61 protein-coding genes and 4 pseudogenes are annotated in these 98,257 nt (G+C 70.5%); 38 read left to right on the top strand and 27 right to left on the bottom strand.

Annotation, left to right across the window (positions count from 1 at the left end; genetic code table 11):
• The 4 genes from mtnA to ACXJMZ_RS16200 form a co-directional block, all read left to right on the top strand.
• Positions 1-1,412 (top strand): S-methyl-5-thioribose-1-phosphate isomerase (gene mtnA, locus ACXJMZ_RS16215; protein WP_457030743.1); only part of this gene is annotated, 1,412 nt, incomplete at its 5' end.
• Between the two features lie 23 nt (positions 1,413-1,435).
• The gene (locus ACXJMZ_RS16210) at positions 1,436-2,014 is read left to right on the top strand and encodes a 1,2-dihydroxy-3-keto-5-methylthiopentene dioxygenase (protein WP_457030742.1); all 579 of its coding nucleotides are present in this window, start codon (positions 1,436-1,438) and stop codon (positions 2,012-2,014) included.
• Positions 2,011-2,748, top strand: a complete 738-nt coding sequence (gene mtnC / locus ACXJMZ_RS16205; RefSeq protein WP_457030741.1) for an acireductone synthase — start codon at positions 2,011-2,013, stop codon at positions 2,746-2,748. Before ACXJMZ_RS16210 ends, mtnC begins: the two co-directional genes overlap by 4 nt.
• Positions 2,745-3,623, top strand: a complete 879-nt coding sequence (locus tag ACXJMZ_RS16200; RefSeq protein ID WP_457030740.1) for an S-methyl-5'-thioadenosine phosphorylase — start codon at positions 2,745-2,747, stop codon at positions 3,621-3,623. The genes mtnC and ACXJMZ_RS16200 overlap by 4 nt, the downstream gene beginning before the upstream one ends.
• A gap of 9 nt (positions 3,624-3,632) precedes the next feature.
• On the opposite strand, the pseudogene ACXJMZ_RS16195 reads toward ACXJMZ_RS16200, so the two are convergent.
• A pseudogene (locus tag ACXJMZ_RS16195) lies at positions 3,633-3,750 on the bottom strand (2-hydroxyacid dehydrogenase); the annotation flags it as partial.
• A 714-nt stretch (positions 3,751-4,464) separates the two neighbouring features.
• Here ACXJMZ_RS16195 and ACXJMZ_RS16190 point away from each other — a divergent pair.
• Genes ACXJMZ_RS16190 through ACXJMZ_RS16155 form a run of 8 tightly spaced genes read left to right on the top strand, consistent with a single transcriptional unit; the run spans position 4,465 to position 20,017 of the window.
• Complete coding sequence (locus ACXJMZ_RS16190) at positions 4,465-4,689, top strand: MbtH family protein (protein WP_457030739.1); 225 nt, start codon at positions 4,465-4,467, stop codon at positions 4,687-4,689.
• Between the two features lie 15 nt (positions 4,690-4,704).
• A complete protein-coding gene (locus ACXJMZ_RS16185) occupies positions 4,705-9,720 on the top strand; it encodes an amino acid adenylation domain-containing protein (protein ID WP_457030738.1) in 5,016 nt (1,671 codons plus the stop codon).
• Complete coding sequence (locus tag ACXJMZ_RS16180) at positions 9,717-14,102, top strand: MupA/Atu3671 family FMN-dependent luciferase-like monooxygenase (protein WP_457030737.1); 4,386 nt, start codon at positions 9,717-9,719, stop codon at positions 14,100-14,102. The genes ACXJMZ_RS16185 and ACXJMZ_RS16180 overlap by 4 nt, the downstream gene beginning before the upstream one ends.
• 49 nt (positions 14,103-14,151) lie before the next feature.
• Positions 14,152-16,662, top strand: a complete 2,511-nt coding sequence (locus ACXJMZ_RS16175) for a type I polyketide synthase (RefSeq protein WP_457030736.1) — start codon at positions 14,152-14,154, stop codon at positions 16,660-16,662.
• The gene (locus tag ACXJMZ_RS16170) at positions 16,647-17,501 is read left to right on the top strand and encodes a 3-hydroxyacyl-CoA dehydrogenase family protein (RefSeq protein WP_457030735.1); all 855 of its coding nucleotides are present in this window, start codon (positions 16,647-16,649) and stop codon (positions 17,499-17,501) included. The genes ACXJMZ_RS16175 and ACXJMZ_RS16170 overlap by 16 nt, the downstream gene beginning before the upstream one ends.
• On the top strand, positions 17,498-17,794 hold the full coding sequence (locus ACXJMZ_RS16165) for an acyl carrier protein (RefSeq protein ID WP_457030734.1): 297 nt from the start codon (positions 17,498-17,500) through the stop codon (positions 17,792-17,794). Before ACXJMZ_RS16170 ends, ACXJMZ_RS16165 begins: the two co-directional genes overlap by 4 nt.
• The gene (locus ACXJMZ_RS16160) at positions 17,787-18,926 is read left to right on the top strand and encodes an acyl-CoA dehydrogenase family protein (RefSeq protein WP_457030733.1); all 1,140 of its coding nucleotides are present in this window, start codon (positions 17,787-17,789) and stop codon (positions 18,924-18,926) included. Before ACXJMZ_RS16165 ends, ACXJMZ_RS16160 begins: the two co-directional genes overlap by 8 nt.
• Entirely contained in the window at positions 18,923-20,017 is a 1,095-nt protein-coding gene (locus ACXJMZ_RS16155) for an HAD-IIIC family phosphatase (protein WP_457030732.1), read from the top strand. Before ACXJMZ_RS16160 ends, ACXJMZ_RS16155 begins: the two co-directional genes overlap by 4 nt.
• A 121-nt stretch (positions 20,018-20,138) precedes the next feature.
• On the opposite strand, the gene ACXJMZ_RS16150 is transcribed toward ACXJMZ_RS16155, so the two are convergent.
• The 5 genes from ACXJMZ_RS16150 to ACXJMZ_RS16130 form a co-directional block, all read right to left on the bottom strand.
• Entirely contained in the window at positions 20,139-20,801 is a 663-nt protein-coding gene (locus ACXJMZ_RS16150; protein WP_457030731.1) for an O-methyltransferase, read from the bottom strand.
• Positions 20,802-20,804: 3 nt separating this feature from the next.
• Positions 20,805-21,620, bottom strand: coding sequence for a class I SAM-dependent methyltransferase (locus ACXJMZ_RS16145; protein WP_457030730.1), 816 nt, complete (start codon positions 21,618-21,620; stop codon positions 20,805-20,807).
• Entirely contained in the window at positions 21,617-22,696 is a 1,080-nt protein-coding gene (locus tag ACXJMZ_RS16140) for a helix-turn-helix transcriptional regulator (RefSeq protein WP_457030729.1), read from the bottom strand. The genes ACXJMZ_RS16145 and ACXJMZ_RS16140 overlap by 4 nt, the downstream gene beginning before the upstream one ends.
• Positions 22,697-23,068: 372 nt before the next feature.
• A complete protein-coding gene (locus ACXJMZ_RS16135) occupies positions 23,069-23,740 on the bottom strand; it encodes an SDR family oxidoreductase (RefSeq protein WP_457030728.1) in 672 nt (223 codons plus the stop codon).
• A 212-nt stretch (positions 23,741-23,952) separates the two neighbouring features.
• The gene (locus tag ACXJMZ_RS16130; RefSeq protein WP_457030727.1) at positions 23,953-24,495 is read right to left on the bottom strand and encodes an ArsR family transcriptional regulator; all 543 of its coding nucleotides are present in this window, start codon (positions 24,493-24,495) and stop codon (positions 23,953-23,955) included.
• An 82-nt stretch (positions 24,496-24,577) separates the two neighbouring features.
• Here ACXJMZ_RS16130 and ACXJMZ_RS16125 point away from each other — a divergent pair, with 82 nt between their 5' ends.
• The 4 genes from ACXJMZ_RS16125 to ACXJMZ_RS16110 all read left to right on the top strand — a co-directional run bounded on the left by ACXJMZ_RS16125 (position 24,578) and on the right by ACXJMZ_RS16110 (position 29,957).
• Entirely contained in the window at positions 24,578-25,903 is a 1,326-nt protein-coding gene (locus ACXJMZ_RS16125) for a M20/M25/M40 family metallo-hydrolase (RefSeq protein WP_457030726.1), read from the top strand.
• A complete protein-coding gene (locus tag ACXJMZ_RS16120) occupies positions 25,900-27,672 on the top strand; it encodes a S9 family peptidase (RefSeq protein ID WP_457030725.1) in 1,773 nt (590 codons plus the stop codon). Before ACXJMZ_RS16125 ends, ACXJMZ_RS16120 begins: the two co-directional genes overlap by 4 nt.
• Before the next feature lie 75 nt (positions 27,673-27,747).
• Entirely contained in the window at positions 27,748-29,217 is a 1,470-nt protein-coding gene (locus ACXJMZ_RS16115; RefSeq protein ID WP_457030724.1) for an MFS transporter, read from the top strand.
• 146 nt (positions 29,218-29,363) lie between these two features.
• Positions 29,364-29,957 (top strand): NADPH-dependent FMN reductase, encoded by a 594-nt coding sequence (locus ACXJMZ_RS16110; protein ID WP_457030723.1) that lies wholly within the window; start codon positions 29,364-29,366, stop codon positions 29,955-29,957.
• A gap of 29 nt (positions 29,958-29,986) precedes the next feature.
• Here the strand turns inward: ACXJMZ_RS16110 and ACXJMZ_RS16105 are convergent, their stop codons facing one another.
• Both ACXJMZ_RS16105 and ACXJMZ_RS16100 read right to left on the bottom strand, forming a co-directional pair.
• Positions 29,987-31,783: an alpha-L-fucosidase gene (locus ACXJMZ_RS16105; protein WP_457030722.1), complete on the bottom strand. Its 1,797-nt coding sequence runs from the start codon at positions 31,781-31,783 to the stop codon at positions 29,987-29,989.
• Between the two features lie 115 nt (positions 31,784-31,898).
• Positions 31,899-33,530 (bottom strand): alpha-L-fucosidase, encoded by a 1,632-nt coding sequence (locus tag ACXJMZ_RS16100; RefSeq protein WP_457030721.1) that lies wholly within the window; start codon positions 33,528-33,530, stop codon positions 31,899-31,901.
• A 238-nt stretch (positions 33,531-33,768) separates the two neighbouring features.
• On the opposite strand from ACXJMZ_RS16100, the gene ACXJMZ_RS16095 reads away from it, so the two are divergent.
• Positions 33,769-34,407, top strand: coding sequence for a FadR/GntR family transcriptional regulator (locus ACXJMZ_RS16095; protein WP_457030720.1), 639 nt, complete (start codon positions 33,769-33,771; stop codon positions 34,405-34,407).
• 142 nt (positions 34,408-34,549) lie between these two features.
• Here ACXJMZ_RS16095 and ACXJMZ_RS16090 read toward each other — a convergent pair.
• The 3 genes and pseudogenes from ACXJMZ_RS16090 to ACXJMZ_RS16080 all read right to left on the bottom strand — a co-directional run.
• A pseudogene (locus ACXJMZ_RS16090) lies at positions 34,550-35,071 on the bottom strand (lactate racemase domain-containing protein); the annotation flags it as partial.
• Between the two features lie 41 nt (positions 35,072-35,112).
• The gene (locus ACXJMZ_RS16085) at positions 35,113-35,979 is read right to left on the bottom strand and encodes an amidohydrolase family protein (protein ID WP_457030719.1); all 867 of its coding nucleotides are present in this window, start codon (positions 35,977-35,979) and stop codon (positions 35,113-35,115) included.
• Positions 35,980-36,121: 142 nt separating this feature from the next.
• Complete coding sequence (locus tag ACXJMZ_RS16080) at positions 36,122-38,524, bottom strand: SpoIIE family protein phosphatase (protein WP_457030746.1); 2,403 nt, start codon at positions 38,522-38,524, stop codon at positions 36,122-36,124.
• A 290-nt stretch (positions 38,525-38,814) separates the two neighbouring features.
• Between ACXJMZ_RS16080 and ACXJMZ_RS16075 the strand changes: the two genes are divergently transcribed.
• A complete protein-coding gene (locus ACXJMZ_RS16075) occupies positions 38,815-41,538 on the top strand; it encodes a beta-L-arabinofuranosidase domain-containing protein (RefSeq protein WP_457030718.1) in 2,724 nt (907 codons plus the stop codon).
• A gap of 213 nt (positions 41,539-41,751) precedes the next feature.
• On the opposite strand, the gene yicI is transcribed toward ACXJMZ_RS16075, so the two are convergent.
• The 4 genes from yicI to ACXJMZ_RS16055 form a co-directional block, all read right to left on the bottom strand.
• Entirely contained in the window at positions 41,752-44,034 is a 2,283-nt protein-coding gene (gene yicI / locus ACXJMZ_RS16070; protein WP_457030717.1) for an alpha-xylosidase, read from the bottom strand.
• Positions 44,031-45,449, bottom strand: coding sequence for a GH1 family beta-glucosidase (locus ACXJMZ_RS16065; RefSeq protein ID WP_457030716.1), 1,419 nt, complete (start codon positions 45,447-45,449; stop codon positions 44,031-44,033). Before ACXJMZ_RS16065 ends, yicI begins: the two co-directional genes overlap by 4 nt.
• 8 nt (positions 45,450-45,457) lie before the next feature.
• Complete coding sequence (locus ACXJMZ_RS16060) at positions 45,458-46,441, bottom strand: acetylxylan esterase (RefSeq protein WP_457030715.1); 984 nt, start codon at positions 46,439-46,441, stop codon at positions 45,458-45,460.
• 89 nt (positions 46,442-46,530) lie between these two features.
• On the bottom strand, positions 46,531-49,362 hold the full coding sequence (locus ACXJMZ_RS16055; RefSeq protein ID WP_457030714.1) for a glycoside hydrolase family 3 C-terminal domain-containing protein: 2,832 nt from the start codon (positions 49,360-49,362) through the stop codon (positions 46,531-46,533).
• A gap of 161 nt (positions 49,363-49,523) precedes the next feature.
• On the opposite strand from ACXJMZ_RS16055, the gene ACXJMZ_RS16050 reads away from it, so the two are divergent.
• The 10 genes and pseudogenes from ACXJMZ_RS16050 (at position 49,524) to ACXJMZ_RS16005 (ending at position 65,789) form a co-directional block, all read left to right on the top strand.
• Positions 49,524-51,203 carry an ABC transporter substrate-binding protein gene (locus ACXJMZ_RS16050; RefSeq protein WP_457030713.1) on the top strand — a complete coding sequence of 560 codons (1,680 nt, stop codon included), beginning with the start codon at positions 49,524-49,526 and terminating at the stop codon, positions 51,201-51,203.
• Positions 51,204-51,229: 26 nt separating this feature from the next.
• On the top strand, positions 51,230-52,147 hold the full coding sequence (locus ACXJMZ_RS16045) for an ABC transporter permease (protein WP_457030712.1): 918 nt from the start codon (positions 51,230-51,232) through the stop codon (positions 52,145-52,147).
• On the top strand, positions 52,144-53,118 hold the full coding sequence (locus ACXJMZ_RS16040) for a carbohydrate ABC transporter permease (protein WP_457030711.1): 975 nt from the start codon (positions 52,144-52,146) through the stop codon (positions 53,116-53,118). The genes ACXJMZ_RS16045 and ACXJMZ_RS16040 overlap by 4 nt, the downstream gene beginning before the upstream one ends.
• Before the next feature lie 5 nt (positions 53,119-53,123).
• On the top strand, positions 53,124-54,173 hold the full coding sequence (locus ACXJMZ_RS16035; RefSeq protein ID WP_457030710.1) for a LacI family DNA-binding transcriptional regulator: 1,050 nt from the start codon (positions 53,124-53,126) through the stop codon (positions 54,171-54,173).
• Between the two features lie 26 nt (positions 54,174-54,199).
• The gene (locus ACXJMZ_RS16030; RefSeq protein ID WP_457030709.1) at positions 54,200-56,185 is read left to right on the top strand and encodes a beta-galactosidase; all 1,986 of its coding nucleotides are present in this window, start codon (positions 54,200-54,202) and stop codon (positions 56,183-56,185) included.
• Between the two features lie 31 nt (positions 56,186-56,216).
• Complete coding sequence (locus ACXJMZ_RS16025) at positions 56,217-58,361, top strand: alpha-galactosidase (protein ID WP_457030708.1); 2,145 nt, start codon at positions 56,217-56,219, stop codon at positions 58,359-58,361.
• Positions 58,362-58,529: 168 nt separating this feature from the next.
• Positions 58,530-60,224 (top strand): annotated as a pseudogene (locus ACXJMZ_RS16020) (cellulose binding domain-containing protein); the annotation flags it as partial.
• A gap of 72 nt (positions 60,225-60,296) precedes the next feature.
• Positions 60,297-61,802: a glycoside hydrolase family 43 protein gene (locus tag ACXJMZ_RS16015; protein ID WP_457030745.1), complete on the top strand. Its 1,506-nt coding sequence runs from the start codon at positions 60,297-60,299 to the stop codon at positions 61,800-61,802.
• Between the two features lie 47 nt (positions 61,803-61,849).
• Positions 61,850-63,598 (top strand): cellulase family glycosylhydrolase, encoded by a 1,749-nt coding sequence (locus ACXJMZ_RS16010; RefSeq protein WP_457030707.1) that lies wholly within the window; start codon positions 61,850-61,852, stop codon positions 63,596-63,598.
• Positions 63,599-63,668: 70 nt separating this feature from the next.
• A complete protein-coding gene (locus ACXJMZ_RS16005) occupies positions 63,669-65,789 on the top strand; it encodes a beta-galactosidase (RefSeq protein WP_457030706.1) in 2,121 nt (706 codons plus the stop codon).
• 35 nt (positions 65,790-65,824) lie between these two features.
• Here ACXJMZ_RS16005 and ACXJMZ_RS16000 read toward each other — a convergent pair whose 3' ends face one another.
• The 3 genes from ACXJMZ_RS16000 to ACXJMZ_RS15990 form a co-directional block, all read right to left on the bottom strand.
• Positions 65,825-66,460, bottom strand: coding sequence for a GNAT family N-acetyltransferase (locus ACXJMZ_RS16000; RefSeq protein ID WP_457030705.1), 636 nt, complete (start codon positions 66,458-66,460; stop codon positions 65,825-65,827).
• 520 nt (positions 66,461-66,980) lie between these two features.
• Positions 66,981-67,286 (bottom strand): hypothetical protein, encoded by a 306-nt coding sequence (locus ACXJMZ_RS15995; protein WP_457030704.1) that lies wholly within the window; start codon positions 67,284-67,286, stop codon positions 66,981-66,983.
• Positions 67,283-68,098, bottom strand: a complete 816-nt coding sequence (locus tag ACXJMZ_RS15990) for a phytanoyl-CoA dioxygenase family protein (protein ID WP_457030703.1) — start codon at positions 68,096-68,098, stop codon at positions 67,283-67,285. The genes ACXJMZ_RS15995 and ACXJMZ_RS15990 overlap by 4 nt, the downstream gene beginning before the upstream one ends.
• 104 nt (positions 68,099-68,202) lie before the next feature.
• On the opposite strand from ACXJMZ_RS15990, the gene ACXJMZ_RS15985 reads away from it, so the two are divergent.
• The 3 genes from ACXJMZ_RS15985 to ACXJMZ_RS15975 all read left to right on the top strand — a co-directional run bounded on the left by ACXJMZ_RS15985 (position 68,203) and on the right by ACXJMZ_RS15975 (position 71,783).
• The gene (locus ACXJMZ_RS15985; RefSeq protein WP_457030702.1) at positions 68,203-69,048 is read left to right on the top strand and encodes a helix-turn-helix domain-containing protein; all 846 of its coding nucleotides are present in this window, start codon (positions 68,203-68,205) and stop codon (positions 69,046-69,048) included.
• A 30-nt stretch (positions 69,049-69,078) separates the two neighbouring features.
• Positions 69,079-70,038 (top strand): expansin EXLX1 family cellulose-binding protein, encoded by a 960-nt coding sequence (locus ACXJMZ_RS15980; RefSeq protein WP_457030701.1) that lies wholly within the window; start codon positions 69,079-69,081, stop codon positions 70,036-70,038.
• A gap of 239 nt (positions 70,039-70,277) precedes the next feature.
• On the top strand, positions 70,278-71,783 hold the full coding sequence (locus ACXJMZ_RS15975; RefSeq protein ID WP_457030700.1) for a non-reducing end alpha-L-arabinofuranosidase family hydrolase: 1,506 nt from the start codon (positions 70,278-70,280) through the stop codon (positions 71,781-71,783).
• A gap of 141 nt (positions 71,784-71,924) precedes the next feature.
• Here the strand turns inward: ACXJMZ_RS15975 and ACXJMZ_RS15970 are convergent, their stop codons facing one another.
• The 6 genes from ACXJMZ_RS15970 to ACXJMZ_RS15945 form a co-directional block, all read right to left on the bottom strand.
• Positions 71,925-73,442, bottom strand: coding sequence for a prealbumin-like fold domain-containing protein (locus ACXJMZ_RS15970; protein WP_457030699.1), 1,518 nt, complete (start codon positions 73,440-73,442; stop codon positions 71,925-71,927).
• A gap of 185 nt (positions 73,443-73,627) precedes the next feature.
• Positions 73,628-75,037, bottom strand: a complete 1,410-nt coding sequence (locus ACXJMZ_RS15965) for a GH1 family beta-glucosidase (protein WP_457030698.1) — start codon at positions 75,035-75,037, stop codon at positions 73,628-73,630.
• A 52-nt stretch (positions 75,038-75,089) separates the two neighbouring features.
• Positions 75,090-75,992 carry a carbohydrate ABC transporter permease gene (locus ACXJMZ_RS15960; RefSeq protein ID WP_457030697.1) on the bottom strand — a complete coding sequence of 301 codons (903 nt, stop codon included), beginning with the start codon at positions 75,990-75,992 and terminating at the stop codon, positions 75,090-75,092.
• A 14-nt stretch (positions 75,993-76,006) separates the two neighbouring features.
• Complete coding sequence (locus ACXJMZ_RS15955; RefSeq protein WP_457030696.1) at positions 76,007-76,993, bottom strand: carbohydrate ABC transporter permease; 987 nt, start codon at positions 76,991-76,993, stop codon at positions 76,007-76,009.
• 97 nt (positions 76,994-77,090) lie between these two features.
• Positions 77,091-78,392 carry an ABC transporter substrate-binding protein gene (locus tag ACXJMZ_RS15950; RefSeq protein ID WP_457030695.1) on the bottom strand — a complete coding sequence of 434 codons (1,302 nt, stop codon included), beginning with the start codon at positions 78,390-78,392 and terminating at the stop codon, positions 77,091-77,093.
• 231 nt (positions 78,393-78,623) lie between these two features.
• On the bottom strand, positions 78,624-79,637 hold the full coding sequence (locus ACXJMZ_RS15945) for a LacI family DNA-binding transcriptional regulator (RefSeq protein ID WP_457030694.1): 1,014 nt from the start codon (positions 79,635-79,637) through the stop codon (positions 78,624-78,626).
• Between the two features lie 208 nt (positions 79,638-79,845).
• On the opposite strand from ACXJMZ_RS15945, the gene ACXJMZ_RS15940 reads away from it, so the two are divergent.
• Entirely contained in the window at positions 79,846-80,811 is a 966-nt protein-coding gene (locus ACXJMZ_RS15940; RefSeq protein ID WP_457030693.1) for a glycoside hydrolase family 6 protein, read from the top strand.
• A 72-nt stretch (positions 80,812-80,883) separates the two neighbouring features.
• Positions 80,884-81,978 (top strand): annotated as a pseudogene (locus ACXJMZ_RS15935) (glycoside hydrolase family 6 protein); the annotation flags it as partial.
• Positions 81,979-82,273: 295 nt separating this feature from the next.
• On the opposite strand, the gene ACXJMZ_RS15930 reads toward ACXJMZ_RS15935, so the two are convergent.
• From ACXJMZ_RS15930 to ACXJMZ_RS15920, 3 genes are all read right to left on the bottom strand, one after another.
• Complete coding sequence (locus ACXJMZ_RS15930; RefSeq protein ID WP_457030692.1) at positions 82,274-85,303, bottom strand: RICIN domain-containing protein; 3,030 nt, start codon at positions 85,301-85,303, stop codon at positions 82,274-82,276.
• Between the two features lie 598 nt (positions 85,304-85,901).
• Entirely contained in the window at positions 85,902-88,958 is a 3,057-nt protein-coding gene (locus ACXJMZ_RS15925; protein WP_457030691.1) for a glycoside hydrolase family 2 TIM barrel-domain containing protein, read from the bottom strand.
• Positions 88,959-89,075: 117 nt separating this feature from the next.
• On the bottom strand, positions 89,076-90,182 hold the full coding sequence (locus ACXJMZ_RS15920; protein ID WP_457030690.1) for a ricin-type beta-trefoil lectin domain protein: 1,107 nt from the start codon (positions 90,180-90,182) through the stop codon (positions 89,076-89,078).
• A gap of 361 nt (positions 90,183-90,543) precedes the next feature.
• Here ACXJMZ_RS15920 and ACXJMZ_RS15915 point away from each other — a divergent pair, with 361 nt between their 5' ends.
• The 5 genes from ACXJMZ_RS15915 to ACXJMZ_RS15895 form a co-directional block, all read left to right on the top strand.
• Positions 90,544-91,176, top strand: a complete 633-nt coding sequence (locus tag ACXJMZ_RS15915; RefSeq protein ID WP_457030689.1) for an amidohydrolase family protein — start codon at positions 90,544-90,546, stop codon at positions 91,174-91,176.
• A gap of 373 nt (positions 91,177-91,549) precedes the next feature.
• Positions 91,550-92,974 (top strand): endo-1,4-beta-xylanase, encoded by a 1,425-nt coding sequence (locus ACXJMZ_RS15910; RefSeq protein WP_457030688.1) that lies wholly within the window; start codon positions 91,550-91,552, stop codon positions 92,972-92,974.
• A 54-nt stretch (positions 92,975-93,028) separates the two neighbouring features.
• Positions 93,029-95,032 (top strand): RICIN domain-containing protein, encoded by a 2,004-nt coding sequence (locus ACXJMZ_RS15905; protein ID WP_457030687.1) that lies wholly within the window; start codon positions 93,029-93,031, stop codon positions 95,030-95,032.
• A gap of 1,235 nt (positions 95,033-96,267) precedes the next feature.
• Positions 96,268-97,143, top strand: a complete 876-nt coding sequence (locus ACXJMZ_RS15900) for a glycoside hydrolase family 11 protein (RefSeq protein WP_457030744.1) — start codon at positions 96,268-96,270, stop codon at positions 97,141-97,143.
• Between the two features lie 140 nt (positions 97,144-97,283).
• Positions 97,284-98,257, top strand: a 974-nt coding sequence (locus ACXJMZ_RS15895) for a non-reducing end alpha-L-arabinofuranosidase family hydrolase (protein WP_457030686.1), incomplete at its 3' end; no start/stop codon positions are given.

The raw sequence follows: 98,257 nt of genomic DNA, 5'->3' as shown, positions 1-98,257 counted from the left end.
CGGCCGCGGTCCGGGCCGACGCAGCCCGGCTCGCCGAGGCCCGGCCCACCGCCGTGAACCTCGGCTGGGCCGTCCGGCGGGCCCTGAGCCGCCTCGACCACGGCCCCGATGCGGTGCTCGCCGAGGCCCTGGAGATGCTGCACGAGGACATCGCGGTCAACCGGGCCGCCGTGGCCCGCGCCGCCGACCTGGTCGAGTCGTTGGCCCCCGACGGCCCGCTGCGGGTGCTCACCCACTGCAACACCGGACGGCTGGCCACCGCCGCCGTCGGCACCGCCCTCGGCACCATCCTCGAACTCGCCGACCGGGGCCGGATCAAGGAAGTGCTGGTGGGCGAGACCCGGCCGCTGCTCCAGGGCGCCCGGCTCACCGCCTGGGAGCTCGGCGAGGCCCGGGTTCCGTACCGACTGTGCGTGGACTCCGCCGCGGCCGCCTCGATGTCCCGGGGCCTGGTCGACTGTGTCCTGGTCGGCGCCGACCGGATCGCGGCCAACGGAGACGTCGCCAACAAGATCGGCACCTATGGGCTGGCCGTGGCCGCCGACCGGCACCGGATCCCCTTCATCGTGGTCGCCTCCGACTCCACCTGGGACCGGGACCTGCCCGACGGCACCGGCATCGTGGTCGAGGAACGGCGCCCGGACGAGGTCACCCACCTGGCCGGCACCGCCGTCGCCCCCGCCGGGGCCGAGGTGCACAACCCGGCCTTCGACGTCACCCCGGCCGAGCTGGTCACCGCTATCGTCTCCGAGCACGCCACCGTCCGGCCCGCCGACGGCACGGCCCGGTTGGCCGACCGGCTCGCCGAGCTCTCCCGGACGCTGTACCAGCGCGGCTGGCTGCCGGGCACCTCGGGCAACCTCTCGGTCCGCCCGCCCGGGTCGGACCACCTCGTGCTGATCACCGCCAGCGGCCGGGACAAGGGCGAACTCACCGCCCGTGACCTGGTCACCGTCGACCTCGCCACCGGACGGACCGTCAGTTCCGGCCACCTGAAGGCGTCCGCCGAGACGCTGATCCACACCGCGGTCTACCGGGCCACCGACGCCCGCGCGGTCATCCACGTGCACGCCCCGCACGCCACCGCCGTCGCCGCCCGGGCCGGCCACCGGGAACGGGTCACCGTCCTGGAGCTGGCCGACTTCGAGCTGCTCAAGGGCCTCGGCCTGCCCGACCCGGCCCGCACCGACGTGCCGGTCTTCCCGAACTGGACCGACGTCGCCCGGATCGCCTCCGACGTCGCGGAGCGGCTGGCCCGCACCCCGGACGGGCCGCCCGCCCTGCTGATCACCGACCACGGCGTCACCGTCTGGGGCGACGACCTGGCCCAGGCCCGGAACCGGCTCGAATGCCTGGAATCGATCTGCCAGTTGCTGCTCCTGGCACCCGCCGCCACATCCCTGGACCGCTGACCGGTCCGGAGAAGGAGACCACCATGACCCTGCTCCAAGTGATGCCGGAGGACGCACCGGAGACCGTCCTGCTGCGCACCCGTGACCACGACCGGATCGCCGAGACGCTCGGTGCGCACGGCGTGCGGCTGCGCCACTGGCCGGTGCGCGGCACCGTCACCGCGGCGACCACCGCCGAGGAACTGATCGCCCGTTACCGCACCGAGGTGGACGCGCTCTGCGCCGAGGAGGGCCTCCAACTGGTCGACGTCGCCCAGCTGTTGCCGGAGGAGGGCGCGGAGTGGGAGGCGCTCGCCGCGACGGCGCGCGGTACCTACCTGGAGGAGCACCGGCACGCCGAGAACGAGGTCCGGTTCTTCGCCCACGGCGCCGGCTGCTTCTACCTGCGACTGGCCGGCCAGGTGTTGGCCGTGGTGGGCGAGGCCGGTGACCTGCTGTCGGTGCCGGCCGGCACCCTGCACTGGTTCGACATGGGCCCGCGCCCCGAGCTCAGCGCCATCCGGTTCTTCGAGGAGGAGGGCGGCTGGGTCGGCGACTTCACCGGTGACCCGATCGCCGGTCGCTTCCCGCGGCTGGATGCCCTGATGGCGGGGGAGCAGTGAGCGCCGAGCCGCCCGTCCTGCGGGTCGACGCGGTGGTCCTCGACATCGAGGGGACCACCGGCTCGGCCGAGCACGTCCACCAGGTGTTGTTCCCGTACGCCCGGGCCCGGTACGCCCGTTGGTTCGCCGCCCGACGGGGCGAGCAGCGGTACGCCGAGGTGCTGGAGCTGGTCCGGACCGCCGCCGCCGATCCGGCGCTGGGCGAGGCTGGGGCGGTCGCGGCGCTGACTGGATGGACCGACGAGGACGTCAAGACTCCCTCGCTGAAGGCCGTCCAGGCGGAGATCTGGGCGGCCGGTTTTGCGGACGGCACGCTGACCGGGCACGTGTACGAGGACGTCCCCGCCGCACTCCGCGGCTGGGCCGAGGCCGGCATCGCCCGGTACATCTACTCCTCCGGCGCCCGCGACGCCCAGCGGAACTGGTTCCGGCACAGCGGCCGGGGCGACCTCAGCGGGCTGCTCGACGGCTACTTCGACCTGGACAGCGCGGGCGGCAAACGCGACCCGGAGTCGTACCGGACGATCACCCGGGTGATCGGCGTACCCGCCGAGCGGACCGTCTTCCTCAGCGACCTGCCCGCGGAGCTCACCGCCGCTGCCGCTGCGGGCTGGCGGACCGTCGGCGTCGCCCGCACGGGCACCCTCCCGGCACCCGGCCGTTCGCGCTGGGTCGCCTCCCTGGCGGACGTCAGCCTCCAGGGCCCCACCATTGCGGAAGCAGGACAGGCATGACCGGACATGAGTCCCGTCCCGACGAACCCCGTGCGGAGATCGGGGTGATCGGCGGCAGCGGCTTCTACCAACTACTGGCGGACGCCCGCGAAGTGAAGGTCGACACGCCGTTCGGCACCCCGTCCGACGTGCTGACCGTGGGCACGGTGGCCGGGCGGCAGGTGGCCTTCCTGCCCCGGCACGGACGCGACCACCGCTACCCGCCGCACCGGATCAACTACCGTGCCAACCTCTGGGCCCTGCGCAAGCTCGGGGTCCGGCAGATCCTCGCGCCGTGCGCGGTCGGCTCGCTCCGTCGGGACCTGCCACCGGGGACTCTGGTGGTCCCCGACCAGTTGGTGGACCGCACCAGTGGCAGGGTCCAGAGCTACTTCGACGAGGGCGCACTGCACGTCCAGTTCGCCGACCCGTACTGCGATGCGGGCCGCCACGCGGCGGTCGAGGCCGTCCGCGCGTCCGGCCAGGACGTGGTCGACGGCGGCACCATGGTCGTGGTCGAGGGCCCGCGCTTCTCCACCCGGGCCGAGTCCCAGTGGTTCGCCGCCGCGGGCTGGTCGATCGTCAACATGACCGGCCACCCCGAGGCCGTCCTCGCCCGCGAACTGGCGCTCTGCTACACCGCGTTGGCCCTGGTGACCGACGTCGACGCGGGTATCGACGCCGACCACAGCGTCTCCCAGGACGAAGTCTTCCGGGTCTTCGCCCGGAGCATCGAGCAGCTGCGCGGCATCGTGATGAAGGCGGTCGAACTCCTGCCGGAGCACCGCGGCTGCCGCTGTGCCGGCGCCCTCGACGGCTTCCAGCTCCCCTTCGAGCTCCCGTGMCCCGGGCGGGTTGCCGGCAACCCAGGCCGCCCGGGCAGCCCCGCTGGCTGAGTCGGTGGACTTCGGGACGAGGGTGTTCTCGTTGCGTCGGCCGGATTCGTGGTCCTCGACGTCCCGGACGGTGGCGTCGATGATCTGGCCGACGGCGGTGTTCGGTGAAGTAGACCTGGAGAGAGGTTGCAGCCTGACACCTACCCTCTGACCTGTGGGAACGACCGCAATCGCCCTGTTCTGATGCGTGCAGGGCCAACGACACCCCAGTGGTCAAGGCGACCCCTTCGTCGCCTTGAGCCTGTGCGCCGGACGTCGACCGAGTACCGCGAAGGTGCGCGGGCCGCGACGTCCGGCTCCTGCACACCTGGGCGCACGTGAACACCGCCGACCCGATCGAGCTCGCCCTGCTCGCGAGACTCCTCACCCGAGCCGACCCGCCGTGCCCGGTCGCCGGCGCGTGAGGGCCGTCTGTCGCAGCGGTCGGCCCGTCGGCCCCGGGTGCGGCCGGTGAACACCGCCTATCCGCCCAATCCTTTATCTAACGGACCGTCAGAGTAATTGCCATACTCTATCGCCGGGAACCGATGCGACGCATGCTGACGGAGTGAAACGCACGGGGACGGCAGCTCTCCGACAGCCATGCTCTCGGGGTCCGCACACGGCCGGTGCTTGTCGGTCATCAGGTGCGGGGACGGCCCGGTTGCCTTGAAGGTGCCGAGGTGGCCGGCCGTTTTCGAGTCGCACCCGAATGCATTCTGTCTTCGCGACCTCCCCCGCAGCGCTCGCCGTGCCCGTCGTGCCCGTCATCCCCGCGTCCACAGCCGCGGCCCCGCCATGACGGTCGCAGACGCACGACCAGTAGCAGACAAGCCCGTATCCCGCCGAACCGGAGGAACCCATGGACGGCGACACCCAGTCCTATGCGGTCGTACTGAACGACGAGGAGCAGTACTCGATCTGGCCCGCCGACCGCGACCTGCCGCTCGGCTGGCGCGGCGACGGTGTCAGCGGTTCCAAGGCGGAATGCCTGGCCCACATCGGCGAGGTCTGGACGGACATGCGTCCGTCGAGTCTCCGCCGGGCCACGGAGCAAACCGGTTCGGCCACCCACTCTCGGCAGTGAAGGAAAACGTGCGAGATGGTGCTCAATGAATTCCACGCCCGGGTGGCCGAGGCACCGGATGCGGTCGCGGTGCAGGACGGTGACCTGAGACTGACCTACCGGAACCTTGCCGCACACGCGTCCGCTCTGGCGGTCGAGCTCACCGAGCGAGGGGTGGGCCAGGACAGCGTCGTGGCCGTCTACGCCGACCSGTCGGCGGAACTGGTGGTTGCCGAGCTGGCCGTCCTGCTGGCGGGCGCGGCCTACCTGCCGCTGGACCCGGCCCACCCGACCGCCCGGATCCGGCAGTTGCTGGAGGTCTCCGGCGCCGTCGCGGTCCTCAGCACCGCATCGCTGGTCTCCGGCGGGGCACCGCTCGGCGACGACGTCCTGCTGGTCGACCTGGGCAAGGAACCGTCCGGGGCGACCGTCCCGGCACTGCCAGGACCGAACGGCGCCGCACTGGCGTACGTCATCTACACCTCGGGTTCCACCGGCCTGCCGAAGGGCGTCGCGGTGACCCACGCGAGCCTGGCCAACCTGATGCACTGGCACCACAGGACCTACCGGACCCGGCGGGAGGACCGCTCGACCCTGCTGGCCAGTCCCGGGTTCGACGTGTCCGTCCAGGACATCTGGTTCACCCTCACCGCCGGCGCGACGCTGGTCATACCGCCCGCCGAGGTGCGCACCTCGCCGCCCGCGCTCGCCGCCTGGCTGGCCGACGAGCAGATCACCGTGACCTTCCTGCCCACTCCGCTGGCCGAGGCCGTCCTCGACGAGAGCTGGCCGGCGCACACCGTGCTCCGGTTCCTGCACACCGGTGGCTCGGCGATGCAGCGCGGTGTCCCGGACGGGTTGCCGTTCACCGTGATCAACCTCTACGGGCCGACCGAAGGCACCGTGAAGGTGACGGCCGGCGAGGTGCTGCCGGGAGGTCCGGTACCACCACCGATCGGGGTGCCGGTCGGCGGCGTGCGCTGCTATGTGCTCGACGGGCTCGACCCGGTACCCGACGGCGAAGCCGGCGAGCTGTACCTGGCCGGCGAGTGCGTGGCACGCGGATACCTGGGCGACCCGGCGGGCACCGCGGCGGCGTTCGTCCCGGACATCGGCGCCCCCGGGCAGCGGATGTACCGGACCGGCGACAAGGTCCGCCGCCGCCCCGACGGGGTCTTCGAGTACATCGGCCGCTACGACGACCAGGCCAAGATCCGCGGATTCCGGATCGAGCCCGGCGAGGTGGCCACGGTGCTCAAGCAGCACCCCGGGGTCCGGGACGCCTTCGTTGCGGTCGAACACTCGGGCCGCCCGGACGCGCGCCTGGTCGGCTACGTGGTCACCGACGTCCCGACGGCCGAGCTGGCCGAGTTCGTCGCGGCTCGCCTGCCCGGCTACATGGTGCCGGCAGCGATCGTCGTGCTGCCCGTGTTGCCGCTGACGCCCAACGGCAAGGTCGACCGCGCCGCGCTGCCCGCTCCCGACCGGTCTGCGGCCGGCCTGGCCGACGTCGCCGTACAGCCCCGCACCCCCACCGAGACCGCCCTGGCGGGGATCGTCGCCGGGCTGCTCGGCGGCACGGAGGTCGGCGTGCACGACGACTTCTTCGCGCTGGGCGGGAACTCGCTGCTCGTCGCGGGGCTGGCGGCCCGTATCGCGGCACAGTTGCACACCGCGGTGAGCATGCCCGAACTGTTCGGCGCACCCACCGTTGCCGCGCTCGCGGCGATCATCGACCAGCGGGCCGCCCTGACGCGGGACAACGGCGGCGAATCCCTCGCCCCGGCGATCGCACCGATCGCGCCGCCGGTGCGCCGGGCCGACCGGGACCGACCGATTCCGTTGTCCCTGCCGCAGGAACGGGTCTGGTTCTTCGAGCAGCTGTCGCCCGGCAACCTGGCCTACAACTTCCAGGCCACGGTGTCCCTGCAGGGCGACGTGGACGTCGACGCCATGCGTGCGGCGCTGAACGAGATCGTCCGCAGGCACGAGATCCTGCGGACCACCTTCGTCTCGGTCGACGGAGTGGGGTACCAGCGACCGCTGGCGCAGGCCGAGGCGTCACTGCGGGTGCTCGACGTCCCGGCCGAGCAGGCCGACGAGGTGGTCGCCGCCGAACTGCGCGAGCCCTTCGACCTGACCGCGCCGCCGCTGGCCCGCTGGGTGCTGCTGCGGCACGGGGACGGGCAGAACACCTTCCTCCACGTGGAGCACCACTTCGTCCACGACGGCTGGTCGCTCGCGGTGTTCCTGTCCGAGTTCCGTGCCCTCTACCCGGCCTTCGCCGCCGGGCAGCCCTCGCCGTTGCCCGAACTGGCCGTCCAGTACGCCGACTTCGCGATCTGGCAGCGGGACTGGATGCGTGGCGAGGTGCTGCAGGCCCACGTCGACCACTGGACCGCCCGCCTGGCCGGCGCCCCGGACACCCTGGAACTGCCCGCCGACCGGCCGCGGCCGCCGGTGATGACCTTCCGTGGCAGGGCACCGCGCATCCTCGTCCCGGCCGAGTTGGCCCGCAAGCTGCGAGCCTTCAGCCGCGAGAACCGGGTGTCGCTGTTCACCACGATGTACGCCGGCTTCACGGCGCTGCTCCACCGCTACACCGGACAGCAGGACATGCTCATCGGGACCGGCGCGGCGAACCGCAACATCCCCGAGCTGGAGCCGCTGCTCGGCATGCTCGTCAACACCCTGGTCATGCGTACGAAGGTGTCGGCCGACCAGCCGTTCAGCGAACTGCTGGCGCAGGTGCGGCTGAGCGTCGCCGAGACACTGGCCTGGTCGGACACCCCGGTGGACGCGGTGATCGACGCGATCGACCCGGCCCGTGACCCGTCCCGCACCCCGCTGTTCCAGGTCATGTTCAGCTTCCACGACTCCGGAGTGCCCGACATCGACTTCGGCGGGCTCACCGGCAGGGTCACCGAACGCTCGAACGCCTCGGCCAAGGCAGACCTCAACGTGATCGTGATCCCGCGGGCCGAGCAGCGCCTCGGCCGGGCGCCCCGGCCCGAGGACGACGACCTGGCGATCATCTGGGAGCACTCGGCCGACCTGTTCGACGAAGCCACCATGGAGCGGATGGTCACGCACTACCTGACCCTGCTCGCCGACGCGGTGGACCGGCCGCAGGCGTCGGTGGGGACACTACGCCTGCTCCCGGAGGAGGAGGCGGACCAGCTCGACCGCTGGGCCCACGGGCCCGCCGCGACCGGCACCGAGTCGGTGACCGAGCTGATCGCGCGTCAGGTGCAGACCCGACCGGACGCCGTCGCGGTGCGTTGGCCGGACGGGCAGCTCAGCTACGCGGAGCTGTGGCAGCGAGCCGGCGCACTGGCCCACCGGCTCCGTGAGTCCGGTGTCACCGCCGAGGAACCGGTGGCGGTGTATGCCGACCGTTCCGCCGAGCTGGTGGTCGGCGAACTCGCGGTGCTCATGGCCGGCGGGTGCTACCTGCCCGTTGACCCGAGCTACCCGGCCGAGCGCATCGCCTTCATCCTGCAGGACGCCGACGTACGGAAGGTCCTCGTCACACCCCGGACGCGGCCGGAACTGCCGACATCCACCGACCGCCGCCAGGTGTTCGACCTGGACTCCGCCACCACGGACGAGCCGGTCCACGCGAACCAGGTCACCCCGGAGCGGTTGGCGTACGTCATCTACACGTCGGGATCGACCGGCCGGCCCAAGGGCGTCGCACTGGCCCACCGGGGGCTCAGCAACCTGGTGGCCTGGCACCTGGCCGAGTACGCGCTCGATCCGGCGGACCGCACCACCCTGTTCGCGAGCCCCGGGTTCGACGCGTCGACCTGGGAGATCTGGCCCACCCTCGCGGCGGGCGCCACGCTGAACGTCGTCCCGCCGCACCTGCGGGCCGCGCCGGCGGAACTGGTGCGCTGGCTCGGCGACGAGAAGATCACCGCGGCGTTCCTGCCGACCCCCATCGCCGCGGCCGTACTGACTGAGCCGTGGCCGGCCGACACCGCGTTGCGCGTCCTGCTCACCGGCGGCGACGCGCTGCCGACGGCGCCCGCCGACGGACTGCCGTTCCGGTTGTTCAACCACTACGGACCGACCGAGAACACCGTCGTGGCGACGGCGGGCCTGGTCCCGCCGGACCCGGCCGGACTGCGCCCGGCCATCGGCCGGCCGATCAGCGGGATCCAGGCCCATGTGCTGGACGCCGAAGGGCAGCCCGTGCCCACCGGCGTCCGTGGCGAGCTGCACCTCGGCGGTACGGCGGTGGCCCGCGGCTACCTGAACCGCTCGACGCTGACTGCGGAGAGCTTCCTCGCCGATCCGTTCGCCGGCCAACCCGGCGCGCGCCTCTACCGCACCGGTGACCTGGTCCGCTGGCGTCCCGACGGGCAGCTGGAATTCCTCGGCCGCGCGGACGAGCAGGTGAAGATCCGGGGGTTCCGGATCGAACCCGGAGAGGTGGCGGCAACGCTCAGGGAGCACCCGGACGTTCGGGATGCCGTGGTCGTCGCCCGCGCGTCCGAGCCGGGAGCCGATGCCTCGCTGGTGGCGTACGTCTGTGTCGACGGCCCGAGTGAAGCCGCCCCCGAGGAGAAGCTGCTGGCGTTCCTGCGGGATCGACTGCCCGTCTACATGGTGCCGGACCGGGTCGTGCTGCTCGCCGCCCTGCCGCTCACCGAACACGGCAAGGTGGACCACGACGCGCTGGCCGCCCTGACGCCGAGCACCCCGGCCGAACCCGAGGCCGACCAGGCGCCGCGAACGCCGACGGAGGAGCGCGTCGCTCGGCTCGCCTCGGCACTGCTCCACGACCAACCGGTGGGACGTGCGGACGACTTCTTCCGCGCCGGTGGCCACTCCCTGCTGGCAGCCCGGCTGGTGGCCCAGGTGAACGAGGCCTTCGGCGTCCAGGTGCCGATCGCGACGTTCCTCCAGCGACCCACCGTGGCGGGCCTGGCGGACGCCGTGACCCTCGCGACGGCGGCACCGACAACAGGCCCCGGCCCGATCAGGCCGCGTACTCGCCGCACGGCGGCGCGGCCGCTGTCCGACGAAACCGAGGTGCAGCAGTGAGTGGAGCCATCGAACCGGAGGCCGGGGAAGAGGACAGTTCGGCTCCGCTGTCGTACGCGCAACAGCGACTGTGGTTCCTCGACCAGCTGCAGCCGGGCAGCTCGATCTACAACGTCCCGCTCGGCTACGACATCACCGGCCCGTTGCACCGCACGGCGCTCGAACAGGCGCTGACCGAAGTCGTGCGGCGCCACGAGATCCTGCGGACCGCCTTCCGGTCGACCGGTGGGACGCCGCACCAGGTGGTCCTGCCGCCCGCTCCGGTCTCGATACCGGTCGTCGACCTGACTGCACCCGGCCGGACGGCGGACGAGGCGGCGCGGCTCGCGGACGAGGAGGCCGGCACCCCGTTCGACCTGGTGGCCGGGCGGGTCATCCGGGCCCGCCTGCTCCGCCTGGGTGAGCAGCAGCACCGGCTGCTGCTCACCGTGCACCACCTCGCCTGTGACGGTGCGTCGGTGGGCACGCTCGGCAGCGAGCTCGAAGCCGAATACCTGGCCGCGCTGACCGGACAGGACCGGCAGGAGCCCGAACTGCCCATGCAGTACGCCGACTTCGCCGACTGGCAGCAGAGCACCTTGGCCGGGCCCGAACTCGACCGGCTGCTGGCCTACTGGACGGAGAGGCTGGCCGGCCTGCCCGCCCAGCAGCTGCCCACCGACCACGCCCGCCCGCCGGTGCAGAGCTACCGTGGCGCCGCGCTCACGTTCGATCTCCCGTCGGCCTCGGTCCAGCGGCTCGAGGAACTGGGCAGAGCGGAAGGCGTCACGCTCTACAGCGTCCTGCTCGCCGCCTTCGCGGTGCTGTTGCGGGCACACGTCGGCGAGGACGAAGTCGTGGTCGGAACCCCGGTCTCCGGGCGGGAACGGCCTGAACTGGCCGGTCTCATCGGGTTCTTCACCAACACCCTGGTGCTCCGCTGCGACCTCGGGTCCGGCCCGACGTTCCGTGAACTGGTCCAGCGGCTGTGGACGGAGGTCAAGGGGGCGCTGGCCCACCAGGACCTGCCGTTCGAGAAGCTGGTCGAGGAGCTGCACCCCGACCGTGACCTGGCCCAGAACCCGTTGTTCCAAGTCCTGTTCAGCTACCGGTACGAGGACGAGGGAGCCGGGCTCCGCCTCGACGGCTGCCAGGTACAGCCGGTGCTGGGCGACACCGGCGCGGCGCGGTTCGACCTCACGCTGAGCCTCACCCGGACCCCGGCCGGTGTGCGAGGCCGGCTGGAGTACAACACGGACCTGTTCGAGGCCACGACCGCCGAGCGGATCGCCGAACGGTACGTCAACGTCGTGACCGCCGCCGCGCACGCCCCGGACCGGCCCGTCGACGAGTTGGCGGTGCTGCCGGTCGACGAACTCGCCACCTTGGCCGACTGGCAGACCGGTGCCCGGGCCGGGACCGCCGACGCCGTGGTGCACCAACTGTTCGCGCAGCGGGTGGCCGAGACACCCGATGCGGTCGCCTTGATCGCCGCCGACGCCACCTTGAGCTATCGCGAACTCGACCGGCTCGCCGACCGGTTCGCGGGTCAACTGCGTCGGCTCGGGGTGGCGCCGGACGAGCCGGTCGGCGTCCACCTCGGCCGCACGTCCCTGCTGATGGTCACCCTGCTGGGAATCCTCAAGGCGGGCGCGGCGTATCTCCCGCTGGACCCCGGCTACCCGCGCGACCGACTGGCGTTCATGGTCGGCGACGCGGACGTCCGGCTGGTCGTGGCGGACTCCAGGTCCGCCGCGGCCGCCAGCCGGCTCGGCGCCGCCCAGGTCGTGGTGCCCGATCTCGCCGGGGCGCCGGACGGCCCCTCCGACGGTTCGCCTTCGGCGGTGACCCCGGACAACCTGGCGTACGTGATCTACACCTCCGGGTCCACCGGACAGCCCAAGGGGGTCATGGTCACCCACCGGAACGTGATCAACCTCTTCGCCGGGATGGACGACGTCTTCGGTGCCGACGAGCCCAGCACCTGGCTCGCGGTGACGAGCGTCTCCTTCGACATCTCCGTGGTCGAGCTGCTGTGGGCGCTGATGCACGGTCACCGGGTCGTGCTGCGCGCCGAACCGCCGCTGCCGTCGGCCTCGGTCGCCGCGGAATCGGCGGCGGTGGCCGAGGCCCGCGCCCGCGACATCGACTTCAGCCTGCTCTACTTCGGCAGCGACTCGGAGGCCGGCTCCGACGACCGCTACCGGCTGCTGCTCGAAGGCGCGAAGTTCGCCGACCGCAACGGCTTCACCGCCGTGTGGACCCCCGAGCGCCACTTCCACCAGTTCGGCGGGCTGTACCCGAATCCCTCGGTGACGGCGGCGGCCGTCGCCGCGATCACCGAGCGGGTCGAGGTCCGCGCGGGCAGCGTGGTGCTGCCGTTGCACGACCCGTTGCGGGTGGCCGAGGAGTGGTCCGTGGTGGACAACATCTCGGGCGGCCGGGTCGGCATCTCCCTCGCGTCCGGTTGGCACGCCAACGACTTCGCGCTCGCACCGGACCGGTACGAGAAGCGCAAGCAGCTGATGATGGACGGTCTCGCGGAGGTCCGACAGCTGTGGCGCGGCGAGAAGGTGACGCGGCGCAACGGTGTCGGCGCCGAGGTCGAGGTCGGTGTGTTCCCTCGGCCCGTCCGGTCGGAGCTACCGGTGTGGCTGACCAGCGCCAAGCATCCGGAAACCTTCCGGATGGCCGGCGAGGCCGGCACCGGGGTGCTCACCCATCTCCTCGGGCACAGCCTGGAGGAGCTGGCCGAGAAGATCGCGCTGTACCGCCGGACCTGGCGCGAGCACGGGCACGGACCCGGCGACGGCCACGTGGCGGTCATGGTCCACACGTTCGTCGGTTCGGACCTCGACGAGGTGCGGGAGCTGGTCCGGGAGCCGATGAGCCGGTACCTGGAGACCTCCTTCGACCTGATCGCGTCGCTCGGCGCCACCACCGGGAGCGCGGAGGACTTCAAGGCGTTGCCGCCCGGCGAACTGCGGGAGCTGGTCGACCAGGCGTTCGAACGGTTCTTCGCCACCGCCAGCCTGCTCGGCACACCGCAGGTCTGCGCCGACATGGTGGACCGGATGAAGGCCGCCGGCGTCGACGAGGTCGCCTGCCTGATCGACTTCGGCGTCGAGGAGACGGCGGCACTCGACGCCCTGACCCAGCTGACGACCGTCCGGGAGATCAGCGACGAGCGCAGGGCCGCCGCGCTGGCGAAGGCCGAGGAGCCGATCGCCGAGCAGATGCGCGAGCACGCGGTGACGCACCTGCAGTGCACGCCGTCCCTGGCCCGCGCACTGCTGGCGGACCAGGACACGCGCGCCGAACTGCCGCGGCTCAGCCGGTTGTTGGTGGGCGGCGAGGCGTTTCCCGCCGACCTGGCCCGCGAGCTCGCCGACGCCGTCGGAGGCACGGTGCACAACATGTACGGGCCGACCGAGGCCGCGGTCTGGGCGACCACGTCCCGGATCGCGCCCGGTGGTGGCCCGGTGTCCATCGGGCGGCCGTTGGCGAACGTACGGGCCTATGTGGTCGACCGCGATTCGCGGCTGTGCCCGACGGGCGTACCCGGAGAGCTGTTGCTCGGCGGGGGCGGCGTGGTCCGCGGCTACCTCGACCGTACCGAGGTGACCGCCGAACGCTTCCAGCCCGATCCGTTCGCCGACCGACCGGGCGCACGGGTCTACCGAACGGGCGACCTGGCCCGCTGGGCACCCGACGGCACACTCGAGTTCCTCGGCCGACTCGACGACCAGGTGAAGCTGCACGGCCACCGGATCGAACTCGGCGAGATCGAGACGGCGCTCGCCGAACACGCGGGGGTCCGGTCGGCGGTCGCCGTCATCCGGGGCGTCGGCGCGGAACAACGGATCGTCGGCCACTACGTTCCGGCCACGGACCGGCCGACGACCGGTGCCGAGCTGCGTGCCTTCCTCGCCACGCGGTTGCCCGGCTACATGCTGCCCAGCGCCCTGCACCCCATCGACGCGGTGCCGTTGACCCCGAACGGAAAGGTCGACCGCAGGGCGCTGCCCGACCGGTCGGATGCGCGACCCGAGGGCACGACGGCGTACGCGCCGCCGACGAACGCGACCGAGCGGTTGGTCACCGACGTGTGGCGGGAGGTACTCGGCGTGGACCGGGTGGGCCTGGACGACAGCTTCTTCGACCTCGGCGGGAACTCGCTGCTCGTGGTGGTGGCCAGGGCCCGGCTGATCGAACACCGCGACAGCGGGCTCTCGTTGGTGGACATGTTCCGCTATCCGTCCGCCCGGGCACTGGCCGAGGCCATCGACCGCAAGCCGGCCGAAGGGCCCGACGAGGCGGTCGGCGCGGGTGCCGCGCGGGGAGCCGCTCGCCGCGTCGCCGGACAGGCCGCCGCGCGGCGTGCGGGCAGGACAGGGGTGTGAGCGTGCCAGCGAACGTTTCGACACGGCATCGGACCATTGGGGGCCTTGGGTGAGTACCGAGACGGAAGACGGGACGGAGGCGATCGCGGTCGTCGGGATCGCCGGGCGGCTGCCGGGAGCTCCCACCATCGAGGCGTTCTGGCGCAACCAGCGCGACGGCGTCGAGTCGGTCTCCAGGTTCAGCACCCAGCAGTTGGCCGACGCCGGGTGGCCGAAGGAAATGCTGGCCCACCCCGACTACGTGCCCGCCGCCGCGGTCATCGAGGACGCCGACCACTTCGACCGGGAGTTCTTCGGGTACACCCGGGAACAGGCGGAGATCAGCGACCCGCAGCAGCGGATCTTCGCCGAGGCCGTCTGGCACGCCCTGGAGGACACCGGCCACGACCCGTCGCGGTTCGACGGCGCCGTCGGTGTCTACGCCGGCTGCTTCGCCAACAAGTACCTGCCGCTGAACCTCCTGGCGAACGCGAAGTTCCGGGGATCGATGGCGGCCTTCTCCGCACGCCCGTACAACGACAAGGACTTCCTCGCCACCAGGGCGGCGTACCTGTGCGACCTCCGTGGTCCCGCGATCACCGTGCAGGCGGCATGTTCCACGTCGCTCGTCGCCATCCATCTCGCCTGCCAGGCGCTGCTGGGCCACGAGTGCGACATGGCGCTGGCGGGGGGAGTGGCGCTGCCCGTCCCACTGATCGGCGGCTACCCGGTGGTCGCGGGCGGCATCTTCGCGCGGGACGGCCACTGCCGGCCGTTCGACGCCGCCTCCAGCGGAACCGTTCCCGGCTACGGTGTCACGGTCGTGGCGCTCCGCAGGTTGAGTGACGCCCTCGCGGACAACGACAACATCCGTGCGGTGATCCTCGGCAGCGCGGTCAACAACGACGGTTCGGCGAAGTTCGGGTTCAACGCGCCGAGCATGCAGGCCCAGGCCGAGGTGATCGCCACCGCGCAGACGGTGGCCGGCGTACGGCCGGAGAGCATCGGCTACATCGAGGCCCACGGGACCGGCACCCCGCTCGGCGACCCGATCGAGGTGGCCGGACTCACCAAGGCCTTCAACACCGATGAGCGCGGCTTCTGCGCGATCGGTTCGGCGAAGGCCAACATCGGTCACCTGGATGCCGCCGCAGGGGCGGCGGGCTTCGCCAGGGCGGTACTGGCGCTCGAACACGGCGAGATCCCGCCGAGCATCAACTTCGACACGCCCAATCCGGCGCTGCTGCTGGACCGCACACCCTTCTACGTGCCCACCACCGTCCGTCCCTGGCCACGTGGCACGACGCCGCGACGGGCCGGTGTCAGCGCTTTCGCGGTCGGTGGCACCAACGCGCACGTGGTGCTCCAGGAGGCGCCGACACCGCGAGCCACCACTCCGCAGGTACGTGACCGGCAGTTGCTCGTGCTGTCCGCGCGTACCGGAAAGGCCCTGGCGGACGCGGCCGCCAACCTCGCCGACCGCCTGCACCGGCAGGGCGACCTCGACCTCGCCGACGTCGCCCACACCCTGCAGGTCGGCCGGCGCGGGTTCCCGCTCCGTCGGCATCTGGTGTGCCGCGACCGGGCCGAGGCGATCACCGCTCTCCGGGCGCTGGCACGGCCCGGGACCGTGGACACCACCGGTGACCTGAACGCCCGTCAGGTGGTCTTCATGTTCCCCGGCAGCGCCTCGTACCGGCCCGACGCCGCCTCGGGGATCCACCGCAGCGAACCGGTCTTTGCCCAGGAGGTGGACCGTTGTGCCGAACTGGCGCGGCCACTGCTCGGGTACGACCTGCGCGGGCTGCTCTCTCCGTCCGGCTGGGACGGTCCGCAGGTGGGGCACGACGACCCGCGCGGCACGGCGGCCGCGGCCTTCAGCCTGCAGTGGGCCCTCGCACAGCTGTGGCAGTCGTGGGGGGTACGCCCCGCCGCGATGATCGGCGAGGGCGACGGTGAGTACGTGGCAGCCTGCCTGGCCGGCGTGATCGACCTGGCGGACGCCATCGACGTCACGGTCGCCGGCGCCGAGATCCGCTCCCGCGCCGGGGCGGGAGCCGTACAGGACGCGCACGCGTCCGAGTTCGCCGCCAGGGTGGCGCGCTACGAGCTCAAGCCGCCGCAGGTGCCGTACATCTCCGCAGTGACCGGAACCTGGATCGGCCCGGAGGAAGCCGCGGAGCCGGCCCACTGGGCCCGCCACCTCCGCGAGTCGCCCCGGTTCGCCGACGGTCTGCGGGAACTGGCCGGCGAGCCCGGCCGGATCCTGCTGGAGGTGGGGCCGGGCAGCACGCTCACCGAGACCGTCGCGCGACAGGAGACGGCGAAGCACCTGGTGGCACTGCCGTCGCTGCCGCCGGCGGACGGGAGCCGATCCGACCTCGCCGCCCTGCTCGACGCCGTCGGCAGGCTGTGGCAGTCCGCCGTGGACATCGACTGGGACGCGTTCCGGGGCACGTCGCGACCGCGGCGGGTGTCCCTGCCGGGCTACCCGTTCCAGCGGAGCCGGTACTGGATCGGGCCCGACTCCGGCAGTTACGAACCCCTGGGTATGGAGGAGGCGTCATGGACGAGCCGCTGATTGCCATCGTAGGCGCGGGCGTCATGGGCACCGGGATCTCGACGCTCGTCGTCGGGCACGGGTTGCCCGTCGTGCTGGTGGACATTGACGAGGGCGTGCTGGACCGCGCCGCCGCAGCGTCGGCCAACGGCCTGCGGCACGCACAGTTGGCGGGTGCGCTGCCGGCCGGGTGCACCCCGGCGAAGCTACGCACGACACTCTCGCTGAGCGAGGTCGCCGACGCGGCAGTGGTGATCGAGGCGGTCACCGAGCTGCCCGAGCAGAAAGCGGAAGTGCTGGCCGCCGTGTCGGCACTGGTCCGGCCCGGAACCCCCTTGATCTCCAACACCTCCGGCATACCCATCGACGAGATGGCAGCGTGGGTGGAACGCCCGGGTGACCTCATCGGAACGCACTTCATGAATCCCGCGTACCTGATCTCGATGGTCGAGGTGATCCGCGGTCCGCAGACCGCGGACCGGACCGTCGAGTCGGTGCTCTCGCTGCTGACCCGGATCGGTCGGCGTGCGGTGGTGGTTCGTGACGCGCCCGGGTTCGTGACCAGCCGGCTCCTGCACCCGATGATCAACGACGCCGCCCAGGTGGTCAGTGCCGGCACCGCCACCGTCGAGGACGTGGACACCCTGATGCAGGGCTGCCTCGGCCATCCGACGGGCCCGCTGCGCACTGCGGACCTGATCGGCATCGACAACCTCGTCGACGCTCTGGAGGCGCTGTACGCCCGGACCGGAGACGAGCGGTGCCGCCCCAGTGAGCTTCTTCTCGAAAAGGTCCGGCGAGGCGAGCTCGGCCGAAAGAGCGGCCGTGGCTTCTACAACTACAGTGAGGCACAGTCATGACCCCGGAACAGCAGACCGAAACGGCGCCCTTCGACGTGGACGCCGTCGTCGACGAGATCACCAGGTTCGTGGCCGAGCAGACCCGGACCACCCCCGAGGCGGATCAGGACCTCTTCACCACCGGGGTCGCCAACTCCATGCTCGCCATGCAGCTGGTCGTGTTCCTGGAGCAGGGCTACTCCGTGACGGTTGCCGGCCCGGACCTGCAGCTGTCCAACTTCCTCACGGTCAAGAGCATGGCCGCGCTCGTCGGCCGACTCCAGGCAGAGTCTGCCGCAGACAGCGATGTCTGACGGGCGCTCCCCAGGGCACGAGGACATCTGGCGTTTCGTCGGGGACAACGCCGGCGCGTGGGACATCGCCGGCGAGATCCCACGAACCGTTCTGAGTGAACTCGGTGCCGCCGGCGTGCTCTGTGCCGAAGTGGGAAAACAGTACGGCGGACTCGGCCTGGGCAGCCAGGAGAGCGGGAGGCTCACCGCCCACGCCGGGAGCCTGTGCAGCTCTGTGCGCAGTGTGATGACCTCGCAGGGCATGGCGGCGTGGACGGTACAACGCCTCGGCACCCGTGAGCAGCGGGCCGCGTTCCTGCCGCAGCTGACCAGCGGCCGGCTCGCGGCCGTTGCTTTCAGCGAGCCGGAGGCCGGCAGCGACCTCGGTGCGATGACCACCGAACTGCGTTTCGTCGACGACACGGTGATCGTGGACGGCAGCAAGACGTGGATCACCGCGGCGGCCTACGCCGACCTGGTCGTCGTCATCGGCAAGGTGGGCGACAACGCGGCGGCGGTCGTGGTGCCGACGGACGCCGAGGGGGTCCGGATCGAGAAGATCCCGCACCCGATGGGCTGCCGTGCGGCAGGGCACGCGCAGGTGCGGCTGGACGGCGTACGCGTGCCGGCCGCGAACGTCCTCGGCGGCGGCACCGGACTGGCGCTGCCGTTCCTGGTGACGACGGCCCTGGCCTACGGGCGGATGTCGGTGGCGTGGGGCTGCGTCGGAATCCTGCGCAGCTGTCTCGGCGCGGTGACCGAACACGCGAGAACGCGGCGGCAGTTCGGCAGACCGATCGCGGAGCACCAGTTGGTCTCCCGCAGGATCGCCGAGCTCTACGTCGCGGAGCGGGTCGCCACCGCGGTGTGCCGGCACGCCGGCGAGTGCTGGGAGTCGGGTTCGCCGGACCTCGTGATCGCCACCGTTCTCGCGAAGCACGTCAGCGCGACCGAGGCGGTGCGTGGGTCCGCGTCGGCCATGCAGGTCATGGCCTCGGCGGGCGCGTCGGACGGCCACGTGGTCGCCCGGGCCTACCGGGACGCGAAGTTGATGGAGATCATCGAAGGCAGCAGTGAGATATGCCAGCTCGAACTCGCCAGACATGCCCTGGCGACCGGGAACAGCACAGTCCGGCAGGAGGAGGCGCAGTGAGCGGACCATTGCCACCCGGCGAACCGACCGTCACCGTCAAATGTGTCGTCTGGGACCTGGACAACACGCTGTGGAAAGGCACCCTGCTCGAGGGTGACGACGTGGTCATCGACGACCAGGTCCACCGGACCATGGTGGATCTCGACTCCCGCGGCATCCTGCAGGCCGTCGCCAGCAAGAACGACCACGGCCCCGCCTGGCAGCGCCTCGAGGAGCTCGGCGTCGCCCAGTACTTCGTGCTGGCCAGGATCGGGTGGGGCCCGAAGTCGTCGTCGGTACGGGAGATCGCCGACGAACTGAAGTTCGCTCACCACACGATCGCCTTCGTCGACGACCAGCCGGCCGAACGTGCGGAGGTGGCCTTCCACCTGCCGGAGGTGCGCTGCTACCCGGCCGAGTCGGTCTCCGAGTTGCTGACACTGCCCGAGTTCACCCCGGCAACGGTGACGGTCGACTCGCGCCGTCGCCGCCAGATGTACCAGGCGAACGTACGGCGCCAGGCCGAGCAGGAGTCGTTCGACGGGCCGTCGGAGGAGTTCCTGCGCTCGTTGGATCTCGTGATGGAGATCGGTCGGGCCACTGCCGGTGATCTGTCCCGGGTGGAGGAACTGACACTGCGTACGAGCCAGATGAACGCGACCGGTGTCCACTACTCCGACGCCGACCTGCGTGCGCTCCTGGACGACGCACGCCACGAGGTCCTCGCGGTGACGATGAGCGACCGCTTCGGGTCGCACGGCGCGGTCGGTGTCGCGCTGGTGGAGACCGGTCCGGCGGTGTGGCACCTGAAGCTGCTGGCCACCTCGTGCCGGGTCGTCTCGTTCGGTGCCGGCGCCACCGTGCTGAACTGGTTGGTCAACGAGGCGGCGACGGCCGGCGTCCATCTGGTCGCGGACTTCCGGCCGACCGCACGGAACCGGATCATGGAAGTCGCGTACCGGTTCGCCGGGTTCACCGACCAGCGCTGTGCCTGTCTGGCCGAACTGCCGCCGTCGGACGGCGGCAGGACGCAACGACTGCACATCACACCGGTCCCGAGGCCGGCACCCGGCACGCTGCGTCTCACCGCGGTCCGACTGGCCACGACCTGACACATACCGAAACGCTCGCCGCCCCGCTCGCCTGCGGGGCGGCGAGCGTTCTGCGTCTCGTCACCGATACGCGTTGTACGGCGGGGAGACGCAATGGGCATCTCCCCGCCGTACGGATACGTCATCTCTTCCGGGCGAGGGTGATTCCGTCGGCCATCGTGAGCATCGAGACATCCACGCGCGGATCGTCGCGCAGCGACGCGTTGAGCGCCCGGATCGCGGCGGTGGCCGGGTCCTGGTGGTCCGGGTCGACCACTCGGCCGAAGAAGAGCGTGTTGTCGATGACGATCAGCCCTTCCGGCCGTACGAGCTTGAGCGCGGCCTCGTAGTACGTCCCGTAGTTGGGTTTGTCCGCGTCGATGAACACGAGGTCGAAGCTCTCGGCGCCCCGCTCGTCCGCGAGGGCGGCGAGCGTCTGCGTCGCGTCACCGATGCGAACGTCGATGCGTTCGGCGACCCCGGCGCGCTGCCAGTAGCCGGCGCCGATCGCCGGCCACCGTCCATCGAGGTCAAGGGTGACGAGCGTGCCGCCCGGTCGCAGCGCACGCGCCATGCACAGCGTGCTGTAGCCGGTGAAGGTGCCGATCTCCAGCACCGATCCGGCGCCGGTCAGGCCGACCAGGAGCGCCAGCAGTTGGCCCTCCTCGGCCATCACCTGCATGGCCGAGCCGCCCGGCAACCCCGCGGTCTGCACCCGGAGTTCAGCCAGTATCGGGTCCTCCCGCAGGGACACGGCGCGGACGTAGTCGCGGATTTCCGCCGTCGCCACGATCTGGTCTGCCATGCCTCACCGCCTGGCGACGCAGGCGAACGACAGCGGGATCGGGTCACCCGGAATCCGCCAGTTGTGGTCGCCGTCGGGCACCATCAACGGGAGCCGCTGCCGCGCGTCGTACGGAACCTCGCGGACGCGCTCGATGGTCAGGCCGGCGCCTATCAGCGCGTTCACCACCTCTTCCACGCTCCACCGCCAGCCGTAGAGGCTGTGCGTCTCCACCTCCACCTCGTCGGCGATCCGGTCGGCGTAGCTCTTGGACATCTCGTGGTGCACCTGCTTCGACTGGAACAGCGAGCGGGCCACCCGCAGTTCCCCGTCGACGTCGCCCATGAGCGTGAGCATCGGGTGGATCTCCACCACCGTGAGCGTGCCACCCGGCTTGACGTACTGCGCCGCCACCTGGGCCCAGCCGTTGATGTCGGGCAGGAACGAGAGGGTGCCGTATCCGGTGAACACCATGTCGAACTGGCCGTCGAGCACCGTCGGCAGGTCGTAGAGGTTCGCCTGGACGAAGCTCGCGTCGAGGTCGAGGTCCTCGGCGAGCTCGCGAGCGATGTCGATGGCCTCGTCCGAGATGTCGGTGCCGGTCACCTGCGCGCCCATGCGGGCGAGCGAGAGCGAGTTGACGCCTATGTGGCACTGCAGCTCCAGCAGGGACCGGCCGCGGACGTCGCCCAGCTCCTCCTGCTCCAGCTTGCGCAGCATGTTGTGCCCCTGCCTGAACCTCTCCACGTCGTAGTACGAGGACTGCATATGTGCCCGCGCTCGCAGGTTGAAGCCTTCTCGGTTGGCCGAGATTTTGTCGAGGTCGCTCATGGAGGTCATCGCTGTTTCCCTTCGGCATGGACGGGTGGTTGTGGACGGTCGCCGATGACCAGCGGGGCCAGGTTGCGGCGGCTGGTCACCCCGAGCTTCTGGTAGGTGCGGCCCAGGTAGTTGTCGACAGTGCGGGCGGACAGCCCCAGCCGGTGCCCGATGGCGGGGCTGGTGAATCCGTTGGCGGCCAGCAGCGCGACGTCGCGCTCGCGGCTGGTGAGCTCGACCAGCGGGGCGGTGAGCTGTAACAGCGGGGTCGGTGCGTTCGGATCCGCGACTGCGCCGGGAGGCGTGGACGGGTGTCCCAGTGCGGCTGCGGCGGTGGCGGTCTCCGCGGCGAGCAGGTCCATCCCGAGTTCGGTGAAGTTCGCCGTGGCGAGGTCCAGGGCTGCGGGATCGGAGCGGGCCAGCGCGGCCGTGGCGCCGGCCATGGCCGGCACGACCGGCCCCGGCACCAGGTCGGCGAGCGCGGCAAGGCGGTGCCGTACGGCGTTGGGATTTCCGAGGCGGGCCACGTCGTAGCTTGCCGTGGCTTCGACGGCGTACTGACCCAGGGCCATGGCGATGTCGGCCGCGGAGAGTGCCTGTCTGGCGGCGAGAGTGGTGTCCCCGCCGGCCGCCGTGGTCCACGCCTGGCTCAGGGCCAACCACGGGACGCAGAGGCGACTTTCGGGTGCCTGGTCGGCGAACTGCCGGGTCTGTTGTGCTCCGGCCTGGTTGCCGAACACGGCGAGCTCGGCCAGCCGCGGCGCCGGTACGAGGCACGAGTTGCCGCTGTCGAACAGGCGCGAAGCGGTCTCCGCATCGGCGATGGCGGTGGCCACGTTGGCGACCTGGCCGCGCAGCGCCGACCAGCCACCGGCCACCGCGATGTTTCCGGCGGCCACCTCGTCCCGGTACCCGTTCTCGGCCATCCGGCACGCGTGCCGCACCTGACCGGCCAGCAGTAACGCGAAGCAGTGCGCGTAGCCGATCTCGGCGAACCAGGGCCGGCCCGGCCCGTCGGGCACCTGCCGGTCGCGCAACACCTTCTGGCGTGCGGCCGGTGCGGCGTGGTGACAGCCGTCCAGCAGCAGGTCGGTCACCGCGACGGCACCTAATCGGTGTTCGGCCGACTCGTTCGCCGGAGCCGTGCCGACAGCGCGGTTGCTGACGATCGCGACGCCGGTTCGAGCCGCCGGCCTTGTCCTGGCAATTGACTGCACAACAATTAACCCCCCTCTGTGTCGTTAAATGAGACCCTTCGTGCTGAGCCCACGGTCCGGATCGGACCGTGCGTGAGTGAATGACGTCTCGCCCGCCCGATTGTTCAGGCGAAAAGAAGTGAACGTCAGTATTCGTGATCTGCATCCGACTCGGGACGCCCGAACTGGAACCAGTATTCGCGGAGTCCTTGCGGTGCCGCCGGGAATCCCCACCGATCCCGGATTGTGTGACCGTGATCCACGGAACACGTCCTAGACGTCGAGCGCCTTTTCGACGGGGGTCCCGCCGCCGACCACCACGTAGATGCGGCCGACGGTGTCGGGCCGGTCGACGAGCGCCACGAGCACGGCGGCGACGTCTTGCCTGGCGACCTGGTCGTACCTGGCGTGCTTCGGCCCGACCCTGTTCCCGGCGGTGAGTTCGACGGTGCCGTTGCCGTCTCCGTCGGTGAGCACGCCGGGCCGCAGTACCGTCCAGTCGAGCGTGTTCCGGGCGAAGATGTGCTGTTCGGCGGCGTGCTTGGCCCGCAGGTAGACGGCGTACCCGTCACCGATGCCGCGCTCGGTGGCACAGCCCACGTTGATGGAGCTGACGTGCAGGAACCGTCGTACACCGGCCTGTTCGGCCGCGTCCATGACGAGCACGACAGCGGCCCGGTCCATCTTGTCCCGGCGTGCGGCGGTGGCGCTGTTGCCCGAGCCGGCCGAGAAGACGACAGCGTCCGCGCCGACCAGGGCGGCGGCCACCTCGTCCACCGTCGCATGCTCGAGGTCGAGCACGACGGCCTCCCCGCCCGCCCCTCTGATGTCGTCGACGTGGCGGGGGTTGCGCACGATGCCCACGACGGAGTCGCCACGTTCGGCGAGGAGTCGAGTCAGCCGCAGGGCGATCTTGCCGTGGCCGCCGGCGATGACAATCTTCATTCGATACCCCTTTTCCCGGATTCGGTGCTGCGGGTGTGTCGCGCTACCCCGCCAAGCCTGTGCCGTGCCGAATGATCAGTGCCGGCAACTTGGCCCAGCCCGGTCATTGACGTGCAAGTTCGGACAAGCAACGTATGCCATAGTCCTGCCGGCCACCGTGGTGACCTCAGGCGCGTCACTCGAATGGTCAGTGAGTCAAGCATCGGTCGCACCTATTGGTCAATCGGGCCCGCACCATTCTCCCGGGGGTCGGGGTCGAGCTGGGGCCGCGCGGCGAGTGACCACAGGTAGCTCAGCGGCTCGCCGTCGGGTTCGTCGGTGTACTCGGCGATCAGGTCCTGTATCCGGCGGCGGAGCGACTCCACGGACTCGGGCCGCAACCGCAGTACGCCGCGCTTTGCACCACGACCGGAGTCCTTGCCCGCAGCGATCAGTTCGGTTCGGTGGGCGCCCAGAACGGCCAGGTCGACCTGCTGGGCCAGACCGGAGTCGTCGGGCGGGATGATCAGGCCCCGGGTGCGTGCGGTCGCGCGATAGGGCCGTTGCAGTGCGCCGTGCTCACCGGTGCAGACCGGTTCGGCGACCAGGAAGTCCGTCTTCACCAGGGCGCGGACGTGACGCAGGGTGGTCGCGGGAGCGAGCTCGAGTTCGACCGACAGCTCCTTGTTGGTGAATGCGCGGTCCAGGCACAGCCGCAGGATGCGCCAGCGGACCGGGTGCCCGAGTGCTTTGAGATCTTCGATCGTCGCTTCCACATCCAGGACTGTACCTTGCCAAGCCCGCATCGGTTTGCTTGAATACCATCGATTTCATATTGTGCAATCGGTTGGAGGGCCTGTGATCGAGCAGCTCCGGGGCTGGGTGGACGCCCATGACCTGGACAGTGAGCTGGCGGACTGGGTCTCCCGGCCGAGCGTGAGCCGGACCGGCGAGGGCATGGTCGAGGCCGCGGCCCACGGTCTTCGGCTGTTACGTGCGTCGGGCTTACAGGCACGTGAGGTCGAGACCGGTGGCTGGCCCGCGCTGGTGGGGACGGCGGACGGGCCCGGGCCGCACGTGCTGATCTACGGTCACTACGACGTGCAGCCGGCCGGGCCGCTGGACCTGTGGACGACACCGCCGTTCGTGCCGTCGATCCGTGACGGCCGGATGTACGGGCGTGGCACGGGCGACAACAAGGGGCAACATCTCGCGCAACTGCTGGGGCTGCGTGCCCTGCGGGACCTGACCGGTGGCTTTCCCTGCCGTGTCACGGTGTTGCTCGACGGTGAGGAGGAGATCGGCAGCCCCAACCTGGCGGCGGCCGTACGTCAGGTCGGTCAGCCCGATCTGGTGATCTGGAGCGACGGGCCCGTGCACGACTCGGGCCGGGCGTGTGTGGTCCTCGGTGTGCGCGGAATCCTGATGTTCGAACTGCGGGCGCGAGGCGCGAACCGGCCGTTGCACTCGGGGAATTGGGGCGGGGTCGCGCCGAATCCGGCGTGGGCGTTGGTGCAGCTGCTGGCCACCATGCGGTCGGCGGACGGCACCGTGACCGTGCCCGGCTTCGCCGACGATGTCGCGCCGTTGACCGATGGTCAGCGCGCCGCGCTGGCGGATCTTCCGGTGGACCTGGCCGGAACGCTCGAAGCCATCGGGGCGGCCGGCCTGGAGCCACCGGCCGGGCTGGGTTTCCAGGAACGCCTGGCCCTGCCCGTACTGACCGTGAACTCGTTGAACTGCGAGGATGCCGGCGACCACCGCGCGGTGATCCCGGACGTCGCCATTGCCAGATGCGAGGCCCGGTTGGTCGGCGGCCAGACACCTGACGGGGTCGCCGACGCCATCCGGCGGCACGTCGCGAAGCACGCTCCCGACGTCGAGTTCGTGCCCGGCGCGGCAGTGGCACCGTCCAGCACGTTACCCGAGACCCCTTACACGGCGACGATTCTGCAGGCGGTCGAGGCCGCGTTCGGGCAACGGCCGCTGCTGGTTCCCTCGCTCGGTGGAAGTCTGCCGATCGCCGTGCTCAGCGATGTGCTCTCCTGTCCCTGTTACGGCGTGCCGTTGGCCAACGTCGACGAGGCCAACCACGCACCCGACGAGAATCTCGACCTCGACCGGTTCCGCGGTGGGATCGTCGCCGCGGCAGCGATCCAGCTCGCACTGGCGGCGCGATCATGACCGTCTGGGGGGCTTGGCCCGCGAAGGAGGGCTTCGCGTACGTCAGCGACGAGTCCGGCCGACCGCAGCCATGGTTCCAGACCTGGGCGGGGGAGCGGCGAATGTTCCCGATCGACGGTGCGGTCACCCGGCTGGCGTGGCGGCCCGACGAGACCCGCCTCCTTGTGGTGGCGGACGTGACCGGCGGCCAGGACTACCGGCTGGCCGAACTCGACCCGGTCACCGGCGAGTTGGAGTGGATAGCGGCGGAACCCGGTGTCAGGCGCGAGATAGGCGTGCCGTACTCGAGCGGGAGCCAGCCGTACAGCCCGGACGGCCGCCTGCTCGCGTACGCGACCAGCGCGCGCGACGTCACCTGCCTCGACGTCTACGTGCGGGACCTGAAGACCGGCGTGACCAGGATGGTCATGGAAGGCGACGACCGGTATGTGCCGATCTGTTTCTCGCCGGACTCCAGGTACCTGCTCGTTCTGAAATTCCATCAGAACACCGACCAGGACCTGTTCGCCTGTGATCTCGCGACCGGCCGGAGTCTGCACCTCACCCCGCACGAGGGCCCGGCCAAGTACCAGCCGGGCGGGTGGACCGAGGACGGGATCTACCTGTGCACCACCGAGGGCCGTGACTTCCTCGGGGTCGCTCTGCTCGTCCCCGGCCGGCCGTTGAAGTGGATCGCCACGCCGGATGCCGATGTGGAGAACGTGGTCGTGGGTCCGCAGATCGTCTGGGCCGTGCCCCAGGACCAGCGCACGCTGCTGTGTACGCGGGAGAGCACGGTCGAACTGCCCGGATTCGCCTCCCAACCGTTCGGCTACGACGGCTTCGTGCCGCGGTTCGCCGGCGACCGTCTGCTCGTACAGGTCGGCGCCGGCGACCGGGCGACCGAGTTCTCCTTGGTGGACCTGGCCTCCGGCGAGTCAGACCGGCTCACCGACTTCAGCGCCGAGCTGCCGGACGACCTCGTCGTGCCGGAGACGGTCTGGTTCACCGGAGCGGACGGGCTGGAGATATCCGGGCTGCTGTACCGCCCCCGCTCGACGGCCGGGTCCGTCCCCGCGGTGCTGACCATTCACGGCGGTCCGGAGTGGGCCGCGCTGCCGGTCCACGACCCGTTGATCCAGCGGTTGGTGCGAGCCGGAGTCGCCGTGCTGGCACCGAACGTGCGCGGGTCGACCGGACGGGGGCTGGCCTATCAGCGGCTGATCTACCGCGACTGGGGAGGCGGTGACCTGGCCGACTTCGAAGCCGCCGCACGGTTTCTACGAAGCCTGGACTGGGTGGACGGCGATCGGCTCGGTGTCCACGGGATGTCCTACGGCGGGTTCGCGGCGCTCAGTTGCCTGACGAGGTTGCCGCACTACTGGCGGGCCGGTGTCGTGATCTGCGGGCCGGTGGACCTCGAAACGGACGTCCGGGCCCTGCCCCCGACGTGGAGCCGACGGGTCGTGGAGTGGATCGGGGACGTCGACAACCCGGAGGACCTGGCGAGGCTGAGGGCAGCGAGTCCGCTGACCCATGCGGCGGACATCCGGGCACCGCTGCTGCTGGCACATGCGGAAGGTGACGCCACCGTCGTCATCAGCGGCACCGAGCAGCTGTACGGGACGCTGACCGAACTGGGCAGGACCGTGCGGTTCATCCGCCTTTCCCGCGGTCATCTCCCGGACGACCGAGATGAACGGGACGAACTCGACGCCGCTGTCGTGCAGTGGTTCCGCGATTACCTCAAGCCAATGAATTCCCCTCCACTACCGAAGGCGTACCCATGAGACACGGCACCAGCCCGCCTTACGCCCTGCATTACTGATCAGCACCCGAAAACCCAGAAGGGACAGGAACAGATAATGTCTCCTGCAGTCGCCGGCGCGGAAGCGCCACCCCGCCGACGCCTCGGCTTGATCCTGGCACTGCTGGCTTTTGCCCAGTGCATCTACGCTGTTGACTACAGCATCGTTTTCGTGGCACTGCCCGAGATCCGTACCGGCCTCGGCTTCTCCGCACAGACCCTCCAGTGGGTCGTCAGCGGCTATGCCGTCGCCTTCGGCGGCTTCCTGCTGCTCGGCGGCCGTGCGGCAGACCTGTTCGGACGCCGTCGGATGTTCACCTTCGGCCTGTTCCTGTACGCGGCTTCCTCGCTCGCCGGAGGGCTCGCGGGCGACCCGACGACCTTGATCATCGCGCGTGCGGTGCAGGGTATCGGTGGCGCTTTCCTCGCCCCCGCAACGCTCTCACTGGTCACCACGACCTTCGCCGAAGGCCCCGAGCGCAACCGTGCACTGGCGATCTGGGGCGGTGCCGGTGGTAGCGGCATGATCCTCGGTTCGCTGCTCGGTGGCGTGCTGACGGGCGCGTTCGGCTGGGCATCGATCTTCTTCGCCAACGTCCCGCTCGCCGGCGGTGCCATGCTGCTCGCGTTCTTCATCATCCCGAAGGACACCGACCAGGCCGCCTCCGGGCGCAAGTTCGACCTGCCCGGTGCGCTGACCGCGACCGTCGGTTCGACGCTGCTGGTGTTCACCCTCGTCCAGGCGCCGGTGTCGGGCTGGACTTCGCCGACGATCCTGATCACCGCGGCCGTCGCGGTGGCCGCGCTCGCCGTGTTCATCACCATCGAGGGCCGGGGCCGCGACCCGCTGCTGCCGCTTCGACTGTTCCGTAACCGCAATCTGAGCACGGGTACCGTCGTCACCTTCATCTTCATGGGGACGTTCGGTGCGCTGCCCTACTTCTTCACCGTCTACTTCCAGAGCGTGCACGGCTACTCCGCGACGAAGAGCGGTCTCGCCTTCCTCCTGCCGTGCGTGGGGGTGCTCATCGGCAACCTGTCCGGCGGGAAGCTGGCCACCCGCTTCGGGGTGCGTGCCACGCTGACCGGCGCGCTCCTCATGGGTCTCGTCGGTACCGTGGCCTTCGCCTTCTCCGTCTCGCCGAACGGTTCGTACCTGCAACTGGTGCCGGGTGTGCTCATCCTCAGCCTCGGTCAGGGCACCGTGTTCACCGCGATGTACGCGGCGGCGACCACCGGGGTCGCGGCAGAGGACCAGGGCATCGCCTCGGGTGTCGCGGCGACCGGCCAGCAGGTCGGTGCCGCGGTCGGCCTCGCCGTTCTGGTGGCGATCGCCAACTCCGGTCACGAAGGTCTGACCGGTGAGGCGCTGCGCGTCGCCACCGCCGACGGTGTGCGATCCGCGATGTGGGCCACCGTGGCCGGCATCGTGCTGATCGTGCTGGTTGTGCTGAACTTCAGGCGAAACCCGGTGGTTCCGGCTGTCGAGGAGCCCCAGAGGCAGGACGGCGTGACATCGGCCGTCTGATCTTCTGAAATGAATAAGTAAAAGGTGATTCCACTTCGTGTTCACCGTGCACGGGTGGAATCACCTTTTACTTATGAATGTTCGGCGAAAGGTTGACAGACCGCAGACACCCTCAGGTACCCGAAAGCGAAGGAGGCGCAACCCCAGTGCACCGGATCGTGAACGTGGTCGGTGTCGGCGGTTCGAGCCGGCCCGGATCAACCGCGGAGCAGGCCCTGCGGGTGGTACTGGACGCGGCGCAACGACGCGGCGCATCAGTGCAACTGATCGGCGGCCCCGAACTGGCCATGCCGATGTACGACCCCCGGCACGGCGCCACCGCACCGCAGGCCCGACGGCTGCTGTCCGCCATAGCCGGCGCGGACGGTCTCGTGCTGGCCAGCCCCGCCTACCACGGCGGGATCTCCGGCCTGGTGAAGAACGCCCTCGACCACGTCGAGGAACTGCACGAGGACAGACGTCCCTACTTCAGCGAACGGGCTGTCGGATGTGTGGCGGTCGCCCACGGCTGGCAGGGCGCCGTCTCCACACTCGCCGCGCTGCGCGACGTGACCCATGCGCTGCGCGGCTGGCCCACACCGTTGGGCGCCGCGATCAACACGTCGTCGGCACGCTTCTCACCCGCCGGAGCCTGCAAGGACGCCCATGTCCAGGAACAGCTGGAGGAAATAGCGGCGCAAGTCGTCGAGTTCGCCACGATGCGCGTCCTCGCGACAGCCAGGACGGAGAGCGCCCGGTGACCGTTGCCACCGGCACACCACGCCACGGTTCAGCCGACCTTGACCAGGTTCCACTGCTGGGGTGAACCGCCGTTGGCGCTCCACTGGATCACGGAGCTGCCGTCGACGCCGGTGTTCGCGTTGTCCAGGACCATTCCGCTGAGGCGGTTGGTGAGCTGGTGGTTGCCGTTGCCGAGTGCGGTGAAGCTCCACTGCTGCTGGGCACTGCCGTTGTCGGTCTGCTGGACCACGGGGGTGTTGGCCGCGGTGCTGCCGCCGTTGTCGAGGGCGAGTCCGCTGCGGAGGCTCACCAGCTTGTAGCGGCCCGCTTCGAGGCCGGTCACCCGCCACTGCTGGGGTGAACCGCCGTTGACGGTCCACTGGATCACCGGGCTGCCGGCGGCGGAGGTGTTGGCGTTGTCCAGGGCCTTGCCACTGCGGACGCAGACCAGCTCGTAGACGCCGTCGGCGACGACGGCCGGCATACCGGTGACCTCGACGACCACGACCGAGTCGTTGGCGTCGGGGACGCCGGACGGCACCGAGACGTTGATGGAGCCGCCGCTGACGGTGTACGGGAGCGAGGCCGTCGGGTTGTTCATCAGGTAGACGCGGCTGATCGTGTTCTGGATCAGCGGGATCTGCAGGGTGCCGTTGGACGGCCAGGTGAAGACGTGGGCGAAGAGCTTGCCCGGCTTCTTCGTGAACTTCCCCCAGGACGGCTCGGCGGTGAAGGGGCTCCCACTGGTGCCGTGGATGCTGTCGCGGTGGGTGGCCATCCAGCTCCCGACGGACTGGAGGACGGCGACGGACCCGGGTGTGGGCGTACCGTCCCCCTTGGGGCCGATGTTGAGCAGGTAGTTGCCGTCCCGGGAGACCACCGTGACCAGCTCCTGGACCACGGACCGGACGGACCGGTAGGAGTTCTCCGCCCAGTCGGTGTATCCCCACTGGCCGTTCATCGTGGCGCAGGTCTCCCACGGGCGGCCCAGCGGCTCGGCCGGCACGGTCTGCTCCGGGCAGGCGAAGTCGCCCAGCCCCACGTCCCGCTTGACCCGCTCGTTGACGACCAGGGTGGGCTTGAGGGCGGTCAGCCAGTTGTAGAGGTCGATCCCGTCGGACTGGGTCCACCAGTCGGTGAGGGTCGGGGTGGAGGGGTTGCCGCACCAGTCGCCGTCGAACCACAGGACGGCGGGGTCGTACCTGGTGAGGAGCTCCCGCAGTTGGGCCTTCATGTCGGTGATGTAGGCGGAGCGCGCACTCATCGACGCCATGTCGGTGAAGTTCGTGTTCTGGTTGACGGTCTGTGAGGAGTGGCTCCAGTCCATGATCGAGTAGTAGAGGCCGAACTTGATGCCGCGGGCGTCGCAGGCTTTCTTGAGGGCGGCCAGCAGGTCCGACTGGTAGGCGGTGTAGCGGGGCAGGGTGTAGGGCTTGCCGCCGGTGGTGTCGGTGAAGCTCGCCACCTTCGAGTCGTACATGGCGAAGCCCTCGTGGTGCTTCGCGGTGATCACCAGGTACTTCATGCCCGCGTTCAGCGCGAGGTCGGCGATGGTGTCGGCGTTGAAGGAGGACGGGTTGAACGGTGCCGTGACCTGGGCCTGGTAGTCGGCCTTGTGCCAGTTCTCGGTGGAGAACGCCCACTCGCCGTGGCCGCGGTAGCTGTACGACCCGAGGTGGATGAACATGCCGAAGCGGGCCTCGTACCACCAGGCCATCTTGGAGGACACGTTGTACGCCTCGGCAGGGGAGGCCCAGAGGGTCTGCGGCAGGCCGAAGGCCACCGCTCCGCCGGCAAGGGTGGCGGCCTTGAGCAGCTGACGACGGCTCAGGGGGGAGGAGGACATGTGCGGCTCCTGCTGTGTGTGCGGGTGGGGGTAGGGGTGGGGGCAGTTCGGCCCGCCCGGCCGAACGAGGTTCAGTCGTGGTCGACCACGACCATGGCGTGCCCGTCCAGGGTGGTCACGCGCACGTGGACGTACTCGCCGTCGTGGTGCCAGGAGAGCTCCTGACCGGCAGGTTGCAGCCGTACGGCGTGGGGGGCGGTGGCGAGGTACGTCGACCAGGGGGAACGGGTCGTGCACCAGGTCGAGTTCCGGGGTCTCGCGCGCCGGGACGAAGCTGATCAGGTGCACGACGGTGCCCGTGGGCGTGCGGACCACGCTGGTCACGAGCCGGTCCAGGGCAGCGCCGAGCAGGTGACGGTACGTCTCGATCCCGTGCTGGTGGAACGCCTCCAGCAGGTCGGCGAGGGTCGGCGAGGGTCGGCTCGGTACCGTTCCTGAGCAGGGCGGGCCCGATCAGCAGCACGGCCCCGGCGGCCTGGCGGTACTCTCGCAGGCGCTCCGCGAGCGCGTCGTCGACCTTGGTCGCCTCCGGCACGACGACGGCCCGATACTCCGTCAGTTCCGTCGTCGGGCCGACCACGTCGAACTGCACGCGCAGCTGTTGCAGGGCCCGTACCGCACCGATGTTGCTCGCGCCGGGGTTGTCGCCGGAAGCGGGGTCGGCGACCAAGGCGACCTCGCTCAGGACCCGTCCCCCGTCGAGGAACGGTTCGCACCTCTCGATGTGCCCGTAGACCGAGCCGATGAGCTCGTACACCGCCGGAGCGGGCGCGCCCCGGGGGGGCAGCACGTCACCCACGCCGCTGGTGAGCCCCTGGCTGAGCATCTGACTGCACTCGTAGAGCAGTGCGGCCCTGGGCTTGAGGGCGGCGTTGTCCCCCCAACTCTCGTGGAAGCGCCCCGTGTGGCTGAGGGCGGGAAGCCCCAGCGGACGGACGAAGCGGGACACGTAGGGCAGGAAGGTGTAGCCCCAGCCGCCGGTGGGCAGCCCCTCGATCTCGGCGTGCCGCACGAACTGCCGTTCCTCCAGCAGCCCCGTCTTGGGCCGGCTGTTGAACCAGATGCCCATGGCGGCATCCGAGGGCAGGGCCTTCTCCACCATCGCGGAGTACCGGGCCATGTAGCGTCGGGCCACCGTGCGGGCGTAGCGCGCCCGATGGTCCGCGTCGGCGGGGTCGAGGCCGTCGCGGCGCATGCCGTCGATCGCCCAGCGGCTCACACTCTGCTGGTCCCAGCACATGTCGACGAAGATCCCGTCGACGGGGGCGAAGCGTCGCAGGACCTCGTCCAACTGGTCGGCGAAGTAGTCCGCGTAGGGGCTGGACATGTCCAGGACGTTCCAGCCGGCCTCGAACGCCGAGGTGGTCCAGCGGGCGATCTTCAGCTCCTCGCCGTGCGCGATCCACTCGGGGTGCTCGCGTGCGGCGTACTCGTCGACCTGGAGCGACAGGTAGATGGGCGCGCGGATGCCCACGGCGTGCAGCGCGTCGATCTGTTCGGCCGGCAGGTCGAGATCGGGGGCGAGGCCGGGGTGTCGTTCCGGCCGGTCGGTCGCGTGGTAGAGGTGGCCGTGGTGGCACTTGGCGAAGACGGTGACGCTGTCGACGTGGGCGTCCTGGAAGGACCGGGCGAAGGCCGTCGGGTCGAAGTCCTGCCCGACGCCGGGGATGTCAGGACCGGTGTGGAAGTCGAGGTGCACGGTGCGGCGGGGGAAGCGCCGTGGGTCCGGTGAGTTCGGGTGCGGCAAGGTGGTTCCTCGCGTGTGTACGGGGCGGATGGGGATCGGTCCCGCGGCGGGCGTCCGACAGCCATCATGCATGGGATGAATTTATAGGAGGCCCGGGTGTGGGCGTCCAGAGGTCTGATGGAGCGGATTGTGAACTGGCAGGTCAGAGTGGTGAGTTGGCCCAAGTAGGACAGCGGGGGCATCCCGGCGAATGATGGCTTCTCTTTCCAGACATCGGATCACCTGTCAGGTTGACGCCGTGTCACTGACCGACAGAGCCATCGCCCGCATCCGTCAGCTGATCCGGGACGGTGAGCTGCGGCCCGGGGCCAAACTCCCTCCCGAACAGCAGCTCGCGGCCGAGCTCGGTCTGTCGCGGAACCTGATGCGTGAGGCGGTCAAGACGCTCGTCGTCGCACGGGTCCTGGAGATCCGGCGAGGCGACGGCACCTACGTGACCAGCCTGGCGCCCGGCCTGCTGCTGGAGGGCCTCGGCGGCGCGGTCGAACTGCTGCAAGGGGACACGGTCCTGGAGCTGACGGAGGTCCGCAGGCTCTTCGAGCCGGTCGCCACCGGTCTGGCCGCGACCCGCGTCACCCACGAGGACCTCGTCGAGGTGGAGCGTCACCTGTCGGCCATGCGCGATGCTCGGGACGACGTGGAACTGTTGAACCGTCACGACGCCGCCTTCCACCGGGCGGTCATCCGGGCCACCGGCAACGAGACCCTGGCCACGCTGGCGGTACGGGAGTCGCTCGACCGTGCCGGGCTGCGGTCCGAGCAGGTGCGGGTGCGCGACCTGGGCGACTCGGTGCGCATCGAACTCGACCCGGCGGTGGTAGGACCGGCGGCCCAACTGACCACACTGGCACAGGCGGTGGCGACTTGTCCCGATTGAGCACCACATCGAGGGCGAAGGTCACGCCGGTGGCCTCGGCGATGAGCCGGACGTCGTCGTGCACCGGGTTGCCGTGAATGACCCCCCAGGTCGCGCGCGGGTCGCCGATCCGGGCCGCGTCGTGCAGCACGAGTACGGTCTCCAGCGCGGCCAGCCCGGGCGCGACCAGCTTGGGGCCCCCGGAGAAGCCGGCGAAGAAGTGTGGCTCGACGAACCCGGTGGTGATCCGCACGTCCGCCTCGGCCCAGGCGCGGTTCAGCCAGATCGGCACGTCCTTGCCGTAGGTGCCCATCCAGGTGAGCTGCGAGGCGTCGCGGGCATCGTGGTTGACGATCCGTACGGTGTCCACGATCTCGGCGCCGAACATCTGCCGCAGCTCGGCGTCGGTGTTGCCGCGGTGCGTGCCGGTGGCGACCAGGATCACCACGTCCTCCAGCCGGACGATGCCCTCGAGTTCGGCGAGCACGGCGGGAATCATCAGGTGGCGCGGCTGTGGCCGGGTCCCGTCGCAGGCCGAGATCGCCACCGTCTGCCCCGGCCGTACCCGCTGCCGCAGCGGCGGTCCGGCGACCGGATCGCGCAGGGCGGTCCGCAGGGTTTCCACCTGGTCGGGGGCGGCCCGGTGGTGGACCGGCTCGACGACTGTGGTCCTGGACGGGTCCACCTCGAGGTCGAGGCCGCACTCACTGTAGGCCAGGCGAACCTTCACTGCACGTCCTTCCTGGGGGTGAGCCCGTAGGCTCGGGCGGCGGTGCCGTCGAAGACCTGGGCGCGCTCGTCCGCCGTCAGTTCGGCGGTCAAGTCCTCTGCGGCGGCGGTGACTTCGGCGTAGGAGGCGCGCAGCAGGCAGACCGGCCAGTCGGAGCCGAACATCACCCGCTCCGGGCCGAAGGCGTCCAGCACCACGTCGGCGTACGGGCGCAGATCGGCGGCGGTCCAGCCGGGGCCGGCCTCGGTGACCATGCCCGAGAGCTTGCAGAAGACGTTGGGTTCGGCAGCGAGTTCGCGGACCCGGGTGGCCCAGGGCTCCAGCGTCCCGGCGGCGATCGGCGGCTTGGACAGGTGGTCCAGGACGAAGCGGAGCTCGGGCAGGGCGCGTACGGTGCGGATGGCGGCGGGGAGTTGGGACGGCAGGGTGAGCAGGTCGTACGCGAGCCCGGCGTCGGCCACCACCCGCAGGCCGCGCCGCACGTCGGGGCGGTCCAGCCAGTCGGGGTCCGCCTCGGCCTGCACCAGGTGGCGAAGGCCGACGAGGAACTCGCCGCCCGCGCCGCCGCGCAGCCCGGCCAGCGTCTCCGGCAGCTGACCGGAGGTCAGGTCCGCCCAGCCGACCACACCCGCGATCGGGTCGTGGGTGGCCGCCAGCGCCAGGAACTCCGCGGTCTCCTCGATGTCGGGCAGGACCTGCACCAGGACGGTCCGGTCCACGCCGGCGGCCTCGGCGTCCGCCGCGAGGTCGTCCGTCGTGAAGTCCCGTCGGACGGCTGCCATGTCGGGCCCGTCGAGCCAGCCCTGCGGACGTCGCGTCAGGTCCCAGAGGTGGTGATGGGCGTCGGTCCTGGTCGGTCTCATGCGCTCGCTCCCTGGTGGCCACCTACTGCTCTCCGGGGCCGGAGCGTAACAGGACATCCTATGTATTGGGGAGCCAGTGCCGTATTTCCCGAGATCACCAGGGATATGGCTGCTCATACATCCTATGTATGGTGAGGCGAGATCACGGTGAGGTCAGCGTCTGCGCGCACCAGATCGTCTTGCCGTTGGTGGTGTGCCGGGTGCCCCAGCCCTGGGTGAGCTGGGCGACCAGCATCAGGCCCCGGCCGCCCTCGTCGAAGGAACGCGCCCGGCGCAGGTGCGGGGTGGTGTCGCTGGCGTCCGAGACCTCGCAGATCAGCGAGGTGTTGCGAATCAGTCGCAGCCGGATCGGCGGCTCGCCGTACTTGATGGCGTTGGTGACCAGCTCGCTGACGACCAGCTCGGTGACGAACGCCGCCTCCTCCAGCCCCCAGGCCGCCAGCCGGTCGGTGGTGATCTGCCTGGCGTGCTGTACCTGCGCGACGTCGGGCTCGATGTCCCAGTCGGCGACGTGCTCGGAGGCCATCGCGTGGGTGCGGGCGAGCAGTAGGGCGGCGTCGTCGGTCCGGTGGTCGGGGAGCATGGCCGTCATGGCCGTGTCGCAGAGTGCGTCGAGGGAGGCGGCCGGCTGGTTGAGGACGCTGAACAGTTCGGCGGTCCCATGGTCGATGTCGCGCTTGCGGCTCTGCACCAGTCCGTCGGTGTAGAGGGCGAGCAGGCTGCGCTCGGGCAGTTCGAACTCGGTGGCCTCGAACGGGAGCCCACCGACGCCGAGTGGTGGTCCCGGCTGTGCGGTGACCGGGATCAGGGTGCCGTCCGGCGCTACGACCAGCGGCAGCGGGTGGCCCGCGCTCGCCAGCGAGCAGCGGCGGGAGACCGGATCGTAGACGGCGTACAGGCAGGTGGCGCCGGACTCGCCGGTCGCCTCGAAGTGGTTCTCGGGCTGGAGGTCGCTGGGGAAGTGCATGACCAGGTCGTCCAGGTGGGTCAGCAGTTCGTCGGGCGGCAGGTCCACGTCGGCCAGGGTGCGGACCGCCGTGCGCAGTCGGCCCATGCTGGCCGAGGCGTGCAGACCGTGGCCGACGACGTCGCCGACGACCAGGGCGACCCGGGCGCCGGACAGCGGAATGACGTCGAACCAGTCACCGCCCACTCCCGCACCGGCTCCGGCGGGCAGGTAGCCGGAGGCCACCTCGATCGTCTCCTGGACCGGCAGCCGCTGCGGCAGCAGACTGCGTTGCAGGGTCAGCGCGGTGGTGTGCTCACGGGTGAACCGGCGGGCGTTGTCGATGGCGACGGCCGCCTTGGCGGTCAGCTCCTCGGCGAGGATCAGGTCATCGGCGGTGAAGGTCTCGGGCCGGTCGGTGCGGGCGAACGCGACCACGCCGAGCAGGGCGTCGCGCGCCCGGAGCGGCACGGTGATCCGGCCGGTCAGGCCCTCTGCGGCGATGGACGCGTCGATCAACGGGTTGCCCGGGGGCCAGTGGGCCGGGTCGGCGGCGAGCCCGGGGCCGAAGCCCCATTCGCCGCCCTGGCTGGGCTCGGCGGCGAGCTGCACCGTGGACCCGCCGGTGGCCAGGCAACGGGCGGCGACGGAATCGGGAGGGTAGCGGACCGGCGTGGTGGGCCCGGGAGGCCGGTCGGCGTCATCCTTCGTGCCGTGCCGCGCGGCACGGCTGAGGGCGATGGTCCCGCCGACGGTGAACGCGGCGGACAGGGGCGGTTCGTCCCCGCGGAGCACCTCGTCGAAGAGGTCGACCGTGACGTGGTCGGCGAATCCCGGCAGCGAGGTGGTGGCCAGTTCCCGGGCCGTGCTGATGACGTCGAGGGTCCGGCCGATTCCGCTGCTGGCCTCGTTGAGGACGAGCAGACGCTGCCGGGCGTAGTACTCGGCGCTCATGTCGAATCCCCAGTTGGCGACCGCACGGACCGTTCCCTCGGCGTCCCGGACGGGCCACATGCTGGTGGCCCAGGCGTTGGCGTGGGTGCTGCCGAGCGGTCGGAAGACCGTGATCAGCCGCGCGGGTTCGCCCGTCCTGGCCACCTCGGCGAGCCTGTTGGTGTACGCCGTGTCGTCCAGTTCGGGGAACAGCTCGCGGTACTTCTCGCCGAGGACCTGTTCCTCGGAGTGCGCCATCACCGCGCAGGCGGCGGTGTTGACCCACAGGAAGCGCAGTTCGGGATCGTAGACCCCCAGCGCGAAAGGGCACTGTTCCAAGGCCCGGTCGGCGATCACGGGGCGGCGGCCCCAGCGCTGGACGGTCATGGCGTGGCCCAGGGGCCGGCCGTCGGGGCCGTGCAGGACATGAGCCGCCACGACGGCGTCCACGGTTGAACCGTCCCGGTGGCGCAGGGCGAGCACACCCGTGGGACCGGTGCCGGGGAGCCCGGGCGGGGGGTCGACGAACAGGCCGGCGACTGGGCGCCCGACGGTCTCCGCCGCCGTCCAACCCAGTAACTGCGTCCCGGCCTCGCTCCAGCTGCTCACCACGCCGTCCGGGTCCGTTGCGACAACAGCGATAGGAGCGTCCTGCTTGTCTGCCATCTCCACGTGCCACGCCTCCGTCCGGGCAGCCGTGCACGCCGGAACGGGAGTCCAGCGCTGCTTTCAGACTAGGACCGGCCCCCGCCGCACGCGCTCCGGTGGTGGGACGGCACGGCCGGCATGCCGCCGAAAGTATTGACACGTCAATTGTGAGCGTTAACACTCGTGCAACAAGACGGGCGCCGCACCGAAACTTTCCCGAGCCGGTGACGCATGCCCCGCACGGAAGACGGCGCATCGCCGTGCAGCGCCTCCCCCCACCTCTTCTCTTACGGACCACGGAGTTCGCCATGCCGGCTCACCCCCTCAGTCGTCGTACCGTGATCAAGGCGACCGGCGTCGCGGCCGTGGCCGCAGCCGCCGGCCCTGTCCTCGGCTCCGCCGACGCCTCGGCGGAGACCGCGCCGGTCAGGTCCGACGTCGGAGTGTCGACGGTCCCGTTCGACCTGGGTCAGGTCCGGCTCACCAGCAGCCGATGGCTCGACAACCAGAACCGGACGCTGGCCTACCTCCGCTTCGTCGACGTCGACCGCCTGCTGTACAACTTCCGGGCCAACCACCGGCTCTCCACCAACGCCGCTGCCCCGACCGGCGGTTGGGACGACCCGTCGTTCCCCTTCCGCACCCACGTGCAGGGCCACTTCCTCACGGCGTGGGCCCAGGCCTACGCCGCGCTCGGGGACACCGTCTGCCGCGACAAGGCCGACCGCATGGTGGCCGAACTCGCCAAGTGCCAGGCCAACAACGCCGCTGCCGGCTTCTCCGTCGGCTACCTCTCGGGCTTCCCCGAGGCCGACTTCACCAGCCTCGAGGCCGGCCGGCTGACCAACGGCAACGTCCCGTACTACTGCATCCACAAGACCATGGCGGGTCTGCTCGACGTGTGGCGCCTCATGGGCAGCACGCAGGCCCGCGACGTGCTCCTCGCGCTCGCCGGCTGGGTCGACCGGCGCACCGCCCCGCTCAGCCGCAGCACGATGCAGTCGTTGATGGGCGTCGAGTTCGGCGGGATGAACGAGGTGCTGGCCGACCTCTACCAACAGACCGGCGACGCACGGTGGCTGACCACCGCTCAGCGGTTCGACCACGCCGCGGTCTTCGACCCCCTCGCCGCGAACCTGGACCAGCTGAACGGCCTGCACGCCAACACGCAGGTGCCCAAGTGGATCGGGGCCGTGCGCGAGTACAAGGCCACCGGGACGACCCGCTACCGAGACATCGCCACCAACGCCTGGGCGATCGCCACCGGCTCGCACACCTACGCCATCGGCGGCAACAGCCAGGCGGAGCACTTCCGGGCTCCGAACGCCATCTCCGGCTTCCTCGTCACCGACACCTGCGAGCTCTGCAACTCCTACAACATGCTCAAGCTGACCAGGGAGTTGTGGCAGCTGGACCCCGACCGGGCGTCGTACTTCGACTTCTACGAGAAGGCGCTGATCAACCATGTCATCGGCGCCCAGAACCCGGCCGACCCGCACGGACACATCACCTACTTCACCCCGCTCAACCCGGGCGGGCGCCGCGGCGTGGGACCGGCCTGGGGCGGCGGTACCTGGAGCACCGACTACGGCACGTTCTGGTGCTGCCAGGGAACGGGCGTGGAGTCCAACACCAAGCTGATGGACTCCGTCTACTTCCACGACGGCACCACCCTGACGGTGAACCTGTACCTCCCGTCCGTCCTGAACTGGACCGAGCGAGGCATCACGGTCACCCAGACCACCGCCTACCCGGCCGAGGACACCACGACGCTCAAGGTCACCGGGAGCGTCGGCGGGTCCTGGTCGATGCGCGTCCGCATCCCCGGGTGGACCTCGGGCGCCACCGTCAGTGTCAACGGCGTCGTCCAGAGCGTCACGGCCAACCCCGGCAGCTACGCCACCCTCACCCGGTCCTGGACCTCGGGTGACACCGTCACCGTGAAGCTCCCCATGCGGGTGGCCCTCCAGGCCGCCAACGACAACCCCGGTGTCGCGGCAGTCACTTACGGCCCCGCCGTGCTGGCCGGCAACTACGGCAGCACCGCACTGTCCGCCCTCCCGGCCCTGAACGCCTCCTCGATCACCCGGACCAGCAGCACCGCCCTCGCCTTCACGGCCACCGCCGACGGGGCGACGGTCAACCTCGCCCCGTTCCACGACGCCCAGGGCTTCAACTACACCGTCTACTGGCGGACCGACAGTCCCGGCTTCCGTCTCGTCAACGCGGCCAGCGGACTCGTCCTGGGCATCCAGAACATGTCCACCGCCGACGGCGGCCTCGCCCTGCAGTGGACCGACTCCGGCACCGCCGACCACAACTGGGCCCTCGTCGTCGACGGCACCGCACTGCGGCTGCGCAACCTCAACAGCGGCAAAGTGCTCGGCGTGAAGGACATGTCCACCGCCGACAACGCCGCGATCCTCCAGTGGGCCGACTCCGGGACGGCCGACCACCGGTGGACCGTCGTCGATGCCGGCAACGGCTACCACAAGCTCCAGAACGTTCACACCAGCAAGCTGCTCGGCATCGCGGGCGGCTCCACCGCCAACGGCGCCGCAGCCGTACAGGTGCCCGACGCCGGGGCACTCTCCGGCCAGTGGCAGTTCGCTCCCGACGGTGCCAGGCGCATCCAGAACGTCGCCAGCGGGCGGGTCCTCGGGGTGCAGGACATGTCCACCGCCGACGGCGGCCTCGCCGTCCAGTGGGACGACAACGGCACCGCCGACCACCTCTGGACGGCCGTCCTCGACACCGGCGGCTACCTGCGCCTGCGCAACTCCCACAGCAGCAAGGTCCTCGCCGTGGAGATCGGCGGCACCGCCAACGGCGCCCGGATCGTCCAGTGGGCGGACAACGGCGCCGCCGACCACCGGTGGCGCCTGCGCCACGGCGGCGGCGACACCTTCAGGATCCAGTGCGCCAACGGCGGCCGCGTCCTCGGCCTCTCCGGCGCTTCCACCGCCCAGGGAGCCCAGGCCGTCCTCTGGGACGACAACGGCACCAACGACCACCTGTGGCGGTTCATCTGACCCGGCGTCGGGTCCCGCCGAAGGCCGGTCCCCGGCGATCGGCGGGACTCACGGCGCAGCGCCGCCGTGGCGGTGGGTGACAGGCGGTCGCCCGCCTTGTCCCACCCGGTGCCCTCGATGACCGAGAGGACGAGGAACAGGGCATCGAGTTGACGGGCAGTCAGGTGTAGCTTGGTCAGGATCTCCATGGCGCTTCCCGGATCGTGGTGGGGCTCAGGCGGGGTACGGGAGTTCGGACTCCGTAGTGCCCGCCGGATGGGTGTGCAGGGCGCCGTCCGGGCCGCCGATCCGGAGCTGCCACGGGTGCGGGCTGTCGGTGGTCACCCGCAGGCGGTCACCGTCGCGGCGCAGGTGGAAGCGGGCCGCCTCGCCGGGGCCGTCGGAGCGTGGGATCACCACGGTGCGTTCTGCGCCTTCGGCGAAGGCGTGGACCCGCAGTTCGACGCCGTCCGCCCAGGCGGAGACCGGGTGTTGGTCGTCGGCGCCGAGCGGGATGACGGAGTCGGGGCGGGCGAGCAGCGGCAGGGTGTGGAAGTCGTGCTGCTCGCGGACCCAGCGCGGGCCGGTGAGTTGATCCCCGGTCAGGATGTTGGTCCAGGTGCCCTCGGGGACGTAGTAGTCGACCGTGCCGTCGTCGGTGAAGACCGGGGCGACGAGCAGGTCCTCGCCGAGCATGTACTGGCGGTCGAGGGTGGCTGCGGCGGGGTCGTCGGGGAACTCCAGCACCATGGCGCGCATCACCGGGATGCCGGTGGCGTGCGCCTGCTGGGCCGCGCGTTGCAGGTAGGGGGCGAGGCGGTGCTTGAGCAGGGTGAACTCGCGGGTGACCTCGACCGCCTCCTCGCCGTAGTCCCACGGCACGCGGTAGGACTTGGAGCCGTGCAGGCGGCTGTGCGAGGAGAGCAGGCCGAACTGTACCCAGCGCTTGAACACCGTCGGCGTCGGCGTGCCCTCGAAGCCGCCGATGTCGTGGCTCCAGAAGCCGAAGCCGGACAGGCCGAGGGAGAGTCCGCCGCGCAGCGACTCCGCCATGGCGTTGAAGTGGGACTCGCAGTCGCCGCCCCAGTGCACCGGGTACTGCTGGCCGCCGGCGGTGGCGGAACGGGCGAAGAGCAGCGCCTCACCCTCCCCGCGCTCCTCGCGCAGCAGCTCGAAGACGGCCCGGTTGTACAGGTGGGTGTAGTAGTTGTGCATCCGCTCCGGGTCGGAACCGTCGTGCCAGACCACGTCGGTGGGGATGCGCTCGCCGAAGTCGGTCTTGAAGCAGTCCACTCCCTGGGCCAGCAGGGTGCGCAGCTTGCCGGTGTACCAGTCGCACGCGGTGGGGTTGGTGAAGTCCACCAGCGCCATGCCCGGCTGCCACAGGTCCCACTGCCAGACGCTGCCGTCCGGGCGGCGCACCAGATAGCCCTCGCGCCTGCCCTCCTGGAACAGCGCCGACTTCTGCGCGATGTAGGGGTTGATCCAGGCGGAGATCCGCAACCCCTGCTGCTTGAGCCGGGCCAGCATGCCGGCCGGGTCGGGGAAGGTGTCGGAGTCCCAGTCGAAGTCGGACCACTGGTACTCGCGCATCCAGAAGCAGTCGAAGTGGAAGACGCTCAGCGGGATGCCGCGCTCGGCCATGCCGCCGACGAAGCGGTTGACGGTCGCCTCGTCGTACTCGGTGGTGAAGGAGGTGGTCAGCCACAGGCCCAGCGCCCAGGCCGGCGGCAGGGCGGGGCGGCCGGTCAGCGCGGTGTAGCGCTCCAGGATCTGCTTGGGCGTCGGCCCGTACACCACGAAGTACTCGAGCGACTGGTCCTCGACGCTGAACTGGACCTGGCCGACCGCCTCGGAGCCGACCTCGTAGCTGACCTTGCCGGGGTGGTTGACGAAGACGCCGTAGCCCCGGTTGGTCAGGTGGAACGGGATGTTCTTGTAGGACTGCTCACTGCTTGTGCCGCCGTCGGCCTGCCAGATGTCCACCACCTGACCGTTCCGGACGAACGGTGTGAACCGTTCTCCCAGTCCGTACACCAACTCGCCGACATCCAGGGAGAGTTGGCCCAGCATGAAGTGCCGGCCCCCGGCGTCGGTGACGAAGCCCGTGCCGCGCTCGCCCACCGTGGTCAGCGTCCGTCCGTCGGCCGTGAACTCCAGGCGCCACGGCTGGGAGGCGTCCACCCGCAGGGTCAGCTCGCCAGCGGTGAGCTCCACCGCCTCCCCGTCCCGGCGCACCTTGCCGACGCCCTGCTCCGCCCCGGGCAGTGCGAACTCCGGTCCGCGCCGCACCGATCCGGCGTGGTGGGTGGTGCGGACCCCGATCACGCCCTCGGCCGGGGACCAGCACTCGACGGTCAGCAGCGGGCTGTTGAGCGTGTCGCCGCGCCGGACGACGTGCTTCACCGGCGCGTAGAGGGTCATCCGGTGCTCGTCGGACCGGACGTCCGCGACCTCGGCGGCGTAGCGCGCGGTGACACCCGGGCGCATCAGCCAGTAGCCGTCGGTGAATTTCATCGGGCAGGTTCCTCTGTCCGCGCGCGGTGCGCGGTGATCAGGCCCCGGTACCAGTGGTAGCTGTCCTTGGGCGTTCGGGTCAGGGTTTCCTGGTCGACGTGGACCAGGCCGAAGCGCTGGCTGTAGCCACGCGCCCATTCGTAGTTGTCCATGAGGGACCACACGTAGTAGCCGCGGATGTCGACCCCGGCGGCGATCGCGTCGGCGACGGCGGCCAGGTGGTCCGCGAGGTAGTCGATCCGCTTGACGTCGTGGACCACGCCGTCGGAGCCGACGGTGTCGATCTCGGCGCAGCCGTTCTCGGTGATCCAGACCGGCGGAAGCTGCGGGTAGCGGGCGTGGAGTCCGCAGAGCAGCTCGGTGAGCGCCTCCGGGACGACGGGCCAGCCCATGGTGGTGTACCGGGTCCGGTACGGGTTCAGCTCGGTGAGGCCGATGTCCACGGCCGTACGGAGTTCGGGATCGGCCGTGCGGTACGGGGCGGCGGCGACGGTCACCGGGCGGTAGAAGTTGACGCCGAGGAAGTCCAGTGGGACGCCGATCAGTTCGAGGTCGCCCGGCAGGCGCCAGGGGCCGTCGGCCAGACCGGCCCAGGTCTCGGCCTCCTGCGCGGGGTAACGTCCGGCGAGCAGCGGCTCGGTCCAGACCTCGTTGTGGAGGACTTCGGCGCGGCGCAGGGCGGCGCGGTCCTCGGGGAGCGAGGAGACGGTGTGGATGCGGTCGAGGTTGAGGGTGATCCCGACCTCGCGGGCGCCCGCGGCCCGTAGCTCGCGGACCGCGAGGCCGTGGCCGACCAGCAGGTGGTGCGCGGCCGCGAGCGCGCCGCGCCCCTCCTGGGCGCCGGGTGCGTGGCGGCCCTCGGCGTAGCCCACGAAGGCCGAGCAGTACGGCTCGTTGAGGGTGATCCAGCGCTCCACCCGGTCCCCGTAGTGCTCGGCGGCGAGGGCCGCGTACTCCGCGAACGCCTCGGCGGTCTCCCGGACCCGCCAGCCGCCTCGGTCCTCCAGGGCCTGGGGCAGGTCCCAGTGGTAGAGGGTGACGGCGGGAGCGACCCCGGCGGCCAGCAACTCGTCGATCAGGCGGTCGTAGAAGTCCAGGCCCTTGGCGTTCACCGGTCCGGTGCCCTGGGGCAGCAGGCGGGGCCAGGCGATGGACAAGCGGTAGCTGTCCACGCCCAGTTCGCGCAGCAGGGCGACGTCCTCCGGGTAGCGGTGGTAGTGGTCGCAGGCCGTGTCGCCGGTGGCGCCGCCGAGCGTACGGCCGGGCGTGTGGCTGAAGGTGTCCCAGATGGACGGGCCGCGGCCGTCCTGGTCGTGGGCTCCCTCGATCTGGTAGGCGGCGGTCGCGGCGCCGAAACGGAACCCGGTGGGAAGCTCCGGGAAGGGGTGTGCGGCCGGAGCGCAGGAGTCGGTCACGGCGGCGGTCAGAGCTCCGGAGCCAGGTCGTGCTCGTGCAGCCAGGCGAGCTGGGTCGGCGGCGTGGAGCCGCAGCCGCCGCCGTGGTCGGCGAAGGGCCAGACGGTCATCGTGCGGTCCTGGCCGGCGTAGCGGTTGTAGGCGGCGTAGACCGTGGAGGGCGGACAGATCGGGTCCATCAGGCCGACGCTGAACAGGGCCGGGGCGGTGGCCCGTTGGGCGAAGTGCACGCCGTCGAAGTAGTCGAGGGTCTCGAAGGCCGGCGTCACCCGGTGCCGGCTGTGCCAGCGCAGGTACTTGGCGATCTCCGGGTACGGCCCCTCGCCGGCGATCTGCACGGCGTGGCGGAAGTGGCAGAGGAACGGTACGTCGGGCATCACCGCCGCGACGCGGTCACCGCTGAGGCCGGCGACGGCGAGCGCCAGCCCGCCACCCTGGCTGCCGCCGGTCACCACGATCCGGTCGACGTCCAGACCGGGCAGTTGTGCGACGGCGTCGACGGCGCGTACGCAGTCGGTGATCAGGCGCCGGTAGTAGTAGTTCTCGGGGGAGTCGATGCCCCGGGTCATGAAGCCCTCGACCCACTGCGTGCCGTCGCCGACGGTCCGGTCGGGGGTGTCGTGGCCCTGGCCCCGGCTGTCGACCACGAGTTGGGCGTAGCCGGCGGCGGACCAGAACAGGTGCTCGGTGGGCAGTCCGCGCCCGCCGCAGTAGCCGATGTAGGTGACGACGACCGGCAGGGGCCCGTCCACGCCGGCCGGGCGCAGCAGCCAGGCGGCCACCGGTTCGCCGTTCCAGCCGGGGAAGCGCACGTCGTCGACCTCGACGGTGCGCAGTGCGTACTGCGAGGTGACCCGGTCGACCTTGACACCGCAGTCGTACGACCGGGCTTCGGCGAGCGTCCGCTGCCAGAACGCGTCGAAGTCGCCCGGCGCGGTCAACTCCGGCCGATAGTTGGTCAGTTCGTCCAGGTCGAAGTCGGTGAGCGGCATGGGGGGCTTCCTCCGGAATGGGTTGGGCACTGGGTGAGAGAGGTGGCGGCCCGCCACCCTCGAGGCGGGCCGCCGGTCTGGGAGGCGCCTCAGGCCGACCGGAGGCCGAAGGCGGCCAGCCGGAAGCCGCCGTGCAGCGTCAGCCGGAGGTCGTGGAAGCCTGCCGACGGGGCGGCGAAATCGGCCTGCACGGTCGCCCAGGTGTGGTGGTGGCCGGTGACCGGGACCTCGATCTCCGCCAACAGCAGCTCTCCGGCGTGGAGTTCGAGCCGTGCTTGGCCGGCTCCGGCCTCCGGGCGGGCGATCTCGGCCTCCACCCGGACGGCGCCGGAGAGGTCGACGCCGTGGAAGTGCAGCGTCGCGGGCCGGGCCGGGTCGGCCGGGGTGACGGCGTCGCCGTCGGTCCGGCTGACGTCGACGATGTCGATGTCCGTGTGGTCGTCGAAGTCGACGGCCAGGGTGCGCCGGTCGACCAGGACCCGGGGGGCGGGGGCCGCCCCGGTCACGGTGAGCGGCGCGGTGAGGACGGGGTGTTCGGCGGAGCGGGCGACGGTGATTTCGTAGCCGCCGGGGTCGACGGTGAAGGCTCCGGTGGAGACGTCCCAGTGGGCCAGTCGCTCGGCCGGCAGACGGAACGTCAACTCCCGGCTCTCGCCCGGCTCCAGACGGATCTTGGCGAAGTCGACGAGCCGCTGACGGGGAGCCCGGTAGCGGGCGTCCAGGGCCCGGACGTAGAGCTGGACCACCTCACTGCCCGCCCGGTGACCGGTGTTGGCCACCGCCAGGGTGACATCGACGGAGCCGTCCTGGGCGACCGACGGGGCGGAGAGGCCCAACTCCCGGTGGGCGAACTCGGTGTAGGAGAGCCCGTGCCCGAACGGGTAGAGCGGCGCGGTCTCGTGGTACTGGTAGGTCCAGCCCGCCTTGATGATGTCGTAGTCGAGCGGCTCCGGCAGCTGGTCGTCGCCCCGGTACCAGGTCTGCGGGAGGCGCCCGGCGGGCTCCGCCGCGCCGACCAGCACCGCGGCCAGCGCGTGCCCGGTCTCCTGGCCGCCGTGCGAGGTCCAGGCCACGGCGGGCAGGTGGGCGTCCGCCCAGTCCAGGGCGTACGGGTAACTGCTCATCACCACCAGCGCGGTCTCCGGGCGGACGGCGTGCACGGCACGCAGCAGCGCCTCCTGGCCTGCGGGCAGGGCGAGGTCGACGCGGTCCTCGGTCTCCCGGCCGTTGACCATCGGGTGGTTGCCGAGCACCACGACGGCGACGTCCGCGCTCGCGGCGGCGGCCCGGGCCTCGGCGGCGGCCCCCCGGCGGGGGGCGGGGCCCACGGCCGCGTAGCGGCCGGTGAACACCGAACGCACCAGCACGGTGCCGTCCTCGGCCGGCTCCACCCGGAAGGTCTCCTGGACGAACCAGCTCTTGATCAGCTCCTGGTCGGCGACCAGGGTGTGGTCGTCCTTCAGGGTCAGGTACCGGCCGGTTCCGGCCGCGCGCAGGGTCAGCATGGAGCGGCCCCAGTCGGTCACGTCCAGGGCTTCGCCGCCCAGGAGTTCACCGGTGGTGCGCGAGCGCAGCGTGATCCGGTCACTGCCCTCCATCCGGACCACCTCGCCGCCGTGGCCCGCCAGGACGGCGGAGAGTCCGTCGGCGACGGTGACCTGATAGGGCAGGGTGCCGCTGTACCAGTCCTCGCAGAGGGTGTCGGCGAGCGGGCCGATGACGGCGACCCGCGGGGCGCGGGCGGGATCGAGCGGCAGCAGGCCGTCGTTCTTGAGCAGCACCACCGACTCGGTCGCGGCCTGACGGGCCAGGGCGCGGTGCTCGGCGCTGTTGATCACCTCGGGGCCGATCCCGGCGTACGGGTCCAGCTCGGGGTCGAACTCGCCGAGCCTGAAGCGCAGTTCGAGCTGGCGGCGGACGGCGCGATCCACGTCCTCCTGGTCGATCAGGCCGCGCTCCAGCGCCTCGCGGAGCCGGCCGACGATCGTCTCACTGTCCTCGCCGTGGTCGGTGAAGCTGTCGATGCCGGCCTTGAGCGCGGCGCCGTGGGACTCGGCGTGGTCGTCGAAGTAGTGCTCCAGCTCGACCAGGTTGGAGGGCGCCTCGGCGTCGCTCACCACGAACAGCTCGTGGCCGGTGGGCCGTGCCCAGCGGCGCAGCTCCGTCTCGATGAGCGGACTCACGTGGCAGGGGCGGCCGTTGACCAGGTTGTAGGCGGCCATCGCGCCGGTCGCGGCGCCGGAGGCGACAACGGGGCGGAAGGCGGCGAGGTCGTACTCGTGCAGCACGCGCGGGCGCAGCCCGGAGGAGGTGGTGCAGCGGTCGTCCTCGTTGTTGTAGGCGAGGAAGTGCTTGAGCACCGGGGCTGTCCGCAGGTACGTCGGGTGGTCGCCCGCGAGGCCCCGGCAGAACGCCTCGCCGACCCGGGCGGTGTGCACCGGGTCCTCGGAGTAGCCCTCCTCGTTGCGGCCCCAGCGCGGATCGCGCAGCAGGTTCAGCACGGGGGCCCAGGCCTGGAGGCTGTTGGGGCCGCGATCGGGGGCCAGCACCGGCGGGCGGTGGCTGTGGAAGGCGCGCAGTTCGACCGAGACCGCCTCGGCGACCCGGCGCACCAGATCCTCGTCCCAGCTGGCGCCGAGGCCGACGGCCTGCGGGAAGACCGTGGCGACCCCCAGCCAGGATACGCCGTGCAGGGCCTCGCTGCCGGTGCGGAAGGACGCAACTCCCAGGCGCGGCACGGCCGGTGCGTACTGGTGCAGCAGCGCGAGGCGTTCGTCGAACGTCAGGCGTTCGACCAGGTCGTCGATGCGCTTGCGCAGCGGGAGCGCGGGGTCGCGGAAGAGCGGCAGGTCAGCGGCGGACGCGGACAGGGAACTCACGTGGGACAACCCCTCGGAAGGCTGAGTGCTGTGGTCGTTCATCGAAGCGCTTCGACGCTGACACGATCCCGAAGTTGTGTCAACTCCCTTGGCAGTTACCGGTTTCGGATTTGTTCAGGCTATTGCCGAACCCGTAACGCGTCGTTAGTGTCGCCGAAACGCGCAAGCGCTTCGACAGTTCCGATCGGGAAGGCCACTCCGCCATGAGAACCGAGATGAACCGCAGGACCTTCGTCAGTGCCGCCGTGTCGGTGGCGGGGGCCGCCGCGATGACGCCGCTGTTGTCCGCCTGTGGCGGAGGTGCGGACCGGAAGACCGGTACGAACACCGACGCGGGCCTCAAGGCGGCCCTGCCGGCCTATGTGCCCAGCGCCGCCGGCGCGGCGGACATCCCGTCCGTGGTCGGTGGCCCCGACGTGGCGACCGACCCCGCGTACCTCAGCTACCCGTCCGCCCCGGTCACCACGGTCTCCGGAGTCCCCGGCAAGGGCGGCAGCTACACGGCGGTCACGCCGCTGTGGGGGACCGCCCCGCCGGCCGGCAACGCCTTCTACCAGGCCATGAACAAGGCACTGGGCGTCGAGCTCACCATGAAGCCGGCGGACGGGAACAACTACGCCACCATCGTGCCGACCATGACCGCCGCCAAGAAGCTGCCGGACTGGATCCAGCTGCCCAGCTGGTGGAACCCCAACTTCAACCTCGGGGGGCTGGCCGGGACCCAGCTCGCGGACCTGACCCCGTACCTGTCCGGCGACAACATCAAGAAGTACCCGAACCTGGCCGCGATACCCACCGGCGCCTGGCAGGTCGGCGTGTGGGGCGACAAGCTGTACGGCATCCCGTGCTTCTCCAGTAAGTTCGTCGTCGCGGGCACCACCTTCTACCGCCGGGACATCCTGGAGGGGCGCGGGATCAAGGCCGGCCAGGTCAAGTCCGCCGACGACCTGATGAGCCTCGGCAAGGAGCTGACCGACGCCAAGCGCGGCGTCTGGGCCTTCGGCGACCTGTGGACCTACCTGTACACAGCCTGGGGTGCCCCGCTCAAGTGGAAGGTGGACAACGGCAAGCTGGTCCACCTGTTCGAGACGCAGGAGTTCCTGGAGGCTCTCGACTGGCACAACCGGCTGGCCGCCTCCGGGTACGTGCACCCGGACTCGCTGGCCGGTGACAACGCCAACGCCACCACCCGCTTCTACAGCGGGAAGGTGCTCATCGACGGTGGCGGCACGGGTGTCTGGAAACTGAGCGACCATCAGGCCGGCACCGCCGCGGACCCGAACTACCGACGTGGTGCCTTCAACGTCTTCGCCGCCGACGGCAAGAGCAAGCCGGTGGTCTACATGGGTGCTTCGACCGCCATACTCAGTTACCTGAACGCCAGTCTGAAGCCCGCCCAGATCGAGGAGCTGCTCTCGGTCGCCAACTACCTGGCCGCGCCCTACGGTTCGGCCGAGTACACGATGGCCAACTTCGGCGTCGAGGGCGTCCACCACACCCGGGTGAACGGCGTTCCCACCTTCACGGACGAGGGCCAGAAGGCGGTCCAGAGCCAGACCTTCCCGTTCCTGGCCTCCCCGTCGGCCGTGATCAGCAACCCGGGCGGCGACATCGTCACCAAGGACCTGTCGGCCTGGCAGGCCGACAACGTGCAGGCCCTCACCAAGCCGCCGTTCTGGGGCATGAACATCAGCATGCCGCAGGCGATGGCCACGGCCGAAGCCGCCCAGGCCGTGTCGGACACCGTCCAGGACTGCTACCGGGGCAAGAAGAAGGTCTCGGAGGTGCAGGCGGCAGTAGCGAGTTGGAAGTCCAGCAGCGGCGACCGGCTCAAGGGGTGGATGACCGAGAACGTGCTGAACAAGTACGGCACGGGCCTGTGAGTGCCGCACGGTCGGATCGCCCCGAGGTGCGGGAGCGGCTGAGTCTGCGCCACCGGCTGCGCCGCGACCGTTCGTTGATCCTGATGACGGTGCCCGCGGTCGTCCTGCTGCTGGTGTTCAACTACCTCCCGCTGTTCGGCCTGGCCACCGCGTTCCAGGAGTACGACCCGCTGGTGGGGGTCCGGCAGAGCGAGTGGGTCGGATTCGACCAGTTCTCCCGGCTGTTCGGCGACGCGCTGTTCTGGCACGCGCTGACGAACACGCTGTACCTGAGCTTCGTCCAGCTGATCCTCTTCTTCCCGATCCCGATCGGGCTGGCACTGCTGCTCAACACGGTGCTCAGCGAGCGGATCCGCAACTTCATCCAGTCCGTCGCCTACCTGCCGCACTTCTTCTCGTGGGTGCTCGCCATCACGATCTTCCAGCAGATGCTGGGCGGTGCGGGCGCCCTCAACCAGTTCCTCCGTCAGCAGGACATCGGTACCTGGGACATCATGACCAACCCGGACACCTTCGCGCTGCTGGTCACCTCCCAGTCGATCTGGAAGGAGGCGGGCTGGGGGATCATCGTCTTCCTCGCCGCGCTGAGCGCGATCAGCAACGAGCTGTACGAGGCGGCGGCGGCGGACGGCGCGGGACGGCTCCGGCGGATGTGGCACATCACGCTGCCGGGCCTGCGCGGAGTGATCGTGCTGATGCTGGTGCTGCGCCTGGGCAACGCGCTGTCGGTCGGCTTCGAGCAGTTCCTGATCCAGCGGAACGCCGTCGGTCACGACGTGGCGGACGTACTGGACACCTTCTCCTTCTACTACGGCATCGCCACCGGCGACTACAGCTACGGCACGGCGGCCGGGCTCTTCAAGAGCGTGATCTCGCTGCTGCTCATCTGGGGTGCCAACCGGCTGGCGCACGCCTTCGGCGACGACGGGTTGTACCGAAAATGACGAACGTACTCACCATCGGACGCACGGACGGCAAGCGCGACACGGCGTCCAGGGCCGACCGACGCAGGGCCAGGGCCGCCCGCCCGCCCTGGGAGGAGCCGCCGACCACGGTCGGCCAGGCGGCCAAGGGGCTGACCCTCGGCGGGATGCTCGCCGTCATCCTGGTGCCGCTCTGGATCATCGTGCTGACCAGCTTTTCCACCCCGGGGGCCGTCAACCGGGCCGGCGGGCTGGTGATCTGGCCCGACGGACTGACCACCGAGGCGTACCGCCAGATGCTGAGCGACTCGACCGTGGTCACCGCGCTGATGGTGAGCCTGGGCATCACCGTGGTCGGCACGGGGGTGTCGATGGCCGTCTCGATCCTGTGCGCCTACGGGCTGTCCAGGCCGCGGTCGCTCGGCCACCGCTTCGTCCTGGTGCTGCTGATCGTCACGATGTTCGTGGGCGGCGGCCTCATCCCGACCTTCCTGGTGGTCACCGGGCTCGGCGGCTACGGCCAGTGGTGGGCGCTGATCCTGCCGGGCGCGGTCTCCGTCTTCAACATCCTGGTGCTGCGCGCGTTCTACTCCGACACCTCCGCCGAACTGATCGACGCGGCCCGGATGGACGGCGCGGGGGAGTGGCGCATCCTGTGGTCCGTCGTGCTGCCCACCTCACGGGCCGTCACCGCCGTGACCGCGCTCTTCTACGCGGTGGGCTACTGGAACTCGTTCTTCAACGTCATGCTCTACATGCCGACGGACGCCGAGAAGTGGCCGCTCCAGTACGTGCTGCTGACCTACGTCAACCGGGGCAACGGACTGCCCGGTTCCGTCAACGCGGGCTTCGGCAGCGTCCAGGCGCAGACCGCGCCGCTGTCGCTGCAGATGGCGGTCGTGGTCCTCACCCTGGTGCCGCTGGTGATGGTGTACCCGTTCGTGCAGAAGCACCTGCGCACCGGCGTCCTCACCGGCGCGATCAAGGGCTGAGCCGGATGTCCAGCAGGCCCGTGACGCTCGCCGATGTGGCCAGGCGCGCCGGAGTCTCGGCAAGCACCGTCAGCTACGCGCTCAGCGGGAAGCGCCCGATCCTGGACGAGACCCGCGGCCGCGTCGAGCGAGCCGTCCGGGAGCTCGGGTACCACCCCAACGCGGGCGCCCGGGCGCTGGCCGGCAAGCGCTCACACATGATCGCCCTGGTGGTACCGCTGCACGTGGACGTGTACGTGCCGATCATGACGGAGATCGCCATCGCCGTCACGGTGGCGGCCCGTCAGTACGACTACAACGTCCTGCTGATGACCAACGACGAAGGCCCCGAGGAGGTGCGGCGGATCGCCGCCGGCGGACTCGCCGACGGGGTGATCCTGATGGACATCAGGGTGGGTGACGAACGCATCCCGGTCCTCCGCGCCCAGGGCACACCGACCGTGCTCATCGGATGGCCGGACGACCCGGCCGGACTCTCCTGCGTCGACCACGACTTCCCCACCATGGGCGCGCTCTGCGCGGACCACCTGGCCGACCTCGGCCACCGGGACGTCGCCTTCGTCGGCTACGCCAGGGCCGTCTACGAGCGGCACGCGGGCTACGCCGTGCGCACCCTGACCGGCTTCCGCGAGCGCGCGGAGCGGCGTGGCCTGCGCTTCGTGCACCGGCCGTGCGAGGGCACGTACGAGAGCACGGCGGGCACCGTGGCCAGGATCCTCGCCGACCGCCCGGAGACCACCGGGTTCGTGGTCCAGAACGAGGGCGCGATCGGTCCGCTGCTGGACCTGCTGCGCGCCAGCGGGCGGACCGTCCCGGAGGACGCCTCGGTGGTCGCCATCTGCCCCGAGTCGCTCGCGGAGCAGTACACGCCCCGGCTCACGGCCGTGACCGGCCCGAAGGGGGAACTCGGGCGGGTCGCCGTCGAGCAGCTGATGGCCAGGATCACGGCGGCAACCGAGGGTGTGCAGCCGACGGATGAACTGCGGCTGCTGGCACCGGACCTGGTGAGCCGCGAGAGCACCGCGCCGGCCCCGAGCCGAAGCTCCCACCCCTGATCACGAACAGAATGGAGACTCCTCCGATGACGGCACGTCAGCTCACCGACCGCCTCGGTGCGCTCGCCTTCGGCGGCGACTACAACCCGGAGCAGTGGGACGGGGAGGTGTGGAAGCAGGACGACGAGCTGATGCGCACGGCCCGGGTGAACCTGGCCACCGTCGGCGTCTTCTCCTGGGCTCTGCTGGAGCCGGACGAGGGCCGCTACGAATTCGGCTGGCTGGACGAGCAGTTGGACCGGCTGCACGCCAACGGGGTCGCCGTCGACCTCGCGACCCCGACCGCCTCCCCGCCGCCCTGGTTCACCCTGGCCCACCCCGACGCCCTGCCGGTCGGCCCCGACGGCACCCGGCTGACCCACGGCAGCCGGGACACCTACTGCCTGGCCGCCCCCGCCTACCGTCGGGCCGCCCGCCGGATCGCCTCGGCGCTCGCCGAACGCTACGGCGACCACCCGGCGTTGGCCCTGTGGCACGTGCACAACGAGTACGCGACGCTCTGCTGGTGCGAGCACACCGCAGCCGCCTTCCGGGTCTGGCTGCGCGCCCGGCACGGCTCGCTGGAGGCCCTCAACTCGGCGTGGGGGACGGCGTTCTGGAGCCAGCGGTACGGCTCCTGGGAGCAGATCCAGCCGCTCCGGGCCACCCAGTGGCACCACAACCCCGGCCAGGCGCTGGACTTCCGCCGGTTCTGGTCGGACGAGACCCTCGCCGCCTACCGCGAGCAGCGCGACGCGATCCGCGCCCACAGCGACCGGCCGGTGACCACCAACCTGATGCTGCCCGGCTACCAGAACCTGGACCTGTGGGCCTTCGGCCGCGAGGTCGACCTGGTCGCCGTCGACCACTACCCCGCCGCGCCCGGGGTGGACGCCGCCGCCGACACCGCCTTCGGCGCCGACCGGGCCCGCTCCTTCGGCGGCGGCGTGCCCTGGCTGCTGATGGAGCAGGGCACCAACACCGTCTACGCCGGTGACCGCGTCCTGGCCAAGCAGCCAGGCGAGATCCTCCGGCACACCCTCGGCCACATCGCCCGGGGCTCGGAGGGCGCACTGTTCTTCCAGTGGCGGCAGTCCCGGGCGGGCGCCGAGCAGTGGCACTCGGCGATGGTCCCGCACGCCGGGCCGGACAGCCGGATCTTCCGCGAGGTCACGGAAGCCGGCGAGGCCGTCGCCCGGCTCGGCGAGCTGGCCGGCTCCACCGTCCGCGCCGGGGTCGCCGTCCTGCACGACTCCGACGCCTGGTGGGCGCTGGAGTCCGACGGACTGCCGTCGGCCGAGCTCGACTACCACGCCATCCTGCGCCGGGCCCACCGGACGCTGTGGGACGCCGGGGTGACCACCGACTTCGCCCACCCCGAGCAGGACCTGAGCCGGTATCAACTCGTCATCGCCCCGGCCCTGTTCCTGCTCACCGACGCGGGAGCGGCCAATCTTCGGCGCTACGTCGCCGACGGCGGCACGCTACTGGTCCAGCACTCCGCCGGCGCCGTCGACGAGCGCATGCAGGCCCGCCTCGGCGGCTACCCGGCCGCGCCGCTGCGGGAGGCGCTGGGCATCCGGGTCGAGGAGTACCGCCCGCTGCGGCGCGACGAGCACACCGCCCTGTCCGACGGCTCGCACGGCACCGCCTGGAGCGAGTTGCTGCGCACCGAGGGGGCCGAGGTGGTCGCCGCCTACACCGACGGCATGCTCGGCGGCAGCCCGGCGCTCACCCGGCACGGATTCGGCGCCGGAGCCGGCTGGTACCTCTCCACCCGGCTCGACGACAGCGGCCAGGCCGCCCTGGTCGCCCGGCTGCTCACCGAGGCGGGGGTGGAGCCGGCGCTCCCGGGTCTGCCGTCCGGGGTGGAAGCCGTCACCCGCCACGCCCCCGACGGCCGCCGCTGGGACGTCCTGATCAACCACCGGGCCGAGGCCGTCCCGCTGCCGGAGCCCGCCCACGACCTGCTGACGGACGGTCCGGTGAACGAACTGCGACCGGGCGGCTGCGCGGTCCTGCGTTCCCACTGAACACCCATCACCCCCGAGAGGACGAGCCGCGATGACCGAAGGACCCGCAACGATCCGCTGGGGCCACCAGGCCCTGGGGATCGAGATCGCCCTCGGCGCCGACGGCACCGCCCGCCTGGTCCGCATCGGCGCGCCCGGCGATGCCGTCGGCGACCCGCGCCCCGAAGCGCCGCTGCCGCTGGTGGAGGTGATGGTGGCGGGCCACGGCCGCCACTGGTCGGGCAGGCACCTCATCAACACGAACATCGGTGCGCGGCTGCGCCACCGCACGCACCGCGCGACTCGCGACGGCGACTGGCACGTGCTGACCGTCGAACTTCACGACGCCGAGACCGGCCTGACCGCCGAGGCCGTCTACCGGTCCCCGGACGGTCTGCCGGTGCTGCGCAGCGAGGTTGTCGTGCGCAACGAGGGAGCGAGCACGCTGCACCTGGAGTCGGTCAGCTCACTCGTGACCGGCTGTCTCACCGGGGGAGACCCGGCGGAGCTGGACGCTGCCGACCTCCTGTGGGCGGAGAACGACTGGATGGCCGAATGCCGTTGGCAGCGCAGGCCGTTGCGGGTGACCTCGCCCAGCTTCGGCGACCGCTTCCACCTGACCCGTGGTCGGGAGACCCACGTCGTGGCCGGACAGGGCGTCTGGTCCAGCTGCGGCCACCTGCCGATGGGCGGCCTGACGGACCGTCGGTCCGGCCGCACCTGGCTGTGGCAGATCGAGCACAACGGCGGCGGCTGGCGCTGGGAGTGCGGGCAGCGCGACGACACGGGGTACGCGGCGCTGTTCGGCCCCAACGACGCCAACCACGGCTGGCGCCAACCCCTGGAGCCTGGATCCGAGTTCCGTACCGTGCCCGTCGCGCTGGCGTTCTGTCCGGACGGCGGCCCGGACGAGGCCTTCGCCGCCCTCACCCGCTACCGCCGGGTCACCCGCCGCTCCCACCGGGACCACCGCCACCTGCCGGTCATCTTCAACGACTATATGAACTGCCTGATGGGCGACCCCAGCACCGCCAAGCTGCTGCCGCTGATCGACGCCGCGGCCGAGGCCGGGGCGGAGTACTTCGTCATCGACGCCGGCTGGTACGGCGACGAGGGCAGCAGCTGGTGGCCCACCGTCGGAGCCTGGGAGCCGGCCGCCTCGCGGTTCCCCGGGCCGCGCGGGATCCACGAAGTCCTGGATCGCATCCGGGAGAAGGGGATGGTCCCCGGCCTGTGGCTGGAGCCGGAGGGCATCGGTATCGAAAGCCCGATGGCCGAGTCCCTGCCGGAGGAGGCGTTCTTCCGCCGTGAGGGGCAGCGCGTCGTCGAGGGCGGCGGCCGGTACCACCTGGACCTGCGCCACCCCGCCGCCCGTGACCATCTGGACCAGGTGGTCGACCGCCTGGTCGGGGAGTGGGGCATCGGCTACCTCAAGCTCGACCACAACACCGACTTCGGCTCCGGCACCAGCAGCCACCCCGGGGAGGTCCCGGCGGCCGGTCTGCTGGGCCACAACCGGGCCCAACTCGACTGGCTGGACGGCATCCTGGACCGGTACCCGGATCTGGTGATCGAGAACTGCGCCTCCGGCGGCATGCGGACGGACCACGCCATGCTCTCCCGGCTGCAACTCCTGTCCACCAGCGACCAGCAGGACCTGCTGCTGTACGCGCCGATCGCGGCCTCCGCCCCCACCACCGTCACCCCCGAGCAGGGCGCAGTGTGGTCCTACCCCCAGCCCGAGGACTCCCTCGACGAAGTCGCCTTCACCATGGCCAACTCCCTCCTCGGCCGCATCCACCTCTCCGGAAAGCTCACCGAACTCCGGTCCGAGGCCCGTGCGTTGGTCCACGAGGCGGTGGCCGTGCACAAGTCCCTCCGCGCCGACCTGCCGCACGCCGTACCCGCCTGGCCGCTCGGCCTCCCGGCCTGGGACGACCCGTGGATCGCCCTGGCCCTGCACGCCTCCGCCGTCACCTACCTCACAGTGTGGCGGCGCCCCGGGGCGGACGACACCACGGTGCTCCGGCTGCCCCGCCTGCGCGGCGCCGAGATCCGCGCGGACCTGCTGTACCCCAGTACCGGCCGGCCCCGCTCTGCCTGGTCCTCGGACACCGCCGCACTCACCCTGACCCTCCCGGCGGCTCCGTCCGCCGTCCTGTTGCGCCTCACCGGCCAAGCGCACGAAAGGAGTTGACGATGCGGCAGGCGACCGCGCGTGCGCCACCGCGCGGGCCCGCATCCCGTACGGAGCATTTTTCGTGTCCGGGCCCATCCCCACGCAGCCGCGCCGGGCCCTGTCATCCAGATCGCGGGAGTTCGTTCCCACCCGAACGCACGCACCCCCACCCCACTGGAGGGACGCATGAAATGGTCAGCCCGAACTTGTCGTGAACGTGCCACAGTCGCCGCGGCGGCCCTGTCGCTCGTGCTCACCGGCGTGATCGCCGCCGTTGCACCGCCCGCCGTCGCCGCAAGCTCCGTGTCGGTGTCGGTCGACGCCGCCCTGCAGCTCGCCACGATCCCCGCCACCGGCGTCGGGATCAACACCGCGGTCTACGACTCCAACATGAACCACTCGGCCATCCCCGGCCTGCTCAAGACCGCCGGCATGGGCGCCGTCCGCTACCCCGGTGGCAGCTACGCCGACATCTACCACTGGAAGAACCACACCGTGGAGGCAGGCGCCTACATCGCGCCGAACACCGGCTTCGACGCCTTCATGGCCACCGTGCGCGCGGCCGGCGCACAGCCGGTCATCACCGCCAACTACGGCTCCGGCACGCCCCAGGAGGCGGCTGACTGGGTCCGGTACGCCAACCAGACCAAGGGCTACGGCATCAAGTACTGGGAGGTCGGCAACGAGGTCTACGGCAACGGGCTGTACGGCGGCGGCTGGGAGCACGACAACCACGCCAGCAAGAGCGCCACGACCTACGCCAACAACCTGGTGCAGTACGTCTCGGCGATGAAGGCGGTCGACCCGAGCATCAAGATCGGTGCGGTGCTGACCACCCCCGGCTTCTGGCCGGACGGCATCGTCGGTGCGGGCGACACCATGGACTGGAACCGCACGGTCATGTCGATCGCCGGCGGGAAGATCGACTACGTCATCGTGCACAGCTACCCGAACAGCACCAGCCCGGCCGACCTGTTGACCAAGCCCCAGGCCGAGATCCCCGGGATCACCGGCGCCGTGCGCTCGCTGATCAACCAGTACTCCGGCGCCAACGCCCCCAACGTCGGCATCGCGGTCACCGAGGCCAACGCCACCAGCTACCGGACGACCTCCCCGAACGGCCTGTTCGCCGCGGACACGTACCTCACCTGGATGGAGAACGGCGCGTTCAACGTCGACTGGTGGGCCCTGCACAACGGTTCGGACTGCTCCAACCTGAGCACCGTCGAGGGCGCCACCGAGTACAACGACTACGGCATGCTCGCCAGCGCCTCCTGCGAGCCGTCGCTGAACACGCCCTTCCCCGCTTACTACGGCACCCAGATGATCACCAAGCTGGGCGCGCCCGGCGACACCCTGGTCAAGGCCGCCAGCTCGTCCTCGCTGCTCTCCGCGCACGCCGTCCGGCAGGCCAACGGTGACGTGGCCGTCATGCTGATCAACAAGGACCCGCGCAACGACGCCCAAGTCTCGCTGAACTACACCGGGTTCACCCCCTCGTCCGCCACGCCGACGGTCCACTCCTACCTCAAGAACGCCCGCTCGATCGGTACGGCCTCGGCCGGCAGCCCGACCACCCAGACCGTGCCCGCGTACGGCATCACGGTCGTGCAGATGCACCCGACCAGCGCGCCCTGCCGGGTCGTCTACAACAGGAACGAGTGGCCGGGCGGCATGATCGGCACGGTCACCGTGGTCAACAACAGCCTCGGCCAGGTCAACGGCTGGGCGCTCGGCTTCAACTTCGGCGGCGACACCGCCATCACCAGCAGCTGGAACGCCACGGTGTCGCAGAGCGGCCCGAGCATCAACGCCGGGAACGTGTCCTACAACGCCGCCATCCCGCCCGGCGGAAGCGTCCAGTGGGGCTTCAAGGCCACCTGGTCCGGCGCCCCGGTCCTCCCCGGCCGGGGCGCCGCCCGAACCAGCGGTACACCGAAAGGAACTGATCCAGTGTCAGGCCAGCAGACGGGCAGCACCGTCACCAATCCCGTGATCCCCGGCTTCCATCCCGATCCGAGCATCTGCCGCGTCGGCGACGACTACTACCTCGTCTGCTCGAGCTTCGAGTACTTCCCCGGCATCCCCGTCTTCCACAGCCGCGACCTGGTCAACTGGACGCAGATCGGCAACGCCCTCGACCGGCCGAGCCAGCTCCGCCTGCCGCGGGACATGCCGTCCTCGGCCGGCATCTACGCACCGACGCTGCGCCACCACGACGGCCGCTTCTGGCTGATCGTCACCAACGTCGGCGACAGCGGCAACATGCTCTTCACCGCCACCGACCCGGCCGGCCCGTGGTCCGACCCGGTCCGGCTGCCCGGGGTGCCGGGCATCGACCCGGACCTGGCCTGGGACGAGGACGGCACCTGCTGGTGCACCGTCGCGGGCATCTCGCAGGTCCGGCTCGACCCGTACACCGGCGAGACCCTCGGCGAGCCGGAGCGGACCTGGTCCGGCACCGGGGGCCAGGCGCCCGAGGCACCGCACCTGTACCGGATCGGCGAGTACTGGTACCTCTTGATCGCCGAGGGCGGCACCGAGCGCGGCCACGGAGTGTCGATCGCCCGCGGCCGCACGCCCACCGGCCCGTTCGAGTCGTGCCCGGACAACCCGGTCCTGACCCACCGCAGCACCAACCACCCGATCCAGAACACCGGCCACGCGGACCTGGTGCAGGCGCCCGACGGCACGTGGTGGATGGTGCTGCTCGGCGTCCGGCCGCGCGGCGGCACCCCCGGCTGGCACGTGATCGGCCGGGAGACCTTCCTCGCGCCGGTCGAGTGGGTCGACGGCTGGCCGGTCGTCGGCCCGCTCTCCCCGGAGCTGCCGGCGCCCGCGTGGCCGCTGGTCCCGGCCCCCGGACTGCCGGTCCGGGACGACTTCGACCACGCCGAGCTCCAGCCCTGCTGGATCTCGGTGCGCGAGCGCCCGGCGCAGCTGGCCACCACCAAGGAACGCTCCGGCTGGCTCACCCTGCACGCGGCCGGCGCCTCCCTTGACGCGCCCGACCCGGTCTTCGTCGGCCGCCGCCAGCAGCACCTGGACTGCTCGGCGCGCACCCTGGTCGACCCCGCAGAGGGTCGCGGGGGCCTGGCCGTCCGGCTGGACGAGCGGCACCACTACGAGATCGAGGCGGCTGCCGGCGAGGTGAAGGTGTTCGCCCGGATCGGCCCGCTGCGCACCGAGGTGGCGTCCACCCTGGTGCCCGCCGGTCCGGTGGTGCTCGGCGTCGAGATCGCCCCGCACCCGCCGGAGGACTCGCGAACCGCACCTGACCTGCTCTCCTTCGGTGTCGAACTGCCCGATGGCAGCTTCACCCCGCTCGCCTCGCTGGACGGCCGCTACCTGTCCACCGAGGTGGCCGGCGGCTTCACCGGACGGGTCATCGGCATGTACGCCGCAGCCGGCACCGTCCACTTCGACTGGTTCGACTACGAGCCCACGTCGACCTCATGACCATCTGTCAGGAAGCGCAGCACCCGCACTCACGAGAGGGAGACCACGTGAAGCACATACGACAAGGCCACCGCGCCCGGGGTACCGGCCGGCTGGCCGCCCTGCTGATGGCGCTGACCGTCATGCTGGGCCTGTCCGGCGGCGCCGCGTTCGCCGCGCCCGACGAACAGCAGAAGCCGCTGTGCCCGGTGCTCCGGGTTCCGGACAACGCCATGGACGCCGTAGCGCAGATGCAGCCCAGCTGGAACCTGGGCAACACCCTGGACGCCGTCCCGAACGAGGACTCCTGGGGCAACGGCCAGACCACCAAGGCGACCTTCGAGTTCGTCGCCGGGCAGGGGTACCGCAGCGTCCGCATCCCGGTGAGCTGGAGCGACCACCAGTCCGCCACCGCGCCGTACACCGTCGACGCCACGTACATGGCCCGCGTCAAGCAGGTCACCGACTGGGCGCTGGCCAGCGGCCTGTACGTCGTGCTCAACGTCCACCACGACTCGTGGCAGTGGGTCTCGAAGATGCCCACCGACCATGACAACGTGGTCGCCCGCTTCAACTCCACCTGGACCCAGATCTCCGCCGCGTTCCGGGACGAGCCGCGCTCCCTGCTCTTCGAGGGCATCAACGAGCCGCAGTTCGACAACACCACGGACGCGCAGAAGACCCAGCTCCTGAACGAGCTCCAGACCTCCTTCCACTCGGTCGTCCGCTCCTCGGGCGGCGTGAACGCGAGCCGCATACTGTCGCTGACCACGCCGGCCGGCAGCCCCGAGCAGGCCTACATGGACAACCTGTACACCGCGATCACCGCGCTGAACGACCGTCAGCTCGTGGCGCAGGTGCACTTCTACAGCTGGTACCCGTTCAGCGTGAACGTCGCGGGCGGCACCCTGTACGACGCCGTCGCGCAGAAGGGCCTGGAGGACTCCTTCGCCGCCATGCACAACACCTTCGTCGCTCGCGGCATCCCGGTCTACGTCGGCGAGTACGGTCTGCTCGCCTACCCCGACCAGTTCCACCCCTCCCGCATCGAGCGGGGCGAGGCGCTGAAGTACTACGAGCACGTGGGCTACGGGGCGCGCAAGAACGGCGTCACCACCGCCCTGTGGGACCCGTTCGCCTACCTGAACCGTGACACCCTCCAGTGGCGTGACCCGGCGCTGTTCGCCGTGATCAAGTCGAGCTGGACCACCCGCTCGGGCACGGCCTCCTTCGACAAGGTCTTCGTGCCGAAGGCCGGCCCGGTGACCGCCAAGTCGCTCACCCTGAACCTCAACGGCACCGGCTTCCGGGGCGTGTGGCAGGGCAACACCAAGCTGGCGGCGGGACGGGACTACACCGTCTCCGGCACTCAGCTGACCTTCACCGCCAAGGCACTCACCCGCCTGGTCGGCAACCGCGCCTACGGCGTCAACGCGACGCTCCAGGCCAAGTTCACCAGTGGGCTGCCCTGGAACATCGACATCGTCACCAACGACGCTCCGTCGGTGTCGGCCGCCACCGGCACCACCGACGCGTTCGCCGTTCCGACCCAGTACAAGGGCAACGAGCTGGCGACCATCCACGCCACGTACGCCGACGGCACCAACGCCGGCCCGACCAGCTGGACCCCGTACCAGGAGTTCAACCAGGCCTTCTCGCCGGACTACCCGAACAGCACGATCATCCTGACCCCCGCGTTCCTGACCTCGCTCCGTGAGGGCGAGGCGGCGACGGTGGTCTTCCACTTCTACAGCGGCAACACCGCCACCTACCACGTCACGAAGACCGGCACCACGGTGACCGGCAGCATCGGCTGACGATCCGTCACACCACGCCCCGGCCATCGCAATTCGGCGGCCGGGGCTCCCCACGTCCGGAGGCCTCCGCATGTCCCAGCTGCCCGCGCGCGTCCTGTTTGGCGCCGCGTACTACCACGAGTACCAGCCGTACGAGCGGCTGAAGGAAGACCTGGACCTGATGGCGCGGGCGAAGTTCACCGTCATCCGGGTCGGTGAGTCGGTCTGGTCCACCTGGGAGCCCTCGAACGGCCGGTTCGAGCTGGACTGGCTGCAGCCGGTGCTGGACGCCGCCCACGAGCGCGGCATCGCGGTCGTCCTCGGCACACCCACCTACGCGGTGCCGCCGTGGCTGGCCCGCCAGTACCCCGAGATCGCCGCCGAGGACGGCACCGGGAAGCCCGCCTCCTGGGGCGCCCGCCAGGAGGTCGACTTCACCCACCCCGCCTTCCGGTTCCACGCCGAACGGGTGGTCCGGCGCATCGTCGAACGCTACGCCGGCCACCCGGCGGTGATCGGCTTCCAGGTCGACAACGAGCCCGGCTGCCGACTGCCGCACAACCGGGGCCTGTTCCAGCGCTTCGTCGACGAGCTGCGGCAGCAGTACGGCGACGTGGAGACCCTCAACCGCGAATGGGGACTGGTCCACTGGTCGCACCGCCTGACCACCTGGGCCGACCTGTGGACGCCCGACGGCAATGCCCAGCCGCAGTACGACGTCGCCTGGCGGGCCTTCCAGGCCCGGCAGACCAACGAGTTCATCGCCTGGCAGACCGCGATCGTGCGCGAGTACGCACAGCCGTCGCAGTTCGTCACCACCTGCCTCCACTACGGCCACCCTGCAGTCGAGGACGACGAGCTGACGGATGCTCTGGACGTCACCGCGGGCAACCCGTACTACGACATGCAGGACGCCCTCGCGCTGCCCGACCCCACGCCCGACGACCACGTGCAGGGATGGAAGACCGCCGGTGTCTGGGCCCTGTACCAGAGCGCGGACCGGATCTTCTCCTCCCGGCAGGAGCCGTTCCTGGTCACCGAGACCAACGCCCAGGCGATCAGCGGTACTTCGGAGAACCGGCCGGCCTTCGACGGCCAGTGGCGGCAGGCCGCCTGGGCGCTGGTCGCCCGGGGTGCGCGGATGGTCGAGTACTGGCACTGGCACACCCTGCACTTCGGCGCCGAGACGTACTGGGGCGGCGTCCTGCCGCACAGCGGCCGCCCCGGCCGGGTCTACGCCGAACTCGCCCGCCTGGGTGCCGAGTTCGAGACGGCCGGAGCGCTGGTCGCCGGAGTCGACCCCGACGCCGACATCGCGATGGTCTACTCGATGCCCAGCAAGTGGCTGATGCAGAAGTACCCGCCGCTGGCCACCCCCGACGGCGCCCCGGACGGCAGTTCCTACCACGGGATCTTCGACCCCTTCTACCGGGGCGCGTTCGAGGCCGGTCGTCAGGTGCGCATCCTGCACGCCCGCCAGCTGCACGACGCCCGGGGTGAACGCGAGGGCATCGCACCGGAGTCGGCCGCGCAGCGGTACCCCGTGCTGGTCGTCCCCGGGCTGTACCTCGCCGAGGACTCGCTGCTCGACTGGCTCGCCGCCTATGCCGAAGCGGGCGGCCACCTCGTGCTCGGCCCCCGCACCGGCTACGCCGACCACGAGGCCCGGGCGCGCCACGAGCCCGCCCCCGCGCGCCTCGCCGAGACGGCGGGCGTGTACTACGAGGAGTTCAGCAACCTCACCACCGGCCTGCCTCTCGATGCAGGACCGGACAGCCCGCTGACGCTGCCTCCGACCGCGACCGCGACCCGCTGGGTGGATGGCCTGACCGTCACCGACGCCGAGGTGCTCGCCGAGTACGACCACCCGCACTTCGGCCGCTGGCCCGCCGTCACCACCCGCCGGCACGGCGCGGGCCGGGTCACCTGCGTCGGCACCGCCCCCGACCGTGAACTCGCCCGTGCCCTGGCCACCTGGTTCGCGCCCGCCCCCCGCAGCGGCTGGACCGACCTGCCCGAATCGGTCACCGCCACCACCGGCACCTCCCCGGACGGGCGCCGCGTCCACGTGGTCCACAACTGGAGCTGGCAGCCCGTCACCATCCAGGCACCCACGACACTGACCGACGCGCTGGACGGTACCTCGATCCCGTCCGACGGGGAGGTGAGCCTCGATGCCTGGGACGTCCGGGTCTTCACCACCGGCGGCTGAACCGGCGGGCCCGAAACGGCGAGTACCGGGTGCGCTCAGGGCAGCGGCGTCGTCGTCCGGCCCAGGTACCAGACGGGCCCGGGGTCGGGCACCGGCAGCGGGCTGAAGCCGAGGCGGTCGTAGAAGGCCCGGGCCGCAGTGTTCGCCTGGACCATGCACAGATGCACGGCCGGGGTGCCACGCCGGTGCAGTGCGTCCAGAAGCGTGCGCATCAGGGCGCGGCCGTGGCCGCGGCCCTGCCACGGCGGCAGCAGATCGATATGCAGATGGGCGGGGTACCCGGCCAGCTCCGCGTGGACCATGCGCTCGGGGGTGTGCAGCAGCCCGATCATCTCCTCGGACGGGGTGCGGGCCGGCCCGTCCGGCGACGGGTAGCGCCCGGCGACTGCGGGGAGCCACTCGCTGCGGAACCGGCGCGCGAAAGCGGCCGTGTCCACGGCGCCCAGCACATAGCCGACGGCGGTCCCCGCGCCGTCGTCCAGGACGAACGCCAGCTCCGGCTCCAGCTGCACATACGGATACGCGAAGATCGTCGGCATCAGCTCCGGGTCGGGGTGGATCGCCGACGAGTCGCCGCCCTCGTGGGCCGTGCGGACACAGACCTCCGCGAGCCGGGTGCGGTCGGACGGCCGGTACGGGCGTACGAAGGGCTCGGTCACATCTCTCCTCATGCGCCCCACCATTCCAGAGTGGGAGCGCTCCCGTACGGTTGTCGGTGACACGAGGCCAACCTTCTGTCAGCTCGAACCGAACAGGGGACGGTACCGACTGGCATCAACCGGTGAGGTAAGAGCTCGCAGCCCTTGATGGCACATCGGAGAGCTGTGCGCGTGCTCTGTTGACACCCCGTCGCACTCTGCTCCTTAGACCCTCCGGCAATTGGGGGGCGGCGTCGCGGCGTTGGGGCACGCACCTCGCCGGCTTGTCGTCGGTCGCCGATGCTCCGCATGGACTCCCTCCTCCGCACCGCCGAGGCACGCACCCCGCAGAGACATCAGCCGCTGACGCGGCGGGCGCTCCTTCATCCACCCCCCAATTGCCGGAGGGTCTTAGTACCGTGCCCTGCCCGMTGCGCCGATCGGGTGCGGTGGGCAGGGCACGTTCGGGCGGGTTGGGCAGGCCGGGGCGCGGGGTCCGATTCCGATCGACAGTCGAACCCCGGACGGCTCGGATGCCGTCATGGTGAGACCCCTACGCGGCGCCGGAGTTCGCGGCCTGGGTGCCGACGATCCGTTCGAAGAAGAACTCGTGCTTGAGGAAGGAGACGTCGTACTCGTGGCCCGGGTAGGGCGGGATCAGCTGCGCGGCCTGGAACAGCCGCCAGCCGTCCCGGAGCGCCGCCACCCCCGTGTCGTACGGCGGCTCGTCGCTGTCGCCCGTGGTGGGTGTGGTGCGTCCGGTGCCGTCGTACCGCGCCCAGCCGACGACGTACGAGTCCAACGCCGAGTCGGACAGGTAGAGCACCAGCACCTGCTGTCGTGCCGAGTCGGTCGTCATACTGCTCGCTCCTTCGGACGGTTGGAGACCCGGGTCACCCAGTGGTCCAGGTCGTAGCCGTCGTCGCCGGTCAGCGCCCGCCAGAGCAGGATGCGGTTGTACCGCTCCAGGCGACCGGTCGCCCCCTCGTACCACGGGAACATCGTGTCCAACTCAGCGTTCACCTGCGGGTCGTGGAGATCCGAGGTGTCCCACAGGCACTGTTGACGCACCGTCGGATTGAAGCGGATCTTGAACATGTAGCGCGTCGTGTCGCTGTCGTTGCGGCGACCCCCGTGCCAGAGGCCGTGGTGCAGAAACACCACCGTCCCCGCCGGGCAGACCAGCCGGTCCTGGCCGCGCAGGTTCTGGTAGCGGCCGGTGTCCGACTCGTTGGTCCGGCGGAGATGACTGCCCGGAACGCTGAGGGTGCCGCCCATCTCCAGTGTCACCGCCTGCGGGTAGTACATCAGTTGCACGTCGAAGGCATCCGGCCGGACGTCGATGACGGCGTCCCCGTGCAAGGCCTGGGCGTCGCCGCCGTGAGGTTCGCGGGTGTGCACGAAGTGGTGGTCCACCCACGGCTCGGGGCCCACCAGGCTGCGCAGTCCGCCTGCGACCTGCGGCAGTTCGAGCAGCCTGCGGACGAAAGAGCCTTCCGGGTAGGCCGTGGACAGCGGCGTCCCGTACGGCACCGGCGGCACGTCGTCCGCCAGCACCTTCAGGCCCTCCGCGTTCAGCTCCGCCGGGACCACCGCGTCCAGCCGCAGTGACCCGCGCGCGACGAAGCGCGCCATCTGCACCGAGCTGAGCAGTTCCTGTCTCTTCTCCATGGCGGCCACGCTAGGCCCGGCCACCGCCCTGCCGGGTGGGCCGTGTTCACCCAGTGGTGGTCGATTATCACCATGCTGCGGGCACCATGGTAGAACTCCTGACCATGCACACGGCCATCGCCCACCTCGACGAGCCTCCGACCCTCGCCGCCGTTGGCATCGGCGTGCACGGGCCGGCCGGCCGGGTGGAGGTGTTCTCCCTGCCGGACCTGTGGCAGCTCCATCTGTACGGCTACGACGCCGACCTGACGGTGGACGGTACCGAGCACACGATCCGCCCGGGGCGAGTGAGCCTCGTACCACCCGGGGCCGAGGTCCGCTACCGCTACCGGGGTCGCTCCGAACACCGCTACGTCCACTTCCGCCTGGGCACCGGGGGAGCGCCCACGAGCATCCCGGTGATCCAGTCGGCCGGTCCCGAACTCGCCTTTCTCGAAGCGCAGTTGCAGCAGGCGCTTTCCGCCTGGCCGCACACTCCGGCGCGAGCCGTGGCCGAGGTGTGGGGCGCGCTGTGGCGGGTTGCCCGACTCACGCCGCCACGGGAGCGGACCGCGCAAGCCGTCCATCCCGCGCTGGCGGCCGCGGTGGCCCTGATCGAGGCGCGGTTGACCGAACCCCTGACGGTGCCGGAGATCGCCAAGGCGGTCGGTATCTCCCACAACCACCTGACCCGGCTGTTCCGGGCCGCGACGGGGGAGACGGTGGTCGGCTACATCCGGGCCCGGCGGATGGAACGGGCCCGCCACTTCCTGTGCGCGACGACGCTCTCCATCCCTGCCGTCGCCGCCTCGGTCGGCATCCCCGACCTGCAGGCGTTCAACAAGACCTGCCGCCGCGAACTCGGGGCGTCCCCACGCGGTATCCGGGCCGCCCGGCCCGTTCAGCTGGAACGCTCCCCGACCCAGAGAACCTCGGCAACCTTTCCGCCACCGGCGGCAACCGTGCAGTGAACCATCGGCTCGACCCTCCGGACGGACGACATGCAGACAGCACGGCAGACACGGCAGACCACGCGGCAGCGCAAGCGCTCACGCAAGCTGGTGTTGGGCACCACGGCGGTGCTGAGTGTGGTGGGACTCCTGGTCTGCCTGGCGATGACGGTGCTGCGCCCCGACCCCGGAGTCGAGGCCGCCCCGGTCGCCGCTCCGGTGGCCGGCGCCGAGGCGGGGGCGTCGCCCGCGCCAAGTGCCGCTCTGCCGACGGATGTTGTGAGCCCAGCGGCGGCCCCGGCCCCGACCCCGACCCCGAGCGCAGCCGTGACCTCCGGCACCGCGAAGCCCTCGCCGACGGCAAGCTCGCAGACCTCGGCCGCCACCGTGCCGTCGGCCGGACGGATCCAGCCCAAGGCCACCTACAAGGGCGTTGCCACCGCGTACGAGGCCGCCGACGGCAACGGTGCCTGCCTCTTCGGGCCGAGCGACGACCTCATGATCGCCGCGATGAACACCACCGACTACGAGTCGTCCAGGGCCTGCGGCGCGTACGTGCTGGTCCGGGCCGCGAACGGCGCATCGATCACGGTCCGGATCGTCAACGAATGCCCGCTGCCGTGCGCACCGGGTCAACTCGACCTCAGCCAGCAGGCGTTCGCCAAGCTCGCCGATCTCAAGGTCGGCCGGATCCCGATCACCTGGAGCCTGCTGAGCCCGGGCACCTCCGGCACGCTCTCCATCCGGTACAAGACCGGGTCCAGCGCCTACTGGTGCGGCATCCAGGTGATCAACCACCGTAATCCGGTCGCCCGGCTGGAGGTCCGTACCGCCGCCGGCTGGCGGCAACTGACCCGCACCGCCTACAACTACTTCCTGGCCGCGGACGGCAACGGGTGCGGCGGCTCGATCAGGATCACCGACATCTACGGGGAGCAGCTGACGGTCGACGGGATCGCGGTGAAGGCGGACGTCGTCCAACCGACCCGGGTCCAGTTCGCCGTGCACTGAAGTGAACAGTCGGGGGCGACCTTGTGCGCGAGTACTTGACGATCACTCATGCCCCGTGCTTTTCTCCCTGCAGCCGGTTGTTCGACCTTCAAGTTGTTAGCGCTAACAGAGCGCGGAATCCCCGGTATCCCCCACCCCGTAGGGGCCATGCCCTGCAGCCGTCTCGGACGCGCCGTGCCGATCTGCACGCATCCGAGAGGGGCTGACCCCTGCCCACGTCCACCCCTAGGAGGGTGCAGATGAACGCTCTCGGTAGATCTCCACGGACCCCGTCACGTCGAGGATGGCGCTCGCGCCTGGCCGCCGTGCTCTCGGTGGTCTTCCTGGCCGGCTTCCTGGTCTCCGTGAACACCACCACCGCATCCGCGGCGACGGTCGACACCGCCAAGTGGTACGTCCTGGTCAACCGCAACAGCGGAAAGGCCCTGGACGACTACAACTTCGCCACCGCCGACGGCTCGGCCGTCGTCCAGTGGACCCGGAGCAACAACGAAGCCCAGCAGTGGCGCTTCCTGGACTCCGGCGGCGGCTACTACCGGCTGCAGAACCGGAACTCCGGCAAGGTCCTGGACAACTACAACTGGTCCTCGGCCGACGGCACCGACGTCGTGCAGTGGAGCGACCTCAACGCGACCAACCAGCAGTTCCGCCTCGCCGACTCCGCCGACGGCTACGTCCGCCTCCTGAACCGCCACAGCAGCAAGGCTGTTGAGGTCCAGGGCGCCTCCACCGCCGACGGCGGCAAGATCGTCCAGTACGCCGACTGGGGTGGCAGCAACCAGCAGTGGCAGCTCGTCCCCGTCGCCGACGTCGGCGGCACCGGCACGTGTGCTCTTCCGTCGACCTACCGGTGGACCTCGTCGGGTCCCCTGGCGGAGCCGAAGAACGGGCAGCTCGCGCTGAAGGACTTCACCACCGTGAAGTACAACGGCAAGAACCTGGTCTACGCGACCACCTCCAACGGAACGTCGTGGGGCGGGACGACGTTCAGTCCCTTCACGAACTGGTCGGACATGGGGGCGGCCACCCAGACCCAGATGACCGACGGCGCGGTGGCGCCCGAACTGTTCTACTTCGCGCCCAAGAACGTCTGGGTGATGGTGTCCCAGTGGAGTCAGTGGCCGCTCTACTACCGCACGTCCAGCGACCCCACCAACCCCAACGGCTGGTCCGCCGCGCAGCCGCTGTTCACCGGCAGCCTCCCCGATGGCCCCCAGGGCCAGAAGGAAGCCCCGATCGACCCGACCATGATCGCCGACGACCAGAACATGTACCTGTTCTTCGCCGGTGACAACGGCAAGATCTACCGGGCGAGCATGCCGATCGGGAACTTCCCCAGCAGCTTCGGCTCCTCGTACACGACGGTCATGAGCGACACGACGAACCTTCTGTTCGAGGCGCCGGAGGTCTACAAGGTCAAGGGCCAGAACCAGTACCTCATGATCGTTGAGGCGCAGGGCACGAACCGCTACTTCCGCTCGTTCACCGCCTCCAGCCTGAACGGTCCGTGGACCGTCCAGGCCGGCAGTGAGAGCAGCCCCTTCGCGGGCACCGCCAACAGCGGTTCCACCTGGGCCCAGGGCGTCAGCCACGGTGACCTGGTCCGCGACAGCGCCGACCAGACCATGACCATCGATCCCTGCAACCTGCAGTTCCTCTACCAGGGCCTTCTCAAAAACGTACCGGCGGGCACCGACTACCTGAGCCTGCCGTACCGGCCGGGCCTGCTCACCCTGCAGCGCTGACCCGCTGATCCACGGTGATCGCGATGGGGTGCGGTCCGCCGACGCGTAGACGAGCGGTCTACGGCGTGGGCAACTCCACCTGCTGACCTTTCCGAAACGCCGCGCCGCCGACCGTTCCAACGGTCGGCGGCGTCGTGCCGGTCAGCGGTCGCTGCGGCGCCGGGCAGCGGCGGCGAGCACCAGAGCCGCACCTGCGAGGGCAAGGCCCGCTGCCGCCGCCACGAGCACCGCGAGGCCGGTACTGCCGGTCTCGGGGAGCGTCGGCCCCTGCTCGGTCGCGTCCGGCGTGGGCGTCGGAACGGCGGTGGGCGTGGGTGTGGGCGTGGGGGACGGGGACTGCCGCCTGGTGTTGGTGACGGTGCAGGTCGCGCCGCCCGACGGGAGGTCGAGGGTGAAGCCGTCGGCGGAGGGGACGGCGGTCGTGCCCTGGCAGGAGACCGCGCCGATCGACCAGCCGTCCGGGATCGCCTCGGTGACGGTGTGTCGGCCCGGAGTCAGATAGGTGGTACCCGCGGCGACCGGGGTGTCCGGGTGTGCGGTGGTGGCCCGGCCGAGGTCGGTGCCGTCCTCGGCGGTGAAGCCGAACGGTCCGCCCGCACCGCCGTCGGTCTGCTTCAGCAGGGTGAGCGGGGCGACGCTGTCGCTCGGTGCGTCGGTGTAGGTACAGGTGACGGTGTCGGCCGCGGCCAGGGTGATCGAGGCCCGGGTGCCGCTGGTGGTGGTGGCGCTGGTGCCGTCGGCGGAGGTGCAGGCGAGCGCCGTCATGGTCCAGCCGTTCGGCACCCGCTCCTGCACGGTCCACGGCTGCCCGGCCTCGCCGCCCGCCGCCCGCTGGAAGGTCTGCTCGCCGTCGGAGCCGGGCCCGGCGGTCAGCTGGAAGAGGCCGCCCGGGTTGTAGGAGAGATTGCCGTCGAAGGCGAACGGCTGCGCGGTGGTGGCGCCCACCACGTGCTTGCGCACCACGACGGTGCCCGGTCGGCTCGGCTTCCGGACGGCGTAGTAGTAGCAGAACACGTGGGTGGAGCCGGTCGGGTACGCGGCCCGGTCCACGTTGTCGGCGCGCTGGTTGTCCACGGCGCAGCGCAGCGTCGCGAAGGAGTAGGTGTTGCCCAGGAGTTGCTGGTTGAGCGGGTCGGTGGGGGTACCGCCCTGGATCTGCAGCCGGCGGTTGCGGGCCACGGTGATCAGGCTGTCGTCGAGGTCGACGGTGACGGCGCCGGCCAGCGAGCGGCCGGTGTCGTTGCGGTTCGCGTCCAGCTCGGGGACGGAGGCGAGGGTGGTGGCCTGGGTGAGCCCGTCGGGGACGGGGGTGACCGTGGAGAGGTCCTGGACCTCGCCGCCGATGCCGCTGCCGAGGGCGAACCGCCAGCCGGTCAGCGGTGTGCAGTTCGGGTCGTTGGCGGCCTCGATGTCCGGGGCCACGGGCTGCCCCTCGGTGTACACCGAGTCCTTGCCGAGGTCCTCCAGCGACTGCATGTTGTCGCCGCGCTGCCGGTTGGCCATCACGTCGCTGTAGCTCGGGCAGACCCGGGCGACCAGGGTCAGCTTGAGGTCGCCGGTGGCCCGGGGTTCGGCGGCGGCCGGGCCGGCGCTCAGCACGGCGGCGGCCGCCAGTGCGAGCGCGGTGCACCGGAGGGCGCTGCTGCGCAGAGGTCTCATGTCTGCCAGCCTGGTGGCTCCGCCGAGGATTCATGATCAGGGCCGACGCCGCCACGGCGTGTCCACTCGATCGGCCCTCCCGGGGCTTGCTGCATCCGGACCCTGGGCGGGGCGCTCGGCGGGCCGGTCGGCGTGCACAGCGGCGATGAGCAGAACCGCGACGGCGGCGACGGCCTGACGCGGCGTCAGTCCACGGTGCCGCGGCGGATCACGTCGGCGTACCAGTGGGCACTGCTCTTCGGTGTGCGTACCAGAGTGTCGTAGTCGACGTGGATGATGCCGAAGCGCTTCTCGTAGCCGTACGCCCATTCGAAGTTGTCCAGCAGTGACCAGAGGAAGTAGCCGCGCACGTCCGCGCCGCCGGCGATCGCCTCGGAGACCGCCGTCAGATGGTCGCGGACGTAGGCGGTCCGCTCGGGGTCGTGGACGCTTCCGTCGGGGGAGACGGTGTCCTCGAAGGCGGCGCCGTTCTCGGTGACCAGCAGCGGCAGGCCGAACTCGCGGTGCAGCGCGAGCAGGGAGTCGGACAGTCCGGTCGGGTCGATCGGCCAGCCCATGGCGGTGACGTTGTCGTTGGCGAGGTGGAAGGCGACGTCCTCGGCGCCGGGCCAGGGCGACGGGCCGCCACCGTGGCCGTCGTGCCGGGGAAGGTTCTTGGCGTTCCCGGCGCTCGAAACCACGGTCGGGTTGTAGTAGTTGAGGCCGAGCAGGTCGATCGGGCGGGAGATCTCGGGGAGGTCGCCGTCGTGCACCAGCTCGTCCCACTTGACCAGGTGGGCGGTGTCGGCGAGCAGGTCCTCGTCGTACCGGCCCCGGAACATCGGACTGGTGAAGATCCGGTTGCCGACGGCCTCGATCCGGCGGGCCGCCTCCAGGTCGTCGGGGTGCGAGCTGTGCGGCCGGACGGCGTGCAGGTTGAGCGAGACGGCCAGTTGGGCGTCGGCGGGCAGGGTGGCGCGCAGAGCGCCGATGGCAAGGCCGTGGCCGAGGTTGAGGTGGTGGGCGGCCTTGAGCGCGTCGGCCGGATCGGTGCGGCCGGGGGCATGCACGCCGGAGCCGTAGCCGAGGAAGGCGCTGCACCAGGGCTCGTTGAGGGTGGTCCAGGAGGACACCCGGTCGCCGAGGGCCTCCGCCGCCAGCGCGGCGTAGTCGGCGAAGCGGTACGCGGTCTCCCGGGCCGGCCAGCCGCCGACGGACTCCAACTCCTGTGGCAGGTCCCAGTGGTAGAGCGTGGCGACCGGGGTGATGCCGTGCGCGAGCAGTTCGTCGACCAGCGCCCGGTAGAAGTCGAGACCGTGCTCGGCGGCCGGGCCGCGCCCGGTCGGCTGGACGCGGGGCCAGGAGAGGGAGAAGCGGTAGGCGGTGAGGCCGAGTTCGGCCATCAGCCGGACGTCGTCGCGGAAGCGGTGGTAGTGGTCGACGGCGGTGTCGCCGGTGTCGCCTCTCGCGACCTTGCCGGGGGTGTGGCTGAAGGTGTCCCAGATCGAGGCGGTGCGGCCGTCCTCCGCGACGGCACCCTCGATCTGGTAGGCGGCGGTGGCCGCGCCCCAGGCGAAGCCGGAGGGGAACGCACGGCGGGCGGAGCTGGTGGTCATCAGGTGTTCTCCAAGAGGTGTCGTGATGGTCGGGCGCGGAACTGACGGCGGGTCAGCCCTTCAGTGCGCCCTGGGTGATCCCGCCGACGATCTGCCGGCCGAAGACGGTGAAGACCAGGAGCAGGGGAAGGGTGCCGACGAGGGCCCCTGCGGTGATGACGGACCAGTCGGTGGACCAGCCGGTGCCGAGCCCGGCGAGGGCCACCTGGACGGTCGGGTTGGTGGCGCCGTTCATCGCGATGATCGGCCACAGGAAGTCGTTCCAGGACTGGACGAAGGCGAGCATTCCGAGTACGGCCATCGCGGGCCGGGCGATCGGGACCACGACGTGCCAGACCACCCGCAGCGAGTTCGCACCGTCGACCCGGGCCGCCTCCAGGAGTTCGGTGGGCAGGGCCTGGCTGAGGTACTGACGCATGAAGAAGACACCGAAGGCGGTCACCAGGGTGGGCAGGACGAGGGCGCCCAGCTGGTTGCCGAGCCCCAGGTGCTTCATCAGGATGAACAGCGGGACGATGCTGACCTGGGCGGGCACGGCCATGGTGGTGACGACCAGGGCGAGCAGGGCGCCGCGGCCCCGGAACCGGAGCTTGGCGAACGCGAACCCGGCCAGCACCGAGAACGCCACGGTACTGAGCGCGACCGTGCCCGCGACCAGGGTCGAGTTGAGCAGCGCGACGCCCATCCCGCGTGACCCGGCGTTGTTCCACACGTAGCCGATGTTGTCGAAAAGATTGCCCCCGGGCAGCAGGGGCGGAGGCGTGGAGATCACCCGGTGGCTGTCGGTGGACGCGGCCACCACCGTCCAGTAGAGCGGGAACAGCGAGGCGAGGGTGACCAGGACCAGCATCGTCAGGGCGAGCGGTCCGGCCCGGTGCTGGCCGCCCGCGCCGAGGGCGCGCGGTCGGCGCCGACGCGCGGCGGKGGGGGRGTGGGGGGCAGGGATGGTGGTCATCGTGTCCTTCCCGCTCAGTTGGCGGAGCGCAGGCGGCGGGCGATCAGGGTGTTGGCCAGGCCGACCAGCAGGAGCAGGCCGAACATCGTCCAGGCGATGGCGGAGGCGCGGCCGAGCATGCTGTGGTGGAAGCCGGTGTCGTACATCAGGATGCCGAGGGTCTCGTACTGGTGGTCCGCGCCGCCCTGGTGGCCGCTCTGGCCGCCGAACAGGTAGGGCTCGCCGAAGAGTTGGGTGGCCCCGATGGAGGAGACCACGACGGTGAACAGGATGGTGGGACGCAGCTCGGGGATGGTGACGTGGCGGAACTGCTGCCAGCGGGAGGCGCCGTCGATGGCGGCCGCCTCGTACAGTTCGCGCGGGATCGCCTGCATCGCGGCGAGGTAGATCAGCGCGTTGTAGCCGGTCCACCGCCAGATGACGATCACCGAGACGGCGAACTGTGAACTCCAGGGGCCGGCCTCCCAGCGGACCGGGTCGACACCGACCAGGCCCAGCAGCCAGTTGGCCATGCCGCCTTCGGGGCTGAAGATCAGCGCGAAGACCAGGGTGGCGGCGGCCACCGAGGTCGCGTAGGGCGCGAGCAGGGCGGTGCGGAAGAACCCGCGGGCCGGGAGATGGTAGTTGAGCAGGTGCGCGAGGCCGAGTGCGGCCAGCAGCTGCGGCACGGTGGAGAGCACGCCCAGGGTGATCGTGTTGCGCAGGGCGTTCCAGAAGAAGTGGCTGGGCGGGCCGAACAGCAGGTCCCAGTAGTTCTGCAGACCCACCCAGTCGGCCTGGTCCACGTTGTAGAGACTGACCCGGTGCAGGGACAGCCAGCCGGTGTAGAGCAGCGGGAAGAGGCCGAAGGCGGCGAACACCAGGAAGAACGGCGCGACGAACAGGTAGGGCGAGGCGGCGCGGTCCCAGCGGTGCAGGCGGCTCGTCCTGGCGCGGGCGGGTGGGGCCGTGGGCGGTGAGCCGGGCGGGTCGGTTCGATGGGTGCGGGTAGGGGTGGCCACTGGGGTCCTCCGTGCCGGGTGCGTCGTCGCGCTGTGCTGGAAGGGGGTGTGGAGGCCGTACGGGCCACGGGCGCGCGGCCCGTACGGCGCGGCGGACCTACTGGATGGTGCTGGTGATCTCCTTGAGGGTGGCGGCCCAGGCCTCGTCGGCGCTCTTGTGGTTCTGCTCCATCAGCAGCACGCCGTTGCTGAACGCCCCGTGCAGGGTGCCGTGGTGCGGGCCGGTCTCGGCCGGCGTGATCGCCTTCGCGGCGGTGGAGAAGATCTGCCCCGTGGGCGCCTTCGGGCCGATGTAGGGGTTGGTGAAGTCCGTGACGCCGGGCAGCGTGTAGGCCTTCTGGTTGGCGGGGATGTTGCCGACCTTCTGGAAGACCTTGGCCTGCTGCTCGGGCGCGGTGAGCCAGGCGGCCAGCGCCTGGGCCTGCGCGACGTGCTTGCCGGAGGCCGGTACGGCGAGGAAGGAACCGCCCCAGTTGCCGGCGGCGGGCGCCTGGGCGATGTTCCACTTGCCCGTGTTGCCGGGGCCGGAGAACTTCTCGATGTTGGCCTGCTGCCAGGACGGGCAGACGGTGGTGGCGAAGGTGGAGTTGGAGAAGGCGGTCTGCCAGGGGGTGTCGAACTCCTTGAGCCCCTGGGTGACCCCGGCCTGGACCGCCTCGGCGGCCAGCTTCCAGCCCTGCTGGACACCGGTGGAGTCCTGGTAGGCGACCTTGCCCTTCCGGTAGTACTGCTCGGCGTTGGAGGAGACCACGCCGTTGTACAGGCCGGTGGCGGTGTCCATGAAGTAGGTGCCCTTGGGCGCCTTGGCCTGGTACTGGCGGCCCGCCTCGACGTACTTCGCCCAGTCACCCGCCCACAGCGCGCTGACCGCGGCCGGCTCGGAGGGCAGGCCGGCCGCCTGGAACAGGTCCTGGCGGTAGCAGATCGCCATCGGGCCGACGTCCGTGCCGAGGCCGATGGTCTTGCCCTGCGCGGTGGTCGCCTGCTGCCACTTCCACGGCAGGTAGGCCTCCTTGTCGACGCCCTGAGCCTTCGACAGATCGGTGAACGCGCCCGCGAGTTGCTCGGAGGTGGCGAGCGCGATCCGGCTCACCTCCAGCGCCTGGATGTCGTCGAGCCCGCCACCAGACAGGCGGGTCTGCAGGGCGGTCCAGTAGTCGCCCTCCTGGGTGGTGGTGTTCTCCGTGATGGTGATGTTCGGGTGGGTCTTCGTGTACTCGTCGAAGAGCCCGGCCTCCCTGTAGCCGAAGGTGCCGAAGTCGCCCACGCTGACCGTGATCTTCGCGTTCGGGTCGTCGGAGCCCGTTCCGGCGGAGGAGCATCCGGTGGCCAGCAGCGCAGTGACGGCGGCGGCGGACACGAGGGCGGCGGTTCTGCGGGAACGGCGGTGCGCGGACATGGATTCTCCAGGAAGGGGTGGGTGTGCGGGGTGGCGCGGCGAGGGCCCGGAGGGGCCGGAGCGCAGAGATGTGGGAGCGCTCCCAGGCGGCGGAGTGAAACCTTGCTCCCCCAGGTGAAGGGCTGTCAAGAGGTGATCTCTGCGGCCGTCTAAGGGTCGCCGGCCCGGGTGCGGGCACGGCGGATCACCGCACCGCGAACGTGGCGGTGCGGTCGGTGGACCGACGGGGGATCAGGCGGATTCGCGCCGGATCAGCGTGGTGGGCAGGATCAGCGGACTCGGCTTCTCGCCCGCGATCAGTGCGAGCAGCATGCGGGTCATCTCCCGGCCGATGTCCCGTATCGGCTGATGGACCGTAGTGAGCGGCGGCTCGGCGATCTCCGAAATGGCCAGGCCGTCGAAGCCGACCACGGCGACGTCCGAGGGGACGGCTCGGCCCGCGCGGTGGAGCACCCGCAGCGCGCCCGCCGCCATGTTGTCGTTGGCGGCGAACACCGCGTCCAGATCGGGGTGTTGGGCGAGCAGGGACTCCATCGCGGCCATGCCGTTCCGCTCGGTGAAGTCACCGCCCTCCTCCGCGCGGTAGGGCAGACCCGCCAGGGTCAGCGCCTCGTGGTAGCCGCGCCTGCGGGCCCGGCCGACGTCGGTGTCCAGCGGTCCGGTGATGGTCGCGATCCGGGTGCGGCCGAGGGAGACCAGGTGCTCGGTCGCCTCCCGGGCGCCGCGCACGTTGTCCACGTCCACGTAGAACGGAGCGTGCCCGTGCAGCGGTTTTCCGCCGAACACGGCCGGGACGCCGGCCTCCAGGGCCAGCTGGGACAGCGGATCGTCCCCACGCAGGGACATCAGCATCACCCCGTCCACCGCCCGGCTCTGCAGCAGTTGCTTCACCCGGATCTGTCCGCGGGTGGAGGTGGCCAGACAGAGCACCAGGTGCAGGTCGGTCTCCTCGAGCGCGGTCGAGGCACCCGCGATGACCTGCCCGTAGAACGGGTCGGCCAGCACTGCCGGATCCTCTCCGGCGATGATCAGGGCCACCGCCCCGGCCTGCTGGGTCGCCAGGGCGCGGGCCGTCGGATTGGGGACGTACCCGAGCTCCTTGATCGCGCGCTGGACGGCCTCGCGTTTGCCGCTGCTCACGTTCGGGGCGTTGTTCAGCACCCTCGATGCCGCGGTACGGGACACCCCGGCGTGCTCGGCGACCTCGTCCAGGGTCGGCCTTCGGCGCGTCGGTTCGTCCGTCATGGTGGTTCACCTCGGTCTTGATGCCAATGCACAGGATATCGCGCCTCCGTCGGGTCAAAACTGGAAGCGCTTCCAGTCGGGACTGTACCGCCGGTCTCCCTTGCTGGGAAGGTAGCCGTAGGTATTGACATCGCGCCGCGAAGCACCAATCATCTGGCAACTGGAAGCGCTTCCACCTCCCCCACCCCACCCACAGCGGAGGAAGCCCATGCGCCGCAGCACGGCTCTGCTCATCGCACCAGCGCTGACCGCCCTCGTGGTCGCGGTCCAGCCCGGGACGGCGTACGCCGCCGACCCGACCACCATGACCAACGGCTTCTACGCCGATCCCAACTCCAGTGCCCAGCAGTGGGTCAACTCCCACCGCGGGGACGGGCGCGCCGCCGCGATCCAGACGTCGATCGCCAACGTGCCGATGGCACGCTGGTTCGGCAACTGGAGCGGCACCATCGGGACGGCGACCGGCGCCTACGTCGGCGCGGCGGCGGCGGGCGGGAAGCTGCCGATCCTGGTGGCGTACAACATCCCCAACCGCGACGTCTGCGCCGGTCAGTCCGGTGGCGGAGCCGGTTCCGCCGCCGAGTACAACTCCTGGATCGCCGCCTTCGCCGGTGGCATCGGGAACCGGCCGGCGCTGGTCGTCCTCGAACCCGACGCTCTCGGGCACGAGAGCTGTATGACGTCGGCTCAGGTCTCCGAGCGCAACGGGCTGCTGCGCAACGCCGTCGCCCAGTTCAACGCCAAGGCTCCCAACACCTGGGTCTACCTGGACATCGGCAACCCCGGCTGGCTGAGCGCCGGCACCGCGGCCAAGCTGCTGTCCGACGCCGGGGTGGCCGGAGCCCACGGGTTCTCGCTGAACGTCTCGAACTTCTACACCACCGGGCAGAACACCACGTACGGCAACAACGTCAACGCGGCGCTGAAGTCCTCGTACGGGCTCAGCAAGCCTTATGTGGTCGACACCAGCCGCAACGGCAACGGCTCCAACGGCGAGTGGTGCAACCCGGCCGGGCGGCGGATCGGCACGCCCACCCAGAAGGGCGGCGGCGCCGAGATGCTGCTGTGGGTCAAGGCCCCCGGCGAGTCCGACGGCAACTGCGGCACCGGCGCCGGATCGACGGCCGGGCAGTTCCTGCCCGAGGTCGCCTACAAGATGATCTACGGCTACTGACCGGGGATCGACACCAACTCCGCTCGGGGCGGCTCCMCCCCGCCGCCCCGAGCGGCCCAGAAGAGGAAACCCATGAGTCCCCGCATCCCACGCTCCCTGGTCCCCGCCGCGCTGGCCGCCCTGCTGACGGTAATCGCCGTGCCGGCTCAGGCACAGGCCCAGCAGGCCACCGGCCACACCCTGCCCGCCGGCACCCGCTTCTACGTCGACCCGGCGAGTGACGCCGCCGAGCAGGCCGTCCGCTACCTGCGGGGCCACGACTTCGCGGGCGCCGCCGCCATGGCCAAGCTCGCGAGCTGGCCCGAGGCCGACTGGTTCACCGACGGCACACCCGCCGAGGTGGAGACCCGGGCCCGTACCCTGGCCCGCCGCGCGGCCCGTACCGGGACCGTCCCGGTGCTGGTCGCCTACAACGTCCCGCTGCGGGACTGCTCCCAGTACTCCAGTGGAGGCGCGCAGTCCGACGCGGAGTACCAGGCCTGGATCGCGGCGCTGGCCCGCGGCCTCGGGAAGAGCAAGGCCGTCATCGTGCTCGAACCCGATGCCCTGGCCAACCTGCCCTCCGACTGCGTCCCGAACAACGACCCCACCGGCGCGGTCACGGCGGGACGGATCGCCGACCTCAACTACGCGATCGACGTGCTGGAGCGGCAGCCGAACACGGTCGTCTACCTGGATGCCGGGAACAGCCACTGGCAGAGCGTCGGCAATGCTGCGCAGCGCCTGCTCCAGGCAGGTGTCGAGCGGGCCCAGGGTTTCTCCCTGAACGTGTCCAACTTCTTCGCCACCGGCCTGTCCGACCACTACGGCACCTGGGTGTCGAAGTGCCTCTGGTACGCCACCAAGGGCCCGGAGGCCGCGCGCGGTCACACCGACTGGTGCGCGAGCCAGTACTACTCACCGAGCGCGCCGAACGACGGGCAGCCGGGGAACTCGGTCAACGCGGACGACCCCGCCACCTGGCACTGGACCGACCAGTGGTTCGAGCAGAACGTCGGCGCCGCGCCCCTGAACCAACTCACCCACTTCGTCGTCGACACCAGCCGCAACGGACAGGGCGGTTGGACCCCGCCGGCCGGCAAGTACCCGGGTGACCCGCAGACCTGGTGCAACCCGCCCGGCCGCGGCATCGGGAACCGCCCCACCGCCGACACCGGCACGCCGCTCGTGGACGCCTACCTGTGGGTGAAGACCATCGGGCAGTCGGACGGGGAGTGCAACCGCAACATCCCCGGCGGCACGGTCGATCCCGAGTACGGCATCGTCGACCCACCGGCGGGCACCTGGTGGCCGGAGCAGGCCATGACCTTGGTGCGCAACGCCAGCCCGGCTCTGACCTTCGCCCCCCCCCCCCCCCCCCCCCCCCCCCCCCCCCCCCCCCCCCCCCCCCCCCCCCCCCCCCCCCCCCCCCCCCCCCCCGGGGAGCCTGGCCCTCAGGACCCGGCTGATGGTAGGGAACGGATCACGCCGGGACGAGCTGCCACTGCTGGTTGGTGCCGCCGCCGGACGTGTACTGCACGACCTTGGCGTTGTCGCCGGCGTCCCAGTTGTACACGTCCGCCACCAGCCCGCTGTCGTGACTGACAACGGTGAAGTACCCGTCGCCGGTGGGTCGCAGGTACCACTGCTGGTTGGTGCCGCCGCTGGAGGTCCACTGCTGGAGCTGGAGCCCGACGGTCTGGGAGTAGCCGTTGACGTCGAGCGACTTGCCGGTGCTGACGTACTTCAGTGCGTACGCTCCCCCGGGAGCGGTGTCGATGGTCCAGGCGCCGCCGTCCGTCCGCTGGACGATCAACGCGCCGTCCGTGGTGGCCCCGCCGGCCACCGCGAGTGCCTTGCCGCTGTAGCGGTTGACGATGCGGTAGTTCGTGCCCACCACCGGCTGGTTGGCGATCTCGAAACGGTCCACGGTGGCCCAGTTGTGCGTCGCGGCGGCCCGCTGGGTGCCGGTGACGCGCACCCGGATCGTGTGCGTGCCGGAGGCGAGTCGGGGGCTGGTCCACACCGCGGCGTCGCCGGTGCGCGCCGCCGAGTACTCGTCGACCAGCGACTCGGTCCCGCCGTCGATGGAGACGCCCACGATGCCGTGGCTGGGCGCGGTCACTGCATGCAGCGTGACGCCGGTGCCGACGAAGCTCAGCGTCGACGTGTCGCCCGTGACGTCACTGTAGGAGTTCGTGCCGGCGTACGGGCCGGTCTCGCCGCTCGTGTGACTCCAAGTGCCGTTGTAGGTCACAGCGGTGGCGGCGTCGTCCACATTGGTCGCCGGGTTGCCCAGGTTGAGGTACTCGACCGAGTCGGTGAACTTGGCGCTGCCCGACTTCGTGGTCGACAGCACCAGGTACACCCGGCTGCCGCCGGCCGGCGCGGTGAACGAGATCGGCTGGGTGACCCGGGAGCCGAGCGGGATGGTGAGGGGGGCGCTTCCGGACGCGATGACCGCGCCGTCGGGCTTGTCGAGTCGAGCCGTCCAGTTCAGGCCGACGGAGGTACCGCTGAAGTCGTCGTTGAAGACGGTGATGTTCCGGGTGACGGTGCTGTTGAAGTTGTAGGTGTCCGCCTTCTCCGGGAGCGGGAAGGTGCCGTCGCTGTCCGACTCGCCGGAGGCCGACCAGTAGGGCAGGTCGACAGCGGCGATCGGGTTGAACGCGGCCTGGATCCGCTGGATCTGCGGGTTGCTCCACGGGGCGGACAGGTTGTCCTCGCCGTAGACGGGGCGACCGCCCTCCTCGGGGACGAAGTCGGTGCTCTTCACACCGGGCACGAAGCCGGCCCAGCCGGACAGCAGGGTGTAGGGGCGCAGGTCGCTGGCGTCCTTGGCGCGCTTGGCGACCGTCGTGGTGGCGAACCACTCGAAGCCCTGCTTGGTGTTGGACTTGTCCCAGACGTACTCGCCCTCACCGTCGGGCCGGCCGGCCAGGTCGGCGCGCCTCTCGCCGTACTTGCCGATGCCGTCGATGTAGTGCGAGAAGACGGCGAAGTTGCCGTTCAGCATGTTGGGGTACGGGTTGGTGTTCCAGGCGGTGTCGACGCTGACCGGCCGGGTGCCGTCGTTGCCGTTCATCGCCGCGTAGAGGTCCTTCTCGAAGGACTCGGAGTCGAAGCTGCTGATGTCGTTCTCGTTGCTCTGGCTCCAGCGGACGATAGCGGGGTGGTTGCGGTCGCGCAGGGTCAGCGCCTTGGCGTGGTTGACCATGTTGTCGTGCCCGGCGACGAAGTCCTGGCAGCTGCAGGTGCCGCGGATGGCGGTCTCGTCGATGACCATCAGGCCCATCTCGTCGGCCACGTCGAGCATGTACGGGCTGCCCGGCTCCTGGTGGATGCGGACCACGTTGTAGTTGAGCCGCTGATAGTTGTCGACCGCCTGCGGCCAGCCGCCGTTGCCCGAGGACGGCGGGAGGAAGCCGGGCAGCGTGTCATAGGCGTCACCCTTGCCGCCGTTGTCGATCCGGTCGTAGTCCGCGCCCTGCAGGCTGTCACCGCGGAAGTTCACGCGCACGCCGTTGACGTAGTAGTACTCGCCGTTCTGGGTGGTGTCCCGGAATCCGAACCGGTAGCCGGCGTCGCTGGTGTGGCCGTCGTCGGTGGAGGCGTGCACCGACAGCTTGTGCAGCTGGGCACGGTACCCGGCCTGGTAGGGCACGTTCGGCCACCAGTACGAGGAGGAGCCGAGGTTCCACGCCACCGGGCCGACCGTCACCTTGGCGGTCGAGTGGGCGGCCACGGTGACCGTGCGGCCGGGCAGCGCCGGGTAGTTGAACGACCCACCGCCGTCCGAGGCGAGTGCACCGGACAGCGTCACCGACCGTGAGCTGCCCGAGGTGTTCGTCACCGACACGTCGTAGGTGAGGGTCTGGTTGGCCACGGAGGTGCGCACGAACGTGTCGCTGACGTACACCGCCGGGTACACGCGCAGGGCCGCCGAGCGGTAGATGCCCTGGGGGATCGCCTCGGACCAGTTGGCGGCGTCGGGAACCAGGGTCTGGCTCCCGTTCATCAGGGCATAGCGGCCCTTGACGTTCACGCTGATCGTGTGGGTGGTGCCGGGGGCGGCGAAGGCGGAGATGTCGAAGTTCGACTGTGTGAAGGAGGTGTTCTGGGTGGCGACCACCTGCCCGTCGACCGACAGCGTCGCCTGGTGGTTCACCGCGCCGAACTCGATCCACACCGACTGCGGCTGCCCCGTGTTCGGCACGGTCACGGTGCGCGAGTACGTCGCCTCGTTCACGTCGGTGAAGCCCTGCTTGTACCAGCCGCCGCCGGGCACGTTGATCGACGTCGCCGAGCGGCCCTTGGGGGTGAAGCTCCACGTTCCGGCCAGGTCGACCGACGCGAGCGCGGCGTTGCCCGCGGTGAATCCATTGACGTCCGGTACCGCTGCGGCGGACGCCGACTGCGGGGGCACCGTCAGGACGGCGGCAAGCAGTGCGGCGACGACCGCGAACAGCTGTCCGGCCAATCGCCGGCGTGGGGGCGGGCTGTGCTGATGCATGGTGACCTCTCGGGCGGGCGGGTCCGGTAGAGAAATGTGAGCGCTAACATTTTTGGCCGGCGCAATTCCGGGTGTCCATGCCGGATTGGCGACTGCGACCGACGCCAGACTCGGGTCCGTCCCGGACCCCAGTAGTTCACGTCGTCGCCCAAGGCGCCGGCGATGAACGTAAGTCCGTTCCGGTGTGTCGTCAAGCACTACGGCAGTGGCGGATCCAGGCCGGCACCCGCGGTACGGGTGGCCGAGCCCCGGACTACCGCGAGGGTGGCAACCTTCTGCGGAGCAGCGGCAACTGACGGGCAATCCAGCAAACGGCCGGACCGAGGAGGAGCCCATGAACGAGGCGGATCGCGCCCTGCGGCGCCCTGGTGCTCGCGGGGGTGGTCAACGATATGTTCACGCACAGTCAGGTTCGGTGACCCTCTCGGAAGGCAGGGACGTCGATCAGCTGGGCCGCCGGCTCCGTGCGCATCCTGGTGTTGAGATCGCCCGCCGCGACGGCTCGCTGACCTACCGGCAGGGCATTTCCCCCGATGCTGTGCAGGTCAGCGACCGGTTCCAGCTGTGGCAGGGCCTGTCCCGACGCGTTCAGGAAGTCTCAGTTCTGCCGGAGCGGAGTAAGGACGAACGTGAAGTCCGCCGGCCCGAGTTCGAGCCGGTACCGAGGCAGCACACCGGGTCCCACCGCGGCGGTGCCGAGGCCCTGGACGGCATGGTCGGTGTGGAGGTGGATCACCGGGCCCGGGACGAGATCGGTGGGGTGCCGTGCGGTGTCGAGCTGCTGGTCGGTCCAGCGGCGCGCGGCGAAGTGGAACGGCTCCTCGCCCACGACGCGCAGTCCGTTCCCGGATCCGTCGGTGAAGGTCGCCCAGCGGATGTCCGCACGGTTGCCGTTCTCCTGGGGGCGTACGTACGGCGTCTGCAGCTCGTCCACGGTTGCGCGGAACCGGCCGATGCGAACAGCCTGACGCGAGTCGGGGTAGGCCTCGCCCGGGCCCCTACCGAACCACTCCACCCGGGACCGGTCGGCAGGAATCTCCCAGTCGAGTCCGACGCGGGCCAGGGAGCGGGAACCGTTCCTGCGGGCCAGCTCCTGGTACTCCTCCGGCGGGAGTGACGGGTCCACCATGGTGTCGTGGAAGTCGTCGCCCCGCTCCGGCCAGTGGCCGACGGGTTCGGCGTGCACCCGAAGTCGCAGGCTTTCACCGTCGCTGTCCCAGCGGTAGGTGGTGAGGTAGCCGGAGTTGCCCGCCGCGGCGGCGCTGCGAACGACGACGGTCAGGCCGTGTGCGTCCGGGGTGACGGAGACGGTGCGGTGCCGCAGGCGGTCGAGACCGCGGTCCTTCCAGTAGGCTGCGTCGCGCTGGTGCCAGCCGCCGTCGTTGTCGGTGGGGGCGCGCCACAGATTCAACCGTGGTCCGTGGAGCGGGAGTTCGCCGATTCCGAGCAGAGCTCCGGTGGTCCGGTCGAAGCGTCCGGGGCCGAGCAGGACGTGCTCGCCCTCGCTGCGGGCCGGAACCGGCGGGCCGATCGGTCGGCGGCGGTCCGTCGCGGAGAGCCGGAGCTGTCCCCAGGCGACCACGTGACCTTCGGGGGCCCAGTCGGCGGGCTTGCCCAACTCCGCCTGGACGGTGAGCCAGAGCTCGCCCCCGCTGTCCTCCCCGCCAAGGGGGCACCTCCCAGCGGTAGCTGGGGGAAGGTCCAGCCGGGGCAGCGGCAGCAGGCCGTGCTCCCCGGCCGCCAACTCCGGTGTGGGCAGCACGCCGTGGTCCAGCTCGACCCCGTCGCGGGCCAGCGACCAGGTGAACCGCAGATGGGACAGGTCCAGCACCTCGTAGTGGTTCTCCACCGCGAGGGTGTCCGCCTCGGGCCCGGGGCCGACCCGGACGGGGGCGATCACCTTCGCGTACTCCAGCAGGCCGGGGGAGGGGGTGCGGTCGGGGAGGACCAGGCCGTCGCAGATGAAGTTGCCGTCGTGCAGGTCCTCGCCGAAGTCGCCGCCGTAGCCGAAGAATTCACGGCCCTCGGCGTCCCGGGTGCGCAGCCCTTGGTCCATCCACTCCCAGACGTAGCCGCCCTGGACCCTCGGGTACTCGTCGCACAGCTGCTGGTACTCGGCGAGCCCGCCGGGCCCGTTGCCCATGGCGTGGGCGAACTCGGTGAGCAGGAAGGGCTTGCGGTTGCGCGGGTCGTCCGCCGGGTCGCCGGAGCCGGCGCGGGGCGGGTAGTTGACCTCGCCCGGCAGCAGTTCTCCCCGGCCGATCCGGGCGACGGCGGCGGGCGGCCGGTACATCTCGGCGTGGACGTCGGTGTACTCGCCGAGCCGGTCGGCCTCGTAGTGGATCGGCCGGGACGGGTCGCGCCGCCGGACCCACTCGGACATGGCCCGAAGGTTGCGGCCGTCCCCGGCCTCGTTGCCGAGCGACCACAGGATGGCGCTCGGGTGGTTCTTGTCCCGCTCCACCGTCCGCTCGATGCGATTCAGGTAGGCGTCCTGCCAGCGAGGGTCGTCGGAGGGGTTGCGCTGCCAGCGCTCCGGGTCGGCGTGCTCGAAGCCGTGGGTCTCGAGGTCGCACTCGACCATCACCCACAGGCCGAGCTCGTCGCACAGGTCGAGAAACGCGGGGTGTGGCGGGTAGTGCGCGGTGCGCACGGCGTTGATGTTGTGTTGCTTCATCAACTCCACGTCGCGGCGCATGGTTTCGAATGAGAGCGTCCGGCCGTGATCGGGGTCGAACTCGTGCCGGTTCACGCCGCGCAGCACCACCCGACGGCCGTTGACCCGGAGCACGCCGGCCTCGTCGACGGCCACGCTGCGGAACCCGATCCGTAGTCGGATCCGCTCGCTGCCGGTGGTGAGGTACGCCTCGTAGAGGTGCGGTTCCTCCGCGCTCCAGGGCCGTACCGCAGCGAAGGTGAACTCCGTCCCGACCGGCCGGTCCTGGATCCCGAGGGCCGGAAGGTCGATCCGCACCGGCGCGTCCGCGTCGGCCTCCACCCGGAGCCGGCCCGCGCCGGTTCCCGCGTCGTAGTCGGCGTGCACGAAGACGTCCCGGATGCCGTCCACGGGGCGGGCCAGCAGGGACACGTCGCGGAAGATGCCCGACAGGCGCCAGGTGTCCTGACCCTCGAGGTAGGTGCCCGCGGAGAACTGGTGCACCCGGACCGCCAGCACGTTGCGGCCGGGCCGCAGCAGCTCGGTCACGTCGAACTCGGTCGGCAGGCGGCTGCCGTAAGTGACGCCCAGCTCATGGCCGTTGAGCCAGACCCGGGCGCAGGAGTCCACGCCCTCGAAGCGCAGCACGGTCGGCGTGCCCGCCCAGTCGGGGGGCAGGTCGAAGATCCGGCGGTAGTCCCCGGTCTCGTTCTCGTTCGGGACGAAGGGCGGGTCGACCGGTATGGGGTAGGCGATGTTGACGTAGATCGGCCGGCCGTAGCCGTGCAGCTGCCAGTGGGAGGGGACGGGGAGGGCGTCCCAGGAGCCATCGTCGAAACCCGGGGCTTCGAACCCGTCCGGTTCCGGGCGCAGGGTGGGTGAGAACCGGAACGACCAGTCCCCGTTGAGGTCGATTCTGGGCGCGTCGGAGTGCAGGGCCGCGCGCGGCGCGGCCTGGCCGTGGCCAGGTGCGTAGTCCTCGAAATAGCGTGCGGACATGCGGAATCCTCCGGCGGTTGGGGCGATGCGCGCGACCGTACTGGTGAAGCCGTCTGCGGGAAGCGTCGTTCTCCCGGGACCGGGGCCCGGCGAGGCCTCAGGTCCCGGGAGCAGGGGTTATCCGGCGGTCAGGGTGGTCCACTTCTGGTTGGAGTCGCCGTGGCAGTCCCAGAGTTGGAGTTGCGTGCCGTCGGTGGTGGAGTAGCCCGGGATGTCGAGGCAGCGGCCGGAGGCGGGGTTGCGGTAGCCGCCGTTGTAGGGCTGCCAGATCTGGTTGGAGCCGCCGTGGCAGGCCCAGATCTGGATCTTGGTGCCGTTGGCCGTGCCGAAGCCGGCGGCGTCGAGGCACTTGCCCATGGAGCGCAGGGTGCCGTCGGTGTAGGCGGACCAGTACTGGTTGATGGTGTCGCCGCAGCTCCAGATCTGGACGGCGGTCCCGTCGGCGGTGCCGAAGCCGCTGACATCCAGGCACTTGCCGCCCAGGTTGGACTGCACGCGTGCGGGGGTGGGGGCGGGGTTCTTCAGCCATCCGGCGCTGTCTGCGGACTGGATGCCGCGGTGGAAGGCGTCGGCCATCTTCTGGTAGCCCGCGTCGTTGGGGTGCAGGGCGTCGGCCAGGTCGGCCGTGGTCAGGCTGCTCATGTCCACGTATGCGACGTGCTTGCCCGCGGACTGTGCCTCGCTCACGATCTGGGGGATGGCCTGGTTGTACGCCGCGCGGTACTGCTCCTCGGTGCCGCTGGTGGACACGACCAGGGAGGCCACGAGGACGGTCGCGTCGGGGACGTCGGCGGTGATCTGGTTGACCAGCGACTTCAGCCGGGCGGTGGCGGTGGGGATCTCATAGCCCCCGGCCAGGTCGTTGGTGCCGATCATCAGCGTCACGACGTTGGGCCGGTAGCGGGTCAGCGAGGCGTCGGCGAGTTCGGCGATCTGGTGGATCCGGTATCCCTGGTAACCCTCGTTGTCGGGGTCGGACATCGAACCGCCCCGCAACCTGCCGACGAAGTCCAGCGGATGGCCGTCCGCCGCGAGCTTGTCCCACAACGGGGCTCGGTAGCCGTTGCCCGTACTGCTTCCCACACCCCAGGTGATGGAGTCGCCCAACGGCATGACCCGCAAGGGCGTGTTGGAGGCGGCGGAGGCAGGGGTCGCACCTGTCGCCGTCACCCCGAGCATGGCGGCGACAAGAGCGATCAGGGGCAGAACCCAGGACTTTCTCATGAAGGTGACCTCTTCTGTGGGTGGGGTGCTGAATGTCCGGTTCGGGTCAGTGGTTCAGTCGACCTTGGTCGTGCTCCACTGCCGCTGTGGTGGCGGTCGGATGGAGGCGGCGGGTGTGCCGCTCCCCGTCGCTGTACGGTGAAGCAGGCGTCGGTGCTGGAGGCGGAGATCCGCAGTCCTAGCGTGGCCGTTTCGACGATCCGGTGGCCCTCGCGGCCGGTGCAGGAGGCAAGGTCGGCGGGGAGCGTCAGCTCCACGCGGCACTGGCTGCCGGCTCGATCCGCACCGTACGCGCCCTGCCAGAGCTGAGCTTCGTCCCGGACCACCTGTCCAAGCCGCCGATCTGCGCCCGTACGCCGACGTGGTGTTGGACGCCCTCGGTCCGGAGCGGACGGTGTTCGGCTCCGACCGGCCGGTCTGTCCGCTGCGCTCCTCCTACGCGGAAGTCACCGCTGCCGCAGAGGACTCGATCGCCGAACTGACGGCGGACGAGCGCGCCCAGGTCTCCGACGGCACCGCCGCCCGGTTCCGTCCGACGGAGGACGTGAGGTCGGAGCCGCCGTACACTCCACGGCACAGTCGCAGCATCATCGAACGGGCCGTCAACCGACCGAAGCAGCAGCTGCTGTGCACGCCTGAACCCGACGAACTGCAGCCGCCTCCCGGTGGGGCCGACGGCTCGCCCCGAGCCCGGGGAGGGTCGGAAGATGGAGTTGGCCCGGGTCAGAAGTCCCATCCGGTGCGGGAGTTGGGAGTAGTCCCCGCTCGCGGTGGGACTGAGTCTTTGACAGACGTACTGGAGTCTGCAGGGGTTGATGGTCAGCTCTGGTTGTTGGTGGCGCGGACCATTGGTGTCTCCTCTGATCACATTCAGGCAGGGGCGCCCGTGCAACGACATGGGCACCCCTGCGGGTGGGGGAACGTGAATCCGGACCGGCACCACAGAAGCGAAGGCCCGGAACAGGCGCGTGCGATGTTAACGCTAACAAGCTGATGTCTGACAAATCCCTGCGGCTCGGGGAGGTTGGTGGTGACGTCCGGAGAAAAGCACGGCGTCCGAACGCTCGTCAAGGGAGCCGTCGCCGAAGCGAAAGTCCGCCCGCCGGACTGCGCGGCTCTGACCTGGGCCGCCTCGGCAAAAAGTTCAACGACCGCCGTGGTGGCCGCTTGTGGCCAAGCGGGAACATCTTGACGTGCACTCAGCCACTCTCCACTCTATGGTCCGGAGGCGCCCCTGCCGTGCCCGGTGGTGACGGCGGCCGGCCACCCCGCGCCCCACGGCGATCTGGCGGCGGATCGTGATCTCGACCCCACGAAGGTTCCCTTCGTGGCCCCCACCCCGTGATCCGAACAACGGAGGCGCAGCCATGCGCGTACCACCCGTTTCCTCCCGCAAGATCGGTGCCCTGCTCGCCACCGGCGTCCTGGGTCTCGCAGTCGCCGTCACCGCGACCAGCGCCCCCGTCGCGGCTGCGGCCGCCGGGACCCTCGGCGCCGCCGCCGCCCAGAGCGGCCGGTACTACGGCGCCGCCGTGGCGGCGAACCGGCTCGGCGAGACGGACTATGCCGCCGCCCTGGACCAGGAGTTCAACGCCGTCACCCCGGAGAACGAGATGAAGTGGGACGCCACCGAGCCGTCCCGCAACACCTTCACCTACGGCGGCGCCGACCGGATCGTCGATCACGCCCTGGGCAAGGGCATGAAGGTGCGTGGCCACACCCTGGTGTGGCACTCCCAGCTCCCCTCCTGGGTACAGAATCTCAGCTCCGCCACCGACGTCCGATCGGCGATGAACAACCACATCGGCAATGTGATGGGCCGTTACAAGGGCAAGATCTACGCCTGGGACGTGGTCAACGAGGCGTTCACCGACGGCGGCCCCGTCGGCACCCTGCGTAACTCGGTCTTCCAGCAGAAGCTCGGCAACGGCTTCATCGAGGAGGCGTTCCGCGCCGCCCGGGCGGCCGACCCCGCAGCCAAGCTCTGCTACAACGACTACAACATCGACGACGCCACCGCGGCGAAGACCCAGGGCGTCTACAACATGGTCCGCGACTTCAAGGCACGCGGCGTCCCCATCGACTGCGTCGGTCTCCAGTCGCACTTCGGCCAGGTACCGGGCAACTACCAGCAGAACCTCGCCCAGTTCGCCGCGCTCGGCGTGGACGTGCAGATCACCGAACTCGACATCGCCGGCTCCGGGACGGCCCAGGCCGACGCCTACCGTGCCGTCACCCGGGCCTGCCTGGCGATCGCCCGCTGCACCGGCATCACCGCCTGGGGCGTCACCGACAAATACTCCTGGCGTGCCTCCGACACGCCCCTCCTCCTCGACGGCACCTACGGGAGGAAGCCCGCCTACTACGCCGTCCTGGATGCTCTGAACGCCACCCCGCCGGCCGGCGGGGTGGCGATCAAGGGTGCGGGTTCGGGCCGGTGCCTGGATGTTGAGGGTGCCTCGCAGGCCAACGGTGCGCAGGCGCAGATCTGGGACTGCAGCGGGCAGTCCAACCAGCAGTGGACGGTGACGTCCGCCGGTGAGCTGCGGGTGTACGGGAGCAAGTGCCTGGACGTGAGCGGCCGGGGCACCGCGGACGGCACGAGCGTGATCATCTGGGACTGCAGCGGACAGCCCAACCAGCAGTGGCGGTTCAACGCCGACGGCACCATCACCGCGGTCGGCGCGGGCAAGTGCCTGGACGTCACCGCCAAGGCGACCACGAACGGCAGCAAGCTCGCCATCTGGACCCGAGGGTCACGCGCGCGCCGACCGGCCCACCGTGCGCGCTGACGGTCAGTCATCGCTTTCGTTGAGAAGTCTTCCATTCACTCCCCGGGGAGCCGTATGTCTCACACCGTCGGACAACGCTGGACCCGTCGGATCGCCGCCCAGGTCCTCACCCTCGTACTCGCCGTGGCCGGCCTGGCCGCCATCGGCGGCCGGCCGTCGTCGTCCGTGCCCATGCACGCGGAGTCGGCTGCCGTCAGCACGACCCAGGTCGGCGTCACTCCGCCGCCGCTCGGCTGGGCTTCCTGGAACACCTTCGCCAGCAGCATCGACTTCAACGTCATCAAGCAGCAGGCCGACGCGCTGATCTCCTCGGGCATGGCCGCCGCCGGGTACGACCACATCAACCTCGACGACGGCTGGTGGCAGGGCGCCCGTGATGCGAACGGCAGCATCGCCGTGAGCGAGAGCCTGTGGCCGGGCGGCATGAAGGCTGTCGCCGACTACCTCCACAGCAGGGGCCTCAAGGCCGGCATCTACACCGACGCCGGCAAGCAGGGCTGCGGCTTCTACTACCCGACCACCCGGCCCGCCGCCCCCAACACCGGTATGGAGGGCCACTACCAGCAGGACCTGGAGACCTTCCAGCGCTGGGGATTCGACTACGTCAAGATCGACTTCTGTGGCGGCCGGGTGGAAGGACTGAACCAGGAGGCGACGTACAAGGCGATCGCCGCCGCCCACGAGGCCGCGAGCGCCGTCACCGGACGCCGGCTCGTCCTGTCGGTCTGCGAGTGGGGAACCGGCTTGACCTGGAACTGGGCCACGGGTACCGGTGACCTGTGGCGGACCAGCAACGACATCATCTTCTTCGGCCAGACCGCGGACACGGCCAAGATGCTCACCAACTTCGACCAGGGGATCCACCCGGCAGCGCAGCACACCGGCTACACCAACGACCTCGACATGCTGATGGTCGGGATGAACGGCCTGAACGCGGCCCAGAACCGGCTGCACATGAGCCTGTGGGCGATATCCGGGGCACCGCTGCTGGCCGGCAACAACCTGGCCACCATGAGCAGCACCACCCGCGACATCCTCACCCAGCCCGAGGTCCTCGCCATCGACCAGGATTCGCGCGGGCTGCAGGGCATCAAGGTCGCCGAGGACACCAGGAACCTCCAGGTCTACTCCAAGGTGCTCGCCGGTACGGGAAAGCGCGCCGTGCTGCTGCTCAACCGCACCGGATCCGCCGCCCCGATGACCGTCCGCTGGGCCGACCTCGGCCTGACCACGGCCTCCGCCTCGGTGCGCAACGTCTGGTCGCGCGCCGATGTCGGATCGTCCGCCACCGGCTACACCACCACCGTCCCGGCGAACGACGCGGTGCTGTTGACCGTGTCCGGCACCGAGGCCGGCAGCAGCACCTACGAGGACACCACGGCCGCCACCACGCCCACCTTCACCGGCGTCACCGCCGCTGCTGCGGGCACCAAGCTGGTGGACGTCAGCTACGCCAACGGCGGCAGCTCCGCCCGCAGGGCCACCGTCCAGGTCAACGGCCAGTACGCGTACCAGATGTCCTTCCCGCCCACCGGCTCCGCCACCACCTACCGGACCGTCTCGGTCCTGGCCCACCTGGCCAAGGGCGCGAACACCGTGCGCTTCGCCACCGTCCCGGGCGGCACCGCGCCCGACATCGACGCCGTCCGGGTCCAGGGCATCCCCGGCACCAACGGTGTCGCCCTCGTCGCCGCCGCCGCCAACCGCTGCGTCGACTTCGGGATGAACTCGACCGCCAACGGCAACCAGGCCATCCTGTGGGACTGCTTCGGCGGTGGGAACGAGACCTTCACCCGGACCGCACGCAACGAGCTGGTGGTCTACGGCAACAAGTGCCTGGATGCGGCGGGGGGCGGCACGGCGAACGGCACCAAGGTCGTCCTGTGGGACTGCACCGACGCCGCGAACCAGAAATGGACCGTCAACTCCAACGGCAGCATCACCAACAACGCCTCGGGCCTGTGCCTGGACGCCGAGGGCGGCGCGGCCGCCAACGGCACCAGGATGATCCTGTGGAGCTGCAACGGCCAGAACAACCAGAGGTGGACGCTCAACTGACGACCACCGCCTGCGCCCTACGGCACGTCTGCCGGCTACTGGCTCGTCCAGGCCTGGTAGGACTGATTCAGCGGAGGACCAGCCGGACACCTCCATCACCTGCCCGCTGTTGACGTTCCTGAGCGTGTAGAACGTCGACGGGTTGGTGTTCGGGGTACCGGTCGCGGCTGCCTGCGCCCCGCCCGTCTGCTGCACGCTGAAGTCCGTGATGTAGAAGGTAGAAGTACGCGCCGTCGGTCTTGGCGACCCGCACGTAGCGGAAGGCCTGGCAGACGTCGTTGTCGCCGGTGAGCGTCGAGGCGAGCGGCAGGGTGATCGCCTGGCGTCCCAGGACGGTGTAGCTGCCGAAGTTCGGGGCGTTGGAGCCCGGGACCTCGAAGTTGCCGCGGGTCTCGGACTGGTCCAGGTCCTGACGGGTGGTCAGCGCGAACTGGCCGAGCTGGTAGGTCTGGCGCAGGTCGACCTGCCACCAGCTCGAGACCGGAGGCCTTGGTCACCGCGTCGCCGGACGTGGTGTTGACGTTGGGCCGTTGCGGTTCTGGTTGACGAACCCGTCGGTGTGCGCCAGCACGTTGTTCGAGACGGTCATGTTGTCCGACCCCTCGTCCAGGTGGATGCCGTGCACCGGCGAGCCACAGGTGGCCGGACTTCGGACACATCCGGGGCATCAGCCGGCGCGACCAATTGCGGTGTCTCGTGGCCGGATTGAGCCCAGGCGTCGGCAACGACCGGCGGACCAGTACCGCCGATGGCGTTCGAAAGTTTCGCTGTACCCCGGGATGACTGCGCGAAAGTTGGCAAGGTACTGGTCAAGTTCCCAAACATGCCATTGGTCACTGAGCGCTTGACCAGCTCCTTTGGTCAACCTTTGCGGACCTGAGGCAGAGCGAACCAATCGCTGTTTCTGTCGAAACTGTTGACAGCCTGTCGAGCACAGGCCAACACTGTCGCCGTCGACAAGTCCGAACGGCCTCGGATGCGGGTCGCATTCGCCAACTGGCCTCGGGCTCAGTGATGTTGACGACAAGTCGATTCCGCACCACCCTCGCGACGCCGTCCAGCCGGCCACCCCTCCGTGACCAGCGGTGGCGCAGGGCTGCCCCTACCCCCACCCCCACCCATCGGCAGGACGGATCGCTCCCGTGAACTCCCCCCACCTCAAGAGCCGCAGCACCAGCTGTCTCTGGCGGATCGTCAGCAAGGCCCGCATCCTCACCCTGGCCCTCGCGGCCGTCATGATCCTGCCCGGCACCGCCGAGGCCGCGACCGTCACCACGAACCAGACCGGCACCGACGGCGGGTACTTCTACTCGTTCTGGACCGAGGGCTCCGGTCAGGCCTCGATGTCCATGAACGGCGGCAGCAACTACAGCACCTCCTGGACCAACGCCGGCAACTTCGTCGCCGGCAAGGGCTGGAGCAAGGGCTCACGCAACCCGGTGACGTACTCGGGCAGTTGGAGCACCAGCGGCAACGCCTATCTGGCGCTCTACGGCTGGAGCACCAACCCGCTCATCGAGTACTACATCGTCGAGAACTACGGCTCCTACAAGCCCACCGGCGCGTACAAGGGCACCGTCACCACTGACGGCGGCACCTACGACATCTACAAGACGACGCGCTACAACGCCCCCTCCATCGAGGGCATCAAGACCTTCGACCAGTACTGGAGCGTCCGTCAGGCCAGGCGGACCGGCGGCACCATCACCGTCGCGAACCACTTCGACGCGTGGGCCAGGGCCGGCATGAACCTCGGCACCATGAACTACGAGATCCTGGCCACCGAGGGCTACCAGAGCAGCGGCAGCTCCAACATCACGCTGGGCTCCACCGGCGGCCCCGGCGGCGGCTGCACCGCGACGCTCTCCGCCGGCGACTCGTGGAGCGACCGCTACAACCTGAACGTCTCGGTCACCGGATCGAACGCCTGGAAGGTGACCGTGAAGGTCCCCTCCCCGGAGAGGATCAGCTCGACCTGGAACGCCAACACGTCCTACCCGGACGCCCAGACCCTCGTCGCCACCCCCAACGGCGCAGGCAACAACTGGGGCATGACCATCATGAAGAACGGCAGCACCACCTGGCCGACGGTCTCCTGCGGCCTGAGCTGACCCCCATCCAGCTCACGGCGGCACCCGGGGCGTGGCGGCCCCCGACCGACCACTCTTGCATGCGCGCTTCAGGGAGCGCACAAATGTGAGCGCTAACAAGGCTGTGTGACAGCTCCGACCCAATCACAGAGGAGGTATCCATGCGCAGAGCAGATTCCGGCCGCAGGCAACTGTCCGTCGTGCTCACCGCCGTAGTCGCGGCCGTGGTGGCACTGGCGGCGATGCTCGTCGCCAACCCCGCCCAGGCGGCCACCAGCGGCGCCTTGCGCGGTACGGGTTCCAACCGCTGTCTCGACGTGCAGAACGCCAGCCAGGCCGACGGCGCGTCCCTGCAGATCTACGACTGCTCGAACGGGACCAACCAGCTGTGGACCTCGACGTCCAGCAACCAGCTGACCGTATACGGCAACAAGTGCCTGGACGTTCCGAACCACGCCACCACGGCCGGTACCCGGGTGCAGATCTGGGCCTGTAGCGGCGGTGCGAACCAGCAGTGGCGGGTGAACTCCGACGGCACGATCGTCGGCGTGGAGTCCGGACTGTGCCTGGACGTTGCGGCCAAGGGCACGGCCAACGGCACAGCGGTGCAGATCTGGACGTGCAACGGCGGCAGCAACCAGCAGTGGACCGGCCTGACCGGGACGCCGACCCCGACCCCCACGCCCACGCCGACCGGTGGCACCTGTGCCCTTCCGTCGACGTACCGTTGGTCGTCGACCGGCGCGCTGGCGCAGCCGGCGAACGGGTGGGCGTCGGTGAAGGACTTCACCAACGTGGTGTACAACGGCAAGCACCTGGTCTACGCGTCGGACGTGTCGGGGTCGTCGTACGGCTCGATGGCGTTCAGCCCCTTCACCAACTGGTCGGACATGGCGTCGGCCGGCCAGAACGGGATGAACCAGTCCACCGTGGCGCCCACGCTGTTCTACTTCGCGCCCAAGAACATCTGGGTACTGGCCTACCAGTGGGGTGCCTGGCCGTTCATCTACCGCACCTCCAGCGACCCGACCAACCCCAACGGCTGGTCCGCGCCGCAGCCGCTGTTCACCGGCAGCCTCCCGGGCGGCGCCGCCCCGATCGACCAGACCCTGATCGCCGACGGCCAGAACATGTA

Source organism: Kitasatospora sp. P5_F3 (assembly GCF_054049135.1).
The sequence above is the reverse complement of the archived record's forward strand: the minus strand, read 5'-3'. Positions and strand labels throughout refer to the sequence as shown.

Excerpts from the sequence above, each read along its gene's own strand:
- ACXJMZ_RS16210 (WP_457030742.1), top strand. The coding sequence starts at position 1,436 with ATGACCCTGCTCCAAGTGATGCCGGAGGACGCACCGGAGACCGTCCTG.
- ACXJMZ_RS16190 (WP_457030739.1), top strand. The coding sequence starts at position 4,465 with ATGGACGGCGACACCCAGTCCTATGCGGTCGTACTGAACGACGAGGAG.
- ACXJMZ_RS16170 (WP_457030735.1), top strand. The coding sequence starts at position 16,647 with ATGGACGAGCCGCTGATTGCCATCGTAGGCGCGGGCGTCATGGGCACC.
- ACXJMZ_RS16165 (WP_457030734.1), top strand. The coding sequence starts at position 17,498 with ATGACCCCGGAACAGCAGACCGAAACGGCGCCCTTCGACGTGGACGCC.
- ACXJMZ_RS16160 (WP_457030733.1), top strand. The coding sequence starts at position 17,787 with ATGTCTGACGGGCGCTCCCCAGGGCACGAGGACATCTGGCGTTTCGTC.
- ACXJMZ_RS16150 (WP_457030731.1), bottom strand. The coding sequence starts at position 20,801 with ATGGCAGACCAGATCGTGGCGACGGCGGAAATCCGCGACTACGTCCGC.
- ACXJMZ_RS16145 (WP_457030730.1), bottom strand. The coding sequence starts at position 21,620 with ATGACCTCCATGAGCGACCTCGACAAAATCTCGGCCAACCGAGAAGGC.
- ACXJMZ_RS16135 (WP_457030728.1), bottom strand. The coding sequence starts at position 23,740 with ATGAAGATTGTCATCGCCGGCGGCCACGGCAAGATCGCCCTGCGGCTG.
- ACXJMZ_RS16120 (WP_457030725.1), top strand. The coding sequence starts at position 25,900 with ATGACCGTCTGGGGGGCTTGGCCCGCGAAGGAGGGCTTCGCGTACGTC.
- ACXJMZ_RS16115 (WP_457030724.1), top strand. The coding sequence starts at position 27,748 with ATGTCTCCTGCAGTCGCCGGCGCGGAAGCGCCACCCCGCCGACGCCTC.
- ACXJMZ_RS16105 (WP_457030722.1), bottom strand. The coding sequence starts at position 31,783 with ATGTCCTCCTCCCCCCTGAGCCGTCGTCAGCTGCTCAAGGCCGCCACC.
- ACXJMZ_RS16085 (WP_457030719.1), bottom strand. The coding sequence starts at position 35,979 with ATGAGACCGACCAGGACCGACGCCCATCACCACCTCTGGGACCTGACG.
- ACXJMZ_RS16080 (WP_457030746.1), bottom strand. The coding sequence starts at position 38,524 with ATGGCAGACAAGCAGGACGCTCCTATCGCTGTTGTCGCAACGGACCCG.
- ACXJMZ_RS16075 (WP_457030718.1), top strand. The coding sequence starts at position 38,815 with ATGCCGGCTCACCCCCTCAGTCGTCGTACCGTGATCAAGGCGACCGGC.
- yicI (WP_457030717.1), bottom strand. The coding sequence starts at position 44,034 with ATGAAATTCACCGACGGCTACTGGCTGATGCGCCCGGGTGTCACCGCG.
- ACXJMZ_RS16060 (WP_457030715.1), bottom strand. The coding sequence starts at position 46,441 with ATGCCGCTCACCGACTTCGACCTGGACGAACTGACCAACTATCGGCCG.
- ACXJMZ_RS16055 (WP_457030714.1), bottom strand. The coding sequence starts at position 49,362 with ATGAACGACCACAGCACTCAGCCTTCCGAGGGGTTGTCCCACGTGAGT.
- ACXJMZ_RS16050 (WP_457030713.1), top strand. The coding sequence starts at position 49,524 with ATGAGAACCGAGATGAACCGCAGGACCTTCGTCAGTGCCGCCGTGTCG.
- ACXJMZ_RS16040 (WP_457030711.1), top strand. The coding sequence starts at position 52,144 with ATGACGAACGTACTCACCATCGGACGCACGGACGGCAAGCGCGACACG.
- ACXJMZ_RS16035 (WP_457030710.1), top strand. The coding sequence starts at position 53,124 with ATGTCCAGCAGGCCCGTGACGCTCGCCGATGTGGCCAGGCGCGCCGGA.
- ACXJMZ_RS16030 (WP_457030709.1), top strand. The coding sequence starts at position 54,200 with ATGACGGCACGTCAGCTCACCGACCGCCTCGGTGCGCTCGCCTTCGGC.
- ACXJMZ_RS16025 (WP_457030708.1), top strand. The coding sequence starts at position 56,217 with ATGACCGAAGGACCCGCAACGATCCGCTGGGGCCACCAGGCCCTGGGG.
- ACXJMZ_RS16005 (WP_457030706.1), top strand. The coding sequence starts at position 63,669 with ATGTCCCAGCTGCCCGCGCGCGTCCTGTTTGGCGCCGCGTACTACCAC.
- ACXJMZ_RS16000 (WP_457030705.1), bottom strand. The coding sequence starts at position 66,460 with ATGAGGAGAGATGTGACCGAGCCCTTCGTACGCCCGTACCGGCCGTCC.
- ACXJMZ_RS15995 (WP_457030704.1), bottom strand. The coding sequence starts at position 67,286 with ATGACGACCGACTCGGCACGACAGCAGGTGCTGGTGCTCTACCTGTCC.
- ACXJMZ_RS15990 (WP_457030703.1), bottom strand. The coding sequence starts at position 68,098 with ATGGAGAAGAGACAGGAACTGCTCAGCTCGGTGCAGATGGCGCGCTTC.
- ACXJMZ_RS15985 (WP_457030702.1), top strand. The coding sequence starts at position 68,203 with ATGCACACGGCCATCGCCCACCTCGACGAGCCTCCGACCCTCGCCGCC.
- ACXJMZ_RS15980 (WP_457030701.1), top strand. The coding sequence starts at position 69,079 with ATGCAGACAGCACGGCAGACACGGCAGACCACGCGGCAGCGCAAGCGC.
- ACXJMZ_RS15975 (WP_457030700.1), top strand. The coding sequence starts at position 70,278 with ATGAACGCTCTCGGTAGATCTCCACGGACCCCGTCACGTCGAGGATGG.
- ACXJMZ_RS15970 (WP_457030699.1), bottom strand. The coding sequence starts at position 73,442 with ATGAGACCTCTGCGCAGCAGCGCCCTCCGGTGCACCGCGCTCGCACTG.
- ACXJMZ_RS15965 (WP_457030698.1), bottom strand. The coding sequence starts at position 75,037 with ATGACCACCAGCTCCGCCCGCCGTGCGTTCCCCTCCGGCTTCGCCTGG.
- ACXJMZ_RS15950 (WP_457030695.1), bottom strand. The coding sequence starts at position 78,392 with ATGTCCGCGCACCGCCGTTCCCGCAGAACCGCCGCCCTCGTGTCCGCC.
- ACXJMZ_RS15945 (WP_457030694.1), bottom strand. The coding sequence starts at position 79,637 with ATGACGGACGAACCGACGCGCCGAAGGCCGACCCTGGACGAGGTCGCC.
- ACXJMZ_RS15940 (WP_457030693.1), top strand. The coding sequence starts at position 79,846 with ATGCGCCGCAGCACGGCTCTGCTCATCGCACCAGCGCTGACCGCCCTC.
- ACXJMZ_RS15930 (WP_457030692.1), bottom strand. The coding sequence starts at position 85,303 with ATGCATCAGCACAGCCCGCCCCCACGCCGGCGATTGGCCGGACAGCTG.
- ACXJMZ_RS15925 (WP_457030691.1), bottom strand. The coding sequence starts at position 88,958 with ATGTCCGCACGCTATTTCGAGGACTACGCACCTGGCCACGGCCAGGCC.
- ACXJMZ_RS15920 (WP_457030690.1), bottom strand. The coding sequence starts at position 90,182 with ATGAGAAAGTCCTGGGTTCTGCCCCTGATCGCTCTTGTCGCCGCCATG.
- ACXJMZ_RS15910 (WP_457030688.1), top strand. The coding sequence starts at position 91,550 with ATGCGCGTACCACCCGTTTCCTCCCGCAAGATCGGTGCCCTGCTCGCC.
- ACXJMZ_RS15905 (WP_457030687.1), top strand. The coding sequence starts at position 93,029 with ATGTCTCACACCGTCGGACAACGCTGGACCCGTCGGATCGCCGCCCAG.
- ACXJMZ_RS15900 (WP_457030744.1), top strand. The coding sequence starts at position 96,268 with ATGATCCTGCCCGGCACCGCCGAGGCCGCGACCGTCACCACGAACCAG.